The following is a 92,386-nucleotide window of genomic DNA, read 5'->3' as shown; positions in this document are numbered from 1 at the left end:
GGGTTTGGGGAGGGCAGGGTTTCTCGCAGAGCCCATGGCCTGTGGCTTTCCCTCCCCCATCCCCTCCCGCTTGCGGGAGGGGAGCGGCAAGAGGCTCCGTCAGCGCGCGAGCATCGGACCCAACGGCTTACCCGCCAGGATATGGATATGAAGATGCGGCACTTCCTGCCCCGCATCTACCCCGATATTGGCCAGCAGCCGGTATCCCGGCTCCACCGCGCCAGCCTCTCGCGCGACATGGCCGACGGCGCGGACGAACCCGGCAATCTCTGCCTCGCTGGCGCGGGCCGAGAAATCGTCCCACGACACATAGGCCCCGCGCGGGATCACCAGAATATGCGTCGGCGCATGCGGCGCGATGTCGTGAAAGGCGACCGCCCATTCATCTTCGTAGACCCGCTTCGACGGAATTTCGTCGCGCAGAATCTTCGCGAAGACATTCTGGTCGTCATAGGGCAGCGTGGCGTCGATCGGCATCGAAACTCTCCAAGGGGTTTAGCGCGGTCGCGCAGCCTTTTCGTCGTGACCCGACACACCCTCGCGACGCGCCAGTTCGGCGCGAACATCGTCGAGCGTGTGGCCGGTATCGGCCAGCAGGACGATCAGATGGAACATCAGGTCGGCGGCCTCTGACACGATCTTGTCGGGCTGGGCCATGGCGGCGATGACGGTTTCGACTGCTTCCTCGCCCAGCTTCTGCGCGATCTTGGGGCGTCCCTTCGCGAACAGGCTGGCGGCATAGGAAGTGGCGGCGTCGCCTGCGTCGCGGCGCGCGCGGATCGTGGCTTCGAGGCGGTCGAACATGTCCATGGCGGCTGGGTGGCGCGGGGCGGCGTCCGCGTCAATCCTTGCGGTTGCGGCGGCGCATCGCGCGGCGAAGAAACCAGATCGCGCCGATCGCGAAGACGAGTAGCGCGATGTCCGACAGCTCAGGGTGGGTGCGGACGCGGATGATGCCGCTATGGCCGTTGGCGGGGGTCATGATCGCAAGGGGCATGGGGGGATTTTAGCAGCGTCTGCCCGACCGGTCATCCAAGGGATTCTGGTTCACGCGAAGCCGCGATGACGCGAAGATTTTTTGGGTTCGCGCGAAAATCAATGCGCTCGAACCGGCACCCCCGCCGCCGCCAGCGCCCGGTGGGCATCGGCAATCGAGGCATCGCCGAAGTGGAAGATCGACGCCGCCAGCACCGCCGAGGCATGGCCGTCGCGCACGCCCGCGACCAGATCGTCCAAGCCGCCGACGCCGCCCGACGCCACCACCGGCACGCTGGTTCGGTCGGCGATGGTGCGGATCAGATCGAGGTCGTACCCGCCGCGCGTCCCGTCCCGGTCCATCGAGGTGACGAGCAACTCGCCCGCGCCCAGCTCGGCCAGGCGCAGCGCGTGCTCGACCGCATTGATCCCGGTCGCGCGCCGCCCGCCATGGGTAAACACTTCCCAGCCGGTCGCCGTCCGCCGCGCGTCGACGCTGGCAACGCAGCACTGGCTGCCAAATCGCTCGGCGATGTCGGAGACGACTTGCGGGTTACTGACGGCGGCGGAGTTGACCGCCACCTTGTCCGCGCCCGCCAGCAGCAGCGCACGCGCATCCTCTGCCGTGCGCACACCGCCGCCCACGGTCAGCGGCATGAAGCACACCGCCGCCGTACGCCGCACCACGTCCAGGATCGTGCCGCGCGCCTCATGGCTGGCGGTGATGTCGAGGAAGCACAGCTCGTCCGCGCCCGCTGCATCATAGGCGCGCGCCTGTTCGACCGGATCGCCCGCATCGATCAGATCGACGAAGTTGACGCCCTTGACGACGCGCCCATTGGCAACGTCGAGACAGGGGATGACGCGCGCGCGGACGGTCATGCCGCCGCCGCCACCGACAGCGCCGCCGCCAGATCGAGCCGCCCGTCATAGAGCGCGCGGCCGGTGATGACCCCTTCCACGCCGTCCTGATGATGGAGCGCCAGCATATGGATGTCGCCAATCCCCGCCACGCCGCCGCTGGCGATGACCGGGATACGCACCGCGCGCGCCAGATCGACGGTGGCGGGCACGTTGCAGCCCTTCAACATTCCGTCACGGCCGACATCGGTGAACAGCAGCGAGGCGACGCCCGCATCCTCGAACCGGCGGGCGAGATCCTCGACCGAGACGGTCGACACATCCGCCCAGCCGCGCGTGGCGACCATGCCATCCTTGGCATCGACCGCGACGACGATCCCGCCGGGATAGGCCTTGGCCATGTCCCGCACGAAATCGGGATTCTCCAGCGCTGCGGTGCCGATCACGACGCGCGAGACGCCCAGGTCGAACCAGCGCTCGACATTTTCCGGCTTGCGGATGCCGCCGCCCAGCTGGACATGGCCGGGAAAGGCTTTGACGATCGCCTGCACCGCCTCGCCATTGACCGACTCGCCCGCGAACGCGCCATCGAGGTCGACGACATGCAGATGCTGAGCGCCCGCCTCGGCGAACAGCATCGCCTGATGGGTGGGATCGTCGCCATAGACGGTGGCGCGGTCCATATCGCCCTCGGCCAGACGGACGACTTGGCCGCCCTTCAGGTCGATGGCGGGGAAGACGATCAAGCTCACGGATGCCACTCCAGGAAACGGGTGAGGAAGGAGAGGCCATAACGCTGGCTCTTCTCAGGGTGGAATTGCGCGCCGACCACCGTGTCGCGACCGATCGCGGCGGTGACGGGACCGTCATGGTCGGTGGTCGCCAGCACATGCTCGCCGGTAAAGGCGTAGCTGTGGAGGAAATAGGCCTCGCCCGGCACGATCAGCGGATGCTCGCGGGTCGGGCGGACATCGTTCCAGCCCATATGGGGCACCTTGGCGGCAGGATCGGCGGGCGTAAGTCGCGTGACTCGGCCGGGAATCCAGCCCAAGCCCCGATGCTCGCCCATTTCATCGCTGGCGTCGGCGAGCAACTGCATGCCCACGCAAATGCCCAGGAACGGCCGCGCGCGGGTGAGGGCGGCGTCGCGCAACGCTTCCTCCAGTCCGTCGACCGCGCGCAAATTCGCCGCGCACGCCCCGAACGCGCCGACACCCGGCAGCACGATACGGTCGGCTTTCGCGATCACATCCGGGTCGGCGGTGATGACGACATCGCTCGCCCCCGCCGCGCGCAGGGCATTGTCGACCGAGTGGAGATTACCCGACTCGATGTCGATCAGCGCCAGCGTCACAGCATGCCCTTGGTCGAGGGGATGGCGTCGGCCTTGCGCGGGTCGATCTCGACCGCCATGCGCAGGGCACGGGCGAGCCCCTTGAAGATGCTCTCGGCGATGTGATGGTTGTTGTGGCCGTGCAGCAGCTCGACGTGCAGCGTGATGCCCGCCTCCTGCGCGAAGCTGTGGAACCAGTGCTCGATCATCTCGGTCTGGAGCGTGCCCAGCATCGGATTGGTGAACGGCACCTTCCACACCAGCCAGGGGCGGCCCGAAATGTCGAGCGCGGTGCGGGTCAGCACCTCGTCCATCGGCGACAGCGCTTCGCCGTAGCGGTAGATGCCACGCTTGTCGCCCAGCGCCTTGGCAAAGGCCTGTCCGATCGCCAGCGCGCTGTCCTCGGTGGTGTGGTGCCCGTCGATATGCAGGTCCCCCTGAACCTTGACCGACAGGTCGATCAGCGAATGCCGCGACAGCTGGTCGAGCATATGGTCGAGAAACCCGATGCCGGTGGCGTTCTGATAGACGCCGGTGCCGTCGAGATTGACGGTGACGTCGATGACGGTTTCCGCGGTGGCGCGGTGGACGGTGGCGGTGCGCATGGCATCCCCATAAACACCTATCCGTCCCATGCAATCTTGACCCGCGATCAAAGGCCGCTAGTCCAAGGGGCATGACCGAAGGATTGCCCGACAGCCTCATCCCCTATGACGACATCGTGCAGGAGGCCCTGCGCGCCGTGGTGGGGCGTGTGCTCGGCCCGGTGGCGGAGACGGGGCACCTGCCCGGCACGCACCATTTCTATATCACCTTCAAGACGCAGGCGCCGGGTGTCGATATCCCGCAGCGGCTGGTCGAGCGGTTCCCCGACGAAATGACCATCGTCCTGCAGAATCGCTTCTGGGACCTGACGGTGGACGAGAATCGCTTCTCGGTCGGCCTCAGCTTCAATCAGGTGCCGTCGAAGCTGGTGATTCCCTATTCGGCGATCACCCGCTTCCAGGACCCCGAGGTTCAGTTCGAGCTGGGTTTCCACGTCGCCGACGATCCCCAGAGCGATCCCGATCCGCACGGTTCGGCCGAGAATGACGAGCCGGTCGCCAAGCCGGTCGAGGACGGCAGCAACGTCGTCGCGGTGGATTTCAAGCGGAAGAAGTAAGGTCGCAGAGGACGGAGAGGCGGCCCGCCCGCTGATGTCGGCAGACCTGCCCCCACGATCCTGTTGAGGCAGGATGCGGTGGCCGAACGCCATACCCCTCGCGTTCTCCGCGCCTCCGCGCGAATCAAATCTTCCTTGTTCCCCGGCGAAGGCCGGGGCCCAGGCTCCACCAAGTATAAGGCGCGCCACGCGATTGCGTGGGAGGCGAGTGCCAAACTTTATCGAGTGCGCAAAGCAACTGGACCCCGGCCTCCGCCGGGATGGGCCTTCTAGAAGAAGGCGCGGGCTCCTAAACTGATCGGGAACCCAATCCCCATCCGGTGAGTCGCCTACGTCATGACCCAGACCCGCACCGAAACCGACTCGATCGGCCCGATCGAAGTCCCCGCCGACGCCTATTGGGGCGCGCAGACCGAGCGTAGCCTCGAAAACTTCCCCTTCGGCGAACGGGAGCGGATGCCGGTCGGAATCGTCCATGCGCTGGCCATCGTCAAAAAGGCCGCGGCGCGAATCAACCGGGGCCATGGCCTCGCCGCCGACAAGGCCGATGCCATCGAGGCAGCGGCGCAGGAGGTGATCGACGGGCGGCACGACGACCAATTCCCACTCGTCATCTGGCAGACCGGCTCGGGCACCCAGTCCAACATGAACGCCAATGAGGTTATTGCGGGTCGCGCCAACGAGATGCTGACCGGCACGCGTGGCGGCAAGTCACCCGTCCATCCCAATGACGACGTCAATCGCGGCCAGTCGTCCAACGATACCTTCCCCACCGCGCTGCATGTCGCTGCTGCGCTGGCCGTGACGAAGCAGCTCTTCCCCGCGCTCGACCGGCTGCACACGGCGCTGGACGCCAAGGCGAAGGAATGGGACTCGATCGTCAAGATCGGCCGCACCCATTTGCAGGATGCGACGCCGCTGACCCTGGGCCAGGAATTTTCCGGCTATGTGCAGCAACTCGCCAACGCCCGCGACCGGATCGAGGGGACGCTCCACCGCAATATCCTGCCGCTGGCGCAAGGGGGGACGGCGGTCGGCACCGGGCTGAACGCGCCGCATGGCTTTGCCGAGGCTATCGCGGCGGAGATCGCCGAGGCGACCGGCCTCGACTTCGTGAGCGCGCCCAACAAGTTCGAGGCGCTGGCCAGCAATGACGGGCTGGTCGACCTGCACGGCACTTTGAACGTCCTGGCGGTCGCGCTGACCAAGATCGCCAACGATATCCGCCTGCTGGGCTCAGGTCCGCGCTCGGGACTGGGCGAGCTGGAACTGCCCGCCAACGAGCCGGGCAGCTCGATCATGCCGGGCAAGGTCAATCCCACCCAGTGCGAGATGCTGACCATGGTCGTCGCCCAGGTGATCGGCAACAACGCGGCCGTCACGGTCGGCGGGTTGCAGGGGCATCTGGAGCTCAACGTCTTCAAGCCGCTGATCGGGGCGAATGTGCTGCGCTCGATCCATCTGCTGGCGGTCGGCATGGAGAGCTTTGCGACACGCACGGTCGAGGGGATGACGGTCAATCGCGACCGGATCAGCGAACTACTCGACCGCTCGCTGATGCTGGTGACCGCGCTGGCACCCGAGATCGGGTACGACAATGCCGCGAAGATCGCCAAGCACGCGCACCAGAAAGGGCAGACGTTGAAGGAGGCCGGGCTGGAACTCGGGCTTGTCGATGAGGCGACTTTCGACCGGGTGGTGCGGCCGGAACTGATGCTGGGGCGGTGAGGGTCGGGTCTTACCCCCGATCTTCCCACCCCTTGGCCGGATAGGCGGGCAGGGCGATCCGGTAATGGATCGCCGCTCCGCGCAGCAGGAAACCCGCGAGCGCCGCGATCGGCCCCGCGCCCGGGACGCCCAGTTGCATCAGCACCACATAGCTGGTCGAGGCGAGCGCGGCAGCGGTGACGTATAGCTCGGGCCGCATCAGGATCGACGGTTCGCCCGCGATCACGTCGCGAATAATGCCTCCCACACAGGCCGAGACCACGCCCAGCATCGCCGCCGGAATCGGCGGGATGCCATAGCCGCTGGCCTTCGCCGCGCCATAGACGGCGTAGGCCGCCAACCCCACCGCATCGAACCAGTCGAGCGCGCTGCCCCGCCACCAGCGCTCCGGTGTCGCCCAGACCGCGACTGCCACGATCAGGCAGACGAGCGGCACCCGCGCGTCATGCACCCAGAAGACCGGCGCATCGATCAGCAGGTCGCGCAGCGTGCCACCGCCGACACCGGTGATGAGCGCGAAGAAGACCAGCGTGACCATCGTCTGGCGATGCTTGGCCGCCACCAGCGCACCCGACACCGCGAAGACGGCCAGCCCCGCCAGGTCGAGCCAGGGCATCACGGCGGGCAGCATGGCGGTCGGTTGGGGCAGCATCACGGGCGACCCTAGAGGGGCTTTCCTCCTCCGGAAAGACCGTCAGCGACATGAACGCGACGTTATCTCACGTTCATGCAACGGACAGTAGAATTGGAACGTTACGGCGTCAGAACACATCGAAAAGGAAGTTTGTCATGCGGAAATTGATGCTTGCCCTGGGCTGCACCGCCATGGTCGTCCCTTCGCTCGTCCTCCCGGCCACCGCCGCCGATGCGCAGCGTCGCTATAAGTATCGCGAGTGGCGCGACGATCGCGGTCGCGTTCGCTGCCGCAAGCCCGACGGCACCACTGGCCTGGTGGTCGGCGGCGTTGCCGGTGCGCTGCTGGGTCGCACGATCGATACGCGCGGCGACCGCACGCTGGGTACGCTGGGCGGTGCTGCCGTCGGCGCATTGGCCGGTCGCGAGATCGAACGCGGCACCAGCAATCGTCGCTGCCGCTAAGAAAGTTCTTCCCCGTCGGGAAGCAAAGGGGCGTCACCTTCGGGTGGCGCCCTTTCTCGTTTCATGATCTGTTGAGGGTGACAGAACAGATCGCCCTGTATTGCCGGTGAACATGACGTAGTTTCCTGTTCACGCAACATTGCGGGATGGCGCGGGTTCTATTCTCCATCATCAACGGGAGTTCAGTTATGCGTATCGCTCTGTTGTCGGCGACGATCGCCGCCACCGCCTTTGCGGCCATTCCTGCCGAGGCGCAGCGCACTGGCTGGGAAGCGCGCCAGGAATATCGCGAAGATGTTCGCGACGCCCGCCGCGACTATAACCGCGACGTCCGCAACGCCGATTCGCGCCGCGACATCCGCGAGGCCCGGCGCGAATATCGCGAAGACATTCGCGACGCGCGCAAGGATTATCGCAAGGATATGCGGAACGTCCGCTGGCGCAATTACGACTATAACCGCTTCGAGCCGGGCCAGCGCGGCTACTATCCCGAGCGTTATTATCGTGACGGCCGCTATTATCAGCCGCGCGCGCTGGGCCGCAACGATCGCATCTATCGGGGCATGAACGGCCGTTATTATTGTCGTCGCAACGACGGCACGACCGGCCTGGTGATCGGTGGTCTGGCGGGCGGCGCGCTGGGCAATGTGATCGCGGGCGGCGGCTCGCGCCTGCTGGGCACCGTGATCGGTGCGGGCGGCGGCGCGCTGCTGGGCCAGCAGATCGATCGCGGTCAGGTCCGCTGCCGCTAAGTCGCCTTGGCGACCAAAAGCACGGCCCGGTGGGAAAGCCCGCCGGGCCGTTTGCTGTTAGATGAACCCGCCGCCCAGCATCAGGCGAAGACCGAAGATCAGGATGAGGATCAGGTTCAGATTGCGCCCCGTGTCGCGTGACGACAGCGCGCCGACCGCCGCGCCGATGATCGCGATGGGAATGACGAACCAATAGCCCCAGGCAAAGAAGGGCAGGAACGGCACGATCCCCAGCACGAGGGCGACCAGGCCGATGAGGATGGAAAACAGGTTCAGCATGACCCGAAAGATGGCGACCGTCATGCCGGACTGCAAGAACCGCGCGGTGCCTTGCCCTGTCATCCCGCGCTGGGACGAACAGGTGCGCCTTCGGAGCCGGTCGTTAAGGATCGGACCGCATCCCCATGCTAAGGCACGGTCATGATGGCCAAGATGCGACCGCTGCTGATTCCGCTGGGATGCCTGTTACTTGCCGCGTGCGGCGGCAAGTCGGACGATGATGGGCAGCTCAATGCGCTCGACAAGGAACTCGCCGCGATGAACGACGGCAGTCCTGCCCGCGACCCGCAGTTGCGCGAGGCGCTGGCCGGTCAGATCATGGTCGATCCCGGCCTGACCCAGACCTCCAACGCCAATGCCGTGCGTCCGCCCAACCGGCCTGCCAGCGACACGGTGCCGTCCATGCCCTTGCCCGCCGACCCGGTCGATCCGCGCACGCTGAAGGCCGCGCCCGCCGCCTCGCGCGATTGCCCCGAATGCCGCGCCTCGGCAGGGGCGTTCACGCTGGCGGCCAAGGCGGGGCAGCAGGCTGCCAACGCTGCCTGCCTGTCGGGTCTGCGTTACTCGGCTGGCTGGGCGCAGCGGCTGCCGGGTGCCTTCGCCCCCTATCCGGGCGCGCAGGTCGCGGAGGCGGCGGGCAACGACGCCAACGCCTGCGCCTTTCGCATCGTGTCGCTGCGCACCGCCGCGCCGCCGGCCAAGGTCATCGACTATTATTACACCCGCGCCAGCGGGGCAGGGTATACCACCGAGCACAAGATGGACGGCGGGCAGCATGTGCTGGGTGGCACGCGGGGCGGGGCGGCGTACATGGTCTATGCCACCCCGCGCGATGGCGGCACCGATATCGATCTGGTGGTGAAGGGCGGGTAGAAAGTACTGCCCTTGCAGGGGAGGAATAGAATGCCCATCCGCTTGTCCTTTGCGTGAAACGCGGCGTTGCGCTAAGGGCGGCAGAATTATGTCACCGCTTCTACTCGTGATGCTGGGCGGCGCGCTGGGCTCGGGGGCCAGGCATCTGACCGGGCGGTTCATGCTCCAGACGTTCGGACCGGACTTTCCCTATGGCACGCTGACCGTCAACTGGGTGGGCGGCCTGCTGATGGGCGTGCTGGCCGGAGTGCTCGCGCGCCATGGCGGGTCCGAGGGGTGGCGCATGTTCATCGGCGTCGGGATATTGGGGGGCTTTACCACCTTCTCCTCCTTCTCGCTCGATACCATCACGTTGATCGAACGTGGCCAGGTGACGGTCGCGCTCGGTTATATCGCCTTGTCGTTGCTGGGTTCGCTGGCCGCGTTGTGGGCCGGACTTTCGATTACAAGGATGTTTGCATGACGGACTCGGTCCGCCAATTCACGGTCGGCTATGACGATGACGGTATCCGGCTGGACCGCTGGTTCAAGCGGCATATGCCCGACACCAGCTTCACCACGGTCGCCAAATGGGCGCGTACCGGCCAGCTGCGCGTCGATGGCCTGCGCGCGACGCCGGGCGACCGGATCGCGGCGGGCCAGGTGCTGCGCGTGCCCCCCGCCGAGCCCGCTTTGGCCGAAAGCAGCAAGCCGACGATGCGCCCGCGCCATATCCTGTCCGAGGATGAGGAGTCGTTTGCGCGCGAGATGGTGATCCACAAGGATCGCGACGCCCTGGTCCTGAACAAGCCGCCCGGCCTGGCGACGCAGGGCGGGACCAAGACGACCACCCATGTCGACGGCCTGCTCGATGCGTTGCAGTTCGAGGCGGAGGGGCGGCCCAAGCTGGTCCACCGGCTGGACAAGGATACGTCGGGCGCGCTGCTGGTCGCGCGCAACGCCCGCGCGGCGGCGTTCTTTGCCAAGGCCTTTTCGGGGCGCACCGCCAAGAAGATCTATTGGGCGCTGGTCGTCGGTGTGCCCTCGATCGATGACGGCACGATCGAACTGCCCATCGCCAAGCAGCCGGGCACCGGCGGCGAAAAGATGCATGTCGACGAGGAAAACGGCCAGTCGGCACGCTCACGTTACCGCGTGATCGAGCGCGCGGGCAACAGCTGCTGCTGGGTCGAGTTGCAGCCGTTTACCGGCCGCACCCACCAGCTGCGCGTGCATATGGCGGCGATCGGTCACCCGATCGTCGGCGATGGCAAATACGGCGGCGCGGCGGCGTTCCTGACCGGCGGGATCAGCCGCAAGATGCATCTGCACGCGCGCCGCATACGCGTCGACCATCCCGATGGCGGCCGCATCGACCAGACCGCCGAACTGCCGACCCACTTCGCCGAATCGATGAACCAGCTCGGCTTCGACGAGATTCGCGGCGACGTCCTGCCCCAGGACGAGGATCGCGGCCCGCCGCCCAAGGACGTGCTGAAGCAGCGCGCCAAGGCCCACGCCAAACAATATCGCAAGGAGCGGCGCGGCGAGCGGCGGGGCCGGGGCGCACGCTGACCTGATCCTCCCCGGCACGGGGAGGATCGAGCATAACGAAAGCCCCGCCGACCTGGGTCGACGGGGCTTTCGATGTCATGGGAGGGGGCTTTGCGCCCCGTCCCGTTAGCGACGGCAATAGCCGGGGTTGTTCGACTTTTCGATCGCGTTACCGGCCAGCGCACCGGCGCCACCGCCCAGGATCGTGCCGAGGGTACGGTCGCCCCGGGTGTCGATGGTGCGGCCCAGCAGGCCACCGGCGATCGCGCCGACGATGGTGCCCGTGGTGCCGTTGTTGCAGCGCTGCGGACCGCGATAGGCATAGCCGCGTTGGTCGTAATAGCCGCGATCACCCCGATAGCCGCGATCGTAACGCGGACCACGGTTGTAACCGTCCGAATAGGCATCGCCATAGGCGCGGTCGTAGCGGTCATAATAACGCTGCGCCGAGGCAGCGGTCGGAACCATAGCCGTGGCGCCGACGGCAAGGGCGGCGGCAGCGAGCGAGAGCTTCTTGAACATCACAATCTCCCTTGATCTTCAAACCGGCGGCGGCGGGGTGATTCCCGTCGTCGTTGAAGCCCTTATGGGTGATTCGCCATGTTCCGATGCTGAATGCGGTTGTTAGCTGTTGTTCATGCGAAACGTCATGCTTCCCCCCATGCGGGCTTGCCGATAGGAGGGGGCGATGACGCGCCCGCGCCTTGCCCTGTTCGATTGCGACGGCACCCTGGTCGATAGCCAGGCCAATATCTGCCTCGCCGCCGTGGAGGCGTTCAGCCTTTCCGGCCTGACCCCACCACCCGCCGCCGCGATTCGCCGAATCGTCGGGCTCAGCCTGGTCGAGGCGATGCGCGTGCTCGCGCCGCAGGAGAGCGAGGCGGCGCACCATCAGTTGGCAATGGATTACAAGGCGGCGTTCTTCCGCCTGCGCACGGAGGGGGCGATGGAGCCCGAGCCCCTTTTCGAGGGCATTCCCGCGCTGCTCGACCATCTGGCGGCGCAGGGTTGGCTGATGGGCGTGGCGACGGGCAAGTCGGATCGCGGTCTGGCGCGGGTGCTCGCCGAACACGGGCTGGCGCATCATTTCGTGACCTTGCAGACCGCCGATCGGCATCCGTCGAAGCCCGACCCCTCGATGATACTGGCCGCCATGGCCGATACCGGGGTTGCGGCGGAGGACGTGGCGATGATCGGCGACACCAGCTTCGACATGGCGATGGGCAAGGCGGCGGGCGCGTTCGCGGTCGGCGTCGCCTGGGGCTATCATGACGTGCATGAACTGGTGAGCGCGGGCGCCGAGGTCGTGGCGCAAGAGGTGGCGGACCTGCCCGCCCTGCTGGTGCGCGCATGAGCCGCGAAAGCCTGGCCCGGCGGCGCTGGTTCATCATCATGGGCGTGCGCCTGATCGGCGTGGCGGGCGCATTGTTCGGTGTGGTGCTGGCGTCGCGCGGGGTGGCGTGGCCGCACAAGGCGCTGGGCGTCGCCATCGTCTTTTCCGCGCTGGGCATGATCGCGGTGGTGCCGACCGGCCTTGCCCATCGCTGGCGGAGTGACGGCGAATGAAGCGGTTCTGGAAAGGCGTCACCGTCGATGCCGAGCGAGTCGTGCGATTGGACGACCGGCCGGTGCGCACGCCGGGCCGGGTGCCGCTGGCGCTACCGACGCCTGCGCTGGCCGAGGCGGTGGCGGACGAGTGGCGCGGTGTAAAGGAAACGGTCGATCCGCGTGCCATGCCGCTGACCGGGTTGGCCAATGCGGCGATCGACCGGATCGCGGCGGACCCGGCCCCCTTTGCCGAGGGGCTGGCGCGTTACGCGGAGACCGATCTGCTCTGCTACCGCGCCGATTCGCCGCCCGAACTGGTGGAGCGACAGGATGCGGTCTGGAACCCGCTGCTCGACTGGGCGCGGGATCGCTATGACGTCCATTTCACGCTGGTGACCGGCATCATGCACCAGCCCCAGCCCGAGGCGACCGTCGAGCGGCTGGGCCAGGCGGTGGCGGTGCTCGATCCGTTCCGGCTGGCGGCGCTCTCTCCGGTGGTGACGATCACCGGATCGCTGGTGTTAGGCCTGGCCCTGCTGGAGGGCGCGGCGGATGCGGATGGCGTGTGGCAGGCCGCTCATGTCGACGAGGATTTCCAGGCCGAGATATGGGGCGAGGATTATCTCGCGATCGAGGCGCGCGAGGCCAAGCGGCGGGAATATGACGCGGCGGTCCGGTTCCTAGGAGCGCTGGCGTAACCAGCGCGCTGGGCGGACCACCATCGAAAGCGTCAGTGCTTCGTCGTCAGCTTCCGAATGAACCCGATCAGCCCGGTCTGGCGCGAGCGCTTCAGCCGTTCGGCCTGGAGGATGGTCTTCACCCCCTGGAAGCATTGCTCGACATCGTCATTGACCAGGACATAGTCATAGCCGTCCCAGTGGCTGACCTCGTTGGCCGCGCGGGCCATGCGGGCGTCGATCACCTCGACCGAGTCGGTCGCGCGCCGCTCGAGTCGCTGGCGCAGTTCCTCCATTGAGGGGGGGAAGATGAACACGCGGACCACGTCGCCGCCCGCGATCTGGAACAGCTGCTGCGCGCCCTGCCAGTCGATGTCGAACAGCACGTCCTTGCCGGCGGCCAGCATCGCCTCGACCTGTGCGCGCGGCGTGCCATAGCGGTTGTCGAAGACATGCGCCCATTCGAGGAACTCGTCATTCGCCACCATGCGGCGAAATTCCTCGAGGTCGACGAAATGATAGTCCTTGCCGTCGACTTCGCCCGGCCGCATCCCGCGCGTCGTGGCCGAAACCGACATCTGCAGGCCGTCATCATCGGCCAGCAGCTTGCGCGCGATCGTCGACTTGCCCGCACCAGAGGGCGAGGACAGCACGAACAACATGCCGCGGCGCTTCAGCTTGTGGGGATCGTCGGGATGGGCGGGCGAATTGGACATGCCTGCCTTTGACGCACGCAATCGCAGCGCGTCAAGACATGCTTGACGCGCTGCGGCATGGGGAATGGACGAAAGTCTTGTTAGTAGCGGCCGCTCGCGGCCTTGTTCGCCTTATGCCGGTCATACGCCTTCTTGGCAGCATAACCGCCGCCGAGCAGCAGACCCAGCGGGCCCAGGCGGCGCATCCCGCCCACGGCCAGCGCGCCGATGGCGGCACCCTTGAGGCCGTCATTGCCTTCACGACGGCTGACTTCGCGCCCAACGAGCGCCCCAATGATACGTCCGATCATGCTGTCTCTCCGAAAACCCGGTCCTTGATCTCGCCCGCGCCGCGCAACACCGCCCAGCCGACCGCGTAGGTGATGGCGAGCGGCAGCACTATCTTCAGGACATTAGCGGTCACCGCACCGATGACCGCGCCGTCGGCGACACCGTCGTCGCCCGACATGCCGTCGATGGCGGCGCCCACCATGGCGCCAATGGTCGTTGCACCCATGCTCTTGCCCTTCCTTGCTCGGCGGAGAAAAGCATGGAGAGGGGGATGGGTTCCGCCCTGCATCATTCCGCCCCTGCAAGGGGAGGGGGACCAGTAAAGCTGGTGGAGGGGTGTCGCCCCTATCGAGAGCGGGACACCCCTCCGTCGCACTACGCGCGCCACCTCCCCTTCAAGGGGAGGAAAAAAGTTACGCCTTGGCCGCGACCTTCGCCTCGATCGCGTCCCAGATCAGACCCGCGACATCCGTTCCGTCGAATTTTTCGATCGCGACGATGCCGGTGGGAGAGGTGACGTTGATCTCGGTCAGCCATTCGCCGCCGATCACGTCGATGCCGACGAACAGCAGCCCGCGCCGCTTCAATTCCGGCCCCAGCACCGCACAAATTTCGCGCTCACGCTCGGTCAACTCGGTCTTCTGCGCCGAGCCGCCGACCGCCAGGTTGGAGCGGATTTCGCCCTCGCCCGGCAGGCGGTTGATCGCGCCCGCGACCTCACCGTCGATCAGGACGATGCGCTTGTCACCCTTGGCCACGGCGGGAAGGAAGGCCTGTACCATATGCGGTTCGCGGTACGCGGTGTTAAACACCTCGATCAGCGCGGACAGGTTCGCGCCGTCGCGGCCGACCTTGAAGATCGCCTTGCCGCCATTGCCGTGCAGCGGCTTGATGACGATCTCGCCATGCTGGGCCAGGAAGGCACGCGCCTCGTCGAGCGAGCGGGTGACCAGTGTCGGTGGCATGAACTGCGGATAGTCGAGCACGAAGACCTTTTCCGGCGCGTTGCGCACGCTGCGCGGATTGTTGACGACCAGCGTCTTCTCGGCGACCCGCTCCAGCAGATGGGTAGCGGTGATATAGCCCAGGTCGAAGGGCGGGTCCTGTCGCATCAGCACGACATCGGCCTCGTCGCCCAGGTCCAGCTTGACGGGTTCGCCGAAGCTATAGTGATCCCCTGCGACCCGCTGCACGGTGACGGGATGCGCGCTGGTCCAGAGATGTCCGTCCGACCAGTTGAGGTCGCCCGCATCGTAATGGAACAGCCGGTGCCCGCGCGCCTGTGCCGACAGCATCAGCGCGAAGGTCGAGTCCCCTGCGATGTTGATCTGGTCCATCGGGTCCATCTGGACGGCGACGGTCAGCGGCTTCGACATGGGGGCTTCCTTCCTTGGGGTGTTGCGGACGGGAGGTAATCGCTGCCTGCGTGCCTGTCACCCGCACCATGCGTTTTCGATATGGCGCGGCCGCGTGCCCGGCGCGAGCAGGATGACATCGACGCGAATGTCATCGCCCGGCCCGGCATAGCTCGGCATCAGTATTTCGGCGGCCGCGGCCACCCGCGCCAGCCGCCGCTCGTCGATCGCGAAGTCCAGCTCGGCGGCGGTCTTGCGCGTCTTGACCTCGACAAACGCGACCAGCGACCCGCGCCGGGCGATCAGGTCGACCTCGCCCGCAGGCGTGCGCACCCGACGGTCGAGGATGGTCCAGCCCTTTAGGCGCAGCCACCAGGCGGCGAGGCGTTCGCCGCGACGGCCGGATTGTTCGGCCTGAAGGCGACGTGGATCAGATACTTTTTTGGTCGGTTGCGGGCGCGCCATGAGGCATGCTTGCAGCGAAGCATAGGGGATCGCAAGCAGGGCTGGCCAACACGCAAAATTCAGGGGCTGGGCCATCATTGCATCGGCCTGTTCGGCGTCATCCGTAAAGCGAGTCAACGGGCGCTCTACGGCGAGGGCGGCTCCTGCCTGCCCTTCTCAGGCCGCCAATTCCTCCGGAGCCGTCAGCCAGGCCAGACTGTCCGCCGCAGTGTCGAACACCCGCAGATAGGGCTGGGTCATCAGCCGCCGGATCTGCTGGCGGCCGACTGCGCTGCCGTTGATCATCGCGATCCGGCTGGCGCGGGGGAAGTCGCGCAGGGCCTCGTGCACGGTCATGATCGCGTCCTTGGGCTGGACCGTGATTGCGGACATGTCGATGCGCAAGCGATAGCCGGGGCGAAAGCCGCTGTGCCGAAAGGCGTTCAGCAACTCATGGGCATAGCGCCGGGCGATCTCGGGCGTGAACAGCCCGTTCCAGCTTATATCCAGCAGATTGATGTCATGGCGAAAGGTGAAGGCGTACATGGCGGCTCCTGCTTATGTTCTTGCGCCGCCGACTCTTGCCGAATCGCTAATGCCCGAGCCTAATCGCCTGAATTATCGCCCTTCATCGCCAGAGCACGGGCATAAAGCGCCTTACGGTCCAGCCCCAGCGCCTTGGCGACCTCGCTGGCTGCACGACCGACGGGCAGGCGGGTGAGCGCCTCGGCCAGGGCAGTATCCGCATCCTGCTCGGTCGCCGGGGGCGCTTCGCCGGGCGGCGCCACGACGATGGCGATTTCGCCTTTGGGGCCACCTTCGGCATAGCGCGCGGCGAGGGTGGAGAGGGTGCCGGTCACCGCCTCCTCGAACTTCTTGGTGATCTCGCGCGTCACCGCCGCCTCGCGGTCGCCCAGCCCTTGGGCCAGCGCGGTCAACGTCGCCGCCAGACGGGGACCCGATTCGTAGAGGACCAGGGTGGCGCGGATCGTGGCAATCTCGGCAATGGCATCGGCGCGCGCCTTTTCCTTGGGCGGCAGGAAGCCCGCGAACAGGAAGCGGTCGGTCGGTAGACCGGCCAGCGTCAGCGCGGCGATGGCGGCGCACGGGCCCGGAATCGTCACCACGGCATGGCCCGCCGCGCGCGCGTCGCGCACAAGTTTGTATCCGGGATCGGAGATCAGCGGAGTTCCCGCGTCCGACACCAGCGCCACCGCCTGAGTCGCCATCCGCGCGATCAGGCCGGGGCGGACATGCTCGGCATTATGGTCGTGATAGGGCTGCATGGGCCGCTTGACGCCGATATGGCGGAGCAGTCCGGCGGTCACGCGGCTGTCCTCGACCGCGATGACATCGGCGTTTGTCAATATGTTGGCCGCGCGCGGGGACAGATCGCCGAGATTGCCGATCGGGGTCGCGACGATGTACAGCCCGGGTTCGAGAGTGTGTTCAGGTTGGGTCACGGGGATCGTCATGACAGAGGCAAGGCTGTTCGTACAACCGGGGGCCGCAGATTCGGGCGCTCCCCAGATTCGGGTCCGGTGGTGGGGGCGCGGTGTCGCGCTGGCGACGACGCTGATGCTCGCGGCGTGCCAGACGATCGTTCCGCGTGGGCCGGTCGACCAGCAGCCGACCGGTCCCGCCCCCTCCAGGCCGCGCCCCTCGACCGAGGTCGAACCAGGCCTGCCGCGCGACACCGCGCGCCACCGCGTCGCGCTGCTCGTGCCATTGTCGGGCAGCAATGCCGGGGTGGGGCAGTCGATCGCCAACGCGACGATGATGGCGCTGCTCGATGCGCAGGCGGACACGATCCGAATCACCAATTACGACACCACGCCCGGCGCGGCGGCGGCGGCGCAAAAGGCGATCGCCGAGGGCGCGCAACTGATCCTGGGGCCATTGCTGTCCGAGGATGTCCGCGCGGTCGCCCCCATCGCCCGTGCCGCGCGCGTGCCGGTCATCAGCTTCTCCAACGATAGCGGCGTGGCGGGGGGCGGCACCTATCTGATGGGCTATACCCCCGCCCAGTCGATCGAGCGGGTGGTCGACTATGCGCGCGGGCGCGGCGTCACGACCTTTGCCGGGCTCGTCCCCAACGGCCTGTATGGCGAGCGCGCGTCCACCGCGTTCCTGCGCGCGGTCGAAGGCGCGGGGGGGCAGGTCGTCTCGCTCCAGCCTTATGGCCGGGTGGCGGGCGGCGTCGCGGCGGCGGCGCAGCGGCTGAACGCCAAGGCTCCCTATGACGCTGTGCTGATCGCCGATGGCGGCGCGACCGCGGCGGCGGCGGCCCCGATCATCAAGCGCGGCTCCGGCGCGACGACGCGGCTCTTGGGGACCGAGCTGTGGAATTCGGAATCGGGCATCGCCGCGCGCGCGCCGCTCAACGGCGCCTGGTTCGCGAGCGTGTCGAATGCGCTCTACCGGCAATATGCGACCAAATACCGCGCCCGGTTCAAGACGGCGCCCTATCGCCTGTCGAGCCTGGGCTACGACTCGGTCCTGCTGACGGTGCGGATCGCCCGCGACTGGAAGATGAACGCGCCCTTCCCCGAAGCGCGCCTGCGCGCGTCAGACGGGTTCGCCGGCATCGACGGCGCCTTCCGCTTCGGCCGCGACGGCGTGGCCGAACGCGCGCTGGAAGTGCAGGAAATCCGCGACGGCACCGCAGTGACGGTTTCGCCCGCGCCGACCGGATTCGGGGGGTGAGTCCAGACGACGACGAAGCGCTTCTGGTAACGTGCGCGGCCTCCTCTCAAGGCGAGGCCGCCGCGATTGCCACGGTGCTGGTCGAGCGGCGGCTGGCTGCCTGCGTTCAGGCTGGGCCGATCGAAAGCTGGTATCGTTGGGACGGGCAGGTCCGCCACGATCCCGAGATCATGCTGCACATCAAGACGGTGCGGGGGCGTTTTGCCGAGCTGTGCGAGGCGATCACGGCACTGCACAGCTACGATGTGCCGGAAATCATCGCGACGCCGATCATAGAGGGCGCGCCGACCTACCTCGCCTGGCTGCGCGAGGCGGTGCGCGATTAAGGTCTGATCCGACGAATCTGGTTCAGTAGGGCGGTGCCGTTTCCACGGGCGTGGACCAGACCCTAATCATCCGTCACCACCAGATCGCGCAGGATCGCGTCCAGCAGCAGGGCGCCCGCATCAGTGACGATCAACCGGTCGCCATCGCGCCGGATTAGCCCCTGTGCAGCCATTCGCGTCGCGGCGTCCTCGTTCACCATCGGTCGTCCTTCGGCAAGGGCGGTGACGCGGGACAGGTCGACGCCTTCGGTCAGGCGCAGGCCCATGACCAGCGCTTCGGTCGCGCGGGTGACGGGGGGGAGGCTTTCCTCCTGTTCGATGCCGTGGCCGTTGCGGTCGACCGCCGTCATCCAGTTTTCCGGCTTCTTGCGCCGGACCGTCGCCACGCCTTCTCGCCGACCATGCGCGCCGGGGCCGATCCCGGCATAGTCGCCATAGCGCCAATAGGTCAGGTTGTGGCGACTCTCCGCGCCGGGCGCGGCGTGATTGGACGTTTCATAGGCGGGCAGGCCGGCGGCGGCGGTGATGCTGCGCGTCGTCTCGAACAGATCGGCGGCGGCGTCGCCGTCGGGGATCACCAGCCGCCCGGCGGCGGCTTCGGTGTGGAAGCGCGTGCCGGGTTCGATCGTCAGCTGGTAGAGCGACAGATGCTCGGTGCCATAGCCGATCGCGCGGGTCAGCTCGGCCTCCCAGTCGGGTAGCGGCTGACCGGGGCGGGCATAGATCAGGTCGAAGCTGACGCGTCCGAACAGGCCTTGCGCGGTCTGGAGCGCGCGCAGCGCCTCGTCGACGCCGTGCGCGCGGCCGAGGAAGTGCAGCGGCTGATCATCCAGCGCCTGCACGCCCAGCGAGGCGCGGTTGACCCCGGCGGCGGCCAGGTCGGCGAAGCGCGCCGCCTCGACCGAGGAGGGGTTGGCCTCCAGCGTGATCTCGATATCCTCCGCAAAGCCCCAATGGCGCTCGGCCGCGTCGAGGATCGCGGCGACCGTGGAGGGCGGCATCAGCGACGGCGTGCCGCCGCCAAAGAAGATCGACGTCAGCCGCCGCCCGGGCAGGGCCTCCGCCTCATGCGCCAGATCGGCGAGCAGCGCCTTGGCCCAGGCGGCCTGGTCCACCGACTCGCGGACATGGCTGTTGAAGTCGCAATAGGGACATTTGGAGACGCAGAAGGGCCAGTGGACATAGAGCGCGAGCGGGGAGGGAGCCGATGACGAACGGGACGATATTGCGGAGGACATGATGTCGCCCGATATGGCGGCGATGCGCACGCTTCGCCATCTCTTATCGATTCCCATCCTCGCCGCCACCTTTGCGATCGTGCTGGCGGCTTGTGGTCCCGTCGTGCCGTCGCAGACCGGCGGTGTCGAGAGCCCGCCCGCTCGGGTGGTCGAGGAACGCGCCTCCGACACGCCGACGGCGCGGGGGGCAGGGCTGTTGCGTCGGGCGATGCTCGAGGGGCACCGCGCGGCGCGCGCGTCGGTGGGCCTGCCGCCGCTGAGCTGGGACGAAGGGCTGGCCGCCAGCGCGCTCGCCTATGCGCAGGAGATGGCGCGGACCGGCCGCTTTCAGCATGCCGAACAGCCGCAGGGGCCGACCCGGCAGGGCGAGAATTTGTGGACCGGTACGCGCGGCGCCTATCGCTATGACGAGATGATGGGCCATTGGCTGGCCGAGCGGAGCAATTTCGTGAACCTGCCGGTGCCGCAATCCAGCCGGACGGGCCAGTTCGGCGATGTCGGCCATTACACCCAGATCGTTTGGGCCCGGTCTACGGCGGTCGGTTGCGCGATGGCGAGCAATGCGGACGACGACTTCCTCGTTTGTCGCTATAGCCCCACCGGTAACGTCTTTGGCGAGCGGGCTTTCTGACTCAGGCCGGGACGGACGAAAGGTTTGACGCACATGGCCAATCCCTATGATCCGATGGCGTGGCTCGCCTTCTGGACCGCGCCTGCTCGCTTCGCCGTGATGGCGAGCGAAGCGATGCTGAGCGCGCAGAGCGTGATCGCGACTCGCATGGGGGCGATGGCGACGGGCACCTCTTCGATCGCGGAGATGACGTTGATGGTCAGCGAGAAGGTGAAGGCCTTCGACCAGTCGGCCAAGGTCTGGAACCGCGATCAGGCGGCGCTGTCGCGATTGTCGCAGCATGACCCGCGCGGCGGGGTCATCGATGCGTGGGAAACGATGGCGCGTGCCATGCTGATCGGCGCATCAATGCCGGTCCAGGCCATGGCACCGGTGCACCGGGCGGTAACCGCGAACCAGAAGCGGCTGGCGAAGGGATAGGGTATTTCCTCCCCTTGCAGGGGAGGTGACAGGCCGTCAGGCCTGACGGAGAGGTGTCTCGCCCTCGATAGGGCGACACCCCTCCACCAGCCTTAGAACACCGCCTTCACCAACTGGCCGAATGCGTCGGCGCGGTGGCTGATGCGATTCTTTTCGTCCTGGTCCATCTCGGCAAAGGTCTCGGTCTTGCCCAGCGGCTGGAAGATCGGGTCATAGCCATGGCCCTTGTCCCCGCGCGGCGGCCACACGATCGTGCCGTCGACGCGACCCTCGAACCATTCGACATGCCCGTCGGGCCAGCCGACCGCGAGCGCGCAGACGAAATGCGCAGTGCGGCTCATATCAGGTTCCTCGTTCAGCCGATCCTCGACCGAGCGCATCGCCATGGCGAAGTCCTTGGTCGGCCCCGCCCAGCGCGCCGAGAACAGCCCCGGATCGCCGCCCAGCGCATCGACGCACAGCCCGCTGTCGTCCGACAAAGCGGGCAGGCCTGACAGATCGGCGGCGGCCAGCGCCTTCAGTTCGGCATTGGCGACGAAGGTCGTGCCGGTCTCCTCGGGCTCGGGCAGGTCCAGGTCGCCGGCCGCGATCACCTCGACGCCGTAAGGTGCCAGCAGTTCGCGGAATTCGACGATCTTGCCCTTGTTGTGGCTGGCGAGGACCAGTTTGCCGGGTTCGAGCTTGCGGATCGCCTGGCGGCCATTGCCTTCGCCGCTCATGCGCGGATCGCCCGGTCCTGCGCCGCGAAGATCTCGGTGCAGCCCATGCGCGCGAGACGGAGCAGACGCAGCAGCGCCTCTTCGTCATAGGTGGCGTGCTCGGCGGTCGCCTGGACCTCGGCGATGTGGCCATTCTCGATCAGCACGAAATTGGCGTCGGCATCGGCGTTCGAGTCCTCGATATAGTCGAGATCGAGGACCGGCGTGCCCTGATGGATGCCGCAGGACACGGCGGCGACCTTGTTGCGGATCGGGTCGCTGGCCAGCTTGCCCTCGGCCATCAGCTTGTTGACCGCCATGCGCAACGCGACCCAGGCGCCCGAAATGGCGGCGGTGCGGGTGCCGCCATCGGCCTGGATCACGTCGCAGTCGATGGTGATCTGCCGCTCGCCCAGCGCCTTCAGGTCGCAGACGGCGCGCAAGCTACGGCCGATCAGCCGCTGGATTTCCTGGGTGCGGCCCGACTGCTTGCCCTTGGCCGCTTCACGGCTGCCGCGCGTATGGGTGGCGCGGGGGAGCATGCCGTATTCGGCCGTGACCCAGCCCTCGCCCTTGCCGCGCAGGAAGGGGGGCACGCGTTCCTCGACGCTGGCGGTGACGAGCACCTTGGTATCGCCGAACCCGATCAGCACCGAACCTTCGGCGTGGCGGGTGAAATTCGGTTCGATGGTGATGGGACGCATCTGGTCGGGCATCCGGCCGGACGGGCGCATAATTTTCTCCTTGTTCCTTGGCATCAGCCCTAACCGCCCCCCGCGTAGAGCGCCAGATGGGACGGCGGCGATCGGAAGACACTCTTCTCTCTGCGTCCTCTGCGCCTCTGCGCGAAATTTTCTCACGCGGAGACGCGGAGCCGCGGAGATTGTTTCGCCCTTCCTCCGCGTCTCCGCGCCTCCGCGTGAACCAACTTTCTTTCTTTGCGCGCAGAGGACGCAGAGGACGCGGAGAAGAAGGAGATTGTCTCCCGATCGCGGTTGAGTGGTGCGGTACGCGTGCCTACATTTCCGTCATGGTCACCCCACCGATCACCGAACTGACCGACCGGGCGCGCGATATCTTTCGTGTGGTGGTCGACAGCTATCTGACCAGCGGTCAGCCTGTGGGATCGAAGACGATCGCGCTGTCGGGGATCAACCTGTCGCCCGCCTCGATCCGCAACGTCCTTCAGGAACTGGAGGAGCGCGGGTTGCTGGCGGCGCCGCATACCAGTGCGGGGCGGATGCCGACCGATATCGGCCTGCGCCTGTTCGTCGACGGTATGATGCACGCGATGGAGCCCAGTATCGAGGAACGCGCCGCGATCGAGGCCCGCGCGGCGCGCTCCGGTCCGGTCGAGGAAGCGCTGGCGGCGACGACGGCGGTGCTGTCAGGGCTGTCGGCCTGCGCGGGACTAGTGATGGTCCCCAAGCGCGAGATGAAGCTGCGCTCGATCGGTTTTGTGCCCTTGTCGATGACCCAGGCGCTGGCCGTGCTGGTCGCCGAGGACGGCGCGGTCGAGAATCGCGTGCTGGAACTGCCTGCGGGCATGACCGGCTCGGCGCTGATCGAGGCGGGCAATTATCTGTCCGCCACGCTCGCTGGCCTCACGCTGGGACAGGCGCGCGAGCGGCTGGAGCGCGAGCTTGCGGCGGGGCGCGCGGCGCTGGACGGTGCGGCGCGGGCGCTGGTCGAACAGGGGCTGATCGTCTGGAGCGAAGACGGCGCGCGGCGGCCGATCCTGATCGTGCGCGGGCAGGGGCGGCTGATCGATGCCGCCGCTGCCGCCGATCTGGAGCGGGTCCGCGACCTGCTCGACGATCTGGAGGGCAAGCAGGAAATCGCCAGTCTGCTCGATTCGGCGCGCGCCGGGGATTCGACGCGTATCTTCATCGGCGCGGAGAACAAATTGTTCGCGCTTTCCGGGTCTTCGGTGATCGCCCGGCCTTTCCGCGGCCTGGACGGCCAAGTGGTCGGTGTGGTCGGCGTAATCGGGCCGACGCGGTTGAACTATGCCCGCGTCGTGCCCATGGTGGATTTCACGGCGGCAACGCTCGCCCGGATGATGGGCTGAACAGGGATTATGATGAGCGAGAATACGACCAACGAGACCCAGAACGACCTGCGTGAAGAGACGGCCGAGGCCGCGCCCGAAGTGGCGGTGCAGGACCGCGTCGCGGAGCTGGAGAACCAGCTGGCCGAGGCCAAGCAGCAATATCTCTACGCCCAGGCCGAGAATCAGAATGTCCGTCGCCGCGCCGAGAAGGAAGCGGCCGACGCGCGCAACTATGCCGCGACCGCGTTCGCGCGCGATGTCCTGTCGGTCGCCGACAACCTCCAGCGCGCGCTGCAGGCGATCCCGGCCGATCTGCGCACCGATGACAAGTGGAAGGGGCTGGTGACCGGCCTCGACGCCACGGGTCGTGAACTGGACAGCGTGCTGGGCCGCCACGGCATCACCAAGATCGAGGCGATGGGCCAGCCGCTCGACCCGAACAAGCATCAGGCGATGATCGAAATGCCGTCCGACCAGGAGCCGGGCACGATCGTGCAGGAAATGCAGTCGGGCTATATGATCAAGGACCGTCTGCTCCGCCCCGCGCTGGTCGCGGTGGCCAAGAAGCCGGACTGACTTGGGCTTTCTAGACTTTTGACGAAGGGCGGGCCGGTCGGTCCGCCCTTTTTGCTTGCAGGGTCTGGGGCTTTCCCTCCCCCATCCCCTCCCGCCTGCGGGAGGGGCGTGCCTGCGGCTACCGCAAGCGCCTCAGCTCGGGCAGGCCGAAACCTAACCGCGCAGCGCTCCCTTCCCGCAGGCGGGAGGGGATGGGGGAGGGCACTCACCCCAAAGGACCAGCACCCGCTAAGTCCCCCGAAACGGCACCAGCGTCTCATATTGCGCCACCGCCGGCGCCCCCGCCACCACCGCCCCGCGCTTCAGCAGAAAGGCATGGCGAACGATCTCCGCCTGCTGCTCCAGCCCATAGCGGGCAAAGGCCTGACCGGGCTTCAGCGCATAGTCATAGCGGCAGAAAGGATGACGCTTCAGCGGCAGGAAGATGCCCTGCTGATGCTGCCAGATATGGACCATCTCATGCACGAACAGCCCCTGTTCGTGTAAGGGGCAGGTGCCGAAATCCTCGCGCCACAGCCCGCCTTTGGGATGGAAATGGATGCAGCCGGTGGGGGCCATCGCCGTGTCGCGCGGCTGGAAGAAGGCCCATTTGGTCGGCGACAGCCGTACCTTGGCATAATCGATCGCATCGCCGAAGACGCTGCGGGCCAGCGCTTCCTCGGCCGGGGTGAGGAAGCGCTTCGTCACGATCCGGTCGGCGCGGGATCGCCCGCCGCGATCACCCGCGCGCCCTGGCGCAGCCGGGTGCCGTCGGAAAAGGTCAGGAGCAGCGACAGGATGCGCCCCGGCTTCACGCCCGGATTCATGTTGTAGAGCATCACATGCCGCCCGCCCGGCTGGAAGGTGACGGTGCCGCCCGCCGGAATATCGACGGCCGCGACCTTCTTCATCGCCATGCCGCCCTCATGCATCTCGCTGCCGATCGCGACGTCGCTGCTGACGTCGATCAGCTTCAGGGGCTGGGAACCGCCATGGATGGTGAAATAGGCGGCGGCCGGGCGTCCCGGTACGGCGGACAGGCGGACCCAGCCGTCCGCGCTCTCCAGCGTCGGCTTGCCGCTGCACGCCGTGAGCATGGCCACGCTCGATATGGCGCAAAGCCCCCAAAAAAACGCACGACGCATGGCAAACCCTCCCGTTTCGGCAAATCCTGACACGACCCTAGGTTCCATCTAATCTTGCGGCAACAAATCGCCCACCTATATCCGGCTTCGTGAACGGGGTTTCCGGTTGCCGCTTTCGGGACCGGACGGCCCCGGCATTGGACTTCCAGACTATGTTCTTGAGGGGCATTTAGAGACTTATGGCAAAAGTGATCGGCATCGACCTCGGCACCACCAACAGCTGCGTCGCTGTCATGGAGGGCGGCAAGCCCAAGGTTATCGAAAACGCGGAAGGCGCGCGCACCACGCCGTCGATCGTCGCCTTCGCCAAGGATGGCGAGCGGCTGATCGGCCAGCCTGCCAAGCGTCAGGCGGTGACCAACCCCGACAACACCATCTTCGCGGTGAAGCGCCTGATCGGCCGTCGCTTCGACGACCCCGTCACCAAGAAGGACACGGAACTGGTCCCGTATTCGATCGCGCGCGGCCCCAACGGTGACGCGTGGGTCAATGCGGGCGGCAAGGATTACAGCCCGTCGCAGATCTCGGCCTTCACGCTCCAGAAGATGAAGGAAACCGCCGAATCGTACCTCGGTGAGACGGTGACCCAGGCGGTCATCACGGTTCCGGCCTATTTCAACGACGCCCAGCGCCAGGCGACCAAGGACGCCGGCCAGATCGCCGGCCTCGAAGTGCTGCGCATCATCAACGAGCCGACGGCGGCTGCTCTGGCCTACGGCCTGGAGAAGCAGGACGGCAAGACGATCGCGGTCTATGACCTTGGCGGCGGCACCTTTGACATCTCGATCCTCGAGATCGGTGACGGCGTGTTCGAGGTGAAGGCGACCAACGGTGACACCTTCCTGGGCGGCGAGGACTTCGACAACAAGATCGTCGAGTTCCTGGCATCGGGCTTCCAGAAGGACGAGGGCATCGACCTCGCCAAGGACAAGCTGGCGCTCCAGCGTCTGAAGGAAGCGGCCGAAAAGGCGAAGATCGAGCTGTCCTCGGCCCAGTCGACCGAGGTCAACCTGCCCTTCATCACCGCCGACCAGAACGGCCCGAAGCATCTGGTAAAGACGATCACCCGCGCCGATCTGGAGCGTCTGGTCGAGGACCTGATCCAGCGTACGCTGGAGCCCTGCAAGAAGGCGCTCGCCGATGCGGGCATGAAGGCCGACGAGATCGCCGACGTGGTGCTGGTGGGCGGCATGACCCGCATGCCGCGCGTCCGTGAGGTCGTGAAGAACTTCTTCGGCAAGGACCCGCACACCGGCGTGAACCCGGACGAAGTCGTCGCTATGGGTGCCGCGATCCAGGCGGGCGTGCTGCAGGGCGACGTCAAGGACGTGCTGCTGCTCGACGTGACTCCGCTGTCGCTGGGTATCGAGACGCTGGGCGGCATCATGACCAAGATGATCGACCGCAACACGACGATCCCGACCAAGAAGAGCCAGGTCTATTCGACCGCCGACGACAACCAGAATGCGGTGACGATCCGGGTCTTCCAGGGCGAGCGCGAGATGGCGCAGGACAACAAGCTGCTGGGTCAGTTCGACCTGGTCGGCATTCCCCCTGCGCCTCGCGGCGTGCCGCAGATCGAGGTCACGTTCGACATCGACGCCAACGGCATCGTCAACGTCTCGGCCAAGGACAAGGGCACCGGCAAGGAGCAGCAGATCCGCATCCAGGCCTCGGGCGGTCTGTCGGACAACGACATCGACCAGATGGTCCGTGACGCGGAGAAGTTCGCGGAAGAGGACAAGAAGCGTCGTGCCGAGGCCGAGGCCAAGAATAACGCCGAGTCGCTGATCCACACCACCGAGCGTCAGCTGGCCGACAATGGCGACAAGGTCGACGCGTCGCTGAAGTCGGAAATCGAGGCGGCGATCGCCGAGACCAAGACGGCGGTCGAGGGTGGCAACCCCGACACCATGAACGATAAGGCGCAGGCCCTCGCTCAGGTGGCGATGAAGCTGGGCCAGGCCATCTACGAGAAGCAGCAGCAGGCCGAAGCCTCGCCGTCTGCCGAGGCGGGTGCGGCCAAGCAGGACGATGTGGTCGACGCCGAATTCTCGGAAGTCGACGACACCAAGTAAGGCGCATGCGCCCGGCCTGCCTTCGGGTGGGCCGGGCCATGGCTTTGGCGATTGAATACCGCCCCGGTTGAGTGAAGCCGGGGCCCATGACTGAAGCGCTTCGCGGCGTCGCTCCCGCCGGTCGGGCCGGAGTCGAAGCGCGCACGGGCGGACGGGGCGAGACCGGGCATGAGCACCACGATCGATTATTATGAACTGCTCGAATGCGAGCGCACCGCGGACGATGCGACGATCAAGTCGCGTTACCGCAAGCTGGCCATGCAGTACCATCCGGACCGCAATGCGGGCTGCAAGGACTCCGAGGCCAAGTTCAAGGCGATCAGCGAAGCCTATGACTGTCTGAAGGACCCCCAGAAGCGGGCGGCCTATGACCGTTATGGCCATGCCGCGTTCCAGCAGGGCATGGGCGGCGGTGGCGGCAGCGGTGCGCAGGATTTCGGTGCCTTTTCCGACATTTTCGAAAGCGTCTTCGGCGAGTTCATGGGTGGCGGGCGTGGCGGCGGCCGGCAACAGGCCCGGCGCGGCGCGGACCTGCGCTACGACATGGAAATCACGCTCGAAGAGGCGTTTCACGGCAAGCAGACCGAGATCACCGTCGATGTCTCTGCGGCGTGCGACACCTGCGACGGCACGGGGGCCAAGGCCGGGACCAGCGCCAAGACCTGTCAGCATTGCGGCGGCCATGGCAAGGTCCGCGCGCAGCAGGGCTTTTTCGTCGTCGAGCGCACCTGCCCGGTCTGCCAGGGCGCGGGCCAGATCATCGCCGATCCTTGCCCCGATTGTCGCGGCGAGGGCCGCGTCGAGAAGACCAAGACGCTGGCCGTCAACATCCCGGCGGGCGTCGACGAGGGCACGCGTATCCGCCTGTCCGGCGAGGGTGAGGCGGGCGCGCGTGGTGCTCCTGCGGGCGACCTTTACATCTTCCTCCATGTGAAGCGGCACGCCCTGTTCGAGCGTGAAGGCACGACCCTGTTCGCGCGCGCGCCGATCAGCTTCACCACGGCGGCGCTCGGCGGTTCGCTGTCCATCCCCGGCCTCGACGGCCGTAGCCATGAGATCAAGATTCCGGCGGGTATCCAGTCGGGCAAGCAGCTCCGCCAGCGCGGGGCGGGCATGCCCGTGCTCCAGGGGCGCGGCACCGGCGACTTGGTCATCCAGATCGAAGTCGAGACACCGACTCGTCTGTCGACCCGCCAGCGCGAACTGCTCGAACTCTTCCGCGAAACCGAGACGGGCGACGAATGTCCTGAGAGCCAGGGCTTTTTTGCCAAGTTGAAGAGTGTGTTTGCGGGCGAGTAAGCTGTTCGGGTGCCGCTCCACCAAGCGGCACCATTCCACCGGTCCGGCGTTTCAGGACGAACCGGGAGGTTAGGATGGCACGCAAAAGCGTAAGCCGGTCGTTGACGACGGGTGAACTGCGATATGCCATGCAGGTCTTTGGAACTGCGATCGACTATAGTCGTGTAAAGGTCCATAATGAGCGGGCCTATTTCTTCCAGCCCAGCGACACGGCCATTACGCCTAACGGTGAAATCTATTTCCCACCGGTCAGCTACAAACCGGATTTTTCAGGATCGATTCTCAGCGCGGCGTGGTTGATCCACGAACTCACCCATTGCTGGCAGCATCAGAAAGGCATGTGGGTCCGTACGCGCGGCATGCTGAACCGCAATTATCGCTACGGCGACCTTACCAAGTCGCAAAAAGCGTTTTTATCCTACGGCATCGAGGCGCAGGCCTCGATCGTCGAGGACTATTTTTTGGTCGCCAATCATATGAAGCCCAGACAGGGCAACGGCCGCTATCAGGACTATGTGAACCTCATCCCCTTCGCCATCGGTAGGAAGCCATGAAGACGTTCCTCGTCGCTCTTGTCGAAAGTGCCCTGACCGCTGGTTATTGGTGGCTGGTCGTGACGATCTCTTTCGGGCTGTTTGGCGGAAGTCGTGACCCGGCCGCTCCTCCCCCCGATGATAGAGTGATCATGACGCAGACGGTCGTCACGATCGTGGTAGCGATCATCGCTTATGCGTTGCTTTCGGTAGCATGGCGAAAGGCGATCCGGCCCCGCCTGAGGTAATCGTGAGAGAGTATCCGGTGCCCAAGCCCTGTATCATGGCTTGGCATTAGGTGCCTTCATGCCCTCCAATTTCTTGAGCTGCTCCGCCTGCATGGGCACGCCCAGCGTGGTGCGCAGGCTGTCGGGGATCAGCGCGCGGTCATACGGGTCCATGGTCACCCCGCTCTCCTTAGACCGGGTGTATTGCGTGCCGTAAATTTGCGGTTGGCCGATCTTCATCAGATAGCGGTCGAGCGTCGCGGCTGCGATCCAGTTGGCTTCGGCCTTGCCCCGTGCCACCGCCGCCATCGCAAGCGAATGGGCGAGCAGATAGTCCGCCGCGTCCGAGCCGTGCTGGAAGAGGAAGGCGGCGTGATAATAGTCCTCTGCGGTGGAGAGCTTTCCCTCCGCCAGCAGCGTTCGGGCGGTCGCCCGGCGCATCGCGTCCTCGGCGATCATGCGGCGGACCTGCGCCATGTCGATCGGCTTGGCGGGGTCGATCGACGCGCGGATCGCCTGATCCGCGTCGAACATCGCGGTCAGCTGCGGATTGTTTTTCGGTTGAGGCGCTTGCGCCTGGATCGATGCGGGGAGGAGTGTCATCCAAGCCAGTATCGCCACACCACGCTTTTGCATCGCTGATCCCTTTCGTTGGTTTCGCGTTACTGATTACACCTGTAAACGATGTTGGCAAGGCGTAGGTGAACTTGATCCGCGCGCAGCAACGCTGGCTTGTCAAAAGGCGGCTTTCGGGCTCCATTGTCGGCTATCCGATAGAAGGAAGCCTTTCGCATGAAATCCCGGCTGTTCGCCCTGTCCCTGATCGCCGCCTCCGTCGCGCTCCCCGCCGCCGCGCCGGTCTCGGCGCCGCGTGTCGGCGTCGCCAGTTTCGAGGCTTTGGCCAAGCCTTTGCCGCTGCCCTATCATGCAGGCGATGCGAAGGCCGCGATCGCGGCGGCGCGGGCGCGGGCGGTGAAGGCGCACAAGCGGGTACTGATCGACCTGGGCGGCAATTGGTGCCTCGACTGCCGCTTGCTGGCAGGCGTGATGGAGACGCCGCAGATGCGTCCCTTCGTCGCCAAGCATTTTGAGGTGGTGACGGTCGATGTCGGCCGCTTCGACCAGAATATGGATATCCCGGCGGCTTATGGGATCAAGGGGCGGCTGGCAGGCGTGCCGGCCGTGCTGATCGTCGATCCGAAGACTAACAAGCTGATCAATGCGGGCCGAGAGACGGCGCTGGCCGATGCGCGGTCGATGACGCCGCAGGCGGTGGCGGATTGGCTGGCCGGTTGGGTGGGGTGAGTCGCGTGGTCTGACGGGGGAGTCTCATCCGCCTAAGCAGTCGTGGTTCGCCGGGTTCCCTCCCCCAACCCCTCCCGCCTGCGGGAGGGGAGTCGATTTACAGCTTCACCAGCATCTTGCCCTTGTTGCCGCCGGTGAACAGCCCGAGGAATGCCTCGGGGGTCTTCTCCAGCCCACCGACCACCGTCTCCTCGCGCTGCAACTGACCGTCCTTCAGCATCCCGGCCATGTCGCGGTAGAAATCCTGCTGGCCCTTGAAGTCGGACACGATGAAGCCCTGAATTCGCACGCGATTGCCGATCAGGCGTGCGAGATACTTCAGGCTGGTCGGCTTGGCGTCGTTATAGACGTCGATCATGCCGCAGATCGCGAAACGCGCACCCGGCTTGGCATGGGCCAGCGCCGCGTCCAGATGGTCGCCGCCGACATTGTCGAAATAGACGTCGATCCCGTTCGGGGCCGCTTCGCCCAGCGCATCGACGACCGACTGACCCGACTTATAGTCGATGACCGCATCGGCACCGAGCGAGCGCACCCAGGCCGTCTTGTCCGCGCCACCGGCCGAACCGATGACCGTCATGCCCTTGGCCTTGGCGATCTGCACCACGGTCGATCCGACCGCGCCCGCCGCCGCCGAGACGAACACCGTATCGCCCGCCTTTGCTTCGGCGACCTGCAGCAGGCCGTAATAGGCCGTCATGCCCGGCATGCCGAACTGGCCCAGAAAGGCCTGGGGGTCGACGCCCAGATCGGGGAGCGGCTGGACATGCGCGGCGGGAAGCACCGCCTCGTCGCGCCAGCCCGCCATGTGGCTGACCAAGGTGCCGACTGCGATGCTGTCGGCGCGGCTCTCGACCACCTCGCCGATCGCGCCGCCCTGCATCGGCTCGCCGAGCTGGAAGGGCGGGACATAGCTCTTCGTGTCGTTCATTCGGCCACGCATATAGGGGTCGACCGACAGCCAGCGGTTGGCGACCCGTACCTCACCCTCGTTCAGGGCAGGTAGATCGCGCTCCACCAGAGCGAAATCACTATCGACGGGCGTGCCCTTGGGGCGGGCCGCCAGGGTCCAGGCCTTCATCTTTATATCCTTTTCATTGCGTGGGAGCGGACATGGGAAAGGGCCCGGGTGAAGTCCACCCGAGCCCTCCAAGAAAAGTCACGCCGTCGTGACGTTTTTCTTTATCAATAACCCCGATTGGTGTCCGAGGTCGTTCCGGTGCCCGCCGTGGTGGCGGTGGTCCCGGTGCTGTTCTGGGTCGAGCTGGTCGTACCGGTCGCACTCTGGCCGTAACCGCTCGTCTGACCGCCGGTCTGGCCATAGCGATTCGCCTGGCCATAGCGGTCGTTTTCGCTGGTGCGATCGCCGAACATGGCGCGCGCATTCTCTTCATCCCGCCACTGGGCCTTGGCCTCCTCGGCGGTCTTGGTCAGCGTGACCTTGTCCTCGACGGACTTCAGCCAGCGCGATGGGATCGAGTGGTGCTGGCCACCCGCATCCTTGTCGTTCTTGGTCAGCAGGATGCGGTCGCCGCGCACCTTGTCGACGGTGCCGACATGGCTGCCGTCCGAACCGACGACTTCCTGATGCTCCTTCACCTTGGGGAGCAGGCCGCGCTGGCCCTCGCGCTCGGTGCGCCAGCTCGCGAATTCGTTCTGGAACTTGGTGCGGTTCTCGCTGCGATACTCGTCATAATCGCGGTCGAGCGCGGCGATCTGGCCCGAGCGCCAGTGGTTATAGTCGTGGTCCTGCTGGGCGTAATAACGCTCGTCCATGCGCGCGTCGGCCTCGCGACGACGCTCCGCCTCCTCGTCGCCGAACCACGAGCGGACCTCGTCCCCGGCGCGGGCGAAGAAGCCGCGATCCTCATAGTCATAGCCCTGGGGCTGACGACCATAGTCGCCGCGCGACTGAGACCGGCCATAGTCGCCGCGACCCTGACGGTCATCACGACCGTATCGGTCGCCGGTATAACCATAGCCACGCGACGAGTCGCCGTAGGACGACGAACCACGATAGGCTTCACGACCATAGTCACGCTCGCCACTGCGATAGCTGTCGCGGCCATAGTCGCCGCCGCTGCGATACGCGCCATAGGTGCCCGAGCGGCCCTCGCCATAACGACCTTCGTTATAGCGGCCGCCGAAATCCTGACGCGAGGCACCGTAATTGTCGCCGTGATCATATCCCTGTCGGCCATAATCCCGCGCGCCATAGCCGCGACGATGGTCGTTGTTGCGGTCGTCATCGAATGCGCCCGCAGCTTCGTAATCTCGCGCGCTGGAATAGGTATAGTCCCGCCCGGAGCCGTAGTCCCGGCCATAGTCGAAATCGCGGTCGCCACGATTGGCGTCGCGGGAATAGCGGTCGTAAGCCATCCTAAACCCTCCTGAAATTCGGTCCTGCGGGGGCCGACGCCGCTCGTCCGGCGGGCCGTGCCTTCCGTGCGTTTCAATGAGGAAGATCAAGACATTGTTCCGTTGGCGCGGGACCGCGCGCGACGGATGGAGCGTTGGCAGGGGTCGAAAGCCACCGAAAATTTTTGGCTGCCAGCGGCAACGCGGTGTTGCGTCGCCCGAAATCACGGGCTAATGGCGTCGCTCCCGACCATGGTCGGGTCACGGGGCGGGGCTGTAGCTCAGATGGGAGAGCGCTGCAATCGCACTGCAGAGGTCAGGGGTTCGATTCCCCTCAGCTCCACCACCCCGCCTCCCCCGACATCGCAAATCAGCCTGATTTGGCCCTCTCCGCGTCTAACCTCCTCCACGGTTAGCCATGGCCCCTTCGCATGATCAGAACGTTGGTCGTTCGATGATCCCCGATCCCATCCCCGCCGCCACCCTGATCCTGATGCGCGAAGGCCCCGCACCCGGTTCGCCGCCCGAAATCCTGATGGTCGAGCGCGGCGCAGCGCTGACCTTTCTGGGCGGGGCCATGGTGTTTCCCGGCGGGCGGGTCGATCCCGGCGACCATGAGCTGGTCCCAGCTGACGCCCCCGACCCGGAAGACGCCGCCGCCCGTATCGCCGCGATCCGCGAGACGATCGAGGAGGTCGGCCTGGCGGTCGGACTGTCGCCGCTTCCCGATCCCATCAGGCTCGCCCGACTTCGCGCGGCGATGACAGCGGGACGGCCCTTCGCTTTGGCACTCGAAGAACAGCAAAGCCGGATCGATCCAGCCGCGCTGACGCCTTTCGCACGCTGGTGCCCGGAGCATGTGCCCGTGCGCCGCTTCGATGCACGCTTCTATCTCGCCGCCCTGCCCCGCGCCCAATCCACGCCGGTCATCGATGGCACGGAGACGGTGCGCGCCGAATGGCTGACCGCCGCCGAAGCGCTGGACCAAGCCGATCGCGGTGCGATTCGCATCATCTTTCCCACCCGGCGGACACTGGAACGGCTGGCCCAATATCCCGACTTCGCCAGCGCCGTAGCCGATGCGCGTGCCTGGCCGATCCGTCGCATCACCCCTTTCCGCGCCGAGCGGGACGGCGTCGACTGTATCTGTATCCCCGACGATCTGGGCTATCCGATCACCGCCCAGCCGGTCGCCAGTGCGGAGCGCGGCTGATGCGGACGCTCCGGCGATGGACGATCCTGTTGGTCGTGGTCGTCGGACTGGCGATGGCAGCACTGCTGCTCTGGGGCATGGCGCGGCACCGGCCGCAGGATGTGCCCTGGGCTCCGCTCGACCTGGGCCAGCCGGTGGGCCTGTTCACGGGCCGCAAGCTGACCGCCCTCACCCAGGACAAGGCGCAATGCACCGCACTGCTGGAGCGGGCAGGCATTCGCTATACTTCGCTCCCCGCCCGAGCGGACGGCGCACAATGCGGCTATGACGATGTGGTGCGCCTGACCACGGGCGGCGCGCGGAGCATCGGCTATCGCCCCGCCTCATTGGGCGTTTCCTGCCCGGTCGCCGCCTCACTGGCGCTATGGGAATGGAACAGCGTCCAACCCGCCGCGCGCGCCTTGCTGGGGGCGGAGGTGGTCGCGATCGAACATCTGGGCAGCTATAATTGCCGTCGGATCAGCGGGCGCAGCACCAGTGACTGGAGCGAACATGCCCGCGCCAATGCGATCGACATCGCCGCATTCCGGCTGAGCGACGGACGACAAATCCGCGTCGTGCGCGACTGGAAGGATCAAGGCCCGGCGGGGCAGTTTCTCCGCCGGGTCCGTGACGGGGCATGCGAGCTGTTCGCGACCACCCTGTCACCGGACTATAACGCCGCCCACGCCGACCATTTCCACCTCGACCAAGCCCATCGCGGGGCGATGGGCTGGCGCGCCTGTCGGTAATGGTGACGGCCCCCCCGGCCCGTCACCTACTATCGTCAGCTCGCAAGCGAAGTGCCGTTGGTGTCCACCTTCTCGACCCAATGCGGGAAGAAGGCGGGCTGGCGGCTCGACCAGCCTGCCGCGGTCGCCGCCGCCTCGCTGATCGACTGAAGCAACTTGCGGCGCAGTTCCGGGTGCAGGTGCGGCAGCGCCGCCGCCGCGCAGAACACCGACGGCAACCACGGCCGCACCTCGGCACCGATCAGTCGCTCATAGAGGAAGCGGAACGCCGAGAAGCTAGTCAGCCGCCCCTGTCCCAGATCAAACGCCGCGATCGTCACGAACGGCGCCATGAACGGCTCCAGCGATTCCAGGCCGCTGTCGACCGGGATCAGATGCCGGATCTCGGGCAGGTTACGGTACAGCCGGGCCTGGGCGCGGATGCTGGCTGCCTCCACCACGTCGCGCGACCAGCGCGCCATCGCATCCTCGCGGTCCAGCCCGATATCGAGCGAACGGCGGATATAGCGCTGCGTCGCTGCCGCGAACCCGGCAAATTCCTTCATTTCGGCCAATGTCATCGCGCCTTCGGCCGGTCTGCTCCTCGATCCCATATGCGTTCACCCCGCCCATCGAAACCAACCCGGTCATCATGCGCGCATTTGGTTAACGCAGTGCTGAACGAGCCGAGATAGACGAACATGAAACGCACCGCGCCGCAACATAGATTGCGACGAGCCGTTATCACGGCAATGATTTTTCGATAGAGGCGTCACAGGCGATACAATCGCGATGTTTGTTGCGATCACGCAATGGCTTAGCGGGCATGTCCGGCCCGCTGCGGCAATTAGGCCGCAAATAGAGAGCGGGGGCGATCGGGCGGATCGCCATCGACTCCGCCCTCTCGCCCCCTTTGTCGATCAGCGATCGTCTTCCCGATAGCCAGATGATTCCGCCGGACCGTCACGACCCGGCTGAGTGTTGGAGGGCGGATCACTGGCGTCCATCGACTCGTCAAGGCTCTCGTCGAGCTGCGCGTCGACATCTTCGGGGTTCTTCGCCAGTTCCTCGGCGATGTCGGAATCCTGCCCGGCATCCTGCTGGGGCGGGTTCGGGCGATTGCCCTGTTCGGCCTGCTCGCCGCCGGGTGCGACCGAAACGCTGTCCAGCGCGCGATCGTCGATGCTGTCGGTCATGTCACTTCCCCATCATCAGTGGACCGGATCAACGAGCCACAACGCGCAACCGTTCCTGCCCCCTTCCCTGTCCTGGATCAGTCGAGTCGCTTCACGCTAACCCGTTGATCGCAAAGCTGGGCTTCGCCGAACACGGTCATGAAGGCGATGTCGGTGGCGTCGCGGCCGACACAGACCTTCGCGATCTCGTCGGCGCGGGCCATGCCCGTCGCATCGACCAGATGCCAGCCGCCCTCCAGCCACAGCTCGGCCACCGCATGGAAATCGGGCGGATCGACGCCGGGCGCATAGGCCGCGACGCAGCGCGCCGGAATCTCCGCCGCCCGCGCCAGCGCGACCAGCAGATGGGCATAGTCGCGGCACACCCCGCTGCGCGATCCAAAGGTGTCGAGCGCGGTCGTCACCCCGCTGGACGTACCCGCCTGATAAATCAGCCGGGTTTCGACCCACTCGGCCAGCGCGGCGGCCATCGCGCCGCCCGACAGTCCGCCGAACCGCCGACGCACAAAGCCCTCCAGCCGGTCCGACTCGCAATAGCGGCTAGGCAGCAGATAAGGGATCAACGCCCCGCCGAGACCGCGCGCCGGGGTCGCACCCAGCATTTCCAGCCGCACCGCCGGTCGGTCGATCGCCACGATCGCCTCATAGCGCGCGATCAGGCCATGATCGGCGCGGACCCAGCAACGCTGGCCGATGCCTTCCTCGCCCGCCACCGCCGTTACGGCGTGATCGGACCAGATGGTCAACGACTGATGCTCCAGCCGCTGATCGGGGGTCGCCGCCGCCTCGATCTGGAGGAGGATATCGGCCGGGTCCTTCACGACATAGTCGAGCGTCACGTCGATCGACAGGCGCATGGCCGCATTCCTTTTGTGCATGAGAAAGGGCCCGGCGGACACTCCGCCGAGCCCTTGAAGGTCTTGCTCTGCTCTACCCAATCAGTCGCGGCTGGAGCCGGTCAGACGCAGGATGAACATGAACATGTTGATGAAGTCGAGATACAGGCTCAGCGCCGACATGATGACCACGCGGTCCTGCATCGACGTGCCGCGCACCTCGTAATACATCGACTTGGTGCGCTGCGTATCATAGGCGGTCAGGCCTGCGAACAGCAGCACGCCGACGAAGCTGATGACCAGACCCATCGTGCCCGACTGCAGGAAGACGTTGATCAGGCTGGCGACGATCAGGCCAACCAGACCGATGATCAGGAAGGTGCCGAAGGCCGACAGGTCACGCTTGGTGGTGTAGCCGTACAGGCTCAGCGCCGCGAAGCCCGCTGCAGTGGCGAAGAACGCACCCGCGATCGAACCGCCGCTATAGACCAGGAAGATGGTCGACAGCGAAAGGCCCATGACGACCGCGAACGCCCAGAAGAGCAGCTGCATCGTCGAAGTCTTCATGCGGGTCACGCCCATGCTGAGCGCGAACACGAAGCCCAATGGCGCGAACATGATGACATATTTCAGCGCGCCGCCATGCAGGAAGACCTGCGCGGCCATGCTGTCACGACCACCCCATGCGAAGAGCAGCGCGACGATACCCGTCAGCAGCACGCCCGACGTCATATAGTTATAGACGGACAGCATGTACGAACGCAGACCCGCATCATAGGCGGTCGAGCCCGTGGTGGCTGTGGTACCGAACGGCGCGGCGCTCGGCCGTGGATCAGACCAGTTTGCCATGGTGAATGATTGCTCCTTTGCCCGGCCACATGCCGGTTACCCGAAATATCGCCCTCTCCGCGACGCTTTTCAAGCGGAAGAGGTTCCCGCGGGCGTTACAGAATGCGATAGACATATTTTGTCATGGTCCGCCTGTTCGTCGCTCTCCGCCCGCCCCCCGCGATCCGGGACCTGTTGTCCGACGCGATGGACTGCGTGCCCCAGGCGCGCTGGCAGGATGACGAGCAACTGCACCTGACCCTGCGCTTCATCGGCGAGGTCGACCGCCCGGTGGCCGAGGACATCGCCGCCGCGCTGGGCCAGGTTCACGCCCCCGCCCCCATGGTGCGCCTTGGCGGTGTCGGCACCTTCGATCGCAGAGGACGGGTCGATACCCTCTGGGCCGGGGTCACCCCGCACGATGCGCTGGCGCACCTGCATCGCAAGGTCGACCAGGCGTGCGTCCGCGCCGGTCTGGCGCCCGAGTCGCGTGCGTATCTGCCGCACATCACGCTGGCCCGCCTGCCCGGATCGGCGGGCCACGCGCCGGAGATCGAGGGATGGCGCGCGGTCCATGCCGGGCTGTCAAGCGAGCCTTTCACGATGGCGCACCTGGTCCTTTATCAAAGCCATCTGGGCCATGGCGGCGCATCCTATGAACCGGTGATGCGTTGGCCGCTGGAAACCGGCGGATAACATGCCGATAAGGTTCGCATTCAACAGGGAGCTGCCATCATGAAATATCTCACGCTGCTGACTATCGGCACCGTCGCGCTGGGCCTTGCGGGCTGCGAGCAGACCAAGATGGAAACGGGCTCCCCTACTCCAGGCGGTGCCAGCGCCACCGCGAGCTTGCGTACCGGCACCGGCTCCGATGCGGGTCGCGCCACCGCGACCGAGGTCGCTGGCGGCCTGCGCATCACCCTGGACGCGATGAACGTGCCTGCCGGCATGCACGGCGTGCATATCCACGCCGTCGGTCGCTGCGACGTGCCTGACTTCACGACCGCCGGTGGCCATTGGAACCCCACCCAGCGCCAGCATGGCAGCATGAACCCGCAGGGGCCGCATGAGGGCGACATGCCCAACATGACCGTCGGCACCGACGGGCGCGGCACGCTGGGCATCGTGCTGCCGGGCGCGACCATGGCGGGGCTGCTCGACGCGGACGGCTCGGCGATCGTTATCCATGCCGGAGCCGACGACCTGAAGACCGACCCCAGCGGCAATAGCGGCGGCCGCATCGCCTGCGGCGTGTTCCAGGCAAACTGACCCTCAGCCGATGACCACGCCCCTGCCGACCCGCGCCTTTGGCGGTTTCCTGTTCGACATGGACGGGACGATCCTCAGCTCCATCGCGTCCGCCGAACGCGCCTGGACCACCTGGGCGGAGCGGCAGGGATTGGACGTCGCGGCGTTCCTGCCGACCATCCACGGGGTTCAGTCGGTCGAGACGATTCGGCGGCTAAACCTGCCCGGCGTCGATCCGGTCGCGGAGGCCCATGCGCTGACCGAGGCGGAGATGCTCGACGTCGACGATGTGGTGCCGATCGGTGGCGCGGCGGAGTTCCTCGCCGCGTTGCCGCCCGATCGCTGGGCTATCGTGACCTCTGCGCCTAAGCGGCTGGCGGAGGTGCGGCTGAAGGCGGCGGGCCTGCCGCTGCCGGGCGTGTTCGTGACGGCCGAGGATGCGGAACGGAGCAAGCCCGCACCCGATGGCTTCTTGCTGGGCGCGAAGCGGCTGGGCATGGCGCCCGAGGATTGCCTGGCGTTCGAGGATGCGCCCGCCGGGATCGCAGCGGCGGAAGCGGCGGGCATGACGGTGGTGGTGATGACCGAAACGCATCGAGGGGCGATGGATACGCCCCATGCGACAGTGGCGGATTATCGCGATTTGTCGGTGGAATGGGACGGCGCCAGCCTGAAGCTGGAACACCGGGTCTAACCCCACCCGTTCCCCGGCGAAGGCCGGGGCCCAGTTGCGGTGCACTCTCGACAGCGCGAGGCGTTTGCCTCCCACGCAGCGACATCCCGCCATCTTTGCCGAATAGAAACTGGGCCCCGGCCTTCGCCGGGGAACGGTTATAGGAAAGACTGCTCGAATTGAGCGGCGCCGAAGCGTCCCCTCAAACCGTAAAGCTCTCCCCACACCCGCACGCGCCCTTGGCATTGGGGTTCTGGAACACGAATCCGGCGGTGAAGTCGTCCTCCACCCAGTCCATGGTCGATCCGATCAGGTACAGGATCGACCCGCCATCCACGAACAGCGTGCCGCCCGGCGTGTCGATCTTCTCGTCGAACGCCTTGGCTTCGGTGACATAATCCACCGAATAGGCCAGGCCCGAACATCCCCGGCGCGGCGTCGACAGCTTGACCCCGATCGCCCCTTCCGGTGCGCGCGCCATCAGGTCGGCGATCCGCGCCTCGGCGGAGGGCGTCAGGTTCAACGCGGCGGGACGGGCACGCAAGGTGGTCGCCATGGTCAGAGCATCCCCAGTTCGAGCTTGGCGTCGTCCGACATCTTCTGCGGGTCCCATGGCGGGTCCCAGACCAGGTTGACGTCCGCCGTCGCGATCCCCGGCACCGCCGAGACCCGCAATTCGACCTCGCCCGGCATCGACTCGGCGACCGGGCAGTGCGGCGTGGTCAGTGTCATGGTGACGACCGCATGGCCGCCCTCGGTCACTTCGACGCCGTAGATCAGCCCCAGGTCATAGATATTGACCGGAATCTCGGGGTCGAAAATATCCTTCAGCGCGTCGATGATGCCATCATACAGCGCCCCGCCCGGCTGGGTCGGATCGTCGGCGGTCGGCTTTTGCGAGAGGAAGCCCGACAGATAATCGCGCTGGCGCTCCGCCGGGGCCTCGACCACGTCCTGCACGCGCGCCTTGGGCGGCTGCGCCACGCTGTCGACCTCTTCGATTTTATAATCGCTCATCCGAAAATCCTCGTGACCCGCCGGACGCCGTCCACCAGCGCCGCGACGTCATCGGGTCCGTTATATACGCCGAAACTCGCCCGTGCGGTGGCGGGCAGGCCGAGCGCGTCCATCAGCGGCTGGGCGCAGTGGTGTCCTGCGCGGATCGCCACCCGGCTCTCGTCCAATATGGTGCCGATGTCGTGAGGATGAACCCCCTCGACCGCGAAACTGACGATTCCCGCCGAGTCTTCCGGCCCCAGCAGCCGCACCGAATTGATCGCCGACAGCCCCTCGCGTGCCTGCGTGACCAAAGCTGCCTCATGCGCATGGATCGCGTCCAGCCCGATCGCCGACACATAGTCGATCGCGGCGTGAAGCCCCAGCGCGCCGACGATATGCGGCGTCCCCGCCTCGAACCGGCCGGGCGGCGGGGCATAGGTGGTCTTCTCGAAGCTCACCCGGTCGATCATCGATCCGCCACCCTGATAGGGCGGCATGGCCTCCAGCAATTCAGGCCGCGCCCACAGCACGCCGATGCCGGTCGGGCCATAGAGCTTATGGCCGGAGAAGACATAGAAATCGCAGTCGAGCGTGGCGACATCGACCGCGATGCGCGGCACCGCCTGGCACCCGTCGAGCAGGATCTTCGCGCCCACGCCATGCGCCAGATCGGCGGCACGCCGCCCGTCGAGCACCGAGCCCAACACGTTCGACACATGGCCCAGCGACACCAGCTTGTATGCGGGCGTCAGCATCCGCTCCATCGCATCCAGATCGATGCGGTGATCCGCCGTCAGCGGCAGCACGTCGATCGCGACGCCCAACCGCTCGGCGACCATCTGCCACGGCACGATGTTGGAGTGATGCTCCAGCATCGACAGCAGGATGCGATCGCCCGCCTTGAGGTTGGTCGCGGCCCAGCACTGCGCGACCAGGTTGATCCCCTCGGTCGCGCCGCGCGTGAAGACGATCTCGTTCGCCGACCCCGCGCCGATGAACCGTGCCGTCGCCTCGCGTGCCTTCTCATACGCCACCGTCATGTCGGCCGAACGCTGATAGACGCCGCGATGCACGGTGGCATAGCTGGTGTCATAGGCCCGCGTGATCGCGTCGATCACCGTTTGCGGCTTCTGCGCGGTCGCGGCGGTATCCAGATAGGCCCAGCCGTCCGGGATCGCCGGAAAATCCGCCACCCGGTCGAGAGGCGTGGCGCTCGTCAAAGCGCCGCCTCCAGCCAGGCGTCGGCATCCGCCGCAAAGGCCTCGCGCACGACCTCGTTGCCGATACGGTCGATCGCATCCGCCACGAAGGCGCGGGTCAGCAGCGCCTGCGCACGGGGTTTCGGGATGCCCCGGCTCTGCATGTAGAACAGCGCCTTGGCATCGAGTTCGCCCACAGTCGCGCCATGTGCGCACTTCACGTCGTCGGCAAAGATTTCCAACTCGGGCTTCAGGTTCACCGTGGCCGTCCGCTGGAGCAGCAGACCGCGGAGCGACTGCTCGCCATCGGTCTTCTGCGCATCGCGCGCCACTTCGACCCGCGCGGCGAGGCTTGCCTGGCTACGGTCGGCGGCGACCGCGCGCCACAGCTGATGGCTCTGGCCGTTCAGCGCGGCATGACGCAGAGCGACCGCGCACTCCTGCTTCAATTCGCCCTTGGTCAGCAACGCGCCGCCGAACTCGGCATAGGCGCCGTCGCCGGTCTGGGTGATCCCGCCGTCGATCCGCACGCCCATCGTGCCCGCCGCCAGGAAGGTCGCGGTCAGGCTCGCGCCCTCGCCCAGCTCGGCTTCCTCACGCAGCGAGACGAAGCCGTCATCCTGCATCAACCGCACCGCGCGCATCAGCCGTGCCGATGCGGCGAGCTTCAGGCGCGTCAGCCGGTTGGTCCAGCCGCGCCCGATATAGGTCTCATAGACCTGCGCCGCCGCGTCCTCGGCCAGCACGATCTCGGCGGGCAGGTGATTGGCCGCGCCGCTGGCCACATGGACGATCTGCACCGGCTCGGCGACCGCATCGCGCTCCAGCCGCAGCGACCAGCCACGCCCCAGAGCCTGCCGCCCAAGCGGATGATCACTCGCGTCGATCTGAGTCAGCTGGACCGGGCCGAGATGGCTGGCGCTCTCATCCAGTACGCCATCGACGAACAGCAACCGCGCGCCGCCCAAGTCGAGGAAACGATCCGCGCCCGCGACCGGCACCGCCCGTTCGCTCTCCGCCGCGCGGCGAAGCGCGTCGATATCGGCCCAGCGCCACGACTCTTCGCGGGTCGATGGGAGTTCCAGCGTGGTCGTCACGCGGCGGCTCCCTCGACGCCCGCATAGCCCTCACGCTCCAGTTCGAGCGCGAGTTCGGGGCCGCCCGAACGCACGATGCGGCCATCGGCCAGCACATGCACCCGGTCGGGCTGCACATAGTCGAGCAACCGCTGATAGTGCGTGATCAGCAGCACCGCCTTGTCGGGCGCGCGCATGATGCGGTTGATGCCGTCGCCAACGATGCGCAGCGCGTCGATGTCGAGGCCGGAGTCCGTCTCGTCCAGGATCGCAAACTTGGGGTTCAGGATGCCCATCTGGACCATCTCGTTGCGCTTCTTCTCACCGCCCGAGAAGCCGACATTGACCGGACGCTTGAGCATGTCCTGGTTCAGCCCCAGCCCATCGGCCTGCGCGCGGGCGAGCTTCAGGAACTCGCCACCCGACAACGGCTTTTCGTCGCGCTGTCCACGCTGCGCATTCAGGCTCTCGCGCAGGAACTGGACGTTGGACACACCGGGGATCTCGACCGGATACTGGAAGCCCAGGAACAGACCGGCCGCGGCGCGCTCGTTCGGCTCCAGTTCGAGCAGGTCGACACCGTCGAACGTCACCGAACCCTCGGTTACTTCATACCCCGGACGGCCGCCCAGCACATAGCCCAGCGTCGACTTGCCCGCGCCGTTGGGACCCATGATCGCATGGACTTCGCCCGCGTTCACCTCAAGCGTCAGGCCCTTGAGGATCGGCTTGCCGTCAATCTCGGCGTGGAGGTTTTCAATTTTCAGCATTGTCATATCCCTGTCAGCCCCTCCCCTTCAGGGGAGGGGTTGGGGTGGGGCGTCCGCCGCACAGGCATCGCTTGCAGCGTGCCGAGCAGGTGCGCCAAAACACCCTCGATATTGTGCATCACATCGGTGTTGGCGATGTGAACGAACTTAAAACCCAATTCCGCCAGCGCCGCGTCGCGTCGGTTATCCCGACTGGCATCGGCATGCGTCTCGCCATCGACTTCGACGATCAGGCCCGTCGCCGGGCAGAGGAAGTCCGCGATGTAGTTGCCAATCACCGTCTGACGCCGGAACTTGAAGCCGCCCAGTTGCGACCGCGATAAGTGCGTCCACAGCCGTTTTTCCGGTTCGGTCGGTTCGCGACGCATGGTGCGAGCATGGCCCGACAAACGATCGAGCGCCCGTGCGGACACGCCCCACCCCCGGCCCCTCCCCTGAAGGGGAGGGGTGTTGAGGCGTCGAGCATCGTCGCGCGGGGTCAGCGTCACCCGACCGAACCCTCCAGCGAAATCCCGAGCAGCTTCTGCGCCTCGACCGCAAACTCCATCGGGAGCTGCTGCAAGACCTCGCGCGCAAAGCCGTTGACGATCAGCGCGACCGCCGCTTCCTGGTCCAGCCCACGGCTCATCGCATAGAAGAGCTGGTCCTCGCTGATCTTGCTGGTCGTCGCCTCATGCTCGATCTGCGCGCTGGGGTTCTTCACCTCGATATAAGGCACGGTATGCGCGCCGCACTGGTCGCCCAGCAGCAGGCTGTCGCACTGGGTGAAGTTGCGGACATTCTCGGCGGTCGCCGCCACGCGGACGAGGCCGCGATAGGTGTTGTCCGAATGCCCGGCCGAAATCCCCTTCGACACGATGGTGGACCGCGTGTTCTTGCCGAGATGAATCATCTTGGTGCCGGTATCGGCCTGCTGGCGGTTGTTCGTCACCGCGACCGAGTAGAACTCGCCCACCGAGCCGTCGCCCGCCAGCACGCAGCTGGGGTATTTCCACGTCACCGCCGAGCCGGTTTCGACCTGGGTCCACGACACCTTGCTGTTCTTGCCCTGACAGAGCGCGCGCTTGGTGACGAAGTTGTAGATGCCGCCGACACCATTCTCGTCGCCCGGATACCAGTTCTGGACGGTCGAATATTTGATCTCGGCATCGTCCAGCGCGACCAGCTCGACGACCGCCGCGTGTAGCTGGTTCTCGTCGCGCATCGGCGCGGTGCAGCCTTCGAGATAGGAGACATAGGCCCCCTTGTCCGCGACGATCAGCGTACGCTCGAACTGGCCAGTATTCTCGGCGTTGATGCGAAAATAGGTCGACAACTCCATCGGGCAGCGAACGCCCTCGGGAATGTAAACAAAGGTGCCGTCCGAGAAGACCGCCGAGTTGAGCGTCGCGAAGTAATTATCCCGCTGCGGCACGACCTTGCCCAGCCACTTGCGGACCAGATCGGGATATTCCTTGATCGCCTCGGAGATCGAGCGGAAGATCACGCCCGCCGCTTCCAGCTCCTTGCGGAAGGTCGTCGCGACCGAGACGCTGTCGAACACCGCGTCGACCGCGACCTTGCGCGCGCCCTCGACGCCCGCCAGCACTTCCTGCTCGGCGATCGGGATGCCCAGCTTTTCGTAGGTCCGCCGGATTTCGGGATCGAGCTCGTCCAGCGACGCGATCGTCTTCTTCTGCTTGGGCTCCGCGTAATAATACGCGTCCTGATAGTCGATCGGCGGGATGTTCAGCTTGGCCCAGTCCGGGCTCTCCAGCGTCTGCCACAGGCGAAACGCCTTCAGCCGCCAGTCGAGCATCCATTCCGGCTCGCCCTTCTTGGCCGAGATATAACGAACCGTATCCTCGCTCAGCCCCTTGGGCGCGAAGTCCTGCTCGATCTCGGTGGCGAAGCCCCACTCATACTTCTTGTTGGCGGCGGCGAGCGCCTCTGCATTCTTCGTGGCCATCAGGCGAATACCCCCGGACGCGGGGACGCGTCCATCACTTGCGATTCAACAGGATCGGCGGCGAGCGTCGCGAGCGTCACCCCGGAAAAGGCGGCGCGTACCGCCTGATTGACGACATGCCAATGCGGCCGCACCCGACATTGCATTTCCAGGCCGCAGTCATGCGCCGCGCCATCGACGCACGCGGTCAGCGCGATCGGGCCGTCCACCGCCTCGACGATATCGGCCAGGCTGATCGTATCGGCCGCGCGGGCGAGGCGGATGCCGCCGCCGGTGCCGCGCGTGCTGTCGATCAGCCCCGCGCCCGCCAGACGGCTGACCAGCTTCTGCGCGGTGGGCAGCGGCACGCCCGTCTGCCCGGCCAGCAGGGTCGCATTGCTCCGCCCGCCAGCGCCTTCGCGCGCGGCGGCGGTCATCATCACGACCGCATAATCGGCAAGGCTGGAAAGGCGCATGGTCTCCAATCGGATGGATTTGGTCCGATTGGCAAATGGGCGTGGAGGGGCGGTTCGTCAACCGGGTTTCGGTGTGGGAATTTCGATGGGTGTGAGTGAGGGAGCGGCTTATCGCCACACGTCCCACTTCTTAAGCCCCTCCCGTAGACGGGAGGGGTTTGGGGAGGGCAAGATGTCTCACAGAGCCTTTCCCTTGCGGCCTACCCTCCCCCATCCCCTCCCGCTTGCGGGAGGGGCGTGAGTCTCATTCAGGTCAGCGCCCGATCAGGCCCTGCGCGATCTCGTCCGCGACGTCCGACGCCGGATGGCCCGTCTCGGCCGAGCGCTGCCACACCTGCTCCAGACGCTCGGGGATCTTGGCGATGCGCGACATGACCTCGGCTTCGTCGCCCTGGCCCAGATATTCGAGGCCGACATTGATGATGCCGCCTGCGTTGATGACGTAATCGGGGGCATAGAGGATGCCCGCCTCCGCCACGCGCGCGCCGTCTTCGCGGGTGGCCAGCTGGTTGTTGGCGCCACCCGCGACGACCTTGGCCTTCAGCCGCTGGATCGAATCGGCGGTCAGCACCGCGCCCAGCGCGTTGGGGCTGACCAGGTCGACATCGGTGAACAGGATCTCGTCGGCCGGGGCGACGCTGGCGCCCAGTTCTGCCGCCATCGCTTCCGCACGCGCCTGGTTGACGTCGGCGATCGTCAGGATCGCGCCGTCCCTGGCGAGCAGCTTGGCAAGGCCGCCGCCGACCGAGCCCACGCCCTGGATCGCGACGCGCACGCCCTTCATGTCGGTCGCGCCCAGCCCGCGCTTGGCCGCTGCCTTCACGCCCAGATAGACGCCGTGCGCGGTGTACGGGCCGGGGTCGCCGCCCGCCGCACCGCTCGCCACCGGCAGGCCGGAGACATAGCGGGTCTGGGTCGCGATGACCTTCATCCGCTCCTCGGACATGCCGACGTCTTCGGCCGTCACATAGCGACCGCCGAGCGACTCGACCGCGCGGCCGAACGCCTCGAGCTGCGCGGTGGTGATGACGTCGCCCTGCTTGGCCGCCAGCACCACGCCCTTGCCGCCGCCCAGCGCCAGCCCCGCCATCGCGTTCTTGTAGCTCATGCCGCGCGACAGGCGCAGCGCATCGGTGATCGCCAGCGCGGGCGTGGCATAGTGCCAGAAGCGCGCACCGCCCGCCGCCGGGCCGAGATGCGTCGAGTGCACGGCGATGACCGCCTGCAGCCCCGAAGCGGGATCGGTGAACAAATGCACGCCTTCATGCGCGTCGAAATCGGGAAAGCCCCAGTCCGTCATGCTCGTCCTTCGGTCCGACAAATGCGGAACCGGACCGAGACTTTCGACCCGGCCACCCTATCGGTGAGGATTGAGGGGGGACACGGGCGCGAAAGGGGCCGGTGCCGTGGCCAGGAAATGGCCGGAAGAAATGGGGCGACCGACGGGACTTGAACCCGCAACTTCCGGCATCACAAGCCGGCGCTCTAACCAATTGAACTACGGTCGCCGCGAAGGCTTGCGCCCCTAAACGGGATCACCCGGTTTCGTCAAGCGGTCAAAAGCGCGTCCGTCAGAATCTTCCCTGCGCCGAAAGTCGGTATCCACCACCCGACCCCGCGACGAAGCCCAGCTGCTCCAGCTTGGCCGCCGCCGCCGGATCGCTGGGGGTCAGCACCAGGTCGGCGGTGTAGCGGCCATCGGGGCGGATGCGCAGATTGACCGCCTCCGTGCCGCCCTGCCCCGCCATGGGCAGGAGCAGCGCGCCCGCCTCGCACCGCGCGGTGCCCATCATCGTCGGGGGCAAGGGCAAGCCACCCGCCTCCCCCACCACGGTCGCACGCACCCGGCCGGCCGCTTCCTCACACACGCCGTCGCGGAATTTGACGGTCACGTCCTCCAGCGCCAGCGTGGTGACCGGCAACGGCGCGAACAGCGTCGCGGCGGGCAAGCTGGCGGTCACGCCATCGATGCCCATGGCATGGCGGCTGATCGAGGCCGAACCGGCGATCGGGCGGCCATCGACGCCTGCGCCCTCAAATGCCAGCTTGGCGCGGCCGACCAGCAGTGCCAGCGGCGACAGCGACACGCGCAGGTCGCCCAGCGCCACATCGCCAAACCGCGCCTCGATCATGCTGCCGCCCCAGATCGTGCCGCCGACCCGCCGCGCGCTCAGCCCCTCATCGGCCAAGCCCGTCGCGCCCAGCGCAAGGCGCATCGGCAGGAAGACGATCAGCGCCACGAACAGCATGGCGGCGAACAACACCGGGGGCCGCGTGGTCATCCGCAACCGCATCAGGACACCCGCGTCCGCAGGAGAAGCGCAACGCCCACCGTCTTGTCGCCATTGTCGGTCAGCGTCGCCTGCTCGACCAGCACGCCGCCACGCTCCAGCCGGGCGAGCCACGGAGTCAGGGCGGCGGGCCGGGCCGAGGCGATCTGCGCGCGCACCCGGCCGGGGCCGTCCTCGGTCAGGGCGGACAGGGTGAAGCCCGCCTGCTCCGCCGAGACACGCACCGTATCGGCTAGCGTTCCCGCAAGCGCGGGCGGGCGGCGGCGACGCTGGTTCAGCTCGGCGGCGATGGCCTGCGCCTCGCCCAACCGGATCACCGCATCGGCATGGCGTTCACGCGCGCTCGACAGGCCGTCACCCAGCGGGCGCAACAGGCCGCCCCAAAGGAGCGTCACGACCAGTAGCGCGCCCATCACCAGCAGCAGCCGCTTCTCGCGAAGGGAGCGGCCATCGAACCAGAGTTTCAGCGCCTTCATCGTGCGCGCACCGTGAATTCTCCCGTGATCCGGCCGTTCGCCGCAACGAAGGTGCTGGGCTGGACGGTAAAGCCCTCCGCCTCGATCGCGCGCTTCAGGTCGGTGGCCAGCGCCTCGCGGTCGACCGCGACGCCCAGCCGGATGTCGCCATTGGGCTGGAAGTCGAGCGCGGTCAGCTCGGTGCCCGGCACCGCGCGCACGGCGGCGAACACCGCCGCCGCCGTCCGGCTGAACCCCTGGCCCGGCCCGCGTACCGCCGACAGCCGCTCGGTCAGCTGGCGGTCGGCATCGACCAAGGTCTCGCCACGCGGCAGGGCGGTGCGGGCGATCTGGTCGATCTTCGCCTCGGTCGCATCGGCGGCGAAGCTGTATTTGGTGAGCCGGACGAAATCGATCGCCAGCGTCGCAACGACGATGGCCAGGCCCAGCCAGGCAAGCCGCCGCACCAGCCGCCAGTCGATTACGAACCCGCGCCGCCGCGCGAACACACCCTGGCGCAGGTCGAGTGCCGGGCTCGCCGCCGCCACGCCCAGCGCCGCCTCGATCCCATCGGCGTCGAGATCGGCGAGCGGCTCCTCGCCCGCAACGATCTCGGTAAAGCCCGGCTCGTCGGCAAAGCCCGAGGCGCGTCCACGTACCACGCCCTGCCCGGCCAGGTCGCCGCGCACATAGCCCTCGTCGGGACGCGGCAGCAGCAGCGGCGCGGGCACCACCGCGACCGGATCGACCCCGGCCTCGCCCAGCCGTGCGAGCCAGCCCGCCATCGCGCCGCGATTGACGATGCCGATGGCGCGGCTGCCCGCATCATCCTCGCCGACCGCGACGTGCAATTCGTCCATCGGCGCCGCACTCACCTCGGCCGCCAGCAGGCGCGCGGCCGCGGCGGCCTGCGCGGTCGAGCGGGCAGGAATCTCGGCCCAGTGCAGCGACACCGCATCGGCGGGCGCGACCGCGATGACGTCGCCGTCCCCCTGCGGCAGGCCCTCGCCCGCCGCCGCGACGCGCGAATCCTCGATCCGCATCCAGCGATAGTCGCCGCCCTCGCCCGGCGGCAGAAACAGGAGGTTGGTCGCACTCATCACTCTTCCCCCCAAATCCGTGCCACCAGGCGCGGCAGCTGCCGGGTCGCATCGACCAGTGCGCGCTCCTGCACCCCGATGCCGCCCACGCCGACGTCGATGCGCAGATTGAACCAGCGCGTCGTCGTCGCCACGTTGCCGCCCCCGCTCGCCCCCGACACTTGCGCCCAGAAGGCGCTGACGTCCGCATAGCCTTGCGGCGGGCGGCGCAAAAGGGCCTGCGATATGCTTGCAGGCGAAATGGTATCGACCTGCGCCATGGCGACCAGCGGGGCCTGTTCGGGGGCCAGCGTGTTGATGTTCACCATGGTCGGCTTCGCCTCCGGCAGGGTGCAGACCCAGGGGCGCAGTTGTGCATAGAGTTCGGGCGTGACGCCATTCACCATCCGCAGTTCGCTGACATCCGCCATCAGCGCGCCGCCGGTCCGATAGGGCGGATCGCGTGCGAGATAGAGCGGGTCCTCCGCACCGCCGCCTTGCGGATTGGGGTCGCTGTCGATCCAGTCGGAGGTGGCGGTGGCGACCTGTTCGGCGACCTGGCCGGGGATGCCGAGCAGCCGCATCAGTTTGGCGAAATGCGCGACCTCGACCGCATTGCCGATCAGGACCGCCGGCTGGCCCGGCTGGCCCGGCAAGCTCTGCGCCAGGCCATTCAGGTTAAAGCAGTTGCCGCCATCGGTCACCCGCGCCACCGCGCTGCCCCCGGCCGCCCCGTCGCCCAGCGGCAGCGCGAAGGGCCGGTCGCTCCACCCGCCGAGCAGCGACACCTTGCCCTGCGAGCGTTCGAGCAAATCACCGATGCGGATGATCGCCAGCGCCTCGGCAGCATAGGCATAGCCGCGCGCCTGTTCAATCGCGACCGCATTGCCCCCCAACCGGGTCGACAGGCGCAGCTTTTCCAGCGCCGTCGCGGCCAGTACGGCGATCACCGCGACCAGGATCAGGACGGTGAGGAGCGCCGCGCCGCGCTCGGATCGGCGGACCGCTTTAGCCATTGGGTGTCGGCGAAGGCGTGGGCGTCGCGCCGGGTGTCAGGTTCGACGGGGTCATGTTGTTGTCGTCGATATAGCCGGTGCCGACCAGGAACAGCTGGCGAAAGATCATGCCATCGTCGCGCACGATCGTCACCTCGGCCGCCTGGGGCAGTGCGACGCCGGGCTGGCCCTGCCACTGGTCGAGCCAAGCTCCATTGAAGCGATAGCGCAGATGCAGTTCGCGGACATGGTCCATCAGCACCGCCGGTTCCATCGGCGCGGCTCCGTCGAGCAGCGGCCACGCGACCCGCTCCAGCGCATCCCCGTTCAGGCGATAGGCGACCTTTTGCAGCGAGGGCCGCTGCGCATTGTCCAGATTGCTCCACCCGGCACGGACGAGACGCATCGCATCGGGCCCGGCGACCATGGCGGGTGTCTGCACCCCGCCTTCGTCGCGGGTCGGGCGATTGACCGCCTGCGCCAGATCGGCGGACAGGATCGCGGTCGTCCGGCTGACCGCCGCCATGGCGTCGAGCTTCTGCCCGGTCACCGCCTGGGCCCGCACGCTCATCGACAGGATCGCCACGGCCGCGGCGGCGAGCATCGCGAAGATGAGCAGCGCCACCATGACTTCGACCAGGGTGAAGCCATCTTGGCCGTCCGTCCCCCGGCGAAGGCCGGGGCCCCGTTGCCGTGCAGTAGAAGGCGCGCCGCGACGTTCGCCTTCTCCATCGGGCCTCACCGAGACTGGGCCCCGGCCTTCGCCGGGGAACAGGAGGATGCGTGAGCGCGACATCACGACGCTACCACCCCGACCGGCGGCGCGGCCATGGGCGGGCGAACCATCGTCATCCGGCCGACGACGCTTCCACCGGCATTGGTCACCGCGACGTCGATCCGCACCACCCGCACGTCGCCCGTGCCGCTAACGATCCGCGTCCATTTCCAGCTGCGACCGCCATTCACCTCCGCGCCCGTCGTACGGCCCAGCGCGGGGGCTTGCGGGTCGGTCACGGCGGAGATGGCGATGTTGCGCGCGACCATCTGGGCGACGACGGTCTCGTCGAGGATCGACGCCCCCCGGATCGTGGCACTCTCCAGCCGCACGAGCGCCATCGCCGCCAGGCTGAACACGGCGAGCGCGACCATGATCTCGATCAGGGTGAAGCCGTCCTCCCCGGCACGGGGAGGGGGGCCATCCGCAGGATGGTGGAGGGAGGCTTCCACACAGGACTGCCTTTGAGGAAGCCCCCCTCCGTCACGGCTTCGCCGCGACACCTCCCCTTGCCGGGGAGGAGTGGGGGCGCCCTCACCCATCGACGCGCACCGAACCATCCGCGCCGATCCGCACGATGCTGCTCGCCCGGTCGCGCGTCAGGCGGAGTTCGAGCGGGCGGTCGGCCAGCCCGGTCACGTCGAAGGTCACGCGCACCCGCCCGCTGGCGTCGGGAATGCCCGCCTGCGTCCCGTCTTCCCATTGGGCGACGCGCAAGGGCTTCGCGGTCATCGGCGTCCACGCACCGTCGGCCCGCCGGTCAAAGCCATAACCGCCTCGCGTCACCCAGATGCTGACCGGCGACGCCTCGACCACCGCCACGTCATGCGCGGCGCGGACACGGGCGGCGAATTTCAACGCTTCGTCGGTCACCCGACCCCGCCGGTCGGGCAGCGACAGCACCGCCACAGCGGAGGCCAGGCCGATGACGGTGATGACGATCATCAGTTCGACGAGGGTAAAGCCCCGCTCCGCCCGAGCCGCGGCCGGGATCGTCCGATCAGGCAGGCCCCGCCCGCCGCCGCTCCCGGCATCCAGGCGGGCTGTCGCGCTCACTTATCCCAATTGCCGATATCGGCGTTGATCCCCTCGCCGCCTTCCTTGCCGTCGGCGCCGTAGGTCCAGACATCGGCCTCGCCATGCTGGCCCGGCGCGGCATAGAGATAGGGGCGGCCCCAGGGATCGTCGGGCAGCTTCTTCAGGTAACCACCCTTCTGATAGCGCGACGGATCGGCCAGCCCGGCGGGCATCGACACCAGCGCCTGCAACCCCTGCGAGGTGGTCGGAAAGGTCAGGTTCTGGAGCTTGTACATCTCCAGCCCGGTTTCGATGTTCGCGATATCGGCCTTGGCCTTCTGAATCTTGGCGGTGTCGCCCGAGGGCAGCACGTTCAGCGCGACGATCGTCGCCAGCAGGCCGATGATGACGATGACGACCATGAGTTCGACGAGCGTGAAGCCATTGGCCGGACGCTTGCGGCGGATTCGCCGGTGGGTGGGGGTACGCATCAACATGTCCTCTCGACTTATTGTCCGGCCAGCGTGTTGAGCTGGAGGATCGGCAGCAGGATGGATAGCACGATCGTCGCGACCACGCCGCCCATCACGACGATGATCGCTGGCTCCAGCAGCGACAGCGCGGTGGCGGTGAAGCGGTCGAACTCGCGCTCCAGATAGTCGGCGGCGCGCTCCAGCATCTCGTCCAGCCGCCCGGCCGCCTCGCCGCTGGCGGCCAGATAGGTGAGCAGCGGCGGAAAGACCCCCGCCCGTCGCATCGCCGCCGACAGGCTGCCGCCGCTCCGGATCGCATCGACGATAGCGTCGGAGGCGACGCGCAGGCGACGATTGTGGATCGTCCCCGCGGTCAGCGTCAGCCCTTCGAGCAGCGGCAACCGGCTGGCCACCATCGTCCCCAGCGTGCGCGCCATCCGCGCCGCATGCAGGTCGCGCAGCAACCGGCCGAGCAGCGGCAGCTTCAGCAGCCAGGTATCGAAAGACAGCCGGATCGCGGGCACCTTCAGCGCACGCCAGAAGCCCACGCCGCCGACAAGGACGATCGCCGCCATCAGCCACCACCAGCCGACCAGCAGGTCCGACACGGTGATGACCATGCGCGTCAGGAAGGGCAGCTCCTGCCCGACCGTATCGAACTGCTCGACCACCTGCGGCACGACGAACATCATCAACGCGGTGACGACGCCCATCGCCACCACGGCCAGGATCGTCGGATAGGCCAGCGCGGTGATCAGCTTGCCGCGAATCTCCGCCTGCCGTTCGAGCAAGGCCGCCAGCCGGTCTAGGATGGTCGGCAACGTGCCCGAGCTCTCCCCCGCCGCGACCATCGCGCGGTAGAGGGGGGGGAAGCTCTTGGGCTCGCGCGCCATGGCATCGGCCAGACGGCGGCCTTCGGTGACGCCCTGATGCACCGTCGCGACGATCGCGCGCACCCGCTCCTGTTCGGTCTGGCGGGTGATGGTGCGCAGAGACTCCTCCAGCGGCGAGACGCGGTTGAGCGTGGCGAGCTGGCGGGTGAACAAGGTCAGCTGCTTGACCGACATGCGCGCACGGCCGAGCTTCAGCCCGAAGAGCGGACGCCGCTCGGCGGTATCGCCGCTGCCCGGCTTGATCGAGACGACATAAAGCCGCTGCTTCTCCAGCGCGGCGCGCGCGGCATCGCTAGTCTCGGCCGGGATGAATCCTCGCTTCTCCGCGCCCTTGGTATCGATCGCGACATAGTCGAATCCGGCCATGTCAGTGCGGTACCTCATCAACGGACCCCACCCCGGCGGAGGCCAGGGTCCAGTTGCGGTGACAGCGCGGACGCAATGTTTCAGATCGAAATCTTATCCCACGCGAAGCCGCGAAGCCGCGAAGAAGGGCATGTTCGCGCAGAGGCGCGGAGGGCGCAGAGAAGTCTCGTGCGCGGCAGCGCACAGCTTTTCCAATCGGCCGAGATAGGAAGGCCGCTTGCGCGGAAGGGACAGTCTCTCTGCGTTCTCTGCGCCTCTGCGCGAACCCAATCTCTCTTCGCGGCTTCGCGGCTTCGCGTGAACTTGAATTCACGGCGCACAGCAACTGGACCCCGGCCTTCGCCGGGGAGGTACGGTATTTGAGGAGAGCGCGCACTCCACTCATCCCGCGTCGGAATCGCGGCGGGATACGCGGATGGCTTCCTCCGCCGTGGTCACGCCGTCCAGCACCAGCGTCCGCGCCGCCGCCGCCAGCGGCTGTTGCCGGGCAAAGGCGTGGGCGGCGATCGCCTGTTCATCACCGCCGTCGTTGATCAGCCGCCGGATCGTGTCGTCGACGCGGACCGCCTCATAGACGCCGGTCCGGCCCTTATAGCCGGTGCCGTTGCACTGGGGACAGCCGACCGCCTCGTACACGATCGCCTTGTTCTCGATACCGAGCAGCGGCGCCACCGTATGCTTGGCCTTGACCGGCCGCTTGCACGCCGGGCACAGCCTGCGCACCAGCCGCTGCGCGATGACGGCGCGCAATGTCGAGGCGAGCAGGAACGGCTCGACCTTCATGTCGCGCATCCGGGTAATCGCGCCGACCGCATCGTTGGTGTGCACCGTCGACAGCACGAGATGCCCGGTCAGCGAGGCCTGCACCGCGATCTCGGCGGTCTCACGGTCGCGGATTTCGCCGACCATCACCACATCCGGGTCCTGGCGCAGGATCGCGCGCAGGCCCGCCGCGAAGGTCAGGCCGACCTTGGCATTGACCTGGGTCTGCCCCACGCCCTCGACCGCATATTCGACCGGGTCCTCGACGGTCAGGATGTTACGGCTGCCATCGTTCAGCAGGCGCAGTGCGGCGTACAGGCTGGTCGTCTTGCCCGATCCGGTCGGCCCGGTGACCAGGATGATGCCGTTGGGCTCGCTCAGCGCCTCGCGCAGCAGCGCGTACATCGCGGGGTTCATGCCCAGCGCGTCGAGGTCTATGCCCGCATTCTCCTTGTCGAGGATACGCAGCACCACGCGCTCCCCCGCCCGGCTGGGCAGGGTCGAGACACGCACGTCGAGCAGCTTGCCGCCCAGCGTCAGCGCCATGCGCCCGTCCTGCGGCACCCGCCGCTCGGCGATGTCGAGTCGCGCCATGACCTTGATGCGGCTGACCACCACCGGCGCGACATGCGGCGGCATGCGCAGCGTCTCGCGCAGCACGCCGTCGATCCGCATGCGGACGACGAGGCCGGTCTCATAAGGCTCGATATGGATGTCCGACACGCCGTTGCGCGCGGCGTCGGCGATGATGCCGTTGATCAGGCGGATGGCGGGCGCGTCGTCGGCGGTGTCGAGCAGATCCTCGGCGGTCGGGATGCCGTCCGCCAGCATGTCCAGTTCGTCGCCCATGCCCACCGCCGCGATCGCGGTCGCCTGTCCGTCCATGGCATAGGCATCGGACAGCAGCCGATCGAAGGCGGGCGCCTCGACACGGGTGATGGCGAAGGGACGGCCGATATGGCGGCGCAGCTCGATCAAGGCGCGCGGGTCCGCGCTTTCGCGCAAGGCGATGGTCAGCGGATCGGCGGTGTGGACGACCGTGCCGAACTTGCGTGCATAGGCGTAAGGAATGGTCAGCGGCGCGACCAGTTCCAGCGTCTCGGGCGTTTCGTCGGGCGGGGGGAGCGGGAGAGCGGGGTGCCCTCCCCCATCCGCTCCCGCCTGCGGGAGGGGCGTGCCCAGTGGCAGAGGGACCGTGTCGCCCGTGGGGAGGGGTTCGCGTGCGTCAGTCACGGCGCTTGATCGGTTCGACCGGCTTGGCGACGGGCACCGCAATGCGCGGGTCCTCGATATTGCCGGGCATCGGCGCGTGCGGGATCGGCGGCGCGGCGTTCATATAGTCGCGGACCAGTTCGTCGATCGACGGCTCGACGCCGGGCTGGGCATAGCCCTGAAGCTGGCGGAGATAGCCGTAACGCTGCTCGGTGACGCGGCGGCTGTCCTCGGGCGTGCGCAGGATCGTCGGGCGGATGAAGACCATCAGGTTCGTCTTCGACCGGCTGCGCGCCTTGGAGCGGAACAGCGCGCCCAGACCCGGAATGTCACCGAGCAGCGGAATCTTCTCGATCGTGCGGCGCTCGTTATCGTCGAGCAGGCCGCCGATGACGGTGATCTGGCCGTCATCGGGGGTGAAGACATTCTCGAACGCGCGCTTGTTCAGGATCAGCTCGCTATTGTTGCTCGACACGGGTCCTGCGATCGAGCTGACTTCCAGGCGCACATATAGTTTCAGAGAGCCGCCCGCATTGACCTGCGGCTTCACGTCCAGCTGGATGCCGACATTCTGGCGCTGCACCGTGCGGAAGGCATTGTCGAAATTGTTCGACAATGCCTGGCCGGTCGTCACCGGGATTTCCTGGCCGACCAGGCTGTGCGCCTGCTGATTGTCCAGCGTGATGATGTGCGGGACCTGGAGCAGGTTCGAGGTCGTGTCGCTCTTCACCGCGTTGATGATCGCGCCGAATACCGTGTCGCCGATCTGTCCGCCCCACCCGGCAAAGCCGCCGGTGGTGCCCAGGATCGACTGCACCGCCGACTGGGTCAGCTGGTTATAGGCCTGGTTGGGCACGTTGGTTTCGGTGCGCGTCCCGTCGGGGGCGACGACGACGGTCCGGTTGCCGCCCAGCGTCTGCGCACCGACCGCGCCCGCAATCTGCAGGATGTTCGGCGCGGTGTTGCCATAGGTCGACGCCGCGAACGCACCGCCCGACAGGCTGCCGAGCAGGAATTGCGCGCCCAGCCGCTTGGCGGTCTGGTCGGAGACTTCGGCGACGATCGCCTCGATCAGCACCTGCTCGCGGCGCACGTCGAGCTGGCGAATGACCTCGCCGATCTGGCGCTGGATATCGGCGGGCCCGGCGATGACGATGGCGTTCGCCCCGACGAAGCGGGTGACGACCGCGGCCGTCCGGCCGCCTTGCGTGCTGATCGCGGGCGGCTGTCCGTTCTGGCCACCGGCGCCCGGCGCGTTCGAGGCCTGGGGCTGGGCGACCGGCTGGATACGCTGGGCGATCGAGGTGCCCGCCGCCGATCCCGCCTGGTTGTTGGTCTGGGTGAAGCTGCCGCGCGACAGGGTGGTTTCCTGCACCGGATCGGGTGTCTGGCCGACCAACTGCTGGAGCACCGGCAGAAGCTGCTCGGCATCGGCGTTTTCGAGGAAGACGACGCGGATTTCGGTGCCGCTCTTGGCCTTGTTGTCCAGGTCGATCGCGATCTGGGCGAAGCGCGCGACGCTCGACGGATCGCCGCGCAACGCGATGGAATTCGAGCTGTCGATGGCGACCACCGACACGCCGGTGCCGCCGGGGGCCGCCCCGCCCTGCCCCGCGCCGCCACCACCGCCCGCCAGCGTCTGGAGCGCGGTTGCGATCTCGCGCGCGCCTGCGTTGCGCAGCGCGATGACGCGGGTCGAGGCATTGTCGGCGTCGATCCGGCGAACCACCTCGCGGATACGGCGGATATTGTCGGCAAAGTCGACCACGACGAGCGTGTTGCCCGCGCGATTGGCGGTGACCGATCCTTGCGCGCTGACCAGTGGGCGCACCGTCTCCAGCGCGCTGGGCGCGTCGATCGCGCGCAGGCGGATGATCTCGGTGACATAGGCGTTGCGGTTCGCGCCCGCCGCGCCGATCCGGCTGGGCTGCGACGCGGCGTTGTCGACCGGCTGCACCCGGAACGCCCCGCCCGAGGTCGGCACCGCGACCAATCCGTTGGAGCGCAATGTCGACAGGAAAATCTCAAAATATTCGGACTTGGACAGCGGCCGGTCGGTCACCACCGTCACCTTGCCGTTGACCCGGTTGTCGATGATGAAGGTACGCCCCGTCACCTTTGCGGCATCGGCGATGAAGGCGCGGATATCGGCGTCGCGGACGTTGAGCGTGGTCTGGGCGTGCGCGCCTGCGGCCAAAGCCAGCGCCAGAACCGAACCGAGGACGAGCTTCTTCATGGCCGTGGTGCCGCAATCTGAAGGGCGAGCGGCAGCGTCTGATCGCCCCGCTCGACCGTGATGGAAAGAGAACCGCCCTGTGCGAAATCCGCCGCCAGACGGTCAAGGTCGCCCGGGCCCGTCACCGGGCGGCCACCGAGCGCGGTGACGATATCGCCCTCGCGCAGCCCCGCCGCCCGGAACGCCGCGCCCGAGCCCTGCGGCCGGACGACGAGGCCCGACACACGCCCGCCGTCGAGACGGGGGATGAAGCCGATATCGGTGCGCAACTGCGCGATAGGAACGCCCCCTTGCGGCGGCACCGATCCGGGCATCGGCGCAGGCTGACCGCCCTGTGCCGAAACGCCGGCGGGCGCGGGAGGGGCATCGGATTGATCGAGATACAGGTCCTCGGTCGCGCCGCCGCGATCGATGGTGATATGGTCGAAGGCAACCGCCTTCAACCGCACGCCGGGCTGGATTTCCTCGCCCACCGACACCGAGCGCTGCACACCGTCCGGCCCGGCCAGGATCGCCGAGCCGCGCCCCGACGCCTCGTCGATCCGCGTGCCGAACAGAGTGAGTTGCAGGTTGGTCACCGCGGCGGGTGCGCCCTGTTGTCCCTGCAAACGGAAAAAGGGATCGAACCCTTCGAGGATGGCGGCGGGCGATCCGGCGATAGCGGGGGCCAGCGGCCGCCACTCGCCCAGCGGCGCAACGGGCGTGACGATCACCCATAGCAGCCGTGCGCCCTGAACGGCGAGGACCGCCATCAGCGCCAGTTCGGCCACCGAATAGACATTCACGACCGGCAGCCGTCGCAACCAGCGACGTCCGCGCGCGTCGAGCCTCAACCGCATGAAACCCACCCCGTCCGCATGTTCAGCGTCTAGGCATGGCATGTTACAGCCCTGCGTCAAAGCCCCGAAACATGGGTGTCATACAGGTTTCACATGGATATCGCGATGAACACCTTCCCCGACGCCCCGCCGACTTTGGGCAATGGCCTTGATCCGACGCCGATCATCACTCGATTGAGCGCAACGCCCGGCGTGCAGCGACTGCCCAGCCCCAAGCTGACACTGTTCGTAAAGCGCGACGTGCTGACGCCCGAAATCTGCACCGCGCTGATGAGGCGGATCGATGCGGTCCGCCGCCCGTCGACCATCGCCGATTCCAATGGCGATGCCGCCTATCGCACCAGCGAGACCGGCGACCTGCCCGCCGACGATCCGGCAGTAATCGAGACCGAACGCCGCATCGCGATGCTGACCGGCCTGTCCCCAGAATATGGCGAGCCGATCCAGGGCCAACGCTATGCGGTGGGGCAGGAATTCAAGCAGCATACTGATTATTTCGAGCCCAAGGGGCTGGACTATCACCAATATTGCGCGCTGTCGGGCAATCGGACCTGGACGGTGATGCTGTACCTCAACACGCCCGAGGCTGGCGGTGCGACCCGGTTCAAGGTGGTAGACAAGCTGATCCAGCCCGAACCCGGCAAGATGGTGGCCTGGAGCAACCGCCGCGCGGACGGCTCGACCAATCCGGCCACCCTGCACCAGGCAATGAAGGTGCGAGCCGGGGTGAAGTACGTGATTACCAAATGGTATCGGGAACGCCCTTGGCAGGGGTGACGAACCGCAAATTTGTTCGGGCTAGGCGCTGTCGACGTCCACGCCCCGCACTGATGGAAAAAGGCCGACGCCCGGATCACCCGGACGACGGCCTTTTCTCTAAATTGAAAACGGATCAGAAGGTCGTGCTGAGCCCCAGCGAGAACACGCGGCCCAGATTATAGCGGTTCAGATAGACGAACCGGCCATTCCCGAAATCCTGCCGTTCATTGTAGCGCGTACGGGTCAGGTTGCGGGCTTCGGCCTTCAGCTCGAACTTGCCGCCCATCAGCTCGAAGCCCTGGCGCGCCACGATGTCGAGACGGATGCCGGGGACTTCGACGATATCGGGCTGGAAACCGTCGCCCGACAGATAGGACGGACCGCGATTGGTCACGCGGTTGCTGGCATAGTTGAACAGCACCGTCACCTGCGACAGCGCCGCCGTATCCTCAATGCCCAGCTGCAGGTTGACGAGATGGTCCGACTGGCCCGTCAGCGGCGCACCGTCACGGAACAGCAGCTGCGCCCGGCCGAAACCCGAGGCGCAACCGTTCAGGCCGGGCGAACCCGCCGCCACCGCCGGGTTGGGCACGCAGGTCGCGTCGGCTTTGATCTTCGACTTGGTGTAGGTGTAGTTCGCGATCGCGACGAGGCGGCGCGTGGCGAAGAAGTCGCCGCCCAGACCCGCCAGCGGCACATATTTCTGCAACTCGACTTCGGCACCGTACAGCGTCGCCGAGGGCAGATAGGTGAAGCCCGTCTGCAACCGGTCGTCCGCGCCGGTGTAGAAGCCGACCTGCTCGATCGGGTTCTTGATCCGCTTGTAGAAGCCCGCCAGCGTGAAGCGCTGGTCGCGCGCATAGAACCATTCGTAGCGCGCCTCGAGGTTCCACAGCTCGCTGTCGCGCAGGTTCGGGTTACCGAAGAACAGGCGGTCCGAGTCCGGGTCGCGGAACTGCTGGGGTGCCAGTTCGCGGAACTGCGGGCGCGAGATCGTCTTGGCGCCGCTCGCCCGTAGCTGCATATCGGCGGCGAAGTTCCAGGTCAGCGTCCCCGCCGGCAGGAAATAATCGTTCTTCAGCCGGGTGCCCGTGCTGAGCACCGGCGTCACCGTCTCGATCGCGTTCTCATACCGCACGCCCGCCACCGCGCGCAGGCCGTCGAACACTTCCGCCTCGGCCTGGACATAGCCCGCATGGACGTCGAGCTTGGCGTCATAGGCATAGGCGCCCGCCTGGGTCGAGAATTGCAGCTGGAGCGTGCATTTCGGCTCCGCACGAAGCGGACAGGCGTTGTTGATGACGTCCGGGCTCAGCAGATAGTCCGGGCGATAGAGATTATAGGGGAAGCCCGGCGCGGTGCCCGCACCGTCGCTGGTCTGGTAGTTGAACTGGATACGGCTCGAATAGCGGTCCGTGCCCTGATAGAAATAGCCGGTGCTCAGCGTGATCGGACGATCACTGTCGATCTTGTAGGAAAGGTCGGCCTGGCCGGTCCACAGATTCTCGTTCAATTCCGAAAAGATGATCGAGGCGAACGGCGTGAAGCGCTGCGTCACCTGATACGCGCCGTTGCACTGGAACCCGCCCGCGCCGTTCGCACCGTCATAGCTGATCGGCAGCCCGGTCGTCGTGCGGTTGGAGCAGAGATAGTCGAACTGGCGCTCATAGGGCGCATTGCGCTTCGAGTTGGCGAAGGCGCCGCGCGCGTCGAACTTCAGCGCGTCGGTCAGCTTGAATTCGCCGACCAGCTGGCTTTCGATCAGCTGACGCTCGAACCAGTTGGTGTTCTGCTGGAAACGCAGGCCGCTGGCGTTGTTGTAGACCTCGGCCGCCGATCCGCGACCCTGCTTCAGCGTGTCGTGGATGTAGACATTGGTCCAGCGCACCGTGTTGTTGCCGAACTCATAGCCCAGCCCGACCAGCGCGTTGGCGACGATGCGGTTGTCGGTCAGCAGCGTGCGGTAATCGTTGCGCAGCGTGCCATCGGGCGACACCGAGTCCTGCTGGATCGCCGAGCGGGTGCGCAAGGTATTGGAAAGCGACAGCGACGAGATCACGCCGAGACGATCGCTGCCGATATCGAACACCGAGCCGCCCGACAGCTCACCCGACCAATTGGCGGGCAGATGATTGTTGCGCTGGAGAAGCGTGGTCGAGGCGTTGGACAGCCGCGCGACGTCGGGGGCGAGCACCAGGCCCGAACCCTTGCCCGCCTGCACGTCGCGCACGAACTGCGGCACGCCGCGCGTGCCGTCGTCGAAGCCCAGCCAGTCGGCATCGCCGCCCGCATAGGTATAGCCCAGCTCGCTGGTCGTCGCGTCATCGGCGGCGATCGTGACGCCGCCCGAGATGAAGTTCTTGCTGGGGATCGCCTTGGTCGTCAGGTTGATGACGCCGCCGCCGAACTCGCCCGGATAGTTCACCGAATAGGTCTTCTGGACCAGCGCCGAGCCGACGATGGTGGTTGGGAAGATGTCGAGCGGGACCGAGCGGCGCAGCGGCTCCGGGCTGGGCAGCGGCGAACCGTTGAGCAGCGACGAAGAGTAACGATCGCCCAGACCCCGGACATAGACAAAGCCGCCGCCCACGACGGACAGGCCGGTGACGCGGGTCAGCGCGCCCGCGATATCGCCCTCGCCCGTGCGTGCGATATCGGCGGCGGACAGGACCGAGACGATCTGCGGCGTGGCGCGGATCGTGTTGGGGATGTTGCGGCCGACGACGACGATCTCGTTGCTGGCCGAGGCATCGACGCCCGGCGCGGAGATTTCGACCGGCTCTTCGGTCGACTGGCCGTCCTGGCCGGTCGGGGTCTGGCTCTGTGGCGTGGCCTGCCCGTCGGGGCTGGTCGCGGTGGTGCTGGTGGCTGCCGGTGCCCCCGCCGTCTGCGCGAGCAGGGCGGGCGCGACAAGCTGGGAGGTCAGCAGAAGGAGCGTGGCATAAGCGAGGCGTCGCTGCATGGCCGGGTCTTCCCGTATCAGATATGGAGGAAAGCCGGGGCGGCGATATTCGCCACCCCGGCCTGCCGAGAGCGCCCGGACAGAAGCGGGCGCATGGTCAGCGGGGCCTTAGCGGCCGTTGCAGCTGAAATAGACCGAGGTGAAGACCGGCGGCCCCTGATCCTGCAGGTCGGCATTGGCGGCGCGGATCGTGGTGCGGTCCGCACCGGTGCCGGCACCGGCGATCAGGTTGACGCAAGCCACGCCCGACTGGGTCGACTTCACGATGCCGTTGATGAAGGTCATGTCCGCACCACCGCGCAGACGGATCGCCGCCGGGGCGTTGGCGGTCTGCACGAAGGTGAAGTTGGCATAGCGGCCGAAGGTGCGCGGCAGCAGGTCCTCGGCATTGTTCGAGTCGATTTCGGTCGAGAAGCTGTCGGCGGTCGCGCCCAGCGTGCGCTGCGCCGCGATCAGGAACTGCATGAAGCCGCGATAGCCGTTGTCGATGTCGAAGCCGTCATCGTCGGCACCGGTGATCGCGATATATTTCAGGTTGGTGGTGCCGCCGAAGATCTCGATGCCGTCATCGGCCGAGTTGTGGCTTTGGATGTGATCCAGGACCGTGCCCGAACCGGTGCCGCCCAGCGTCAGGCCCTGCAGCTCGTTGCCGTCCGAGATGGCGATACCCGAATAGCGGATCTGGACATAGGACATCTGGCCCGACGAGTCGGCCTGGTTCGCACCGCCATAGAAGCGGCCGGTCACGCCCTCGATGGCCTGCTGGCAGGTGGTCGAGGTGCCGCCCGCATTGTTCGGGCCGGTGCCGGTGGCGCAGACGGCGGTCGGCGCGCGGCCGAGCAGGATGATACCGCCCCACTGGCCCTGGGTCGCGTCGGACACGCCGTTGTTGACCAGATTCTGCTGCGAGGTGAAGATGATCGGCGCGTCGCGCGTGCCAGCCGCCGAGATCTTCGAGCCGCGATTGACGAGCAGCAGGTCGTTGGTCGCCTCCGACGAGTCCGCCGCGATCACGACGCCCGGCGCGATGGTCAGCGTGACACCCGCGCCGCCGGTCGAACCCAGGTCGGAGCCGACTTCGGTCTGGCCGCGCAGGCGGTACACGACACCGGCGATCTTCGGCAGTGTCACGTCCTTGGTGGTCGTGACAGTGTTGTCGATGCGGCAAAAGCGATAGGAGGGTGCCGACGCACCGCTCGGCGTGACGGTGCCGTCATCGATGGTGCCGGTCGGGCAGACCGAGGTCGATGCCGAATAGGTGCCGATCGACGGAACCGCGGTGCAGCGTGCGCCCGAGCCGCCGAATTCGGCCGAGGTCGAGTTGCAGGTCCAGCCCTGGAACGCGGTATCCGACGGACCGTTCAGCGCGCCGACATAGTTGGTCGAGGTGAAGAAGCCGTTGATGATCGATGGATCGGCAGCGGTCACCAGCGAGGTGCTGCTGGTCGGATAGATGCCGTTCAGCGCGGCACCGGTGCCGTTGACATTGTTGTTGGACCCGGCGTTCACGATCGCCAGCTGCTCGTCAGCAGTGATCGACACGCCGTTGACGGTCGTCACGGCGGCGAACTGCGCGGGGGTGATGTTGGCGGTCGGGCTGGGCGTGGGCGACGGGGTCGGCGTCGGCTGGGGCTGCACGATCACCACGCTGCCTGCGCCCGGCGACGCGACGCTGTCGGCACCACCACACGCGGAAAGGGCCGCACAGGCCGAGCTGGTCATGAGAATGAGGCCGAAGCGCTTGATGCTCGCCATCGCCGAAAAACTCCCGATCTTATCGTTGCCATATCGGGCGAAGGGCCGCCCGATGATCGACCGACTCCGAAGAGTCCCCCTGTCGATCCCGAACCGGGCGTTAGGCGGCTCAAATGACGCCAAGATGCAGTTTAGGAGAAACTTTGATGACGTTTTGGCGTCATTTACGTGACACCGGGTCCTCGGTCCGTCGCGTTTCCGGTCAAAAATGGTGCGGTGCGTCAGATAAACGGAGCCTTTTGTCGCAAAGCAGGGTACGGAGCCCGCGAGGTCGAGCTTCCGCGCGTCCTCGACGCCCCGCTCAAGCTAGTGTCACTACGGATTGGGCGGGGCGTCCCTGACCGGCTCTCAGGCCCCGGCCAGCGCGATGACTCCCGCGATCAGCCCCAGCAGCCCGCGCGCGGTCGGCATCTCACCCACGATCAACAGCACGCCGATCGTCGACAGCATCGGCCACGTGCCGCGCGCGACCGGATCGACGATCGACAGGTCGGCGACCGGATAACCCCGCTGGAGACACAGGCTGTAACAGAGGTGGAGCAGCCCACTGAGCCGTACGAAACCCACGCCGGTCGCCGTCCAGCCGATGCTGCCCCGCGACAATTGGTACAGCACCCAGGGTGCAAGCCGATGACCGAGATGAGATTATAGGCGAAGACGAAGACCGGCCCGACCGCCGCCGCACGCTTGGCGAGCAGGTTCCACGTCGCGTGGATGAACGACGCGCCGACGATCAGCAACAGCGACGAAAACGCCATGCCCCCCCCATTTCCCGGGCACGCGCTAACGCAAGGCGAGCGTCGCGATCAACTCGCGCGGGTCAACGCCCGCCGAGCACGACCAGCGCCACGCCCTGGCGCGGCAGGACGAGCGTTCCCGTCACGGCCCTTCCCTTTGGCGTCAGGTTCAACGTCTCGGGGTGCATCTCCGCCGACTTTTCCAGTGCGGCATATTGCGTCTGGTCGGGGGATTGCGGCGCGCCCATCGCTTTCCAGGCGGCATAGGCATTGGCGTGATCGCCATCGACCCGCCAGAGCCTGGCCGAAGACGGCACAGTGCCCTTCCACCCGGCCACCGACAGTTGGATCGCCGCCGCCGGGCCGGGCACATCGTCGTCATGATAATGCCAGACCAGGATCGCAACGCGTCCGTCCGCCATCCGGGTCGCGATGGTGCCGATGTCTGCGGCCCCCCGCACCCCTTGCGTCATCGCGATGTCAAGCGGCACCTGCGCATCGCTGACCGCGGCCAGCCGGTCGGGACCAAGCTGGGCGAACAGGCGAAAGACGTTGAGCACCGCCGAGGGCACGCCGTTGCTCGCCAATTGCCGATAACCCGCAAACCAGGGCTGGTTCTCGAACTCGAAGGACCAGGACAGCACGCCTTCCAGATTGACATGCCGCCGCTCCGCCAGTTCCCAGATCCGCGCGAAGCTCGCCGCCGTGTAGCTGGAGTACATGGTGCCGTTGCGATAGGCGTTTTCAGGCCCGGGACAGGCCGCGCACCCTTCGGGATCGCTTTCGCCGATGACCACCGGCTTGGTGGCGAGCGCGGGGATCGCGGTCGCCTTCACGAAGCCGCGATCAACCTCCTTCAGCTGGGTCGCGATGCCCATGCGGACATGGCCATCGACGAAGCTCGGCTGCCCCTTGGCATGGAAGGCGAGGAAGTCGGTCGGCGTACCGGTCTGGCCGGTGGCGTAGTTGGTGCCGCTGGTCACATGGCGCAGGAAGCCGTCCATGAAGGCGCCGCCCGCCCCCGCCGAATCCGGCCCGCCGACCCGCGCGGTGGGCAAGGCGCGGCGCACGCCGTCGACGGCATAATCGTGAAGCTTGTAGAATTCTTCGGGCGAGGCCTTCCAATAGGCGCCGTTCGCCTCGTTCCACACCTCGAAATACCAGCGTTCGACCTCGGCGCGGCCATAGCGTTCGACATTGTGGCGGGTCCATTGATAGACCAGCTCGCGCCACTTGTCGTAATCCTTGGGCGGATAGGCCCAACCCGAGATGATCGCGTCATAGTCGAAGCCCGGCCGCCAGCTGTGCTGGTACGGCGTGCCCGGCGGCGCGGTCGACAAAGCCTCTGGCATGAAGCCGATCTGGAGATAGGGCCGCACGCCGCGCGCCAGATAGGTGTCGATGATCCGGTCGACGCCCGTCCAGTCATAGACGGGCTTGCCGTCCTTCGTCTCAGTGTAGACGTTGGTGCTGCCCCATTTGAAAGCGGATGTGCCGTCGCCGGTGTTGAGCAGGTTGTGCGCTCGGAAATAGACGCCGCCCGGCCGCAGCTTCCCGAGTTCGAGCAGCAGCTTGCGCCCGTCCTTCATCGTCGCATAGTTCGGCTCGTCCGCGCCGAAGAAGCGCCAGACCGGCGGCAATGTTCCGGTGGTGCGCCCGGCATCGACGGTAATGGTGACGGGCCTTGTCTGCTGCGCGAATAGCGGCGTGGCACAGAACGCAGCGGCGGCCAGCGCCCGCCCGGCGGCGACACGAATTCCCATCGACCATCCTCCCTTTTTGTCGGACATGATGCTGACGCCCGTCGCCGCGAAGGTCAACCGTGGGAAAAGGCGCCCGGCGGTTGCGTCACCCGGTCGGAATCGCCTATGGGCACCATCATTCGCAAGGACCCGGTGAAATTCCGGGTGGCTATTCCGGCCGCCGATCCGCCGGACAACAACATGCACGAACGCCTCAAACGCCCCACGGCGTGCTGTTCCCTGTTGTGGATTTTCAATGACTTTCAACTTCTCCGTTTATCGCCGCCAATGGTTTACCGGTGCCGCCGCTGCGCGGGCCGACATGCTGGCCGGCATCGTCGTCGCGCTTGCGCTGATCCCCGAGGCGATCGGCTTTTCGATCATCGCGGGCGTCGATCCGCGCGTCGGCCTTTATGCCTCGGTCGCGATCGCGATCACCATCGCGCTGATCGGCGGACGGCCCGGCATGGTCTCCGCCGCGACCGCCGCCGTCGCGGTGCTGGTCGGGCCGCTGGTCCGCGAGCACGGTGTCGAATATCTGTTCGCCGCGACGATCCTGATGGGCCTGTTCCAGATGCTGGCGGGGCTGCTCCGCCTCGACCTGGTGATGCAGTTCGTGTCGCGGTCGGTCATCACCGGCTTCGTCAACGCGCTCGCCATCCTGATCTTCCTGGCGCAGCTGCCGCAGCTGACCCATGTCGGGTGGCAGACCTATGCGATGGTCGCGGGCGGCCTGGCCATCATCTATGGCTTTCCCCGGATCACCAGGGCGATCCCCTCGCCGCTCGTCGCGATCCTGGTGCTAAGCACGATCAGCATCGGGCTGGGCCTGTCGGTCCACACGGTCGGCGACATGGGCAAGCTGCCCGAAGGATTGCCCAGCTTTGCGCTACCGCAGGTGCCGCTGACCCTGGATACGCTGCGCATCATCCTGCCCTATTCGCTGACGATGGCGGCGGTCGGGCTTCTGGAATCACTGCTGACCGCGCAGATCGTCGACGACATGACCGATACCGACAGCAACAAGCGCCGCGAATGTGCGGGGCAAGGCGGCGCGAACATCATCGCTGCGCTGTTCGGCGGCATGGGCGGCTGCGCGATGATCGGCCAATCGGTGATCAACGTCACCTCGGGCGGGCGCGGGCGGCTGTCGACCTTTGTCGCCGGGGTCTTCCTGCTGTTCCTGCTGGCGGTACTCGGGCCGCTGGTCGGGCGGGTGCCGATGCCTGCGCTCGTCGCGGTGATGATCATGGTGTCGATCGGCACCTTCAGCTGGAACTCGATCGCGAATCTGCGACGGCATCCCCCCACCTCGTCGGTGGTGATGCTGACCACGGTCGTCGTCGTCGTCGCCACGCGCGACCTGTCGCTGGGCGTGGCGGCGGGCGTGCTGCTCTCCGGCATTTTCTTCGCGGGCAAGGTGCAGCGGATGTTCGCAGTCGAACGCGACATGTCGCCCGACGGCAGCGTCGCCATCTACCGCGTGACGGGCGAGATCTTCTTCGCCTCGGTCGAGCGCTTCAGCCGCGCCTTTCACACCGATGACCCCGCGCGTCAGGTGCGCATCGATGTGACGGGTGCGCATTTCTGGGACATTTCGGGCGTCGGCGCGCTCGACAAGATCGTCGCCCGGCTGCGGCGCGATGGACGCGTGGTCGAAGTCGTCGGCTATAACCGTGCCAGCGCCGACCTGATCGATCGCTTCGCGCTGCACGACAAGACCGGGGTGGACATGGGCCTGTCCCCGCACTGACCGGCGAAGGCGGGGCCAAGGTTGATCCCGGCGCCGCACCGTGTCAGGCAGCGGCCATGCAACCCCATATCCGCGCGGTCGTCGCCGCCTCCGCCCATGCGCTCGTCACCGGCAAGAAGGTGGCCGGTCTCTATGACCACCAGGCCGACCGGCATCTTCGCATCGCGGCGGAAGCGCGCGGCGAACATCTTCAGGGCTTCGACGGCGATCGGGGCGCGAAGTTCGGCGGTACCCTTCCCGAACTGCAGGACACCGGTGCCGGAACCTCGATCCATATGGAGATCGTCGAGGGCGAGGCGCGGGGCTATGACCGCAGCAGCGCCGGCCACTTCACCACCCGCGTGACCGAGCAGCGGGTGCAGTTGTTCGATCATGCCGAGGGGGCATGGTTTACCTTCGAGGTCGAGATCGCACCCTGATCAATTGGCGATGGGGCTCTGGCCCAGGGCGAGATGGCTCTGGCCTAGGCGCAGCGTCATGCCCCACAGCCGCTGCACCAGCGGCTCGTTCATGTTCTCCTGTCCCGGCAGCAGCCTGACCAGCCCACGCGCCAGGGCCAGCCCCAAATCGTCCAGCTCCAGCGAGAAGCAGGTCAGGTCCGGCGACAGCGCGCGACAGGCGGGATTGTCGCGCAGCCCGATCACCGCCACGTCCCGCCCCGGCTCCAGCCCCAGGCGACGCAGCGCGCGATACGCCCCGACCGGCGCGGTCTCCCCCATCAGCAGCAGCGCGGTCGGGCGGTCCGGCAGCGCCATCAGCTCGCGCGCCGTCGTCTCGCCGTCACTCTCATCGGTTTCGCCATGATGGACGAGCGCGGGGTCGAAGGCGATGCCCGCCTGCGCCAGTGCGTCGCGATACCGCTCGACCACGATATGGCTGTTGTTGATCGTCGCGGGCGGCGCGACCAGCCCGATGCGGCGATGCCCCGCACCGGTCAGCAGACCCATGGCATCGGCGACCACCCCCTCGAAATCCAGGTCGATCCAGGCATAGTCACGCGCCGTCGCGGTCCGTCCCAGCGCCACGAAGGGGATGCCGCGATCGAGGAGGAAGGCAATGCGCGGATCGTCATGCTGCGTGCCCGACAGCACCCAGCCATCGACCGTCCCGCGCGAGACGTGCCGCCGCAGAAAGGTCAGCCCGTCCTCGCCCTTGCGCGCCAACAGGACCGCCAGATCCAGATCATGCTCGCTCAACCCGTTCTGCACGCCCTCCAGCAGCGCCATGAAGAAGGGATCGCCATGGATCGCACTGTCATGCTCCAGGGTGAGCATGAAGCCGATCGTGCCCGTCCGTCCGCTGCGCAGCGTCCGCCCCGACTGGTTAGGGATATAGCCATGCAGGCGCGCCGCCTCGACCACCCGCTTGCGCGTATCGGGGCTGACGTCCTTGCGGTCGTTCAGCGCGCGCGACACCGTGCCGATCGACAGGCCGAGGTGACGGGCGAGTTCGCGTATGTCCATGCCGCTGTGATCGCGACACCAAGGCTTTCGCACAAGTCCCCGCCCCACAGCGCGCGACAACGGCATTGACAGAGACCCGCAATGGGCCGACAACCCGTAAACGTTTACGGCCATCGCAGAATGGTACGGGGAGGATCGGAGCGCTTGGACACGCTTGTTCTGGAAGCACACGCGATATCGTGGCGTTATAATGGCGACTGGCTGCGGATCGAGGCGCATGGGCCGGACGGGCTGCGGCTGCGTGCCTCCCCCTTTCCCGATCGTGGCGCGACGCCGGGCGCGCTGTTGGACGCCGCCGGGACGAGCGAACCGGTCGTCACGCGCGATGGCGCGACCGCACGTATCACCCATGGCCGTATCACCGCCGAGGTCGACCTTCAGGGCCGAATCCGCTTCCTGAACCAGCGCGGCGAGCTGCTGCTCGAGGAAAAATGGCGGCAGCGCGACACGATCAGCCAATTCTGGACGGTCGGCACCAAGGACATCCGCACGATCAGCGCGCTGGGCCTGGCGGGGCGCGAGTTCAAGGTGCTGGACGGCGACGTGGCGCAGATCGCCGTCCGCTTCGAGGCCAAGGTAAACGAACGCCTCTATGGCATGGGCCAGTATCAACAGCCCCATCTCGACCTCGCCGGATGCCTTTTGGAGCTGGCGCAGCGCAATTCGCAGGCCAGCGTGCCCTTTGTCGTGTCGAGCCATGGTTATGGCTTTCTGTGGAACATGCCCGCCGTGGGCGAGGCGCATTTCGCCGCCAATGGCGCGACCTGGACCGCGCGGGCCGCGCACGAGATCGATTACTGGATCACCGCCGCCGACAGCCCGGCCGAGATCGTCCGCAATTACGCCCGCGTCACCGGCACCGTGCCGATGATGCCCGATTATGCGCTGGGCCTGTGGCAGAGCAAGCTGCGCTATCGCACGCAGGACGAGTTGCTGTCGGTCGCGCGCGACTGTCATGCGCGCGGCATTCCGCTGGCGGTGATCGTCGCCGATTTCTTCCATTGGCCGGTGCAGGGCGACTGGCGCTTCGACCCGCGTGAATGGCCCGATCCGGCGGCGATGACCGCCGAGCTGAAGGCGATGGGCACGCAGTTGCTCGTCTCGATCTGGCCGACGGTCGATCACCGCTCGGAAAACTATCCCGCGCTGGTCGAGAAGGGCTATCTGGTCCGGGCCAAGCGGGGGCTGGACGTGCAGCAGGAATTTCTGGGCAATACCCGCTTCATCGACGTGACCAACCCCGGCGCGCGGGCCTTCCTCTGGGATACGGTCAAGCGCAACTATCGCGACCAGGGCGTGACGCTGTTCTGGCTGGACGAGGCCGAGCCGGAATATAGCGCCTATGACTACGACAATTACCGGTATCATGCGGGCAGCGTGCTGGCGGTCGGCAATGCCTATCCTTTGCACTACACCCAGGCCTTTCACGAAGGGCTGAGCGCCGAGGGCGAGACCGAGATCGTCAGCCTGGTCCGCTGCGCCTGGGCGGGCAGCCAGCGCTACGGCGCGCTGGTCTGGTCGGGCGATATCCATTCCTCGTTCGAGGCGATGCGCAATCAGCTGAGCGCCGGACTGAATATGGGTATGGCCGGCATCCCGTGGTGGACGACCGACATCGGCGGTTTCCATGGCGGCGACGTCGGCGATCCCGCCTTTCACGAACTGATGATCCGCTGGTTCCAATGGGCGGTCTTCACCCCTGTGCTGCGGATGCATGGCCACCGCGATCCCATCACCCCGCCCGCCGAGCCATTCCGCGACGGCGTGGCGCAGTGCGATACGGGCGCGGGCAACGAGCTGTGGAGCTTCGGCGAGCGGGTGTACGAGGTGCTGCGCTGCTATGCCGCCTTGCGCGAGCGGCTGCGGCCCTATGTCGCATCGCTGATGCGGGCTGCGCATGAGCATGGCGATCCGCTGATGCGGCCGATGTTCTATGACTATCCCGACGATCCGCACTGCTGGACGGTGGACGATCAGTATATGTTCGGCCCCGACCTGCTGGTCGCACCGGTGACGGCGGCGGGCGTCGGCGAACGGTGCGTCTATCTGCCCGAGGGGGTATGGCTGGACGCCTGGACCAAAGAGCGGGTCGAGGGCGGTGGGCATGTCTGCTGCGCCGCGCCGGTCCACCGAATTCCCATCTTCATCCGCGACGGCGCGGCGGTGACGGCGGCGTTCGACAAGACGCGATAAACGACACGCATCGGGGATTTCAACGGAACCGTCAAAGGACGGACCGACGGAGGAGGCAGAAGGTCATGGCGGCATCGATGGCGAACGACGCCATAGCAGCGGATCACGGGCAACGGCGCGGTTCCCCTGCTCCGATCCCGCCTGCCTCCATCCCTTTTATCGAGAAGGTCTGTTACGGCTTCGGCGATGCGGGCGGCACGATCGTCACCGGGCTGATCGCCAATTTCCTGACCTTCTACTATACCGATGTCTTCGGCCTGGCGCCGGGTATCGTCGGCATATTGTTCCTGTCGCTGCGCATCTTCGATGCCGTATCCGATCCGCTGATCGGCATCATGGCGGACCGCACTTCCACCCGCTGGGGGCGGTTCCGCCCCTATCTGCTCTGGACCGCCATTCCGGTCGGCTTGAGCTGTTTCCTGACCTTCCAGGCGCCGGACTTCAGCTATGACGGCAAGGTCGCCTATGCCGCGATCACCTATTTCCTGCTCGCTTTGTCCTATTCGCTCAACAACGTGCCCTATTGCGCGCTGATCACCCGGATGACCGATAGCGAGCGCGAGGGCGTATCGTGCCAGTCGGTGCGCTTCGCGATGGTCGCGGTGGCGTCCTTCTGCGTATCGGTCGGGCTGCCCATCCTGGTGCGCCATCTGGGCGGCGCGGACATCGCGCGCGGCTATCGCGACGGCGTGGCGATCCTGAGCGCGGCGGCGGTCGTCATGTTCCTGATCTGCTTTCTGTTCGTGCGCGAGCGGGTGGCCGCCGCCGATTCCGCCGATGTGCCGCTGAGGGTCGCCATCGCCAACACGCTGAAGAACGACCAGCTGCGCTGGACTTTTCTGATGACGCTGCTGCTGATCGCGATCTTCAATACCAAGGGCGGCGCGGCGCTGTACTTCATCACCTATGTGCTGAAGGGCGATGCAACCTATCAAGCGCTGTTCTTCGGCACCGCGACCGCGGGCGGGTTCCTGGGCTCGATCCTGGTGCAGGCCTTCACCCGCCGGTTCGACGTGCGCAGCGTCTATATCTGGGTGAATCTGATCCTGGTCGCCGGACACGTCGCTGCCTTCTTCGTGCCGGGCGACTATCCGACCCTGTGGCTGGTGCTGGTCGGGCTGTGCTGCATCGTGCTGGGCTGCACCCTGCCGCTCCACTTCACCCTCATTCAGCTGGCCGACCAATATGGCGAGTGGAAGCTAGGCATGCGCTCCTCGGGCATGAGCTTTGCCTTCAACCAGTTCTTCGTGAAGCTGGCCTGGGCGGTGGCCGGTGCGCTGATCAGCGGGGTGCTGGTGCTGGTGTCTTACAAGGCGGGGGCGGGCAATCAGACGCCCCTGTCGCTCACCGGCATCCGCCTGTTGTCGACCATCATCCCAGGTTTGATGCACCTGGCACTGGCCTTTGCGATTTCCCGCCTGATCCTGAACCGCGCCACCATCGCGCGCATAACCGCCGAGCGCGGCGCATGACCCTTATCCCGGAACCCCGATCCATGACCCAAAAGCCCCGCCGTTCCGCCTCCGTCCTGATCGCCGCCCTGCTCGGCTCGGTTGCGGTGCCAGCACTTGCGCAAGAGACGATCACTGTCGATCTCGCCAGCGACACTGGCGCCTTTCATGGCGGTGCGTCGGGCACGCTCTATGGCCTGTACGACGCGCGGTTGCCGCACCCCAATCTGGTCGAGGGGATGGCCTTACGCACCGTCTCGACCAAGGCGCAGGACGGGCCGCAGCATCCCGGCGCCGACGCGCTGGAGGTTTCGACCCTGCTGACCGATGCGTCGGGCGGCGACACCTATATCTACATGACCGACATCAACCGCGAATTCCCCTATGACTGGAAGACCGGCGACTGCGCGCAGTCGGTCACGAACTATATCGAGAAGCTGCGCGCGCAGGTGCGGCAGGTGAAAGGCATGACGCCGCGCTATCGCGACCGGATCGTCTTCGTCCCCTATAACGAGCCCGACGGCAACATGTTCGCCGAAGGGCCCAAGAGCTGCAACAATATCCGGTGGCAGAAGGACCCGACCGCCTTCAACGACGCCTGGGACCGCGCGGTGCGGATGATCCGCCAGGAACTGCCCGGCGCGCGGATCGCCGGGCCGAATACCAGCATCCTCTATCCGGAGGTCGAGGGCTTCCTGCGCCACGCCATCGCCGCCGACACCATGCCCGACATCATCACCTGGCACGAACTCAGCAACCCGGCAACAGTGCGGACCAGCGTGCGCAAGTACCGCGAATGGGAGGACCGGCTGTTCAAGGGCACCCAGTGGCAGGGCCGCCACCTGCCGGTGAACATCAACGAATATGCCTATAACTACCACACCTCGGTCCCCGGCCAGATGGTGCAGTGGGTCGCGGCGATCGAGGATTCAAAGGTCGATGCCGACATCGCCTATTGGAATATCGACGGCAATCTGAGCGACTCCGCCGTCCAGGCCAATCGCGGCAACGGGCAATGGTGGCTGCTGAATCGCTATGCGACGATGAGCGGCCATACGCTGGCCGTCACCCCGCCGCATCCCGACCAGAGCTATACGCTGCAGGGCGTGGCGACGCTGGACCCGGCGCGCAGCCAGATGCGGATGCTGTTCGGTGGCGCATCGGGCGCGGCGACCGTCGCCCTCACCCATGTCCCCGCCAGCTTCGGCGGCACCGCCCGCGTGCGGGTGCGCGAGATCGGATGGACCGGCCAGCTGGGCGACAGCGCCCCGCCGGTCCTGGTCGGCGACCGGATCGTGCGGGTGAAGGATGACCAGGTCGCCCTCCCCTTCGGCCAGGACGGCTGGCCCGCGCTGCGCGAGGAAGCGGCCTATGAGTTGGTGCTCACTCCCGGCCAGGGCGTTCGGCCCGCCGCCGTGCCCCCTCGCTGGCGACAGGATTACGAGGCGGAGAAGGCGGCCCGGCGCGGCGACGGCCTGAGCGTGCGCGGGCCCGAAGGCTCGCCCGATCATGTCGACCGCTTCCACGTCTCGAACGGCTATCTGGTCGAGGGGTTCAGGACCGGCATCGACGCCGCGCTGGACTTCGCGGTCGAGGTGCCGCGCGCCGGGCGCTACGACCTGAGCGTGCTCGCCAGCACCTTCAACAAGGACCCGCTGGCCGAGGCGCAGGGGCCGACCAACGTCTATCTGCTGATCGACGGCAAAGCGGCGGGCGAGCTGTTCCTGCCGCTGGGCTACAAGCCCGCCGTGCTCGACCATGCGGATACCACCGTCTCGCTCACACGCGGCCGCCACGTCCTGACGCTCTCGACGCGAAGCCCGGACGGCCGGGGGCGGACGCAGGGCAATGCGATGGTCGACCGCATCACCCTGACCGCCGCCGATCCCGCCGCCACCCACGCGCGCTACGATGTCGCCGACGCGGTGCTGAAGGGCGGGTTCCGCTCCGGCGACGACGCGGTGACGCTGGCGAAGGACGGCAGCGCGACCTTCTGGGTCTATGCGGCCCAGGACGGCCTGGCGCGCCTTGCCCCCGACGCCAGCGGCGGCGCGGTGCGGATGGCGGTCAATGGCCGCGAGACGAAAGGCCATGCCTTCCTGCTCGGCGGGATCAACAAGGTGGTGGTGACCGCCGCCGCCGGATCGCCATCGCTGCGCGGCCTGTCGGTGACGCCCGACACCAGCCCCGCCCCACGCCATTACGAAGCGGAAGCCGCACAGGTCGCTGGCACCGCCCGCATCGGCGCGGCGTCGCTGGCCAGCGGCGGCCGCGCGGTGTTCGACATCGGTGGCGCGCCGGGCAACGGCAACACGCTGACCTTCTCCAGGGTCATGGCGGACCGTGCGGGCACCTATGCGTTGACCCTGCGCTATTCCAATCAGGAACAGGCCAAGGCGACGCATTACAATCCCGACCCGCTCGCCCGGATCGCGCGCATTGCAGTCAATGGCGGCGAACCGATACTGGTCAGTGCGCCGCACAGCTTCAACGCCAACAACTGGTGGGAGATGACGGTGCCCGTGACGCTGAAGGCGGGGGCCAACACCATCCGTATTGCGGGCGAGGAACAGCCCAACTGGGATGGCCGGACCTATGCGTCGCAGAGCTGGCCCGGCATCCTGCTCCGCTCGCGTTTCGCTCCCAATATCGACCGGATCACCATCACGCCCATGCCCTGACGGCTCGCCCGCAAAAGCAGGGCGCTAGGCCGTGGTCGGTCGCCAACGCCGCACTAGGGCCTGCAACTCCGCACTTGCGGCGAGACAAATGTCCGACATAACGTTCGACACGATCGGCGGCACCGAAGCCAGCCACGCCAATGGGAGAGAAGCCGGATGACGGCCACGCATTGTTTTCTGCGCATCCTGCCGCTGCCCATGGCGATCATTGCGCTAGGTGGCGCGGCCCCTGCCACAGACCCGCTGCGCGACCCGATTGCTGCGGCATTGCGTGACGAACTGTCGCTTGCCGGGCCGATCCGCGGCAGCCTGACCCTGCCCGACAGTACCGCCGAACTGCCCGCCCTGGCCGCGCGCCCGGACATGACCGGCGCGCGGATCACATGGCGCTCCTCAGATCCGAAGGTCATTTCCGCCACCGACAAACGCCACGGCAAAGACGTCGTTCGCAAGGGCTTCGTCTCGCGCGGGCGGACCGACCGCCGGGTCCGCCTGACCGCCACCGTCACCCTTCCCCACCGCCGCCCGATCGACGTGCCGCTGGACGTCACGGTGCTCGCCGCCCCCCCGGCCGCATCGCCGCCCTCCGCCTATGTCTTCGCCTATTTCACCGGCGACAGCGTCGAGGGCGAAAAAGTGCGCTTCGCCGTGTCCGACGGCAACAACGCCCTGCAGTGGAAGACGTTGAACGACGCCCAACCCATTCTCGAATCCACAGAAGGCACGCGCGGGCTGCGCGATCCCTTCATCATGCGCTCCGCCGAGGGCGACCGGTTCTTCCTGCTCGCCACCGACCTGTCGGCGGGCCGCACCGGCTGGGGCGGGTCGACCGACCAGGGCAGCCAGTATCTCGAAATCTGGGAGTCGACCGATCTGGTCCATTGGGGCCAGCAGCGTCATGTTCGGGTCAATTTGCCCAATGCGGGCATGACCTGGGCCCCCGAGGCCAGCTACGATCCCAGCATCGGCGCCTATGTCGTCTATTGGACTTCGACGCTCTACAAGGACGCCGCGCATAAGGTCTCGGACGGCAATGGCCCGCAAATCCTGAGCGCGATCACCCGTGACTTCCGCCACTTCACCCCGCCGACGCCCTGGTTCAAGTCCACCGATGTCCCCGGCGCGGTGAAGGACAAGGGGATGATCGACGCGACGGTCCTGAAGGACGGGGACCGCTATTACCGCTTCACCAAGATCACCGACACCGATGGCTGTCCGTCCGCCGATATCCTGGCCCAGGTCTCCCCCTCCCTTCGTGCGACCGGCGACTCGGGCGCTTGGCGGATCGTGGACCGCTGCATCGGCCGACGCGCCGGCACGCCCGAGGTAGAGGGGCCGACCCCGTTCCGCGCCAATCCCGGCGATGCCAGCGGCTTTCGCTATTTCCTGTGGGTCGATCATTATGGCGGGGTCGGATATATCCCGCTCGCCACCCAGTCGCTCGACGGCAAGATCAAGTGGACCATTCCACGCGGCTTCCACCTGCCCCGCTCGCCGCGCCATGGTACGGTGATGCCGATCACCGCGGCCGAGCGCGATGCGCTGGTCGCGCATTGGAACCCGGCCCCGTCCCAGGCCCAGGACGCCAGCCTCACCGATCGCTGGGTCGTGCCGCCGGTCCTGGCGTCGGGGACACGATTGCCCGTGCCCGATGGTCATGGCGTTCGCTGGCGCGCGGATGGCGGGGTCGTGAACGACGGCATCCTCACCAATCCCGACGGCAAGGAGCGCCTCGTCCATCTGGCGGGCACACTGACCCTGCCGGACGGCACGGCGCAGACCAAGCACTTCGCCGTGACGGTGCTGGGCACCGACGCGCGTCGCCTGCGCGCCTATAGCCGTACGCCCACCACGGCGGAGGCCGTGAACCAGCCGACGGTGGCCCGCAGCGTGCATCTGGCGCTAACCGATGCCAATGGCCGGTCCGGTCCGCTCAACGACGATCATGGCGTGCTGTTCGCAAAGGGCGACTCGATCGGCCTCGACCGGGTCGCCCTGCGCGGGGTGGCCGATCCGTCGCTCTTCCATTTCGCCGATGGCGCACTGGGCGTCATCGCCACGCGCGTCGACATGGCAGGCAAGCCCGACCCCGATGCGACCGCGACCCTGATCTTCCGCAGCGATCCCCGGCGGCCCGCCGACTTCACCGAACTCGGCACCCTCGACCTGGGCCCTGCCAACGGCGTGACAAGACCCCGGGCTGTCTGGGATTCGGCCGCCCGGCGCTACCTTGTGTCATGGACCGACCGCACCGGCCAGTCGCGCTGGACGACCGTGACCGATCTGGCGCGGACGGAAGAGCATGACACGCCTTATGGCAGCCGCCGCTCGACCATCGTCTCTGTGGGCAATGTCGGCGCGGTGCGCACGGGGGCCATCGCCACCACCGATGGCGACATGCTCGCGATCGCGCCGACCACCGCGACCGCGCTCGCCAACCGTTTCGGCCGAATCGTCAACGTCACGGCCCAGGTCGCGCCGCAGACCGTCACCCGCCGCCAGCGCGCCACCCTGAAGGCCGTGCGCGCCACGCTGGGCTATTCGGACGGCTCGACCGCCACCCGCGCCGTCGACTGGGACGCCGCCGATCTTGCCAAGCTCGACCGCCCTGGCCGCTATCTGGTCCATGGCACGGTCCGCCAGCGCCGCTATCCGGCGATCCTGGCCTATAACCGCGCCGATCCCGACATCTATCGCTGGGAACATGATGGCCGCGTCCGTTATCTCTTCACCGCGACCGACGACACGAACAACGACAATGTCGGTTCCACGCATCTGCCGCTCCGCATCGCCGACCGGATCGAGGACCTGGCCGACGACAAGGGCGGCCGCCCGCGCGAGATCGACGTGCTCAACCGTCGCACGCGCCGCGACCGGACCAGCGAGGGGCGCGTGATCGCAGGCTGTTACTGGGCCCCGGAAATCCATGAGATCGGCGGTCGGCTGTCGATCCTCTTCGCGCCCTGCTTCAACCCCAAGGACGACCAGTCGAGCGAGGGCGGCCTGTGGTCGCGCGTCCAATCGCACATCATCCAACTACGCAAGGGCGGCGATCCGGCCAATCCCGCCGACTGGTCGCCCCCGTCCGCCATCCTCAAGGCCGACGGCACGCCGCTCGGCCGCGTTGGAATGCCCAATATCAGCCTGGACATGACCTATTTCACGATCGGCGGTCAGGGCTATTACGCCTGGTCTCAGCGCTATATCCCGACGTCCGGCCCGCTGGGCGATCCGCTGACCTGGATCGCGAAGGTCGATCCTGCGCACCCGACACGGCTGATCGGGGACCCCGCCCCGATCATCGTGCCCGAGACATCGGTCGAAGAGAATTTGGCCGAGGGCGGCTTTGCGCTCACCCATGACGGCCAGGTGACGCTCGTCTATTCCAGTTCCGGGGTCAGCCCCACCTATGTCGTCAACGGCATCTCCGCCCCTCTGAACGCCGACCTGACGCGGAAGGACGCGTGGCGCAAATGGTCCGCACCGCTCCAGAAGAGCGTGCCGATGCCCGCCGGCACCATCGACTATCGCCGGTACGAGCAGGGACCCGGCCACGGCGCCTTCACCACCGATGAGGACGGCAACCCGCTCTATGTCTATCACAGCTGGGGCAACGGCGTCGGCGGCGACGGACGCGACGCCCGCGTACGCCGCATCCACTGGGCAGCCGACGGCCGCCCCCTGCTCGACATGAGCCAGGACGAGGAGGTCGCCCCCGCCAACCGCCGCGTCACGATGGCGGTGACGGTCCGCTGATCCGGCAAGGGCGCTGACCCGCCAAATCTCTTCCCGCGACCGCCGCGCGTCGGTGGTCGCGGGAGTGTGGGATTCTGGTCGAATGGGATGCCATGCCGATGGCCATCCGGGCGTCAGTGCACGGACACGCAAGGTCCAGAACACTGGCTCATCTCATGCTGTCAGGTAAATGGCGGAGAGGGAGGGACACTCAACATTTTCCTAAATATCATTGGTTATCAATATATTGGGCGGTGGCGCAGGAGGCCGATTGTAGGACTTTTTGTAGCAACACACCGCAACGACATTTGCGTAGTCGGGCACTTCGCATGACTGCTGGCCTTCTGTCTTATCTACGATCCTCACACCGCCAGATTGAAAGCTAACAGGGGCAAAAGGTCGGGTTGCCGCCTTAACCTTATACGATGTTCATGGTGAGGATCGTTGATAGATCGGTCTACAGGCAGCCTTTAACGCGAGGAACGATGCCGCCCTTACTTCCACCACCGCCCCATAGCGTGACGTCCGTACCGCCTCCATTCCGGGGCGACAGTCTTGCAAGCGTGAACTGCGTTTTGACGTAGACTGAACCGCCAGCCGGGAAGGCCCCGGCGTTCATGTCATGATGCCAAAGCGCGCTGACGACACAGAGGGTCAGTTCATCCGGGGTTTTCGTCGAGGTGCCTGCCCAAAACGGCTGCTCCCGCATGATCGCGAGAAGCCCCTCTTTGTTCGGATCAATCGGCGGCGCGTCGTACTTCGAGGCAGACTGCGATGCCAACGCGGCGGCTAAGAGGATGGCAATCATGTTAGAGGCCCGCCCCCGCCCGTGAGACCAGCGGCGCGTACTGCAACTCGCAGAAGCTGTCGCCGTCCAAGATGATGACGATCCGATTGTTGGACGGCTTATCGGCCCACATCAGTCGTTCGACCGAACCGGGATCGCGCTCCACCGGCTCTCCGTATTTCGCCAAGAGATCGCGCCGCAGATCGAGGCACCGTCGCTCACCCGTAGGTGATAGCGTGACCTTTTGGAGGCCGCTGGCGTCGAACCAGAAGCTCGCGCGAAATGCGCGATCACCCGCGCTGTAATCCGCTTCTACATCGCGGGTGGTGTCACCCTGCACGGACTTGTCGCCCGCCGCCGCCTTCGCTTTGCCATTACCAGCCGCGATCACCTGTGCAGGTGTCATTCCCCACTTGGCATACTGCCAATGGGCCTGTGCGGGCGTCGCAGCCAGCAGCGCCACACCGGCGATAATCAGGTTTCGCATAGTTCCTCCCAACAAAGCAGTTGTATCCTATGGTCTACAGAGCATTCGGTTGCTAGCAACAACTATGTAGACTATCGGCTGTCGTTCTATCGGAGACATTGTGGTCCATCATCGTCGATGGACATCAGGGAGCGATTTGGCCGGAACGTGAGGTCGCTGCGCGAGGCAGCGGCTATCTCACAGGACGAGTTTGCGGATACGGTCGGCGTTCACCGGACCTATATGAGCGGGATAGAGCGCGGAAAGCGTGCGCCTACGATCATCGTCGTCGAGAAGCTGGCACTCGCGTTGAAGGTCGATCCGGGCGTTCTGTTTAAATAGCGCGGGTCATGTCTGCACCGGATTGACCCGATATGCCCATTAGCATCCGTTCACGCAGGGACCGATAAACGCCGACCAGCCTATACCGAGCGATCTGGGATGGGCTGTATCTGTGACGTATCCGCCCTTTCTCGATCACGCCTGCCCGCTCCAGATAACGGATGGCAGCTATACTGATCTGAGGGTTGATCCCTATCGCCAATCCACCATCGACCAACAGCCTTTCCGTCAGCAAGTCGAACAGCTCTGCCGACCCATTCGCTGCGCGAAAGATGGCCCGCATGACATAGGCGAAATCGCCGATGCTAGGCAGGTCCGGTTCATCGAAAAACTCGAAGAGGTCGGTCCATCGGATTAGCCGGGCAGCATCTTGGCGCTCGACGCTCAGCAAAATGTTGACCAAACGCGCCATGTGCGGGGGGCAGCTTGCACCGCTATTTCCAATCGCATCCGACCCGTAGCGACCTCGCCGCTGACGGCGCACCTCAAAACGGATGCGGGAAGGCGTCTTGGCATAGACTGATAGAGTATGCCGACCATCAACCGTTGATGAGATCGCGGCGGTCAACGCCAGTCGATCACCATCTCGTTCCAGACTGGGCTGCTCCTGATATGCCGGGTACAGCGTAACACGCGAAGCGGTGTCCGCGTCGAGTATGGACACAGCGGCTCCCCTGACAGCGGGTATAGCGTTCCGGTGGAACCTCTCGAAATAGGTTTCGATCTGCGGAACTGCGATTTGCCCCCAACTCAGTCGGATTTCGCCGTCCGGCGATGCGATAACTTGATCGCTTCCGTCGAACCCGAACCCACCGTCGTATTCCGACAGCGTTCGGCTTAGCAGGATTTGCAACTGCGCGATGTAAGTGGGAATGAACGTGGCAAACGGATCATCACCAAGGAGGCTGTGGACAGGAGGACGATCCGGCAAATAGTTGTCTGAGCCATCGAGGCTGCGCGGGATGCCGGATGGTTCGACCGCGACGCCGAAGAAAGTCAGGACATCCATTGAGAATATCCGCGCCCGAAAATCCTCCTGATCGCCAAACCTCGCGATCAACGACGCGAGGGTGCGCGTGGGGTTCGCTGACAGCTCAGCGATGATTGCTCCCTCCGTCTCGCTGCAACGCGTTGCCGAAATCTTCAAGGACAACGTCAGCAAGGAGGGTTGGACAGTCTCGACAGTGACACCGCTCCTATTCGCATCGTGATTGCGTAGCCACGGCAGTGCAGGGTCGGACAACCGGGTAGCGAAAAAGGCGCGTCCATCGGCCAGCGTCGTGCGCCACTGTCCTGTCAGTCTCAGTTGCAGCTTGTCGATGCCCCATTCGCGCGTCTGTGGCGGGAAGTTCCGGTCGAAGCCGGGCAGTGAAGATGCGCGATCACGTTGCCTTGCCCTTACGATCTTCACCGCTGGTGGTCGCAATCGGATATCCTTCCTGCCGTTAAGTGCTCGCGCCCCACAATAGTAAGGGCATCGTCGCCGACGCCACCCGCGAAATCACGGGCGCTCACGCATGGGCGTGACAGCGAGATCATGCACCCACGTTTTTGCGCCAAGCTCACGCAGAAAGCGTTGCCAATAGTCCGGGCGGCGGAAGCGGATGTGTACCGCATAATGGCACCGTCGACAGATTGGGTACGCGGACAGGGGAGCCGTGTAGTCCTCAAGGTGCCATTGGTGGGACAACCCCAGGCCAGCAAGGCACACCGAACAGGACGAGGCAGGACACAACCTGCCCTCGGCCAACGCATGACGGATCGCGCGGCCACCAGCGCGACGTTCGGCAGCGGTGAAGCCATTATAGCTGTTCCCGCTCATCGGTTTAGAGCGGCGGCGGCGATGTGACGCGTCAGACTACGGGTATCCGTTCGCAAACGTGCGACCAACGGCACCACCTCATCCGGCGACAGCTCGGGAACCTGTCCCTCAACTGCAACCGCGTGCATGTCCTCCAGCGCGGCGGTGATAGCCGAGAAGGCAACGGCAGCTCGGTTCACGCTGCCGCTCCCGACTGATTGGCAAGGATGCGGTAGACCGATGCTCGGGAAATGGAGAGCTTGGCCGCAATGGCGCTCGCGCCTACTCCTGTCTGTGCGAGAGCGCGGACGTCTTGGGCCTTGGCCCGCGGGGTCGGTGCCCGACCTCGATAGCGCCCCTCACCCTTGGCTTTGGCGATGCCCTCGCGCTGCCGGGCCAACATGATACTCCTCTCGAACTCCGCGACGGCGGCGAACATCGTCAGCAGCATCCTGCCGCTCGGTGATTTCGTGTCCATTTCCGAACCGCCAAAATCGAGAACGCGAAGCGCGACCCCTTTACGCTCTAACGCTGGAAAAGCGCATCCAGGCCTCCAGCCGTTCATGCGCGAAGATGCCGACGCGCCACGCCTCGGGTATGTCGTCGTGACGCTCCAGCCAGCCATGCGCTACGCCGTGCAACTTGCGGAAGACGGCGCGTTGGGCGGGGGGCGGGTTCAGCTTGGTATCGCGTGCCTGCCCGATATCGACGAACATTTCGGTCAACCGCTCGGTAGCCTGATCCGGCTTATCGAAACATTTCGGAGTCGGAAGTTCCTTATTCATGTTCGATTCCCCCACCCTGCTGCCTTGCCAGACAGACTGACCGCGAATGATATTCCGGGCAATAGCGGCTGGGACGAAATCTTTCTTATGCGATCGTTTTATATCCAAAGTGGATGCTATATTTACAAAAGCATAATCCACCCGAAATATTGGACATACCGGTCCGACAACGGACACGATCGATTATTATATTGACCCGGCGCAACCTCGCGCTGATCCTGAGATATACGAAGGATGATCGGTCATCCACCCGGGGGGAGCGCCACGATGAGCCATGCGGAAGAGAATTTCCTGAGCGTACCCGCTCATCTGGTGCTGACCCCCGAGGATCAGGACGGGAAGTTCGAGGATTTCATCCGCCTGCCCGTATTAGGCCAGGGGACGGTTGGCTTCATGATCGCCGAAAAGGCGCCGTTCAGCGTCAGTATCCAGAACAAATGCTGGGGCCGGCCCGCGCTGCGCTGGGATGTCGATTTCAACGGGGTCACGCTGCATGAGCGGATCGACGGCGAATGGCATCAGCGGCCGGTCACGCCGCAGGTCGAGCTGGAACCCGACCTGACCCTGGGGCTCGATCCCGATCCGCGCTGCCCCTATTGGTTCAGCTTCGACCATAACAATCGCCGCCTGCGCTATGGCAAGGGCGAGATGCGCCTCGGCTGCATGATCGCCGAATATCAGCTGGCGGGCAGACCGTCCGACGACGAAGAGGACCCCTATGCCTGGCTGCGCGAGGCGCGCCGGGTCGAGGTGACGGCGTCGATCCGCGATTCCGTCGACATCTGGCGCGATCCGGTGGTCGCCGACGTGCCGATGAAGGTCGTCGTGCATGACCGCATGACGATGGATATGATGGCGCAAGGCCAGGCCACCGTGCCGGGCAATCTGACGCCGACCTGCCGCCAGCTCTACGACAATGTCGCGGGCGAGATGTTCCGGCTCGACACGCCCGACTTTCCCGAATTCGCCCAGGCGATCAAGGAGAGCATCGCCGATCCGAATGGCTGGTGCCACGGGACGCTGGCGCGCAAGGCGGAGGAGTTCGGCGCGCCCGATCCCGACAAAACCTATCTGCGCATCACGCTCGGGCAGAATCAGGGCGATTCACCCGGCGTGCCCTTCGTCATGGAGATCTGGCCGGTCGGCCATTACTCGCCCATCCACAATCATGGCGGCGCGGAGGCGGTGATCAAGGTGCTGCACGGCGAGATCAATGTTGATCTCTACCGTATGCTATCGCCCTATCATCAGGCCCCCTTCGCGACCGCCGTCTTCGAAAAAGACGATGTCGCGTGGATCTCGTCACGCCTGAATCAGGTACACAAGCTGATCAATCGGGGGACGGAAGAACCGTGCATCACGATCCAATGCTATCTCTATGCCGAGACCAACGAAGTCCACTGGCCCTATTTCGATTATCTGGCCAAGGCCAAGATCGCCAATTTCGATCCCAATTCCGACGACGACTATGTGTCCTTCAAAGCGCGCATGAAGGACGAATGGCAAAGGCGGCATTCGAGTTGAGATGGATCTAAGCACGCCATGGTCATGACAATGGGTCAAGCATGAAAGACCCAGAAGCGAACATCCGCAGACGATTGAAAGCTCCTCAATTTTAGAATTTTGTTCATCGGCATAGGCTGATCACGCGTCCCTGCTTGAACGGCAAAAGCTGGGAAATAACCACCGCTCGGGCGATGCAACTTGAATGTCCGCCGTCGCCATAACCCGACGCTCGCGAGCCAAAACTTTTACCACCATGGAATGAGAAAGTCTGGTCCACGATGGAGCGACGATTGGCATGGGCATAGGCATATTTTACAAGTTCATGGGCGGCATGCCGACCAGGCAGAAGCCATTCAATAAACAGTGCATCCCTACGTCGCCTGAAGGAGCCAAAGGATTGATCCATCTGTTGAGCGCCTATGGATGGGGATCGCAAACCTACCGCTGTCGAGCGGGCTGACCACAAAATCACCTCCGAGGTGAATGATGAGCGCAATAGCTGGCCAGTGCGGCTGATCGGTGCCGTCAGCGAGATCGGCGATCAGCCACAGATGCGGATCATCTGCGCCGCCACAGTCGCGGTCGGTATCGCCCGACGGGATCTGCACCTCACCAGCACCGGCTTTAGGATGCTGGCGGCTCACACGCTTGCCACCTGGGCCAAGAGCGGGATCAAGGCCGTGGTCAACCGCAGGCGACCCAAAGACGGTGATGATCCACGGGTGCGGGAAGGCGATAGCGACCGCCACGAGGATAATTCGTTCCCGTCTGGCCACAGCGCTGGTGCCGTCGCGGTTGGAGAGGCGATCGCGCGAGCATATCCTGATCATGCCGTCGCTGCCCGTGGTGCGGCACTGTCAGTGTCCGTCGTACAAGTGCCGCGCGGAACTCATTATGCCGGCGATGTCCTGGCCGGGATCGCCATTGGCCTGGTCGCTGAACGCGTGAGCAATGCGGCCATCGATTCCGCGGTTCAATGGGCCCGGTGTCGCTTAGCAAAACGGCAGCGTGGCATCAGCGATGACGACGCGACGCCAGTCATCCGTCGTGCAGTGACGCTGTCGCCGCCTCGCATCCAGCAAAATGGCGTGGACGTGGGATCGTCCCAACCGGCACCTTATTCACCTGAGTTTATTGCATTAGCTCACCCATGAGGCCCTTATGCCTCATGAAGGGATTGACCCGAGGATCGAACGATATGACGTTGTGCCTACACGTCTGCGGGACAAAATGGCTTGATGGCGCAGCTGGGTAACACTGACCTGCCTGACGGCATCGACAAGAGCCATCTGGCACCCGTGCGAGGGCTTCGAGCACACGCCAGCCTACTCGCATTCATCGTGCTAGGCGCCACTATGGCGGTTGCGGCAACTGGGCTGCTTGGCGGCGCGCCTGCGCCCGTAACGTCTGTTTCTGCTCCCGCCGCTTCATTGGAGTTGAAGGTCGCTCGGCCGCTGCGCAGCGGCTTATTTTTTGAGACCCACATCCGCGTGACTGCCCGACGAGCGATTGCCAAGCCGGTCATCGGCGTGGACGCATCCCTGTGGCGCGATCTAACGATCAATAGCCAAGTGCCAGCCCCCGCGAACGAGAGCTTCAAGGACGGGCAGTATCGCTTTGAGTACGGCCCCTTGGAGGCGGGGGAGACGTTGGAGGTCAAAATAGACGGCCAGACAAACCCACCACTGATCGGGCGCGTAGCAGGAAACGTCACGCTTCTGGATGACGACACCCCCCTGACCAAAGCTCATGTCTCCATCCCGGTCTTGCCATAATGGACATCGTCCTACGCGCTTCCGTTACATTCGCGGCGCTCTACCTGTTGCTGCGGCTGCTGGGGAAACGCGAGATCGGCCAGCTGACGCCATTCGAATTGGTAGTTATCGTGGTGATGGGCGACTTGGTCCAGCAAGGTGTCACTCACAACGACTTCAGCCTGACCGGTTCGATCCTGGCTATCGCCACGTTCGCCTTCTGGGCGCTTGTGATGAGCTGGGCGACCTATCTTTCGCCTCGGCTTGAGACGCTGCTGGACGGCCGGCCGCAGGTCATCATTCGGGATGGCCAACTAATCGAAGCGAATCTCCGCCGCGACCGCATCACGCGCGCAGAGGTCGAAGCCGAGATGCGCCTAGCGGGCATCGCCCACATGAATCAGGTCGCCTGGGCTATCCTGGAGACGCAGGGCAAGATCAGTTTTATCCGCAAGGATGGTGGCGAGGTGAAGCCCGACGACGACGACGCTGCTACTGCATAACGCGATGCACGCCGCCACGACGGCGGCAACCCCAAGTCGGGTAATTCGTTCGGCCGGGGTGTAGGAGAAGACCGATCACCCATGCCAGCAACGTCGTCTATTGCGACGGACCGAACAGCCCCCACGCTTTCGACATCATCCCGCTTCAGCCGCGAAACGGGACCTTGGATGCAAAATGCCCGATTTGCCGAGGGTACGGGCAATGGAACACTGAGATTGATCTAGTCAGCTTCCGGTGCAAGCGGGCAATCTGCGATTATTGCCATGGGGCTGGGTGGATCGAAACCGGCAACGACCCGGTAGGGCATGCCGACATCACCATGTCACCGGAAGGTTATCCGCAATGGGTGATCGCATATGAGCCGCACCAACATCCTGATCGGCCTGTCTCAGATCCAGCAGCCCCGCTATCGCCCAACTAGATCGATCGCTAGGCTGTCGAAGGGGGCTCCCGAGGCGGACGACGAGACGTATCGACGCTTAGACATCTTTAAAAAATGGATCAGTCTGATTCTCAAAGCCATATCGCCTAAATGGCGTCACGAGTGTGCCCAAGTTTAGGCGAAAGTAGAACGATTGGAGTTGGGCTCAAGCTGCCGCCCTGGCCTACCTTTACACAAACCCAGGATCAGACATCCGCAAGCTTTTTCCACTGTCCAACTCTGGCAACTTGTTCATCACCGCGTCGTGGACACGTTAGGAAGCGAGCTGTGCAAATCCGATCTTCATGCTTAACGAGCTGCGGACGGCTTTGGCGGACTATGGTGCGCGGTGAACTGTCACGCTATGTCGAACCGTAGATGCCGAACCGGGCTCCTCGTAATATAGAACAAGGATGGTAGCTAACGGGGCCGCAGTGAGGACTAATAGAAAAAGGCCGACCAGCCAGTCGTTGGTGTCTAGCGGCTTCGAGAAACTACCGCTGGGCGGCATGGACGGGTTAGGTCGCATAGGGCGCCTGCCGGCTTTCCTCGTATGAACCGGGCGATCCCCGCTAGATTGATGAGCGGACGGCTTGAAATGCAAGCGATCGTAGGCGGCGCGCGCTTCCTTCTTGCCTAAAACGGCATACGCCTCATTGATCTCCTTAGCGCGAGCAGAAACATCCACACCATGATTGGCATCGGGATGATATTGACGGAGCAGCGCCTTCCACGCTGAATGTATGGTGTCACGACTTGCCGTCGAGGGCACCCCGAGAACGGCGTAATAGTCGGGTGATAAAGCCATCCGGTTGTCACCTGTCTCTAGAACGTAGAACGAACCTCCACCTGGCAGGTGATCACAATCGAACCTTTACGGCGATCCGAAGAGCAAATTTTGGCGTCAACCATCCGATGGCTACCATTTCTATACGCAAGTTCGGTGTTTCGACAAAGCCTCAATCGCCTCCGATACCAATCCTTAGAAAGTGACATAGGCCAGCACCTTTGCAGCCAACAATATCGGACGATCCTGTCGTTGCCCCCTAAATGCCTGACGGGGCCTCGCGGGTTTGCATGATGTACTCGCGGGGCGAGCGGTAGCCCAGCGCCTTGTGGGGGTGGACCTCGTTGTAGTGGGTCAGCCAGGCGGGCAGCTGCTCGATGACGGTGCGCGCGTCGGGCGTCGGGTTCACGCGGACGTAGTCGCGCTTAAGCGTTCGGACGAAGGCTTCTGCCATGCCGTTTGACTGCGGGCTGCTAACTGGAGTGGTGCGCGGGACGAGACCGATGTCGCGGGCGAAGCGCCTGGTATCGCCAGCGACATAGGGGCTGCCGTTGTCGGTGAGCCACTCGATCGGTTCGGCCAGGCGGTTCACGGGGCCGAAGCGGTGCTCGACGGCGGCAACCATCAGGTCGCGAACGTCCTCGGCGGTGATGCCGCCGGTGGTGGCAACGTGCCCCATGGCTTCCCGGTCGCAGCAGTCGAGCGCGAAGGCGACGCGTACCTTCTCGCCGTTGTCGCAGCCGATCTCCAGTGCATCGGAGCACCAGCGGGTGTTGCGCCGGTCGACGGAGACCCGGCCATCATGGCGCCGCTCCTCGCCCTTGCCGCTGTGGGGCTGGAGGAGCAGGCCGTGAACCTTCATGACGCGGTAGACGCGCTTTGGATTGGGGCTTTCGCGCCCGGTCTGCCGGGCCTGGCGGCGCAGCAGGGCATGCACGCGGCGATAGCCATAGAGCCTGCCCCGGCGCAGGCCGGGGTCGGCAGATCGGCAACGAGCATCCTGATATCGGCGACCGGCTCGGCGTCGGGTAGCGGCGGTCGCCCTCGCAGCTTGGGCGGTGGTCGGTTGTGCATGGCGGAGAGATGCTGGCGGCTGATGCCGATGGCGTCGGCGACCGCGGTCACTGACCGTCCCCCGGCAACGAGGTCGAGCGCAACAGCAGTTTTTTTGGGCCTGTGGCCTGGGACATGGCCTCGCGCAGGATCTCCGCTTCCATCGTCTTCTTGCTGAGCAGGCGTTGAAGCTCATTCACCTGGGCCTGCAGCGCCCGGTACTCGGACGCGGGCACCACCTCCTCGCCGGCACCCGCTGCGGTCAGCGCACCCTGTGCCATCAGCCTGCGCCAGGTAAACAGCTGCCCGGCGCCGATGCCGTGCCGGCGTGCCACCAGCGACACGCTCATGCCCGGCAGGTAAGTCTCCTCTACGATCCGGACCTTCTCCTCCGGGGTCCAGCGCCTCCGGCGCTGAACCCCGGAGAGAACCTCGCCGTCGTTGTAACGCCTGGTCGTATGCTCAGTCATATGCCTCACTCTTATCTTAGAGCGAGACCCTGTCAGGTCATTTAGGGGGCCATCTCAAATATCGGACGATCCTTAATGTGTCTGGATGACAGGGCATCCACCACGTTTGCAAACCGCGCATTTACTGCGGTCGATTATGATGTTGGCACCGACTCGGCGCAATGGAGAAAGGCGATGGGTCACTCGGCAATGGACGCCGCCTTCCACGAACTTCGCCCTTGGAATGAGGGCCGATTGGTTGGTGCCAAGCGGGCGCTTAAACAGCAGCAAGTTTGGGCCATTCGCTTTTGGCTTGATCAACACCGGCGATTACGTGATCGAGCGCTGTTCGACCTTGCAATTGACAGCAAATTACGCGGCTGCGATGTGGTCAAAGTTCGCATCGGCGATCTGGTTTCGGGCGGGCGTGTGCGGGATCGCGCCATCATCGTACAGCAGAAGAACAAGCGTCCTGTTCAGTTCGAACTCATGGATACGGCCCGTAAAACAATACGCGCTTGGCTTGAACGGCGCGGTGGGACACTGAACGACTTCGTCTTCCCGAGCCGCAACGACTACATGGCCCACATGAGCACCCGCCAATATGCCCGTCTTGTACGGGAATGGGTGATTGGCATCGGCCTGCCCCCGCAGGATTATGGGACGCACTCGCTTCGGCGAACGAAGGCCTCAATTATTTACAAGGCGACCGGCAATCTCCGCGCCGTTCAGATTCTCCTTGGTCACGCAAAGATTGATAGGGCTGAGACTCAATCA

Annotated in this window: 101 protein-coding genes, 2 tRNA genes, 1 pseudogene and 1 other annotated feature; of the genes and pseudogenes, 40 read left to right on the top strand and 64 right to left on the bottom strand. The window is 66.0% G+C overall.

Annotated features, from left to right (window positions below; genetic code table 11):
- Positions 1-99: 99 nt before the first annotated feature.
- The 7 genes from SB4_RS07950 to hisB form a co-directional block, all read right to left on the bottom strand.
- The gene (locus SB4_RS07950; RefSeq protein ID WP_058752129.1) at positions 100-477 is read right to left on the bottom strand and encodes a histidine triad nucleotide-binding protein; all 378 of its coding nucleotides are present in this window, start codon (positions 475-477) and stop codon (positions 100-102) included.
- Positions 478-495: 18 nt separating this feature from the next.
- Positions 496-810, bottom strand: a complete 315-nt coding sequence (locus SB4_RS07945; RefSeq protein ID WP_058752128.1) for a phosphoribosyl-ATP diphosphatase — start codon at positions 808-810, stop codon at positions 496-498.
- Between the two features lie 31 nt (positions 811-841).
- On the bottom strand, positions 842-997 hold the full coding sequence (locus tag SB4_RS19960; RefSeq protein WP_193753762.1) for a hypothetical protein: 156 nt from the start codon (positions 995-997) through the stop codon (positions 842-844).
- Positions 998-1,095: 98 nt separating this feature from the next.
- Positions 1,096-1,857, bottom strand: a complete 762-nt coding sequence (gene hisF, locus SB4_RS07940; protein ID WP_058752127.1) for an imidazole glycerol phosphate synthase subunit HisF — start codon at positions 1,855-1,857, stop codon at positions 1,096-1,098.
- Entirely contained in the window at positions 1,854-2,588 is a 735-nt protein-coding gene (hisA, locus tag SB4_RS07935) for a 1-(5-phosphoribosyl)-5-[(5-phosphoribosylamino)methylideneamino]imidazole-4-carboxamide isomerase (protein ID WP_058732180.1), read from the bottom strand. The genes hisF and hisA overlap by 4 nt, the downstream gene beginning before the upstream one ends.
- Positions 2,585-3,190: an imidazole glycerol phosphate synthase subunit HisH gene (gene hisH / locus SB4_RS07930; protein WP_058752126.1), complete on the bottom strand. Its 606-nt coding sequence runs from the start codon at positions 3,188-3,190 to the stop codon at positions 2,585-2,587. The genes hisA and hisH overlap by 4 nt, the downstream gene beginning before the upstream one ends.
- The gene (gene hisB / locus SB4_RS07925) at positions 3,187-3,774 is read right to left on the bottom strand and encodes an imidazoleglycerol-phosphate dehydratase HisB (RefSeq protein WP_058752125.1); all 588 of its coding nucleotides are present in this window, start codon (positions 3,772-3,774) and stop codon (positions 3,187-3,189) included. The genes hisH and hisB overlap by 4 nt, the downstream gene beginning before the upstream one ends.
- Positions 3,775-3,845: 71 nt before the next feature.
- Between hisB and SB4_RS07920 the strand changes: the two genes are divergently transcribed.
- Both SB4_RS07920 and fumC read left to right on the top strand, forming a co-directional pair.
- Positions 3,846-4,331: an SspB family protein gene (locus SB4_RS07920; protein ID WP_042486441.1), complete on the top strand. Its 486-nt coding sequence runs from the start codon at positions 3,846-3,848 to the stop codon at positions 4,329-4,331.
- 336 nt (positions 4,332-4,667) lie between these two features.
- Positions 4,668-6,059 (top strand): class II fumarate hydratase, encoded by a 1,392-nt coding sequence (fumC, locus tag SB4_RS07915; RefSeq protein WP_058752124.1) that lies wholly within the window; start codon positions 4,668-4,670, stop codon positions 6,057-6,059.
- Between the two features lie 10 nt (positions 6,060-6,069).
- On the opposite strand, the gene SB4_RS07910 is transcribed toward fumC, so the two are convergent.
- Complete coding sequence (locus tag SB4_RS07910) at positions 6,070-6,711, bottom strand: trimeric intracellular cation channel family protein (protein WP_058752123.1); 642 nt, start codon at positions 6,709-6,711, stop codon at positions 6,070-6,072.
- Between the two features lie 137 nt (positions 6,712-6,848).
- Between SB4_RS07910 and SB4_RS07905 the strand changes: the two genes are divergently transcribed.
- Both SB4_RS07905 and SB4_RS07900 read left to right on the top strand, forming a co-directional pair.
- Positions 6,849-7,157, top strand: a complete 309-nt coding sequence (locus SB4_RS07905) for a glycine zipper 2TM domain-containing protein (RefSeq protein ID WP_058715332.1) — start codon at positions 6,849-6,851, stop codon at positions 7,155-7,157.
- A 188-nt stretch (positions 7,158-7,345) separates the two neighbouring features.
- Positions 7,346-7,909, top strand: coding sequence for a glycine zipper 2TM domain-containing protein (locus SB4_RS07900; protein ID WP_058752122.1), 564 nt, complete (start codon positions 7,346-7,348; stop codon positions 7,907-7,909).
- A 57-nt stretch (positions 7,910-7,966) separates the two neighbouring features.
- Here the strand turns inward: SB4_RS07900 and SB4_RS07895 are convergent, their stop codons facing one another.
- Positions 7,967-8,212 carry a hypothetical protein gene (locus tag SB4_RS07895; protein ID WP_240954595.1) on the bottom strand — a complete coding sequence of 82 codons (246 nt, stop codon included), beginning with the start codon at positions 8,210-8,212 and terminating at the stop codon, positions 7,967-7,969.
- Between the two features lie 117 nt (positions 8,213-8,329).
- Here SB4_RS07895 and SB4_RS07890 point away from each other — a divergent pair, with 117 nt between their 5' ends.
- The 3 genes from SB4_RS07890 (at position 8,330) to SB4_RS07880 (ending at position 10,615) form a co-directional block, all read left to right on the top strand.
- On the top strand, positions 8,330-9,061 hold the full coding sequence (locus tag SB4_RS07890; RefSeq protein WP_058752121.1) for a hypothetical protein: 732 nt from the start codon (positions 8,330-8,332) through the stop codon (positions 9,059-9,061).
- Between the two features lie 88 nt (positions 9,062-9,149).
- The gene (gene crcB, locus SB4_RS07885; RefSeq protein WP_082670055.1) at positions 9,150-9,524 is read left to right on the top strand and encodes a fluoride efflux transporter CrcB; all 375 of its coding nucleotides are present in this window, start codon (positions 9,150-9,152) and stop codon (positions 9,522-9,524) included.
- Positions 9,521-10,615, top strand: coding sequence for an RluA family pseudouridine synthase (locus SB4_RS07880; RefSeq protein WP_058732172.1), 1,095 nt, complete (start codon positions 9,521-9,523; stop codon positions 10,613-10,615). The genes crcB and SB4_RS07880 overlap by 4 nt, the downstream gene beginning before the upstream one ends.
- 105 nt (positions 10,616-10,720) lie before the next feature.
- On the opposite strand, the gene SB4_RS07875 is transcribed toward SB4_RS07880, so the two are convergent.
- Entirely contained in the window at positions 10,721-11,116 is a 396-nt protein-coding gene (locus SB4_RS07875; protein WP_058715339.1) for a glycine zipper 2TM domain-containing protein, read from the bottom strand.
- A 166-nt stretch (positions 11,117-11,282) separates the two neighbouring features.
- On the opposite strand from SB4_RS07875, the gene SB4_RS07870 reads away from it, so the two are divergent.
- Genes SB4_RS07870 through SB4_RS07860 form a run of 3 tightly spaced genes read left to right on the top strand, consistent with a single transcriptional unit; the run spans position 11,283 to position 12,840 of the window.
- Entirely contained in the window at positions 11,283-11,948 is a 666-nt protein-coding gene (locus SB4_RS07870) for an HAD-IA family hydrolase (RefSeq protein ID WP_058752120.1), read from the top strand.
- Entirely contained in the window at positions 11,945-12,160 is a 216-nt protein-coding gene (locus SB4_RS07865; protein ID WP_058715341.1) for a hypothetical protein, read from the top strand. Before SB4_RS07870 ends, SB4_RS07865 begins: the two co-directional genes overlap by 4 nt.
- A complete protein-coding gene (locus tag SB4_RS07860) occupies positions 12,157-12,840 on the top strand; it encodes an ATP12 family chaperone protein (RefSeq protein WP_058752119.1) in 684 nt (227 codons plus the stop codon). Before SB4_RS07865 ends, SB4_RS07860 begins: the two co-directional genes overlap by 4 nt.
- A gap of 32 nt (positions 12,841-12,872) precedes the next feature.
- Here SB4_RS07860 and gmk read toward each other — a convergent pair whose 3' ends face one another.
- The 7 genes from gmk to rsmI form a co-directional block, all read right to left on the bottom strand.
- On the bottom strand, positions 12,873-13,535 hold the full coding sequence (gene gmk / locus SB4_RS07855; protein ID WP_193751603.1) for a guanylate kinase: 663 nt from the start codon (positions 13,533-13,535) through the stop codon (positions 12,873-12,875).
- An 80-nt stretch (positions 13,536-13,615) separates the two neighbouring features.
- Positions 13,616-13,825, bottom strand: a complete 210-nt coding sequence (locus tag SB4_RS07850; RefSeq protein ID WP_058732169.1) for a hypothetical protein — start codon at positions 13,823-13,825, stop codon at positions 13,616-13,618.
- Complete coding sequence (locus tag SB4_RS07845) at positions 13,822-14,031, bottom strand: hypothetical protein (RefSeq protein WP_058752118.1); 210 nt, start codon at positions 14,029-14,031, stop codon at positions 13,822-13,824. The genes SB4_RS07850 and SB4_RS07845 overlap by 4 nt, the downstream gene beginning before the upstream one ends.
- A gap of 187 nt (positions 14,032-14,218) precedes the next feature.
- Entirely contained in the window at positions 14,219-15,181 is a 963-nt protein-coding gene (gene gshB, locus SB4_RS07840) for a glutathione synthase (protein ID WP_058752117.1), read from the bottom strand.
- Between the two features lie 57 nt (positions 15,182-15,238).
- A complete protein-coding gene (locus SB4_RS07835) occupies positions 15,239-15,625 on the bottom strand; it encodes a YraN family protein (protein ID WP_058752141.1) in 387 nt (128 codons plus the stop codon).
- A 156-nt stretch (positions 15,626-15,781) separates the two neighbouring features.
- Entirely contained in the window at positions 15,782-16,150 is a 369-nt protein-coding gene (locus tag SB4_RS07830; RefSeq protein ID WP_058752116.1) for a hypothetical protein, read from the bottom strand.
- A 59-nt stretch (positions 16,151-16,209) separates the two neighbouring features.
- Positions 16,210-17,079 (bottom strand): 16S rRNA (cytidine(1402)-2'-O)-methyltransferase, encoded by an 870-nt coding sequence (gene rsmI, locus SB4_RS07825; protein ID WP_058715348.1) that lies wholly within the window; start codon positions 17,077-17,079, stop codon positions 16,210-16,212.
- Here rsmI and SB4_RS07820 point away from each other — a divergent pair.
- On the top strand, positions 17,078-18,310 hold the full coding sequence (locus SB4_RS07820; RefSeq protein ID WP_058752115.1) for a penicillin-binding protein activator: 1,233 nt from the start codon (positions 17,078-17,080) through the stop codon (positions 18,308-18,310). The genes rsmI and SB4_RS07820 overlap by 2 nt on opposite strands.
- Complete coding sequence (cutA, locus tag SB4_RS07815) at positions 18,307-18,636, top strand: divalent-cation tolerance protein CutA (RefSeq protein WP_193753761.1); 330 nt, start codon at positions 18,307-18,309, stop codon at positions 18,634-18,636. Before SB4_RS07820 ends, cutA begins: the two co-directional genes overlap by 4 nt.
- 62 nt (positions 18,637-18,698) lie before the next feature.
- Here the strand turns inward: cutA and hemW are convergent, their stop codons facing one another.
- Complete coding sequence (gene hemW / locus SB4_RS07810) at positions 18,699-19,874, bottom strand: radical SAM family heme chaperone HemW (protein WP_058752139.1); 1,176 nt, start codon at positions 19,872-19,874, stop codon at positions 18,699-18,701.
- Between hemW and SB4_RS07805 the strand changes: the two genes are divergently transcribed.
- Both SB4_RS07805 and SB4_RS07800 read left to right on the top strand, forming a co-directional pair.
- Positions 19,873-20,505: a CAP domain-containing protein gene (locus SB4_RS07805; RefSeq protein ID WP_241488532.1), complete on the top strand. Its 633-nt coding sequence runs from the start codon at positions 19,873-19,875 to the stop codon at positions 20,503-20,505. The two genes, hemW and SB4_RS07805, sit on opposite strands and share 2 nt — an antisense overlap.
- A 33-nt stretch (positions 20,506-20,538) precedes the next feature.
- Positions 20,539-20,925 carry a hypothetical protein gene (locus SB4_RS07800; protein WP_058732161.1) on the top strand — a complete coding sequence of 129 codons (387 nt, stop codon included), beginning with the start codon at positions 20,539-20,541 and terminating at the stop codon, positions 20,923-20,925.
- Between the two features lie 92 nt (positions 20,926-21,017).
- Here the strand turns inward: SB4_RS07800 and rdgB are convergent, their stop codons facing one another.
- Together rdgB and rph are read right to left on the bottom strand one after the other, a co-directional pair.
- A complete protein-coding gene (rdgB, locus tag SB4_RS07795) occupies positions 21,018-21,644 on the bottom strand; it encodes an RdgB/HAM1 family non-canonical purine NTP pyrophosphatase (RefSeq protein WP_058715352.1) in 627 nt (208 codons plus the stop codon).
- Positions 21,641-22,357 carry a ribonuclease PH gene (gene rph / locus SB4_RS07790; RefSeq protein ID WP_056433287.1) on the bottom strand — a complete coding sequence of 239 codons (717 nt, stop codon included), beginning with the start codon at positions 22,355-22,357 and terminating at the stop codon, positions 21,641-21,643. The genes rdgB and rph overlap by 4 nt, the downstream gene beginning before the upstream one ends.
- Positions 22,358-22,653: 296 nt before the next feature.
- Here rph and hrcA point away from each other — a divergent pair, with 296 nt between their 5' ends.
- A complete protein-coding gene (gene hrcA, locus SB4_RS07785; protein WP_058752113.1) occupies positions 22,654-23,694 on the top strand; it encodes a heat-inducible transcriptional repressor HrcA in 1,041 nt (346 codons plus the stop codon).
- Positions 23,695-23,706: 12 nt separating this feature from the next.
- Complete coding sequence (gene grpE / locus SB4_RS07780) at positions 23,707-24,252, top strand: nucleotide exchange factor GrpE (RefSeq protein WP_058732185.1); 546 nt, start codon at positions 23,707-23,709, stop codon at positions 24,250-24,252.
- Positions 24,253-24,480: 228 nt separating this feature from the next.
- On the opposite strand, the gene SB4_RS07775 is transcribed toward grpE, so the two are convergent.
- Both SB4_RS07775 and SB4_RS07770 read right to left on the bottom strand, forming a co-directional pair.
- A complete protein-coding gene (locus SB4_RS07775) occupies positions 24,481-24,939 on the bottom strand; it encodes a hypothetical protein (protein WP_058752112.1) in 459 nt (152 codons plus the stop codon).
- Entirely contained in the window at positions 24,936-25,328 is a 393-nt protein-coding gene (locus tag SB4_RS07770) for a copper chaperone PCu(A)C (RefSeq protein WP_058752111.1), read from the bottom strand. The genes SB4_RS07775 and SB4_RS07770 overlap by 4 nt, the downstream gene beginning before the upstream one ends.
- A gap of 227 nt (positions 25,329-25,555) precedes the next feature.
- Here SB4_RS07770 and dnaK point away from each other — a divergent pair, with 227 nt between their 5' ends.
- The 4 genes from dnaK (at position 25,556) to SB4_RS07750 (ending at position 29,534) form a co-directional block, all read left to right on the top strand.
- Positions 25,556-27,454 carry a molecular chaperone DnaK gene (gene dnaK, locus SB4_RS07765; protein ID WP_058752110.1) on the top strand — a complete coding sequence of 633 codons (1,899 nt, stop codon included), beginning with the start codon at positions 25,556-25,558 and terminating at the stop codon, positions 27,452-27,454.
- A gap of 168 nt (positions 27,455-27,622) precedes the next feature.
- Entirely contained in the window at positions 27,623-28,753 is a 1,131-nt protein-coding gene (dnaJ, locus tag SB4_RS07760; RefSeq protein WP_058752109.1) for a molecular chaperone DnaJ, read from the top strand.
- A gap of 74 nt (positions 28,754-28,827) precedes the next feature.
- A complete protein-coding gene (locus SB4_RS07755) occupies positions 28,828-29,307 on the top strand; it encodes a hypothetical protein (protein WP_153006129.1) in 480 nt (159 codons plus the stop codon).
- Positions 29,304-29,534, top strand: a complete 231-nt coding sequence (locus tag SB4_RS07750; RefSeq protein WP_058752107.1) for a hypothetical protein — start codon at positions 29,304-29,306, stop codon at positions 29,532-29,534. Before SB4_RS07755 ends, SB4_RS07750 begins: the two co-directional genes overlap by 4 nt.
- A 33-nt stretch (positions 29,535-29,567) precedes the next feature.
- On the opposite strand, the gene SB4_RS07745 is transcribed toward SB4_RS07750, so the two are convergent.
- Entirely contained in the window at positions 29,568-30,149 is a 582-nt protein-coding gene (locus SB4_RS07745; RefSeq protein ID WP_058752106.1) for a DUF6624 domain-containing protein, read from the bottom strand.
- Positions 30,150-30,305: 156 nt separating this feature from the next.
- On the opposite strand from SB4_RS07745, the gene SB4_RS07740 reads away from it, so the two are divergent.
- Positions 30,306-30,818: a thioredoxin family protein gene (locus tag SB4_RS07740; RefSeq protein ID WP_058718258.1), complete on the top strand. Its 513-nt coding sequence runs from the start codon at positions 30,306-30,308 to the stop codon at positions 30,816-30,818.
- Positions 30,819-30,915: 97 nt separating this feature from the next.
- On the opposite strand, the gene SB4_RS07735 is transcribed toward SB4_RS07740, so the two are convergent.
- The gene (locus SB4_RS07735) at positions 30,916-31,899 is read right to left on the bottom strand and encodes an NADP-dependent oxidoreductase (RefSeq protein ID WP_058752105.1); all 984 of its coding nucleotides are present in this window, start codon (positions 31,897-31,899) and stop codon (positions 30,916-30,918) included.
- Positions 31,900-32,003: 104 nt separating this feature from the next.
- Positions 32,004-33,197 (bottom strand): DUF2171 domain-containing protein, encoded by a 1,194-nt coding sequence (locus tag SB4_RS07730; RefSeq protein WP_058752104.1) that lies wholly within the window; start codon positions 33,195-33,197, stop codon positions 32,004-32,006.
- 249 nt (positions 33,198-33,446) lie between these two features.
- Between SB4_RS07730 and SB4_RS07725 the strand changes: the two genes are divergently transcribed.
- The 3 genes from SB4_RS07725 (at position 33,447) to SB4_RS07715 (ending at position 35,120) form a co-directional block, all read left to right on the top strand.
- A tRNA-Ala gene (locus SB4_RS07725) sits at positions 33,447-33,522 on the top strand.
- A gap of 108 nt (positions 33,523-33,630) precedes the next feature.
- Positions 33,631-34,389 (top strand): NUDIX hydrolase, encoded by a 759-nt coding sequence (locus SB4_RS07720; protein WP_058752103.1) that lies wholly within the window; start codon positions 33,631-33,633, stop codon positions 34,387-34,389.
- The gene (locus tag SB4_RS07715; RefSeq protein ID WP_058752102.1) at positions 34,389-35,120 is read left to right on the top strand and encodes an extensin-like domain-containing protein; all 732 of its coding nucleotides are present in this window, start codon (positions 34,389-34,391) and stop codon (positions 35,118-35,120) included. The genes SB4_RS07720 and SB4_RS07715 overlap by 1 nt, the downstream gene beginning before the upstream one ends.
- Positions 35,121-35,155: 35 nt before the next feature.
- On the opposite strand, the gene SB4_RS07710 is transcribed toward SB4_RS07715, so the two are convergent.
- From SB4_RS07710 to SB4_RS07695, 4 genes are all read right to left on the bottom strand, one after another.
- Entirely contained in the window at positions 35,156-35,713 is a 558-nt protein-coding gene (locus SB4_RS07710; RefSeq protein WP_058717534.1) for a hypothetical protein, read from the bottom strand.
- Positions 35,714-36,019: 306 nt separating this feature from the next.
- Positions 36,020-36,295 carry a hypothetical protein gene (locus tag SB4_RS07705; RefSeq protein ID WP_058752101.1) on the bottom strand — a complete coding sequence of 92 codons (276 nt, stop codon included), beginning with the start codon at positions 36,293-36,295 and terminating at the stop codon, positions 36,020-36,022.
- Between the two features lie 77 nt (positions 36,296-36,372).
- Complete coding sequence (locus SB4_RS07700) at positions 36,373-37,152, bottom strand: transglutaminase-like domain-containing protein (protein WP_058752100.1); 780 nt, start codon at positions 37,150-37,152, stop codon at positions 36,373-36,375.
- Between the two features lie 81 nt (positions 37,153-37,233).
- Positions 37,234-37,980 carry a Bax inhibitor-1/YccA family protein gene (locus tag SB4_RS07695; RefSeq protein WP_058717531.1) on the bottom strand — a complete coding sequence of 249 codons (747 nt, stop codon included), beginning with the start codon at positions 37,978-37,980 and terminating at the stop codon, positions 37,234-37,236.
- 123 nt (positions 37,981-38,103) lie between these two features.
- Between SB4_RS07695 and thpR the strand changes: the two genes are divergently transcribed.
- From thpR to SB4_RS07680, 3 genes are read left to right on the top strand one after another with little or no spacing between them, the layout of a single operon-like run.
- Positions 38,104-38,655 carry an RNA 2',3'-cyclic phosphodiesterase gene (gene thpR / locus SB4_RS07690; protein ID WP_058752099.1) on the top strand — a complete coding sequence of 184 codons (552 nt, stop codon included), beginning with the start codon at positions 38,104-38,106 and terminating at the stop codon, positions 38,653-38,655.
- 39 nt (positions 38,656-38,694) lie between these two features.
- Positions 38,695-39,231: a superoxide dismutase family protein gene (locus SB4_RS07685; RefSeq protein WP_058752098.1), complete on the top strand. Its 537-nt coding sequence runs from the start codon at positions 38,695-38,697 to the stop codon at positions 39,229-39,231.
- Between the two features lie 10 nt (positions 39,232-39,241).
- Positions 39,242-39,904, top strand: coding sequence for an HAD-IA family hydrolase (locus SB4_RS07680; RefSeq protein ID WP_058752097.1), 663 nt, complete (start codon positions 39,242-39,244; stop codon positions 39,902-39,904).
- 181 nt (positions 39,905-40,085) lie between these two features.
- Here the strand turns inward: SB4_RS07680 and SB4_RS07675 are convergent, their stop codons facing one another.
- From SB4_RS07675 to SB4_RS07570, 22 genes are all read right to left on the bottom strand, one after another.
- Positions 40,086-40,439: a HesB/IscA family protein gene (locus tag SB4_RS07675; RefSeq protein ID WP_058745003.1), complete on the bottom strand. Its 354-nt coding sequence runs from the start codon at positions 40,437-40,439 to the stop codon at positions 40,086-40,088.
- A 2-nt stretch (positions 40,440-40,441) separates the two neighbouring features.
- Positions 40,442-40,900 (bottom strand): SUF system Fe-S cluster assembly protein, encoded by a 459-nt coding sequence (locus SB4_RS07670; RefSeq protein ID WP_058745002.1) that lies wholly within the window; start codon positions 40,898-40,900, stop codon positions 40,442-40,444.
- Positions 40,897-42,102 (bottom strand): aminotransferase class V-fold PLP-dependent enzyme, encoded by a 1,206-nt coding sequence (locus SB4_RS07665; protein ID WP_058752096.1) that lies wholly within the window; start codon positions 42,100-42,102, stop codon positions 40,897-40,899. Before SB4_RS07665 ends, SB4_RS07670 begins: the two co-directional genes overlap by 4 nt.
- A complete protein-coding gene (locus tag SB4_RS07660) occupies positions 42,099-43,178 on the bottom strand; it encodes a SufB/SufD family protein (protein ID WP_058752095.1) in 1,080 nt (359 codons plus the stop codon). Before SB4_RS07660 ends, SB4_RS07665 begins: the two co-directional genes overlap by 4 nt.
- Complete coding sequence (sufC, locus tag SB4_RS07655; protein ID WP_007404520.1) at positions 43,175-43,927, bottom strand: Fe-S cluster assembly ATPase SufC; 753 nt, start codon at positions 43,925-43,927, stop codon at positions 43,175-43,177. Before sufC ends, SB4_RS07660 begins: the two co-directional genes overlap by 4 nt.
- A gap of 2 nt (positions 43,928-43,929) precedes the next feature.
- Positions 43,930-44,415 carry an endonuclease domain-containing protein gene (locus tag SB4_RS07650; RefSeq protein ID WP_241488531.1) on the bottom strand — a complete coding sequence of 162 codons (486 nt, stop codon included), beginning with the start codon at positions 44,413-44,415 and terminating at the stop codon, positions 43,930-43,932.
- Positions 44,412-45,875: a Fe-S cluster assembly protein SufB gene (gene sufB, locus SB4_RS07645; RefSeq protein WP_058718278.1), complete on the bottom strand. Its 1,464-nt coding sequence runs from the start codon at positions 45,873-45,875 to the stop codon at positions 44,412-44,414. Before sufB ends, SB4_RS07650 begins: the two co-directional genes overlap by 4 nt.
- A complete protein-coding gene (locus SB4_RS07640) occupies positions 45,875-46,330 on the bottom strand; it encodes an SUF system Fe-S cluster assembly regulator (protein WP_058752138.1) in 456 nt (151 codons plus the stop codon). The genes sufB and SB4_RS07640 overlap by 1 nt, the downstream gene beginning before the upstream one ends.
- Positions 46,331-46,583: 253 nt before the next feature.
- On the bottom strand, positions 46,584-47,630 hold the full coding sequence (locus tag SB4_RS07635) for a Glu/Leu/Phe/Val dehydrogenase family protein (RefSeq protein WP_058752093.1): 1,047 nt from the start codon (positions 47,628-47,630) through the stop codon (positions 46,584-46,586).
- A 131-nt stretch (positions 47,631-47,761) separates the two neighbouring features.
- Positions 47,762-47,838, bottom strand: a tRNA-His gene (locus tag SB4_RS07630).
- 63 nt (positions 47,839-47,901) lie between these two features.
- Positions 47,902-48,612, bottom strand: coding sequence for a type II secretion system protein N (locus SB4_RS07625; protein ID WP_241488530.1), 711 nt, complete (start codon positions 48,610-48,612; stop codon positions 47,902-47,904).
- An 11-nt stretch (positions 48,613-48,623) separates the two neighbouring features.
- Positions 48,624-49,097, bottom strand: a complete 474-nt coding sequence (gene gspM / locus SB4_RS07620; RefSeq protein WP_058752092.1) for a type II secretion system protein GspM — start codon at positions 49,095-49,097, stop codon at positions 48,624-48,626.
- Entirely contained in the window at positions 49,094-50,176 is a 1,083-nt protein-coding gene (gene gspL / locus SB4_RS07615; RefSeq protein ID WP_058752091.1) for a type II secretion system protein GspL, read from the bottom strand. Before gspL ends, gspM begins: the two co-directional genes overlap by 4 nt.
- On the bottom strand, positions 50,176-51,171 hold the full coding sequence (gene gspK / locus SB4_RS07610) for a type II secretion system minor pseudopilin GspK (RefSeq protein WP_058752090.1): 996 nt from the start codon (positions 51,169-51,171) through the stop codon (positions 50,176-50,178). Before gspK ends, gspL begins: the two co-directional genes overlap by 1 nt.
- Complete coding sequence (gene gspJ, locus SB4_RS07605) at positions 51,164-51,892, bottom strand: type II secretion system minor pseudopilin GspJ (RefSeq protein WP_241488529.1); 729 nt, start codon at positions 51,890-51,892, stop codon at positions 51,164-51,166. The genes gspK and gspJ overlap by 8 nt, the downstream gene beginning before the upstream one ends.
- Before the next feature lie 53 nt (positions 51,893-51,945).
- On the bottom strand, positions 51,946-52,377 hold the full coding sequence (gene gspI, locus SB4_RS07600) for a type II secretion system minor pseudopilin GspI (RefSeq protein ID WP_082670051.1): 432 nt from the start codon (positions 52,375-52,377) through the stop codon (positions 51,946-51,948).
- 82 nt (positions 52,378-52,459) lie between these two features.
- Positions 52,460-52,981: a GspH/FimT family pseudopilin gene (locus SB4_RS07595; RefSeq protein WP_082670050.1), complete on the bottom strand. Its 522-nt coding sequence runs from the start codon at positions 52,979-52,981 to the stop codon at positions 52,460-52,462.
- On the bottom strand, positions 52,978-53,433 hold the full coding sequence (gspG, locus tag SB4_RS07590) for a type II secretion system major pseudopilin GspG (protein ID WP_082670058.1): 456 nt from the start codon (positions 53,431-53,433) through the stop codon (positions 52,978-52,980). The genes SB4_RS07595 and gspG overlap by 4 nt, the downstream gene beginning before the upstream one ends.
- 17 nt (positions 53,434-53,450) lie before the next feature.
- Entirely contained in the window at positions 53,451-54,674 is a 1,224-nt protein-coding gene (gspF, locus tag SB4_RS07585) for a type II secretion system inner membrane protein GspF (protein ID WP_058752087.1), read from the bottom strand.
- Positions 54,675-55,055: 381 nt separating this feature from the next.
- Positions 55,056-56,507 carry a type II secretion system ATPase GspE gene (gspE, locus tag SB4_RS07580; RefSeq protein ID WP_420893886.1) on the bottom strand — a complete coding sequence of 484 codons (1,452 nt, stop codon included), beginning with the start codon at positions 56,505-56,507 and terminating at the stop codon, positions 55,056-55,058.
- Between the two features lie 154 nt (positions 56,508-56,661).
- A complete protein-coding gene (gene gspD, locus SB4_RS07575; RefSeq protein ID WP_058752086.1) occupies positions 56,662-58,884 on the bottom strand; it encodes a type II secretion system secretin GspD in 2,223 nt (740 codons plus the stop codon).
- Positions 58,881-59,723 carry a type II secretion system protein N gene (locus SB4_RS07570; protein WP_058752135.1) on the bottom strand — a complete coding sequence of 281 codons (843 nt, stop codon included), beginning with the start codon at positions 59,721-59,723 and terminating at the stop codon, positions 58,881-58,883. The genes gspD and SB4_RS07570 overlap by 4 nt, the downstream gene beginning before the upstream one ends.
- 105 nt (positions 59,724-59,828) lie before the next feature.
- Between SB4_RS07570 and SB4_RS07565 the strand changes: the two genes are divergently transcribed.
- A complete protein-coding gene (locus tag SB4_RS07565) occupies positions 59,829-60,500 on the top strand; it encodes a prolyl hydroxylase family protein (RefSeq protein WP_058752134.1) in 672 nt (223 codons plus the stop codon).
- A gap of 115 nt (positions 60,501-60,615) precedes the next feature.
- Here the strand turns inward: SB4_RS07565 and SB4_RS07560 are convergent, their stop codons facing one another.
- The 4 genes from SB4_RS07560 to SB4_RS07545 all read right to left on the bottom strand — a co-directional run bounded on the left by SB4_RS07560 (position 60,616) and on the right by SB4_RS07545 (position 67,699).
- Positions 60,616-63,444, bottom strand: coding sequence for a TonB-dependent receptor domain-containing protein (locus tag SB4_RS07560; protein WP_058752085.1), 2,829 nt, complete (start codon positions 63,442-63,444; stop codon positions 60,616-60,618).
- Between the two features lie 108 nt (positions 63,445-63,552).
- The gene (locus tag SB4_RS07555) at positions 63,553-65,199 is read right to left on the bottom strand and encodes a hypothetical protein (RefSeq protein WP_058752084.1); all 1,647 of its coding nucleotides are present in this window, start codon (positions 65,197-65,199) and stop codon (positions 63,553-63,555) included.
- A 348-nt stretch (positions 65,200-65,547) separates the two neighbouring features.
- Positions 65,548-65,814: a hypothetical protein gene (locus tag SB4_RS07550; protein ID WP_153006127.1), complete on the bottom strand. Its 267-nt coding sequence runs from the start codon at positions 65,812-65,814 to the stop codon at positions 65,548-65,550.
- A 205-nt stretch (positions 65,815-66,019) separates the two neighbouring features.
- The gene (locus tag SB4_RS07545) at positions 66,020-67,699 is read right to left on the bottom strand and encodes a GH39 family glycosyl hydrolase (protein WP_058752133.1); all 1,680 of its coding nucleotides are present in this window, start codon (positions 67,697-67,699) and stop codon (positions 66,020-66,022) included.
- A 122-nt stretch (positions 67,700-67,821) separates the two neighbouring features.
- Positions 67,822-67,877: a sequence feature (sul1 is cis-regulatory element that is thought to sense ions involved in sulfur or methionine metabolism; They are found in Alphaproteobacteria), on the top strand.
- A gap of 57 nt (positions 67,878-67,934) precedes the next feature.
- On the opposite strand from SB4_RS07545, the gene SB4_RS07540 reads away from it, so the two are divergent.
- Together SB4_RS07540 and SB4_RS07535 are read left to right on the top strand one after the other, a co-directional pair.
- Entirely contained in the window at positions 67,935-69,431 is a 1,497-nt protein-coding gene (locus tag SB4_RS07540) for a SulP family inorganic anion transporter (RefSeq protein ID WP_058752082.1), read from the top strand.
- A 56-nt stretch (positions 69,432-69,487) separates the two neighbouring features.
- Positions 69,488-69,850 (top strand): hypothetical protein, encoded by a 363-nt coding sequence (locus tag SB4_RS07535; RefSeq protein WP_058733253.1) that lies wholly within the window; start codon positions 69,488-69,490, stop codon positions 69,848-69,850.
- On the opposite strand, the gene SB4_RS07530 is transcribed toward SB4_RS07535, so the two are convergent.
- Positions 69,851-70,894 (bottom strand): substrate-binding domain-containing protein, encoded by a 1,044-nt coding sequence (locus SB4_RS07530; protein ID WP_058752081.1) that lies wholly within the window; start codon positions 70,892-70,894, stop codon positions 69,851-69,853.
- A gap of 144 nt (positions 70,895-71,038) precedes the next feature.
- Here SB4_RS07530 and SB4_RS07525 point away from each other — a divergent pair, with 144 nt between their 5' ends.
- The 4 genes from SB4_RS07525 (at position 71,039) to SB4_RS07510 (ending at position 80,975) form a co-directional block, all read left to right on the top strand.
- Complete coding sequence (locus SB4_RS07525) at positions 71,039-73,087, top strand: glycoside hydrolase family 31 protein (RefSeq protein WP_082670049.1); 2,049 nt, start codon at positions 71,039-71,041, stop codon at positions 73,085-73,087.
- 65 nt (positions 73,088-73,152) lie between these two features.
- Positions 73,153-74,559 (top strand): MFS transporter, encoded by a 1,407-nt coding sequence (locus SB4_RS07520; protein WP_241488528.1) that lies wholly within the window; start codon positions 73,153-73,155, stop codon positions 74,557-74,559.
- A gap of 23 nt (positions 74,560-74,582) precedes the next feature.
- Complete coding sequence (locus tag SB4_RS07515; RefSeq protein WP_058752079.1) at positions 74,583-77,219, top strand: carbohydrate-binding protein; 2,637 nt, start codon at positions 74,583-74,585, stop codon at positions 77,217-77,219.
- Positions 77,220-77,375: 156 nt separating this feature from the next.
- On the top strand, positions 77,376-80,975 hold the full coding sequence (locus tag SB4_RS07510; RefSeq protein WP_082670047.1) for a family 43 glycosylhydrolase: 3,600 nt from the start codon (positions 77,376-77,378) through the stop codon (positions 80,973-80,975).
- Positions 80,976-81,411: 436 nt separating this feature from the next.
- Here SB4_RS07510 and SB4_RS07505 read toward each other — a convergent pair whose 3' ends face one another.
- Positions 81,412-81,762 carry a hypothetical protein gene (locus SB4_RS07505; protein WP_058752078.1) on the bottom strand — a complete coding sequence of 117 codons (351 nt, stop codon included), beginning with the start codon at positions 81,760-81,762 and terminating at the stop codon, positions 81,412-81,414.
- A 1-nt stretch (position 81,763) separates the two neighbouring features.
- Positions 81,764-82,228 (bottom strand): hypothetical protein, encoded by a 465-nt coding sequence (locus SB4_RS07500; protein ID WP_058752077.1) that lies wholly within the window; start codon positions 82,226-82,228, stop codon positions 81,764-81,766.
- Here SB4_RS07500 and SB4_RS20600 point away from each other — a divergent pair.
- On the top strand, positions 82,169-82,549 hold the full coding sequence (locus tag SB4_RS20600; protein ID WP_420893885.1) for a helix-turn-helix domain-containing protein: 381 nt from the start codon (positions 82,169-82,171) through the stop codon (positions 82,547-82,549). The two genes, SB4_RS07500 and SB4_RS20600, sit on opposite strands and share 60 nt — an antisense overlap.
- On the opposite strand, the gene SB4_RS07490 is transcribed toward SB4_RS20600, so the two are convergent.
- The 3 genes from SB4_RS07490 to SB4_RS07480 all read right to left on the bottom strand — a co-directional run bounded on the left by SB4_RS07490 (position 82,542) and on the right by SB4_RS07480 (position 85,135).
- Entirely contained in the window at positions 82,542-83,960 is a 1,419-nt protein-coding gene (locus tag SB4_RS07490) for a hypothetical protein (RefSeq protein WP_153006125.1), read from the bottom strand. The genes SB4_RS20600 and SB4_RS07490 overlap by 8 nt on opposite strands.
- Positions 83,961-84,546: 586 nt before the next feature.
- Positions 84,547-84,828 (bottom strand): recombinase family protein, encoded by a 282-nt coding sequence (locus SB4_RS07485; protein ID WP_241488526.1) that lies wholly within the window; start codon positions 84,826-84,828, stop codon positions 84,547-84,549.
- A 40-nt stretch (positions 84,829-84,868) separates the two neighbouring features.
- A complete protein-coding gene (locus SB4_RS07480) occupies positions 84,869-85,135 on the bottom strand; it encodes a hypothetical protein (protein WP_058752074.1) in 267 nt (88 codons plus the stop codon).
- A gap of 267 nt (positions 85,136-85,402) precedes the next feature.
- Here SB4_RS07480 and SB4_RS07475 point away from each other — a divergent pair, with 267 nt between their 5' ends.
- Complete coding sequence (locus tag SB4_RS07475) at positions 85,403-86,659, top strand: cysteine dioxygenase (protein ID WP_058752073.1); 1,257 nt, start codon at positions 85,403-85,405, stop codon at positions 86,657-86,659.
- Positions 86,660-86,762: 103 nt separating this feature from the next.
- Here SB4_RS07475 and SB4_RS19525 read toward each other — a convergent pair whose 3' ends face one another.
- Positions 86,763-87,047, bottom strand: coding sequence for a hypothetical protein (locus SB4_RS19525; protein ID WP_153006124.1), 285 nt, complete (start codon positions 87,045-87,047; stop codon positions 86,763-86,765).
- A gap of 13 nt (positions 87,048-87,060) precedes the next feature.
- Here SB4_RS19525 and SB4_RS18880 point away from each other — a divergent pair, with 13 nt between their 5' ends.
- From SB4_RS18880 to SB4_RS07460, 3 genes are all read left to right on the top strand, one after another.
- A complete protein-coding gene (locus tag SB4_RS18880) occupies positions 87,061-87,795 on the top strand; it encodes a phosphatase PAP2 family protein (RefSeq protein ID WP_082670045.1) in 735 nt (244 codons plus the stop codon).
- 84 nt (positions 87,796-87,879) lie between these two features.
- Positions 87,880-88,416: a hypothetical protein gene (locus SB4_RS07465; RefSeq protein ID WP_058752071.1), complete on the top strand. Its 537-nt coding sequence runs from the start codon at positions 87,880-87,882 to the stop codon at positions 88,414-88,416.
- Complete coding sequence (locus SB4_RS07460) at positions 88,416-88,898, top strand: DUF421 domain-containing protein (protein WP_058752070.1); 483 nt, start codon at positions 88,416-88,418, stop codon at positions 88,896-88,898. The genes SB4_RS07465 and SB4_RS07460 overlap by 1 nt, the downstream gene beginning before the upstream one ends.
- 759 nt (positions 88,899-89,657) lie before the next feature.
- Here the strand turns inward: SB4_RS07460 and SB4_RS20595 are convergent.
- Both SB4_RS20595 and SB4_RS18865 read right to left on the bottom strand, forming a co-directional pair.
- Complete coding sequence (locus SB4_RS20595; RefSeq protein ID WP_082670044.1) at positions 89,658-90,128, bottom strand: J domain-containing protein; 471 nt, start codon at positions 90,126-90,128, stop codon at positions 89,658-89,660.
- Positions 90,129-90,366: 238 nt separating this feature from the next.
- A pseudogene (locus SB4_RS18865) lies at positions 90,367-91,630 on the bottom strand (IS3 family transposase).
- 174 nt (positions 91,631-91,804) lie between these two features.
- Here SB4_RS18865 and SB4_RS07440 point away from each other — a divergent pair.
- Positions 91,805-92,386: tyrosine-type recombinase/integrase (locus SB4_RS07440; protein WP_058752130.1), on the top strand; the 582-nt coding region annotated here is incomplete at its 3' end.

This window comes from Sphingomonas sanguinis (assembly GCF_001476905.1).
Lineage (GTDB): Bacteria > Pseudomonadota > Alphaproteobacteria > Sphingomonadales > Sphingomonadaceae > Sphingomonas > Sphingomonas sanguinis_B.
The sequence above is the reverse complement of the archived record's forward strand: the minus strand, read 5'-3'. Positions and strand labels throughout refer to the sequence as shown.

Excerpts from the sequence above, each read along its gene's own strand:
- SB4_RS07950 (WP_058752129.1), bottom strand. The coding sequence starts at position 477 with ATGCCGATCGACGCCACGCTGCCCTATGACGACCAGAATGTCTTCGCG.
- SB4_RS07945 (WP_058752128.1), bottom strand. The coding sequence starts at position 810 with ATGGACATGTTCGACCGCCTCGAAGCCACGATCCGCGCGCGCCGCGAC.
- SB4_RS19960 (WP_193753762.1), bottom strand. The coding sequence starts at position 997 with ATGCCCCTTGCGATCATGACCCCCGCCAACGGCCATAGCGGCATCATC.
- hisF (WP_058752127.1), bottom strand. The coding sequence starts at position 1,857 with ATGACCGTCCGCGCGCGCGTCATCCCCTGTCTCGACGTTGCCAATGGG.
- hisB (WP_058752125.1), bottom strand. The coding sequence starts at position 3,774 with ATGCGCACCGCCACCGTCCACCGCGCCACCGCGGAAACCGTCATCGAC.
- SB4_RS07920 (WP_042486441.1), top strand. The coding sequence starts at position 3,846 with ATGACCGAAGGATTGCCCGACAGCCTCATCCCCTATGACGACATCGTG.
- fumC (WP_058752124.1), top strand. The coding sequence starts at position 4,668 with ATGACCCAGACCCGCACCGAAACCGACTCGATCGGCCCGATCGAAGTC.
- SB4_RS07910 (WP_058752123.1), bottom strand. The coding sequence starts at position 6,711 with ATGCTGCCCCAACCGACCGCCATGCTGCCCGCCGTGATGCCCTGGCTC.
- SB4_RS07905 (WP_058715332.1), top strand. The coding sequence starts at position 6,849 with ATGCGGAAATTGATGCTTGCCCTGGGCTGCACCGCCATGGTCGTCCCT.
- SB4_RS07900 (WP_058752122.1), top strand. The coding sequence starts at position 7,346 with ATGCGTATCGCTCTGTTGTCGGCGACGATCGCCGCCACCGCCTTTGCG.
- SB4_RS07895 (WP_240954595.1), bottom strand. The coding sequence starts at position 8,212 with ATGACGGTCGCCATCTTTCGGGTCATGCTGAACCTGTTTTCCATCCTC.
- SB4_RS07890 (WP_058752121.1), top strand. The coding sequence starts at position 8,330 with ATGATGGCCAAGATGCGACCGCTGCTGATTCCGCTGGGATGCCTGTTA.
- crcB (WP_082670055.1), top strand. The coding sequence starts at position 9,150 with ATGTCACCGCTTCTACTCGTGATGCTGGGCGGCGCGCTGGGCTCGGGG.
- SB4_RS07880 (WP_058732172.1), top strand. The coding sequence starts at position 9,521 with ATGACGGACTCGGTCCGCCAATTCACGGTCGGCTATGACGATGACGGT.
- SB4_RS07875 (WP_058715339.1), bottom strand. The coding sequence starts at position 11,116 with ATGTTCAAGAAGCTCTCGCTCGCTGCCGCCGCCCTTGCCGTCGGCGCC.
- SB4_RS07870 (WP_058752120.1), top strand. The coding sequence starts at position 11,283 with ATGACGCGCCCGCGCCTTGCCCTGTTCGATTGCGACGGCACCCTGGTC.
- SB4_RS07865 (WP_058715341.1), top strand. The coding sequence starts at position 11,945 with ATGAGCCGCGAAAGCCTGGCCCGGCGGCGCTGGTTCATCATCATGGGC.
- SB4_RS07860 (WP_058752119.1), top strand. The coding sequence starts at position 12,157 with ATGAAGCGGTTCTGGAAAGGCGTCACCGTCGATGCCGAGCGAGTCGTG.
- gmk (WP_193751603.1), bottom strand. The coding sequence starts at position 13,535 with ATGTCCAATTCGCCCGCCCATCCCGACGATCCCCACAAGCTGAAGCGC.
- SB4_RS07850 (WP_058732169.1), bottom strand. The coding sequence starts at position 13,825 with ATGATCGGACGTATCATTGGGGCGCTCGTTGGGCGCGAAGTCAGCCGT.
- SB4_RS07845 (WP_058752118.1), bottom strand. The coding sequence starts at position 14,031 with ATGGGTGCAACGACCATTGGCGCCATGGTGGGCGCCGCCATCGACGGC.
- gshB (WP_058752117.1), bottom strand. The coding sequence starts at position 15,181 with ATGTCGAAGCCGCTGACCGTCGCCGTCCAGATGGACCCGATGGACCAG.
- SB4_RS07835 (WP_058752141.1), bottom strand. The coding sequence starts at position 15,625 with ATGGCGCGCCCGCAACCGACCAAAAAAGTATCTGATCCACGTCGCCTT.
- SB4_RS07830 (WP_058752116.1), bottom strand. The coding sequence starts at position 16,150 with ATGTACGCCTTCACCTTTCGCCATGACATCAATCTGCTGGATATAAGC.
- SB4_RS07820 (WP_058752115.1), top strand. The coding sequence starts at position 17,078 with ATGACAGAGGCAAGGCTGTTCGTACAACCGGGGGCCGCAGATTCGGGC.
- rsmI (WP_058715348.1), bottom strand. The coding sequence starts at position 17,079 with ATGACGATCCCCGTGACCCAACCTGAACACACTCTCGAACCCGGGCTG.
- SB4_RS07805 (WP_241488532.1), top strand. The coding sequence starts at position 19,873 with ATGATGTCGCCCGATATGGCGGCGATGCGCACGCTTCGCCATCTCTTA.
- hemW (WP_058752139.1), bottom strand. The coding sequence starts at position 19,874 with ATGTCCTCCGCAATATCGTCCCGTTCGTCATCGGCTCCCTCCCCGCTC.
- SB4_RS07800 (WP_058732161.1), top strand. The coding sequence starts at position 20,539 with ATGGCCAATCCCTATGATCCGATGGCGTGGCTCGCCTTCTGGACCGCG.
- rdgB (WP_058715352.1), bottom strand. The coding sequence starts at position 21,644 with ATGAGCGGCGAAGGCAATGGCCGCCAGGCGATCCGCAAGCTCGAACCC.
- rph (WP_056433287.1), bottom strand. The coding sequence starts at position 22,357 with ATGCGCCCGTCCGGCCGGATGCCCGACCAGATGCGTCCCATCACCATC.
- hrcA (WP_058752113.1), top strand. The coding sequence starts at position 22,654 with ATGGTCACCCCACCGATCACCGAACTGACCGACCGGGCGCGCGATATC.
- grpE (WP_058732185.1), top strand. The coding sequence starts at position 23,707 with ATGAGCGAGAATACGACCAACGAGACCCAGAACGACCTGCGTGAAGAG.
- SB4_RS07770 (WP_058752111.1), bottom strand. The coding sequence starts at position 25,328 with ATGCTCACGGCGTGCAGCGGCAAGCCGACGCTGGAGAGCGCGGACGGC.
- dnaK (WP_058752110.1), top strand. The coding sequence starts at position 25,556 with ATGGCAAAAGTGATCGGCATCGACCTCGGCACCACCAACAGCTGCGTC.
- dnaJ (WP_058752109.1), top strand. The coding sequence starts at position 27,623 with ATGAGCACCACGATCGATTATTATGAACTGCTCGAATGCGAGCGCACC.
- SB4_RS07755 (WP_153006129.1), top strand. The coding sequence starts at position 28,828 with ATGGCACGCAAAAGCGTAAGCCGGTCGTTGACGACGGGTGAACTGCGA.
- SB4_RS07750 (WP_058752107.1), top strand. The coding sequence starts at position 29,304 with ATGAAGACGTTCCTCGTCGCTCTTGTCGAAAGTGCCCTGACCGCTGGT.
- SB4_RS07745 (WP_058752106.1), bottom strand. The coding sequence starts at position 30,149 with ATGCAAAAGCGTGGTGTGGCGATACTGGCTTGGATGACACTCCTCCCC.
- SB4_RS07740 (WP_058718258.1), top strand. The coding sequence starts at position 30,306 with ATGAAATCCCGGCTGTTCGCCCTGTCCCTGATCGCCGCCTCCGTCGCG.
- SB4_RS07735 (WP_058752105.1), bottom strand. The coding sequence starts at position 31,899 with ATGAAGGCCTGGACCCTGGCGGCCCGCCCCAAGGGCACGCCCGTCGAT.
- SB4_RS07730 (WP_058752104.1), bottom strand. The coding sequence starts at position 33,197 with ATGGCTTACGACCGCTATTCCCGCGACGCCAATCGTGGCGACCGCGAT.
- SB4_RS07720 (WP_058752103.1), top strand. The coding sequence starts at position 33,631 with ATGATCCCCGATCCCATCCCCGCCGCCACCCTGATCCTGATGCGCGAA.
- SB4_RS07715 (WP_058752102.1), top strand. The coding sequence starts at position 34,389 with ATGCGGACGCTCCGGCGATGGACGATCCTGTTGGTCGTGGTCGTCGGA.
- SB4_RS07710 (WP_058717534.1), bottom strand. The coding sequence starts at position 35,713 with ATGGGATCGAGGAGCAGACCGGCCGAAGGCGCGATGACATTGGCCGAA.
- SB4_RS07705 (WP_058752101.1), bottom strand. The coding sequence starts at position 36,295 with ATGACCGACAGCATCGACGATCGCGCGCTGGACAGCGTTTCGGTCGCA.
- SB4_RS07700 (WP_058752100.1), bottom strand. The coding sequence starts at position 37,152 with ATGCGCCTGTCGATCGACGTGACGCTCGACTATGTCGTGAAGGACCCG.
- SB4_RS07695 (WP_058717531.1), bottom strand. The coding sequence starts at position 37,980 with ATGGCAAACTGGTCTGATCCACGGCCGAGCGCCGCGCCGTTCGGTACC.
- thpR (WP_058752099.1), top strand. The coding sequence starts at position 38,104 with ATGGTCCGCCTGTTCGTCGCTCTCCGCCCGCCCCCCGCGATCCGGGAC.
- SB4_RS07685 (WP_058752098.1), top strand. The coding sequence starts at position 38,695 with ATGAAATATCTCACGCTGCTGACTATCGGCACCGTCGCGCTGGGCCTT.
- SB4_RS07680 (WP_058752097.1), top strand. The coding sequence starts at position 39,242 with ATGACCACGCCCCTGCCGACCCGCGCCTTTGGCGGTTTCCTGTTCGAC.
- SB4_RS07675 (WP_058745003.1), bottom strand. The coding sequence starts at position 40,439 with ATGGCGACCACCTTGCGTGCCCGTCCCGCCGCGTTGAACCTGACGCCC.
- SB4_RS07670 (WP_058745002.1), bottom strand. The coding sequence starts at position 40,900 with ATGAGCGATTATAAAATCGAAGAGGTCGACAGCGTGGCGCAGCCGCCC.
- sufC (WP_007404520.1), bottom strand. The coding sequence starts at position 43,927 with ATGCTGAAAATTGAAAACCTCCACGCCGAGATTGACGGCAAGCCGATC.
- sufB (WP_058718278.1), bottom strand. The coding sequence starts at position 45,875 with ATGGCCACGAAGAATGCAGAGGCGCTCGCCGCCGCCAACAAGAAGTAT.
- SB4_RS07640 (WP_058752138.1), bottom strand. The coding sequence starts at position 46,330 with ATGCGCCTTTCCAGCCTTGCCGATTATGCGGTCGTGATGATGACCGCC.
- SB4_RS07635 (WP_058752093.1), bottom strand. The coding sequence starts at position 47,630 with ATGACGGACTGGGGCTTTCCCGATTTCGACGCGCATGAAGGCGTGCAT.
- SB4_RS07625 (WP_241488530.1), bottom strand. The coding sequence starts at position 48,612 with ATGACCACGCGGCCCCCGGTGTTGTTCGCCGCCATGCTGTTCGTGGCG.
- gspM (WP_058752092.1), bottom strand. The coding sequence starts at position 49,097 with ATGAAGGCGCTGAAACTCTGGTTCGATGGCCGCTCCCTTCGCGAGAAG.
- gspL (WP_058752091.1), bottom strand. The coding sequence starts at position 50,176 with ATGAGTGCGACCAACCTCCTGTTTCTGCCGCCGGGCGAGGGCGGCGAC.
- gspK (WP_058752090.1), bottom strand. The coding sequence starts at position 51,171 with ATGGCTAAAGCGGTCCGCCGATCCGAGCGCGGCGCGGCGCTCCTCACC.
- gspG (WP_082670058.1), bottom strand. The coding sequence starts at position 53,433 with ATGCGTACCCCCACCCACCGGCGAATCCGCCGCAAGCGTCCGGCCAAT.
- gspF (WP_058752087.1), bottom strand. The coding sequence starts at position 54,674 with ATGGCCGGATTCGACTATGTCGCGATCGATACCAAGGGCGCGGAGAAG.
- gspD (WP_058752086.1), bottom strand. The coding sequence starts at position 58,884 with ATGAAGAAGCTCGTCCTCGGTTCGGTTCTGGCGCTGGCTTTGGCCGCA.
- SB4_RS07570 (WP_058752135.1), bottom strand. The coding sequence starts at position 59,723 with ATGCGGTTGAGGCTCGACGCGCGCGGACGTCGCTGGTTGCGACGGCTG.
- SB4_RS07565 (WP_058752134.1), top strand. The coding sequence starts at position 59,829 with ATGAACACCTTCCCCGACGCCCCGCCGACTTTGGGCAATGGCCTTGAT.
- SB4_RS07560 (WP_058752085.1), bottom strand. The coding sequence starts at position 63,444 with ATGCAGCGACGCCTCGCTTATGCCACGCTCCTTCTGCTGACCTCCCAG.
- SB4_RS07555 (WP_058752084.1), bottom strand. The coding sequence starts at position 65,199 with ATGGCGAGCATCAAGCGCTTCGGCCTCATTCTCATGACCAGCTCGGCC.
- SB4_RS07545 (WP_058752133.1), bottom strand. The coding sequence starts at position 67,699 with ATGGGAATTCGTGTCGCCGCCGGGCGGGCGCTGGCCGCCGCTGCGTTC.
- SB4_RS07540 (WP_058752082.1), top strand. The coding sequence starts at position 67,935 with ATGACTTTCAACTTCTCCGTTTATCGCCGCCAATGGTTTACCGGTGCC.
- SB4_RS07535 (WP_058733253.1), top strand. The coding sequence starts at position 69,488 with ATGCAACCCCATATCCGCGCGGTCGTCGCCGCCTCCGCCCATGCGCTC.
- SB4_RS07530 (WP_058752081.1), bottom strand. The coding sequence starts at position 70,894 with ATGGACATACGCGAACTCGCCCGTCACCTCGGCCTGTCGATCGGCACG.
- SB4_RS07520 (WP_241488528.1), top strand. The coding sequence starts at position 73,153 with ATGGCGGCATCGATGGCGAACGACGCCATAGCAGCGGATCACGGGCAA.
- SB4_RS07515 (WP_058752079.1), top strand. The coding sequence starts at position 74,583 with ATGACCCAAAAGCCCCGCCGTTCCGCCTCCGTCCTGATCGCCGCCCTG.
- SB4_RS07510 (WP_082670047.1), top strand. The coding sequence starts at position 77,376 with ATGACGGCCACGCATTGTTTTCTGCGCATCCTGCCGCTGCCCATGGCG.
- SB4_RS07505 (WP_058752078.1), bottom strand. The coding sequence starts at position 81,762 with ATGATTGCCATCCTCTTAGCCGCCGCGTTGGCATCGCAGTCTGCCTCG.
- SB4_RS20600 (WP_420893885.1), top strand. The coding sequence starts at position 82,169 with ATGGGCCTGTGCGGGCGTCGCAGCCAGCAGCGCCACACCGGCGATAAT.
- SB4_RS07500 (WP_058752077.1), bottom strand. The coding sequence starts at position 82,228 with ATGCGAAACCTGATTATCGCCGGTGTGGCGCTGCTGGCTGCGACGCCC.
- SB4_RS07485 (WP_241488526.1), bottom strand. The coding sequence starts at position 84,828 with ATGGACACGAAATCACCGAGCGGCAGGATGCTGCTGACGATGTTCGCC.
- SB4_RS07480 (WP_058752074.1), bottom strand. The coding sequence starts at position 85,135 with ATGAATAAGGAACTTCCGACTCCGAAATGTTTCGATAAGCCGGATCAG.
- SB4_RS07475 (WP_058752073.1), top strand. The coding sequence starts at position 85,403 with ATGAGCCATGCGGAAGAGAATTTCCTGAGCGTACCCGCTCATCTGGTG.
- SB4_RS19525 (WP_153006124.1), bottom strand. The coding sequence starts at position 87,047 with ATGGATCAATCCTTTGGCTCCTTCAGGCGACGTAGGGATGCACTGTTT.
- SB4_RS18880 (WP_082670045.1), top strand. The coding sequence starts at position 87,061 with ATGGATGGGGATCGCAAACCTACCGCTGTCGAGCGGGCTGACCACAAA.
- SB4_RS07465 (WP_058752071.1), top strand. The coding sequence starts at position 87,880 with ATGGCGCAGCTGGGTAACACTGACCTGCCTGACGGCATCGACAAGAGC.
- SB4_RS07460 (WP_058752070.1), top strand. The coding sequence starts at position 88,416 with ATGGACATCGTCCTACGCGCTTCCGTTACATTCGCGGCGCTCTACCTG.
- SB4_RS20595 (WP_082670044.1), bottom strand. The coding sequence starts at position 90,128 with ATGGCTTTATCACCCGACTATTACGCCGTTCTCGGGGTGCCCTCGACG.